The following is a 90,907-nucleotide window of genomic DNA, read 5'->3' as shown; positions in this document are numbered from 1 at the left end:
ATTGAAGTCTGAAGGTCGGCAAACCGCCGCCGAAATTGATCGTGAGTTCGAGATCATCGCGCAGCTCAGATTGCCGACGTTTTCGGCAATGAGCGGCACCTTCATAGACTTCTCCAACAAAACAGGGACGCGTGATACAATTGGGAGATTTCCTCCCGACCGGCGCTCCCAACAAATTAAATTGAACGGCTCGATTTCGGCCGGATCGGCCTCGTCCACCGACTGGCCCAGCTTACCGCGGCAGCCAGGATGGAATATGGCGGTTCACCTGGGTTCTGATCAAGTCCAAGAGCCTGCTCGCCGATAGCGCTTCCTGTCCTATTCCCTGCTGCTCATCATCACTGATGGACTTCCTGGACGGAAGTCGAACTCGCGAAAGCCGCCGCATCCATCGCGGGGACACCCAACCAAGCCCTGGTCAATTTATTGCAGGGCCCCCATAAAAGAAAGCGCTGTTAACCAAATTTTTCAACGCGCCAATTCTTATTCGCCAAACTGAAGGGGTGAGGTGATCGATGTGTGATTCAAACATAAGCGTGTTCCCGCTGCATCGTCGGCGGAAATTGGTCGAAGGGATCGCCCGGGTCTTGGAATCCAAAAACGGGAAGGATGCGAATGCGTTCTGGCGCAGCACCGTCACGACAATTCTCGTTCAACTGTCCGAATCGGGAATTGCACCCAGGCTCGCCGAACAAGAGGTTCGAACGCTTCTTCATGCCGTCATAGGCGATATAGCGACCCGGAATGCTGCGAAGTTTGCCCATTAGAACGCCAACAGAGTCATCGGTCGCCACCCCCCTTTGGATAGACGTGGTGAGAGCATGGAAGAGGCCGCCCCTATAGGAACGATCGATGCTTCAAACTCGTTGGAGATCGGAATTTGAACGCATCGACAGTCGGGGCGAATAACAGAACTCTATGCGGGCCATTGTGGATCTCGCCGGATACATCCGTCCGACGGTTGCGGCCTGGATGAATAGCAAGGGCTAGGAGAAGGGTGTTCTGGAGCATAATCCCCTAACCGGCTTTACAAGCAAATCGGCAAACCTCTTCATCCCGTGTCCATTGAGTTCGTCCAGGCGAGCAGCGAGGATCTAACGCGATTTCCTCGCAGTAGCGCCCTCGGATGCGCGGCGCCGTGCTGCGCCGCTGTCAATTCCCATGATGCGAAGTTTTCCGCTGAGATGAAAGATTGCTTCCGTAACGGACCAGGCTGACCAAACGCACGCTCGAAGTAAAGCACTCGAGCCATGTCGATCTGACAACTGCGGGAGGCCTATTGGGCCGTGTTGCCGAAAGCGCGGCACGGCAACCGATTCGCACACGCGATCGAGAGGCGTTTGCCTGTCGCCAGGCGGCGCCTCTGGCGACAGCTCGAAACCGACCTGCACAAAACGCTTTGGGCCAATCATCCGGAGATGGCGCCATTGCCCTTATCTCAGTTGGGAAGGTTGTTTCGGGAATTTTCGAAATCAGCGAATGACCGGCTCGCCATGGAAGCGTCGCCGCGAGGGCGGGGACACGCCGAAACCGACTTCCATCATCAAGCGTGGCCTACGCGCCGGCACAGTGCCCATATGGAAGCCGAACGGATCCTCGACGAAACCGAGACCGGCTTCGCCGGTCAGTGTAATGGGGCTCTGCTGGCCGTAGACGTCCAGAACCTCTTGGGCCGGATGGTCGACGAGAAGCGTCAGCTGGTGCTTGAAGGTCCGGCGGTTATGGCTGCCGCGGACATAGACGTGCGGGCCGGTGCCTTCGTCGACTGGCACCAGATAGAAGAAGAACTTCAGCATCCGCCAGTCATCGACATCGAAGTGGTATTTGCCGAGCGAAGCGAGGTTCTTGTCGGCGTCGGAGGCCTGTTCGGTGGGGAAGCTCCACCAGACGCGCGTGGTAATCAGTTTCGCCTGGCCTCCGAGATAGTGCGCAGCGACATCCATGAGCAGCGGATCGCTCTGTATGGCGAGTGCGGCCTTACAACCGAGAATGCGCTCGAAATAGTGGCCGCTGAGCAACGGACGGCCGAGCCGGGCCTCAGCTTCCGCATGCTCCATCGGCATGAATTCGAGACGGCGATCGAAATTGCCAAAGCAAGGCGTACACCGGGCGAAGGCGGCGATCTCCTGGTGGATAAATGGCGGCAGGACGAGCCCGGAAAAGAGCCCCTGCGACCGCAGCGCGTTGACGACATCCTGTCGATTGACACCCATGAACATCGTGTCCAGGGCTTTCTGTGACTCTTGAACAGGCTTTGCACCACGCCAGTGCATTCTGCGCGCCGGCATGGTGCGGGCGAGTACGAACATTGGCAGCCATGCAGGGTTCTCGCGAATATCCGACAAATAAGTCGGAATGCGCACGGCAATGCGATGCAGCATGCTGCCGTTTCGCGCGACGGCCTCAAGGCTTGCAGGGCTGGATTTGTCAGGGCTTGTACAGGTCATCAGGATCCTCATGCACTTTCAACGAAGCGAGGTTCTCACCGCTTCGTCATTATTATCCAAACCCCGATTCCCGCACCGAAAGGACGCTGACCACGCGTCAGGTTCTTGTGCAATGCACAAAAACCTCGCGCCGTATTAGCTGCATTCAGATCGTGGCGTTTCGAATAAGCCAGCTATCAGGCAAACGGCCGCGGAGGGAAACCCCAGCGGCACGCAAACCACGTGCCATGCAATATTCTATCTAACCGCGTCCCCTTCTCCGCCGCCTGACCCAGAGAATTTGCCGGTCTCTAACCGAAACGACAGCCCATCTGACAATAAATGTCCACGCGACAACCATTGGTAGCGGCGCTTCATGCCTAGCGAGGACGACAGTGTCGGGTTTACGACGCAGGTCGGAGACCAGACATAGATGGGGTGGCTCACCACGTTGTAACTGAAAGCTCTAGTCCTTTGGCACGACTAGTGAGGCGGACGATCCGCAAACGTTGCACGGAACCGATGGCAATGGAGAGGTGAGCGTCATCCAGATACTTGCGTTAACGGCCCACGGAGTCGCGGCCGCGCAGGCGCTGGCGGTGCGAAAGTGTTGATGCCGTCGATCTGCGTGAGGCAATGGCATCCACCGCAGCCGGCTTCGACTTTCCGCCTGACAAGCTGAAGCTGCTGGAAATCTTTTTCGCCGAAAATGGCGACATCAGCGCCGGTCTGCAGGAAGAGCTTGGCAACGACAGTCGCCACCCCATCGAAATGACCTGGCCGGAACGCGCCGCACAGGCCTTCGCCGATGCGGGAGACTGAAACGGTCGTGGTAAAGCCTGCCGGATACATCTCCGCTACGCCCGGCACATAGAGCAGATGCGCGCCCAGAGACGCGAGCTTTGCAGCATCTTCCTTTTCCGTCCGGGAATAGGCGGCAAGGTCGGCAGCACTGTTGAACTGCTTCGGATTGACGAAGAGCGTCACGACAACCCGATCGGCCCTGTGAAGCGCCGCACGCACGAGGCTCAGATGCCCTTCGTGCAACGCCCCCATGGTCGGCACCACTGCGATGGTGGCGCCAGAACGGCGCCATCCCGTGGCGATGGAGCGAAGTTCGGCAATGGTATGGACAACCGGCACGTTCATGCCACATCTCCGTCCTTCGCCTGGTCGTAAACATGTTCGGCCGCCGGAAAGGGCCCTTCCCGAACATCAGCCGCGTATCTGGCAATGGCAGCTTCTGCCGCTGAAGCAAGTTCGCCGTAGCGCTTGACGAATTTCGGGCGAAAACCGGTGAACATGCTCAACATGTCGTCGATCACCAAGATCTGCCCGTCGCAGGCGGCCGAGGCGCCGATTCCAATCGTTGGAATTGCGATTTCCGCTGTGATCCGGCTGGCGAGCGCCTCGGGCACCTTTTCGAGCACGAATGCGAATGCTCCCGCCTCGGCCACTGCGTGGGCGTCGCGCCGGATGCGCTCGCCATTCTCGCCCCTGCCCTGGACAAGATATCCGCCGAACGCGTTGACCGCCTGCGGGGTCAGCCCACATGGGCCATCACCGGGATGCCGCGACAGGCGAGGAAGCGGATTGTCTCGGCCATTGTCTCGCCGCCCTCGAGCTTGACGGCTGAGCAACCGGTCTCGGCCATGACGCGCGCGGCATTGCGAAAGGCCTGGTCCCGGCTTTCCTCATAGGAGCCAAATGGCATATCCACGACCATCAGCGCCCGCTCAAGGCCGCGGCGCACAGCTTGGCCATGCATGATCATCATGTCGAGCGTAACCCCAAGCGTGGTCGGCAACCCGTGGAGAACCATACCGACGCTGTCGCCGACCAGCACGACATCGCAATGGGAATCCACTAGCCGGGCAACCGGGGTCGTGTAGGCGGTAAGGCAGACGAGCGGCGTGCCAGCCTTTCGCGAACGAATATCCGGCGAGGTGATCGCCTTGGTGTTAGCAACCGCAATCAACGAGGGCTCCTTCCCTTGCGTTACCAACCGCGAGTGTCGCGTTTGGCATATTTTTGTGCACGTGCGAAGAGCAAAATCGCGACGGTGCGCGATGTTGACGCGCGGACAGTTATCGTAGAAAACCAATTTAAATCGGTTCAGCCGCCTTCTTGGCAGGGCTCTGCCAACCAGTTCAGGGATCATGGAGCACCAGGCAAAGGTAACCGGGAAAGGCAGAGCTGCAGGCAGGGCCAATGCCGTCAAAGCGGACCTTATCGCCGTGGTCGTCGCCGTGAAAAACAGCGACCCTTACGTTCTCACCATAGGGCAGGCAAACGCACTGCCGTCGGGTCCGTTCGAGCAGGATCACCGTTCCCTGCAGTCGGGTCTCAGAGGATGGGTGGAACAACAGACCGGCCAGCCGCTGGGCTATATCGAACAGCTTTACACCTTCGCCGATCGCGATCGGGTCGGCGCTGAGGAGCGTATAATCTCGATCAGCTACCTCGCACTGACGCGAGACGAAGATGCGGCTGCCTCAGCCAGGCGCTGCTGGGCAAGATGGTACGACTATTTTCCGTGGGAGGATCATCGCTCCGGCACGCCGGCGGTTGTGCTGGAAAAACTGCGACCGCTATTAAGAGAATGGGCGGACAGCGCTGACGATACCGCCGTGCGGCTCGATCGTCGGCGGCGCGCGGCGATCACCTTCGGCTTCGACGACCGAGCATGGAACGAAGAGCTCGTATTGCAGCGCTATGAGCTTCTCTACGAGGCAGCGCTGGTGGAGGAAGCGACCCGCAGCGGGGATTCAGCCGCGCCCACTCCCGTGCCGGGCACATCCATGGTCGCCGATCACCGCCGCATCCTGGCAACGGCTATTGCGCGGCTGCGCTCAAAGATCAAATACCGACCCGTCGTGTTCGAACTGATGCCGCCGCTCTTCACACTTCTGCAGTTGCAGCGAACCGTGGAGGCGCTCTCAGGCAGGCTCATTAACAAGCCGAACTTTCGCCGGCTTATAGAGCAGCAGGATCTGGTTGAGAAGACCGGCGAGGCGACCGCCGAAACCGGCGGCCGGCCGGCGCAACTCTACCGCTTCCGCCACGCCATTATCGACGAGAGGCCTGGGGCTGGGACAAAATTGCCGCTCGCGCGGGCTTGACATTGCTTATAGTCATAACGAATATAAAGGTCTTATAATCATGTAGATTATAATTGGAGGCTCGATGAGCACCATCCTGCCTTCGGCCGCATCCCTGTACGACCGCGTTCGGCGCGTTATTCCTCCGATCGAATGGCCGAGCTTTTCGGACGACATCGAGGCAATTCTGGCGCTGAAGCGGGAGCGCAACGCCGTCATCCTGGCGCATAATTATCAGACGCCGGAGATCTTCCACTGTGTGGCCGACATCGTCGGCGACAGTCTGGCGCTTGCCCGTAAGGCAATGTCGACCGAAGCCGACGTCATCGTGCTTGCCGGCGTGCATTTCATGGCTGAAACGGCGAAGCTGCTCAATCCGCAAAAGACGGTACTCATTCCCGATTTGCGAGCAGGCTGTTCACTGGCCGACTCGATCACCGCCGAGGACATTCGCCTGCTGCGGCAGCGCTATCCGGGTGTGCCGGTTGTCACCTATGTCAACACCTCGGCTGACGTGAAAGCAGAGTCCGATATCTGCTGCACGTCCGGCAACGCAAAGGCCGTCGTCGAGTCCCTCGGGGTTCCCAAGGTGATCATGCTGCCGGACGAATATCTGGCCCAGAACATCGCAGCTCAGACAAAGGTGCAGATCACCGCCTGGAAGGGTCATTGCGAAGTGCACGAGCGCTTCACGCCAGCCGACATCCGTCAGTTGCGCGAAAGCCATCCCGGCGTGATGGTGCTCGCGCATCCCGAATGCCCGCCCGACGTTGTAGCCGAAGCCGATTTTTCTGGCTCGACAGCCGCCATGTCCGACTATGTCGAAAGGCAAAAGCCGCCACGCGTCGTGCTGATGACGGAATGCTCGATGAGCGACAATGTCGCGGTCCAGCATCCCGAGATCGAATTCATCCGGCCCTGCAATCTATGCCCGCACATGAAGCGCATCACGCTCGCCAACATCCGCTCTGCGCTCGAGCAGAACCGGCATGAGGTGATGATTGAACCCGACATTGCAGCACGAGCACGGCTAGCGGTAGAGCGGATGCTCGCCGTATGAGCGAGGAGGTCCGCAGTTTCCTTGGCCGCCCGATTATCATAGGCGCCGGTATTGCCGGGCTTTTGACTGCGCTTCATCTGGCGCCGGAACCGGTGCTTATTCTGTCCAGGACGCCGCTTGGATCTGAGGCATCAAGCGCATGGGCACAGGGCGGGCTGGCTGCCAGCCTTGGCGTGGACGACGATCCTGCGCTGCATGTCGCCGACACGCTCGCCGCCGGCGATGGCCTGTGCGACGCAGAAATCGCAACCCGCATCCTTCATGCGGCTCCTAACGCGATCGAGACCCTGGCGACCCTTGGGGTTCGCTTCGATCGGACGCCTGAAGGAGCCCTGCGCCTGGGATTGGAGGCCGCGCACGTCCGCCGGCGCATCGTTCATGCCGGCGGCGATGGCAGCGGACAGGAAATCATGCGTGTGCTGGTCGAAGCTGTGCGTTCTACTTCGTCGATCGTGGTCGTCGAGGGTGCAGAGGCGCGGCGGCTGGCGGTGGAGGACAATACGGTCCGAGGTGTCTGGGCAAGCTGTTCGATGAGTCCTGTGTTCTTCGGTACGGGACGGGTCGTCCTCGCCACGGGTGGGATTGGCGGACTGTTCCTCGACAGCACCAACCCTTTGGGCAGTTGCGGACAGGGCCTGGCGCTTGCGGCGCGCGCCGGTGCTGTGGTTGCCGACCTGGAATTCATCCAGTTCCACCCGACCGCGCTTGATGGGCCGGCGCGCCCGATGACGCTGATCAGTGAAGCGGTTCGCGGTGAAGGCGCGATGATTGTCGACGAGACAGGCCGACGCTTCCTCGACAGCTTGCCGGGCGCGGAACTCGCGCCGCGCGATGTGGTGGCGCGCGCCATCTGGACGCATCTTTCGAACGGCCACCGCGTCTTTCTCGATGGACGAGAAAAGCCCGGCCCGACATTTGCGCGGCAATTTCCGACAATCGCATCAGCCTGCCGGGGCGCGGGCATCGATCCCGTGCGCGACCTCATCCCGATACGGCCGGCCCAGCACTATCACATGGGCGGCGTCGCTGTGGATCGGGATGGACGTACCTCGGTTGCCGGACTATGGGCGTGCGGCGAAGTCGCCTCCACTGGACTGCATGGCGCCAATCGGCTTGCCAGCAACTCGCTGACCGAGGCGATCGTATGCGCGCGCTGGGTCGCCGAAAGCGTAGCGGGATCTCCGATCGGCATCAGAACACGCTCGACGGCACGGGAAATTCCGGCTCCCGATCCACTCTCGTTGCGCCCTCTCCTGTCACGCAGCCTTGGCGTGAAACGAGATGGCGAGGTCTTGCGCGAGGCCGTGAGCACATTGCTTCCGCTGGCCAAACGCCAAGATGCAGCGTCCGATCCTGCGATAGCGGGACTGATGATCGCGGTTGCCGCCTTGCTGCGAGAAGAAAGCCGCGGCGCTCACTACCGGACCGACTGTCCAGATTGTGCGGTTGCCGCCCGCCGCTCCAGGCTCACGCTCGATGAAGCCTTAGCGACAGCTGAGGAACTCGCATCTTCGTCTACGCTTGAAGAGACCGGGCAATGAACCTCTCGCCGCTGCCCCCAATCATGCTCGAGCCTCTGGTACGGACTGCTCTGCTCGAAGACCTCGGCAGGGCCGGTGACGTATCCACGGACGCCATTGTGACACCCTACCACTATACAAGGACCGTGCTTGTGGGGCGTCAGCGCGGGATTGTCGCGGGGCTCGATCTAGCCATGCTCGCCTTCCGCCTGATCAGCCCCGATGTTGAAATCTCGGTGGAGCGGCCAGACGGCAGTGGTGTCGTGGAAGGCCAGGTCATCGCATCGGTGAGCGGTCCGGCCCGGGCCATACTCACAGCGGAACGGACGGCGCTGAATTTTCTCTGTCATTTGAGCGGCGTCGCCACGGCGACGGCATCCGTCGTCGCGGCGGTCCGCGGGCACGGCGCGAAGATCGTCTGCACGCGCAAGACGACGCCCGGTTTACGGGCCGTCGAAAAATATGCCGTGCGCGCCGGTGGCGGCGCCAATCACCGCTTTGGCCTCGACGATGCGCTCCTGATCAAGGACAACCACATCGCCATCGCCGGCGGGATCCGTGCGGCCATCAAGCGCGCGCGAGCAAGTGCAGGTCATCTCGTCAAGATCGAAGTCGAGGTCGATACGCTGACCCAGTTGGAAGAGGCCTTGACGCTCGCCCCCGACGCCGTTCTGCTTGACAACATGTCGGTTGACCAATTGCGAGAGGCAGTGCTGATGGTCGCCGGCCGGGCGATCACCGAGGCGTCCGGCAGGATCACCGCCGCGTCAGCGCCGGCCATCGCGGCCACCGGTGTCGACCTGATTTCTATCGGCTGGTTGACTCACAGCGCGCCGATCCTCGATATCGGCCTTGCCTGTCGGGCGCCCTGACGACCCACGAGCAAACATATGGGTCAATCGGGCATTCGAACCCCAGGACTCGTAAGACGAAGATAGCGCAAGCGTAGACTAGGAAACAGGATGGACATGCACGCCACCAATCCGACGAAGACAATGCCACAGGCTCAAGCCCCAGACGCCACGACGTGGACGCTAGAGAAGGCTCGGGCACTTCATGACGCGCCCTTCAACAATCTGCTCTTCCTGGCGCAAACCGTGCACCGCCAGAATTTCGATCCCAACAAGGTCCAGCTTAGCCGGCTCCTCAGCATCAAGACCGGCGGCTGCCCGGAGGATTGCGGCTATTGCAGCCAGTCGGCGCATCACGAAAGCGGGTTGAAAGCGTCGAAACTGATGGAGGGCCGGCGCGTCATCGCCGAGGCGACCAAGGCGCGTGACGCCGGTGCCACCCGCTATTGCATGGGCGCGGCATGGCGAAATCCCAAGGCGCGCGACATGGATGCGGTCGTGGCGATGGTCGAAGGCGTCAAGGCGCTGGGCATGCAGACCTGCATGACGCTGGGCATGCTTGATCTGGACCAGGCGCAGCAACTGAAAATGGCCGGCCTCGACTATTACAACCACAACATCGACACTTCGGAGCGCTACTACAACGAGGTTATCTCGACACGCACGTTTGCCGATCGGCTGGACACGCTGGCCAATGTCCGCGACAGCGGCATCAAGGTCTGCTGCGGCGGCATTGTCGGTATGGGCGAAGAGCCTATGGATCGCGTCGACATGCTGGTGACGCTGGCCAATCTGCCGGAACATCCGGAAAGCGTTCCGATCAACATGCTGATACCGATCGCCGGCACGCCCCTTGCCGACGCCAGGCCGATCGAGCCGATCGAATTCGTGCGCGTGATCGCACTGGCGCGCATCATGATGCCGAAATCGCATGTCCGGCTTTCAGCCGGCCGCACCGCCATGACCGACGAGATGCAGGCGCTGTGCTTCTTTGCCGGCGCCAACTCGATCTTCGTCGGCGACACGCTGCTGACGGCGGACAATCCCGGCGAGGACAAGGATAGTCTGCTGTTCCGGCGTCTCGGCATCGAGCCGATGGACCTCGAGACGCAATGAGCGGGGTACCGCTTGCCCGCTATGACGCGACCTTGCAGGGGCTGGCGCGCAAGGACCGGCTGCGGACACTGTCGCCGCGCGCCGGCCTCGACTTCTCGTCGAACGACTATCTCGGGCTTGCCGCTTCGAGAAGACTAGGCGACGCGGTTGCGGCTGCGATCGCGCAGGGCACGCCGGTCGGCGCCACCGGGTCGCGGCTGCTGCGCGGCAACGCGCCGGAGCATGAGGCTCTGGAGGCGGACGCGGCGGCGTTTTTCGGAGCTGAACGCGCGCTGTTCTTCGGCAGCGGCTACATCGCCAACTTCGCTCTCCTGACAGCGCTGCCGCAGAAGGGCGACCTTTTGGTCCTCGACGGACTCGCCCATGCCAGCATGCATGAGGGGGCTCGCGCTGGCCGCGCTGAGTTCAAGCTCGCCGCGCACAACGACGTCGATTCTATCGAGGATGCGATCACGCGCTGGCGCGCCGAAGGCGGCACCGGGCGCGTCTGGATCGCGGTCGAAAGCCTTTACAGCATGGATGGCGACCGTGCGCCGATGGAGAGCCTGGTCGCGCTTGCCGATCGACACGAGGCATTCATCGTCGTCGACGAGGCGCATGCCACCGGCGTTTGGGGACCGGAGGGCCGCGGCCTTGCCGCCGGTTTCGAGGGCCGCGACAACATCATCGCACTCCACACTTGCGGCAAGGCGCTCGGAGCGTCGGGCGCGCTTGTCACCGCTCCACGAACGCTGTGCGACTATCTCGTCAACCGGTGCCGGCCATTCATCTACGCCACCGCACCGTCGCCGCTGATGGCGGTCGCGGCGCGCGAAGCGCTCGCCATGCTGTCCGATGAGCCGATGCGCCGTCTCCAGTTGCAGGAGCGTGTTGCCTTCGCGGGTCGCCAATTGGCCGGGCGCTGCGGCGTGATACCGAGCGGCTCACAGATCCAGCCATTTGTCATCGGCGACGTCAGGCGCACCATGGCGGTGGCGACAGCGCTCCAGGCACGCGGCTTTGACATACGCGGCATTCGTCCGCCGACCGTGCCCGAGGGCACGTCGCGTCTGCGCATTTCGCTGACGCTCAACGTTGACGAAGCCGACATTTCCGCCATGGTCGAGGCGCTCGCCGAGGTGTTGGCCCAAGCATGACCAGAGCTGGCATGACCAAGCGCATCGTCGTTACCGGAACAGACACCGGCATCGGCAAGACGGTGTTTTCGGCGGGATTGGCCGGCCTTCTCGACGGTTTCTACTGGAAGCCGGTGCAATCGGGCCTCGACGGCGAAACCGACAGCGAGGTTGTGGAACGGCTCGCCGGCCTGCCGAAAGGACGCGTGCTGCCCGAAGGGTATCGCCTGAAGGAGCCGCTGTCGCCGCATCGTTCAGCCGAACTCGACGGCGTCGCGATAGACGTCGCAGAGCTCTCGCTTCCGGACTTGCCGGGTCCGATCGTCATCGAAGGGGCCGGGGGACTGATGGTGCCGCTCAACCGGCGCACCAAGTTCATCGACATATTCGCTCAGTGGCGGATGCCGGTTATCCTGTGCGCCCGTACCACGCTCGGCACGATCAACCACACCCTGCTGTCGATCGAGGCGCTCAGGGCCCGTTCCATCCCGCTCATCGGCATTGCCTTCATCGGTGATGAGGTGGCCGATACGCAGAGAACAATCGTGGAGTTCAGCGGCGCGCGCCAGCTAGGCAGACTGCCGCACATCGATCCGCTGACGAGTGAAACGCTGAGAGATGCAATGGTTGCCGGCTTCGACCTTGCTTTGATCCCCGGAGGCGAGTGATGTCGCAATCTCAAGTCTGGCATCCGTTCACACAGCACGCGCTCGAACCGGCGATCCCTGAAATCGTCCGGACGGACGGCGCCTACCTCCACAAGGCCGACGGCACGCGCATCCTGGATGCCATTTCCTCCTGGTGGGTCGTCACCCACGGCCACCGCCATCCCCATATCATGAAGGCCATCGAAACGACCGCGGCGAGCCTCGACCAGATCATCTTCGCCGGCTTCACCCACGAGCCGGCCGAACGCCTGGCCAGGGCGCTTGTCGGCCTCGCTCCGGCCGGCCTTGACTGGGTGTTCTACTCCGACAGCGGCTCGACCTCTGTCGAGGTCGCGCTGAAGATGGCGCTCGGCTATTTCCGCAACATCGGCGCGCCGCGTTCGCGCATCGTCGTCATGGAGCACAGCTACCATGGCGACACGATCGGCACGATGAGCGTCGGTGCCCGTGGCGTGTTCAACGCCGCCTACGAGCCTTTGCTGTTCGAGGTCGACACCATCCCCTTCCCGGCTGCCGGGCTTGAGCAGGGGACGCTGGATCGGTTCGAGGCTGCCTGTCGCGACCGGCACGCAGCCGCGCTGATTGTCGAGCCGCTGGTGCTCGGCGCCGGCGGCATGCTGATGTATCCCGCCTGGGTTCTGACGGAGTTGAACAAGATCGCCGAGGCCTCCGGCACGCTGCTCATCGCCGACGAGGTGATGACCGGCTGGGGGCGCACCGGCACCATGTTCGCCTGCGAGCAGGCGTCGATCTCTCCCGATATCCTGTGCACTTCGAAGGGCCTGACCGGCGGCGCGATCACGCTGGCCGCCACGCTCGCCACCGACGCCATCTTCCAGGCCCATTATTCGACCGATCGCACGAAGACCTTTTTCCACTCGAGTTCCTACACCGCCAACCCGATTGCCTGCGCGGCAGCCCTTGCCAATGTCGAAATCTGGCGTGACGAACCGGTGGCCGAGCGGATCGCGGCCCTGAGCGCCAAGCAGGCCACGGGGCTTCGGCGTTTTCACGACAATCCCTTTTTCAGCGACAGCCGGGCGACCGGCACGATCGCGGCGCTCGACCTGCGCGCCGGCTCCGCCGGCTATCTCGCCGAGATCGGGCCGAAGCTGCGGGCGTTCTTCCTCGACAAGGGGCTGCTTGTGCGTCCGCTCGGCAATGTCCTCTATCTCCTGCCGCCCTATTGCATCACCAGTGGCGAGTTGGACGGGCTCCATGATGCCATTGAGGAGGCCGGCGAACGCTTCGGTTCGAAGCCGTGAGCAGGTCGTCGCGCCTTCTCGGGTTCGGCCACCATGCGCCCGGGCGCAAGGTGGCCAATGCCGAGATCGAAAACAATCTCGGCCTCGAGCCGGGCTGGATCGAACGGCGCACCGGAATTTGTTCGCGCTTCTGGGCAACGGACGAAGACACGCTGTCGGGCATTGCCGCGCAGGCCGGCGAGATGGCGCTGGCGAATGCCGGCATCGACAGGGTCGACATCGGCCTGCTGTTGCTCGCCACCTCGACACCCGACCACCTTCTGCCACCCAGCGCGCCGCTGGTTGCGCATCGGCTGGGACTCGGCCGCGCCGGCGCGATCGATCTTACCGGCGCCTGCTCCGGCTTCATCTATGCGCTGATGTTCGCGGACGGTTTCACCCGCCTGCATGGCAAAGCGACCCTTGTCATCGCCGCCAACATCCTCAGCCGCCGCATCAATCCGGCAGAGCGTGCCAGCGCTGTCCTGTTTGCCGATGCTGCAGGCGCCGTTGTGATTGGCCCTTGCGATGACCGGGAACGGGGTATTCTCGGTGCATCGGTGGATTCCGACGGCTCGCGCTATGGACTGATCCAGATACCTGCCGGCGGCAGCAACAGCCCGTTCCACGCAGGGCTGGAAATCGAACAAACCCGAATGACGATCACCGATGGCCGTGAAGTGTTCAGCAAGGCCGTGGAGATGATGACCGATTGCTCGCTGGACGCACTTGCCGCAGCCCGACTGCAGCCGCACGACATCCACCGGTTCGTACCGCATCAGGCCAATGCCCGCATTTTCGATGCCGTCGGCAAGAACCTGGGCATTGCCGATCATGCGGTCGTCAAGACGATCGCTGACTACGGAAACTCCTCCGCCGCGACGATCCCGCTATCCCTATCGTTGGCCAATCAGACAGAGCCATTGCGGCCTGGCGAAAAAGTCCTTCTTGCTGCCGCGGGGGCGGGCTTAAGCGGCGGGGCACTCGTCGTTGGAATTTAGCCGGCGCTCGTTGGCGCGAACGCTGCGTGCCTGACCGGCATGCAGCAGTCGCCTCTGGCCGGCTTTCGAGTCGCGAGCGCGAAAAGGAATTCGCCGCGCTGACCGATGACGAGGCAAGGCGGATCGAGGCGGTCTACGCGCAAATCTTTGGTGCCGATTGAAGAAATCATCTTTCGATCGGCGCTCCAGCTTTTCGGAAATGGCATTCAGAACCATCAGAGCGGGAAGAGCATCAGGTGTGGTCAACAGCGCGTTAACGCCGAAATTTTGCGACAGGCCCAGTTGATCTCAAGCAGGGAGACGTGCTGGAAGGCATTGTTGACGGCCTCGGCACCCTGCGCAACCAAGTTCTTCGCCGGACGTTCGAATAATTATTGAGAAGGAACTCCATGACCCGCCAAATCATCGATCTCTCCATCGCCCTCGACAATGAAACGCCAGCGGACCCGCCGCCGATCCGCCCCGTGATCAGCTATACTGGGCATCGCGAAAGCGCCGAAGGCATGGTGGCGTTCTTTCCCGGGCTCGGCGTGGATCAGCTGCCCGGTGGCTATGGCTGGGCAGTTGAAGAGTGCAAGGTCAACACGCACAACGGCACCCACCTTGATGCGCCATGGCACTATCACCCCACCATGAACGGTGGTGAACGGGCAATGACCATCGACGAAGTGCCGCTGGATTGGTGTATGCAGCCGGGTGTGAAGTTGGATTTCCGTCATCTGCCAGACGGTTATGTGGTGACGGCCGCCGACGTTGAGGCCGAGCTTGACCGCATAGACCACACGTTGAGCCCGCTGGAAATTGTGCTGGTCAACACTTCGGCCGCCGCCGCTTATGGCAGCCCGGCCTATCTGGGCAAGGGGTGCGGCATGGGCCGTGAGGCCACGCTTTTCCTGACCTCACACGGCGTGCGGGTGACCGGCACGGACGCATGGAGCTGGGATGCCCCCTTTCCCTTCACCGCCAAACGTTATGCTGAAACCGGCGACGCCAGCATCATCTGGGAAGGACATAAGGCGGGAGCCGAGATCGGTTATTGCCACCTCGAAAAACTGACCAACCTCGACCAGCTTCCGCCCAAGGGCTTTACGGTTACCTGCTTTCCGGTAAAGATCAAAGGCGCCTCTGCCGGATGGACGCGCGCAGTGGCCCTACTCCAAGAGGTTCCGGCCATGGCGCGGCAGCGCCTTCCGCAAGAGAATTCGAACGGGTGACGTTTGACCATGGCGTGAGGATGGAGTCCGCAAGCGCATCGCTGTTCACGACCGTATAGACGTGCGCTTCCCGCAGCCTCCGCTCCCTCCGGCGGCCGCCACGGGAACAGGGTTTCGTGCTTGATGTGGCGGGTGAAGGAGCTGCAGAAGTCGCGTATCCAGGTCCTTGTAGGCATCGATGTGACCCGCGTTTCCGCCAATGCCGAGGTCGACGAACGGAGCGGCGCGACGTCCCTCACCGCGACTATCGAGGTGGTTGCCGACCAGTTCAAAGCTCTACCGTACGTGAAGCTCTATCCGGATATGCCCGTCGACGTGTCGATAGTGACGGGTGAGCGCAAGGGCATTGTGCGTGCTGCCACACTAGCCGCGGGACTGACGAGCGTTGGCATTGTGTAAAAGACATCGTCATAGCCCCTGCGGAACGACGCGATCGCAAGAGGATCGCCACTGCTTTTCGGCAGCGTCGATGAAAAAGGGTCTGTCAAGGCCGGTGAGATAGTTTGGCTATTCAGATAGTGCACATAGTCGGGACCTGTGGCCGCCCGCAGCAACAGGCTCGCTCGTCTCGACCTTCCTCCATCCCCTCATAGCTCGCATCGTCGGCACCTGCATCTAATCGGTAGGTCGTGAAGTGCTGGCTGTTCAAGAGGCGGATGGTTCGGCTCTGTACCGGAGCAAGGAATCAATCGTGTTCAAGCGCACCATCGTTTCCGGCCTGATCGTCGCCGCCGGTTCGCTGGCCGGAACCGTCCGGCCCTCGGCGGCCCATGGCTATCATCACCACCGCGAAATCGGCATTGCCGCCGGCGTCGGCGGGTTCGTGCTTGGCGCCTGCTCGCCCAGCAGCCCCGGACCCTCTATCTCGACGAGTACAGCGGTTCCTGGTAGGTCCGCCGCTGCCTCGCCTGCTACGCCAGCCGATCCGGGCTTGGACACCTATATCGGCTATGACGGCTACCCCCTATCGCCGCCTTTAAGAGGAGATGGACCGTTTCAGCAACATGAGGGCTTCCTCATGGCCCGTTTTTTCGTTGGTCTGAATGGTTCCAGCCCAGGCTGGCTTGTTCCGGCCCGGCTGCCTGGCCACGCATTTGGCGAGCGAAGCCGGTGGTGTACAGTGATTTCCAGACAGCCTAATCTCGACCACAAACGACCGGCTGATCGCCCCGAGGAGAGAGAAGGTTTGAACGAGCAGGATCCCAAGGAAGACTTGATCGACACGATTTTTCGCAATGGCACCATCACCGCCGTCGGCATCCTGCTGGCGTTCTCGCTCGGCTTCATCACGCATTGGGCCGCCAACCCAATACCGTGGCAGCTCCACCATTTGCTGGCCGCAGCGCCGATGCTGATCGGCATCGCGCTTCAGATGCGGGCCCTGTCGATGCTGCTCGACATTAGTTCCCTGCAACGGCGCATTTATGAGCGCGCCAACCGCATCTTCCTGACCGGGCTTATTCTGACTGCTAGTGGTGTCGGGCTGGCCATCTTGCTCGATGTCTTCGAGATGGCGCGCAGGGGCGCGCTGCCTCTCGGCTAGCCGACAGCTACAGCGCCGTGGCCATCCCAACAGATGTCGCACCATTCGGCGCCGACCCGGCTGGCCATGCGCTCGCCGATCCTGACCGCCGGGTTGGTCGCGCAGGGCCATGCGCTTGGCGGCAGCGCGGGGTGGGGCTGGCTGCCGGGTGGTCCGGCCGGGCCTTGCAATTTTTTGTCTTTGCTGCGCGTAACGCCTCGGCTGTGAATCGAGTAGGCTTAATGGCCTACCCACGTTGCAATTATTACAAAGGAATACGGATATGGCGACTGGAACGGTGAAGTGGTTCAACAGCACCAAGGGGTTTGGATTTGTCCCGCCTGACAATGGCGGTCAGGATGTGTTCGTCCACATTTCCGCTGTGGAACGTGCGGGTCTCTCGACTCTCATTGACGGCCAGAAGATCAACTATGAGATCGAACAGGACCGCCGTACTGGCAAGTCCTCCGCTGGCAGCCTCAGCAAAGCTGGCTGACTTTTCTCCTGCGGCCCGGCAAAAGCCTGCACGACGCGCCACGTCCCGATCGTACTGACCCGCTCGATAAGAGCGGGCGAGAACATTACCGCAGACCGGGACAGCAGATTGTTGCAAGCCGCGAGGATGTTTGCGAGTGGAGGGGGCTGGTCCGCGCCTTCTGATGTTCTGCGCAGACGCCGACAGCAGCTGCGCGCTTCAGAACGAACTTGATAGATAAGATCAAGCTGCGACCTTCTTGCGGGTCCGCTTCGCCGGCGCCGGCGTTTCCGGCTTGCGGCCGAGCCCCATCGTCTTGGCCAACGCCGAGCGCGCCGCGGCGTAATTCGGCGCGACAATGGGATAATCCGCCGGCAGACCCCATTTGGCGCGATACTCATCCGGCGTCAGCCCATAGTGGGTCGACAGATGACGCTTCAGCGCTTTGAATTTCTTCCCGTCCTCAAGGCAGATGATGTAGTCCGGTGTCACCGACTTCCTGATCGGGACTGCAGGCTTGAGAGCCTGCGGCTCTTCTGCGGAGACACTTTCGGCCGTGCCCTTCAAAGCTGCGTGCACTTGTCCGATCAGGGCAGGGAGATCGCCCACCGGCACCGGATTGTTGGACACATAGGCTGAGACGACATCGGCGGTGAGCTCGATGAGGACGTCGATGTTGTCGTCGGCTTCTTCTGTCATGAAACTCTCCGGGTAGCGTGAAAACATAGTCGGTGAAGGATTGCTTCATTAGTGGTGGTTGCCGCGGAAAGCAATAAATCTCTCGCCAGGTTATTGCGATACTCGTCCAACATGAGGTCTAGTCAGGCTTCCGTCAGATACCACGAGTATGATGATACCCTCAGCGTGCAATGCGACAGGAATGACCGTGCGCAATTGTATTTTCATTTGCACTCGGGGTTGGCTATGACGGGTATTGGTCGACGTGGTGGCTTGTACAGTGGGCAAGTCAGAGCTGGGGGCGCGCAGGATATAGGGGGGGCCCGCGATCCTGCCTCTGGACAAGGTGGCCAACAGTTCAATTCGCTCATGGAGCGGATGCGTTCCGACCATGAAAATCCAGAGGGCGGACCCGTCCGCACCAGTGATATCCTGCGGGACGCGTCTCCTCATCCATCAGTTGGCGCACGCGGGAGGCGGCGCGGGTTGGATAGGGAGGAAGGCTGGTCGCATTTCGAGGATGAACCCTGGCGCGGCGATCAGGTGGCGGAGGGCTCGCAAAGGGGCGAGCGCCCGCCTCAGCGACAGGATCGTGGCGCATTCAATCGGGAAGAAGGCCCCTCGCGTTTCGGGGATGAACCCTGGCGCCGCGAGCGCCCGCCCCAGCGACAGGATCGTGGCGCATTCAATCGGGAAGAAGGCCCCTCGCGTTTCGGGGACGAACCCTGGCGCGGCGATCGGGTGGCGGAGGGCTCGCAAAGGGGCGAGCGCCCGCCTCAGCGACAGGATCGTCGCGCACCCTATCGGGAAGAAAGCTCCTCCCGCTCTGGTGGCGAGCATTGGCGCGGCGATCGGGCGGCCGAGGGCTCGCAATGGGCTGAGCGCCCGCCTCAGCGACAGGATCGTCGCGCACTCTATCGGGAAGAAGGCTCCTCGCGCTCTGATAGCGAGCATTGGCGCGGCGATCGGGCGGCCGGAGACTCGCAAAGGGGCGAGCTCCCGCCTCAGCGACAGGATCATGGCGCATTCAATCGGGAAGAAGGCCCCTCGCGTTTCGGGGACGAACCCTGGCGCGGCGATCGGGCGGCCGAGGGCTCGCAATGGGCTGAGCGCCCGCCTCAGCGACAGGATCGTCGCGCACTCTATCGGGAAGAAGGCTCCTCGCGCTCTGATAGCGAGCATTGGCGCGGCGATCGGGCGGCCGGAGACTCGCAAGCAAGCATGCGCCAGCGCAATCAGGCGGCCGAGAGCTCGCAATCGGGCGCGCTTCCGCAGCCAAGGCAATCCGCAAGCGACCTGGGTCCTGGACTTGGAAAGCGGCGCGTAGACGACGTAGCCGCGCAGAGCCACGCCAGCTTTGAGCGACCTGATCCACAGTATTCAGGCGAGTTGCATGCAGCACTAAGAGGAATTGCTAACGCGCGTGACATCGGGGGGTTCTCAAGAGAGGTGGTGAAGCATTCCAAGCGCCTGCGGATGCCGGATCAAGCAACGTTCATGCAAAAGGCCTCCGTCGATTTTGAACGCAAATTTGTCCCGCGCTTGGAGGAAGATATCGACGCCCGGCAATCATGGGGGTACGCCACTACGTGCAATGCGGTGAGCCGGTATGCGGGAGGGCAGGCAGGGATAGAAGCTTGCAGGGCTGTCGCAGCTCGGCTGTCGCAGCTTGATCTCGCGTTAATGAAGAAGATTGAACCGAGAGCGCTTTCGCTCTTCGCATCATCATTCGGTCGGGACCCATTGTCGACGAAATGTCGCGATGGAGCGATGAGAATCGCCCGAATTTGTCAGGATCAAAGGGGCGTACTAGGTGAGCTGGGCGGCCAAAATCTCTCGTTGCTGGCCAATGGTTTCAGCAAGTGGCCGGAAGCACCGGACTGTCGCAAGGCCACAGCCGCGATCGCCGATGAGGTCCTTCGCCGCGGGGTTCAGCTCACCCGCTTTACTGCGCAGGAGCTATCGAATCTCGTGAACGGATTCAGCAAGCGGCCGAACGACGAGGGCTGCTGTCAAGCCGCGGCCGCGATCGCCAATGTAATTGTCGGCCGTTCCGGCGCCCCCCCCCGGCTCTCCACCTTTGTTCCGCAGGACCTGGCGAACCTGGTGAATGGTTTCAGCAAGTGGCCGCAAGCACCGGACTGTCGCAAGGCCACAGTCGCTATCGCCGAGGCGGTCCTTCGTCGCTCCGGAAGCGGCGCCTTGATCTCTGATTTTACTCCGCAGGACCTGGCGAACCTGGTGAACGGTTTCAGCAAGTGGCCGCAAGCGCCTGGCTGCCGCGAGGCCACAGTCGCGATCGCCAGCCAGGTCTCTCGCTTTGCCAAACGCGACGTCCGGCTCTTTGACTTTACCCAGCAGGGGCTGGCGAATCTGGTGAACGGTTTCAGCAAGTGGCCGGAAGCGCCGGACTGCCGCGAGGCCACAGTCACGATCGCCGGCGAGGTCTCTCGCCTTGCCAAACGCGAAGCCCAGCTCTCTGACTTTAATGCGCAGGACGTGGCAAACCTGGCGAACGGTTTCAGCAAGTGGCCGGAAGCGCCGCACTGCCGCGAGGCCACAATCGCGATCGCCGGCGAGGTCTCTCGCCTTGCCAAACGCGAAGCCCAGCTCTCTGACTTTAATGCGCAGGACGTGGCAAACCTGGCGAACGGTTTCAGCAAGTGGCCGGAAGCGCCGGACTGCCGCGAGGCAACTGTCGCGATCGCCGGCGAGGTCTCTCGCCTTGCCAAACGCGAAGCCCAGCTCTCTGATTTTAATGCGCAGGACGTGGCAAACCTGGCGAACGGTTTTAGCAAGTGGCCGGACGGAGGGGCCTGTCGCGAGGCCACAGTCGCTATTGCCGAGGCGGTCCTTCGTCGCTCCGAAAGCGCCTTGATCTCTGATTTTACTCCCCAGAACCTGGCCAACCTGGTCAACGGTTTCAGCAAGTGGCCGGACGAGACGGGCTGCAGCAAGGCCACGGTCGCAATCGCCAGCGAGGTCGCTGGCCGCACCTCGCGCGAGGTGCAGCTCTTTGACTTTACTCAAGGGGATCTGGCGAACCTGGCGAATGGTTTCAGCAAGTGGCCGGAAGCGCCGCACTGCCGCGAGGCCACAATCGCGATCTCCGGCGAGGTCTCTCGCCTTGCCAAACGCGAAGCCCAGCTCTCTGACGTTACTGCGCAGCACCTGGCGAACCTGGTCAACGGTTTCAGCAAGTGGCCGGACGAGACGGGCTGCAGCAAGGCCACGGTCGCGATCGCCGGTGAGGTGCTTCGCCGTGACAACCGGCTCTCTGATTTTAGTCCGCAGGGATTGGCGAACCTTGTGAACGGCTTCAGCAAATGGCCGGAAGCAGCGGCGTGCCACCAGGCAGTCCTGGACATCGTGCGCAAACTGGGCTCCGGAGGCCAACGATTCGGAACGTTCACCACACCTGAGCTTGGCATGATGGCCAATGCTCTGGGGCGAAGTGTCGCCAGGGGAGAGGACACAGGAGAGATCATAGAGACCGCTCTGCTGAAGGATCGGCTACACCAGCTGGCCCGCTACCTTCACTATGCCAGTGATCGTCTGGAGCAGACCCACGTTCTGAACATCGCCGTGATTTTCAAGGCGCTGGCCAAGGCTCGATTGTTTGACGATCTCGGTTCGCTCGCACGGCCGGGGTTGGATCGGCTTACGGAATTGCATCGTGCCCCTGATTTTGCCGCTGAGAACAACCTCGAAACCATGGGCAATCTCTGCCTCGCCGTGCTGCCGCTGGCGCGCAGCCCGCGCAAGAGCCTGCGGCGGAGGCAGGCTCTGAATTTGCTGAACGACATTCAGCCGATCGTCGAGCATAAGATTGAGGCGCATCTCAAAGCAGGCGATGGCGAGCGGACCCGTGGCCCGTACTCGAGCCGTCGCCCCGCCTTGTCGATCTATCAAGTGCTCAAGACCCGCACGGTTCTGGCGACATTGTTCCGCCGGCCGTATGTCGAGGGCAAGAAGTCCGATTTGCGGGTGAGGCAAGAAGAGCTGCAGTTCAAGACCAAGGAGATTTTGGAGAAAACGGCCGGCCTCATCGAAGGCGACCTTTCCAATATGAGTTGGAACCTGATCGCGGAGATCGCGGCAGAGACCCCGCTTGATGGGCTGGACACGTTCATGGCGCAGAATGTGGCGACGGTCCAGGCCCAACATCCAGCGTCGGTGTTCGACGTCCATCAGGTGTTGCGAGCAATGGACCACGAGCCCAGACCGCCGCAAGGTGAGGCGGGGCTGATGCAGTTGCCGGTGGTGGACATGCAGGGCCGGCCAGTGGCCACGGAGCCCGAGACACGCTATTCGATTTTTCATCGCCTGACCTCGGGAGCTTTGCCAGTCGTCGCGGTGCAGCTGCCAGGAAAGCCCAGCCCCTTCATGCTGGCGCGTACGGTTACCGTCGAGGGTGTGCCATACCGCATGGACCTGTTCGGCGGAAGCAAGTTAAAACCACCGAAACCGACCCTCTCGCAGCTCGCCGCCCGCGCCCCGGACGCCGCGGCAGCCATGTCTCCTGGCGGAAAGCTGCTGGCCATTCCGTATGCCGATACCGCATCGGGCACGGCGTTCGAGCAGCTATTGCGCGCCTGGGCCCCTTTCAAGGAGGCATATTATTACATGCAGCGCAGGGGTTTTGCCGCGCCTCCAGGAATCAAGGGGCTGGGCCCTCACGACTACGCGCTGGAGGGCGCCTTCAAACTGTCGCTGCTGCCGGATCGCCCTGCGAACCAGGAACATCCCTTCAAGCTAACTGGGCCGGAAGGCCCGATCGCCTTGCGATCGCATGATGGCTGCGGTTTCATCAAGGCCTCGCTGGCCAACCGCATGCCGGCTGTTCATCGCGCCCGCCGGCAGGAAGGTCCTGATCGGGTGCCTGCCTTTGCTGAGGGACGCAGATCGTCCCTGCCTGCCTCGGCGCTGCAACATTATCCACGCAGCGAGTCGGTGGCCGATGAGGCGCAAGAGAAGGCCAAGACCTGGCTCGAGAGCCGACAGGGGCAAAGGCTGTCGGCCGAGGAGCTGTTTCGAACCGTGACTGGCGGACATATCGACGGTCCTGGCGCGGTTGCCATACCCTCCAGCGACGAGTGTCTCCATGTGCCGACGCTCAAGAGCGAGACGTTGACGGGGACGAGCGGCGTGCTGATCGGGCGCTCGCCCTATGACAAGCCCAACCTGCGCCCGTTTGCCCCAGAAGGAGTCAAGTCGGCCCTCGAGGGGGATCCGACCGCTGTGTTTCTCGACAACTGCACGGCCATCCAATACAGCTTCAACGTCGCCCAGAAGTCGGGGAGGGAACTGGCGGCCAACGATCCGACCTTTTTTGCCAAAGGCATTCTGATCGTTGTCCCGGATAAGATGTGGCCGGCCGCCTACGCCGACCGTGGGCTGGTGATGTCTGCCGAGGACGTCAAATGCCATGCGAGCTGGACCTCGAGCAAGGACCGCGTCAAGGTGGACACGCCGCTCGACTGCCTCGGCATCCTGCAGGCGACCGAGGTGTTTGCCCCGGGCTCGTTGGTGGCTGTCCCGACCGGTGAGCAGAAAAAACTTGACGGCGACTTCGACGGCGACACCGTCATCATCCTCGGCGACCGGCCGCAGCTTTATGAGCATTTGCGCGCGTTCGATCACCGGGAGCAAGCTCTGGGACTTCCGTCGCTGAAGCCGCCAAAGTCCCATACCCCGGCGCTTGAGGGCGACGATTACCAGTTCAGTCGCGCCCGCCAGATCCTCTCTGCCACGCAGAATGTTCTGGAAACTTATACCTGCCTGCAGCGAAGCTTTCTGGCTCAATCCCATGAAGCACGACGCTGGTTTGCCGAGCGTGCCGTCTTTGGCACCTATGAGGGCGTTCACAAGGAGCTCCGGCGAGATATCGGTCAGCTGTTGAACCAGGAAGAGGTGAGTGGCCAGGATATCCAGAACACGTTTGCGAGGGCGAGGCGCGAGATTGAGGTCGCCAAACATCCGGTTGCCCGCGAAATGGCCGAGTTGCTCGTCTCCGACCTTGTGGCATGGGCAGTCAAGCAGGGTGGACAACTCCTGCCCGAAACAATCGAAAGCGCGAACGCCGCAAACCCGAGCTTCAGCGCAAGGCTGTGCGAGCTTTTCCCGGGTCTGACCGAGACCTATCCGGCAACGCCTCAGCCACGAGACCGCATCCAGCTTTTGCTCGACCACTATCCTGCTCGCATCGATTCTCGCCCAGATGGTTACAATCCGGACGACCTCGTACAAAGCGCAACCAACTTGCTGAGCCTCGGCATCAAGGTCGGCACCGACGCCTATAAATCCGATACTGGCGCCAACCTTTTCTTCAAGAAGGGCAGCTACCTTCAGCGGCTCCTCCACCAGACACCGGGCTTGAAGTCCGTGCCCTATGTCAAGGGCGTTGCGGCGACCCTCGCCCAGGGAAGGTTTGACGTCGATGCGACCTTGGATGATCTGAAAGACAACCCCACGCTGGCCGCTGGCATCATGGAGGCCTCGATCAAATTCGCTGCGGAGCAAGGCATTCTGCCGAAACCTTCTGGCCTCCGGCCCACCGCCGAGGATGCCGACATGATGATTGCGCTGACCCGCGCGGAGGCTTCAGAGCGCGCCCAGATCGAGGCTGCCCGCGCTAGAGCCGAAGAGAGCAAAATCACCGAGGCCGCGCTCGGCGTCGCCGAAAGCCTCTGGAAAGCGGACTTCCAGGTGAAGATGCCCCATCTGGAGCGCCGCTTGAAATCGCATGCCTCCATAACAGATGAACTCACCGGCATGAGCGTCCCGCCCGGCAGCGCTCCACAGCTCCTCACCAATGCTGTACGCCATGTCTTCGAAATCCCTGACGAGCATTTTATAAACGCTTTCAAGAAAGCCATGCTGGCCTTCGATGACCGGGGCTACACCGAGGTCAGCGTGGTCAACTGGTTCAGTAAGCAGACTCGAAATTTCTTGGGCATCAAGGTAGTGCTCGCCACGCCCGAAGCTTATCGCTTCGAGGTCGAGTTTCACACGCCAGGCAGCTACAGGGCCAAACTGGCCAATCACGACACTTATAAGACCCTTGGCAAGCTTCGGCAGCAGCATTCAAGCGGGGATGCTCCGCAAGCCAAGGCCGAGGAACTGATGCAACGCGCCATCGAGGTCTGTGCCGAGGTTGCGATCCCCAAAGGCGCCCTTGGCATACCAAACTGGAAAGCCGAAGAGGATCCTAGCCCGGAAAATTCATGGGGGTTGGCGGATGTGGTGCAAGCCGTTGAAATGACGTAGGATTTGGTTGCTTAAGCCGATCCGAACCATTTCCCGGAGACCACACCCGCGATGAATGATCTTATGCTGCCGTTGAGCGGTTTGTCATCAGTCGGCGGCAAGTCCGTCGTCGCCCGTTTTGACGGCGGCATGCTGTCGTCCAACAGTGGGGTTCTGGCTCTGGCCGAGGTGGAAAAGCGGCTGCGTGTCGCCGAGCGTCTGGCGCGCTGCATCGATGATCCGCGCCGCCCGGACCAGGTCATCCATAGCGTGGCCGATATGATCGGCTTTCGCATGAAGATGATTGCCGCCGGCTACGAGGATGGCAACGACGCCAACCGGCTGCGCTGCGATCCGATCTTCAAGATGGCCCAGGATGCGCTGCCTTCGGGTCGGGATCTGGCCTCTCAATCGACGATGTGCCGGCTTGAGAACCTGCCTGGCGTGCGGGAACTGGTCGTTATGGGCCGTGCGATGGTCGACCTCTATTGCTCTTCCTTCCGCCAGGTTCCGAAGCGGATCGTGCTCGACATTGACGACACTTTTGACGCCGTGCATGGCGGCCAGCAATTGCGGCTGTTCAATGCCCATCACGACGAATACGGCTTCCAGCCGATTGTTGTGTTCGATGGCGACGGCCGGTTCGTCGGTGCGGTCCTGCGACCAGCGAAGCGGCCGAGCGGGGCAGAAATCCGCCCCCACCTGCGCCGCCTGGTGCGGGCGATCCGGAGCAATTGGCCGAACATCCGCATCCTGATCCGGGCCGACAGCCACTATTGTAGTCCGCAGGTCATCGACTGGTGCCGCGCCAACGATGTCGACTTCATCCTCGGCGTGGCGCCCACCACGACCCTGCGCAAGCATGTCGCGGACCTGGAGAGCAGCACGATGGCGCGCCTTGAAGCATCGAAGACGAACAAGGTCCGCCGCTTCAAGGAGTTTTTTGACGGCGCCGCCAGTTGGAGCCGCGTAGAGCGCATCATCGCCCGCGTCGAGGTCGGCGCCCAAGGTGCCGATACCCGCTTCATCGTCACCAACCTTGCAAGTGGCAAGGCCAAGGCGCTCTACGAGGATGTCTACTGCCGGCGCGGCGCTGCCGAGAACCACATCAAGTCGTGGAAGACGCATCTCGCCGCCGACCGCACCTCCTGCACAAGAGCGACGGCCAACCAGTTCCGGCTGTTCCTGCATGCCGGCGCCTACTGGCTGATGTGGGGCCTGCGCGCCGCGATGCCGAAACGCTCGAGCTTTGCCGTCGCCCAATTCGACACGCTGCGATTGCGCCTCATCAAGATCGCCGCCCGCGTAGTCGAGATGAAAACCCAGATCCGCCTGCACCTGCCGACATCCTGCCCCGACCAGCGCATCCTGCGCATCGTCCTCAATCGCATTGCGCGGCTCGCGACATAAACGATGGGACGCAGACGTCCCGAAACAAACCCGCCGACCTCAACCCGCAAACCCCCGCCTTCCATCACGACGGATCATCGCCGGCGCCCGACGAGGCTTGTCAAAATGCACTCCGAGGGCGGCCAGATCGCCGATGTAGGCCGCCGAAAGCCGATCGCCGTGCATCAAGCGGGCTAGATGGAGCGCTGCTGCGGCATTTGGAATGCGAGTTGGCGAAAAATCAAGAATGTCCGAGATCGCCAGGTCGCCGGAAGCAAGCCAGATTGCGCCGGCCCTCGGCGTGCGGCCGATAGCGCTCGTCGGCATGTCGGGCGTCGGTAAATCCACCATTGGCGAGCGGCTTGCAAAAGGGTTGGGGTTGAAATTCATCGACTCCGATGCCGAGATCAGGAAAGAGGCCGGCATGTCGATAAAAAAACTTTGCGAAACCCATGGCGAGGAGCATTTCAGGGAGCTTGAGGCGAGAGTGATTGCGCGTGTGCTGAAGCAAGGACCGGCAGTGCTCGCGACCGGTGACAGTTCCTTCATCCATCAGCAGACCCATGGGCTCATCCAGGACAAGGCGGTCTCGATCTGGCTCAAGGCCGATGCCGACCTGATAATGCGACGGCTCGGGAGACGACGCGGTCGCCGGCTGCAGCAGGCCTCGGACCTGCTCGGCACTATCACGCAACAGATCGCTGAGCGTGAGCCGATCTATCAAAATGCTCATCTCACGATCGCTTCGCGCAATGTGTCGCATGAGAGGCAGATGGATGAATGCGTCAGGGCGCTGCACGCCTATCTGCGTCCCGAGCCGGCAGCCGCTCAGCCGGGCGTCTAATAAATCCCGTTAATGAGTTTCCCGCTCCCGACGCGGATAAGAACCCAGGAGCATGCTCGCCCCATTATTTCATACAAAGTGAGCCTGCCCCCCTTGTGCGAAGTTCTGGGTTCAATCCGGAAGAGATTTTAGCACGCGCTCCCCCAACTTTGGGGAGATGACGAGACCTCCAACCTCCGCGACGGAAACGCCGCCGTCTCATGGGATGAGCATGCGACATTCGCTTTGCCCGCGCTCCCTGGGAGGCCTGCGCAGGGGCGAAGCAGGCGGCTTCTCCTTGTCCGACTAAAGCAAGCTCGCCTGCTCAGCCTCGCGGCGCAGTTTTGCCGCGGCCCCGGCCCGGCCGGCAGGTCCCTTAGCAGCCGGGCCTTGTGGTATTTTGTCAGGATCGAGGTCCGCAACAGTTTACCGTCCTATGCCGATAACTGTCATCCTTACCGCTGCGGTTCTCCTGGGTCTTGCGCTATGTCAAATCCGTTCCGCTTTCGCCGCGACACTGTATTTCGCCAATGCCTTTCCTCACGCGATGGTCCGCTCTAACCGCCGAACGCGATGGCATGAACACAATATCGGTTAGCTACAAGCGCCATCGTTCGCCCTGCCGAGATCATCACGCACACCGAGATTTTCGACGCTTTCCCTTCAGACTGCGCTTGGTCGAGGAGATCGGAGCGCGGCAATGCTATATGCTGGGGGACGATACGGCTAGGAGCCAGACATTGCTCGCTAGCGGACGCCCTCGGATAGCGATATCCGGCACTTCGATAACGCGTGGTATCGATTACAGGCAAGAAGCATTGGCAGTGGGCGCGCCGTGATCAGGACAGGAACGTGCTCGGCGTGTTCTTCCAAGGCTGCCAAGCGCCTGCTGACCCAGTCGCTTGCACAGAGTTGCGGCCCCAAGGGCATGATCATCGACAAATGGCGTTCCAATAACGCGATAGAACGTCAGGTGATGCCGAAAGTCGATCATCGCAAAAGAGGCTCAACAATCGCGCCGGGGGGTGCCATCGCGAAAACAGTTGGCCATACAGGACTTCCGATCCAGAGGCGGTTTACAACGCGTCGATCTTTCCAGCCTTGCGAAATCACTTGTCCGGACTGATTGGCAAGCTGCTGCACGCGATCGCCTTCAAGATGGGCCGTGCACCAAAACATGGCATACCCGGCCTGGCTAGTGAATTTCATGTCGACGTCAGTGGGTATCTCGCCCGATGTACCGAGCGGTGCCGCCTATGATGTCTCAAAGCCTACACAACAAACAAAAGCTGTCGCTATTGAACCAAACCGCTGGGCAGCGAACAGACTATCTATCCGAAACGTCTGCTTTTCGTGCTCAGCTTGACCTTCAAAGCGAAAAGAAGGAACCGCAACAAGATGCGCCGGCCAACCTGAGCGTAAGCCCGCAGCTACGTCTCCAGGATGGCGCGTTATTTGCGTGGTCGATTTCCGTAGCCGTTGTGACGTCTGCCTACAACAAGCGGAGATGACTATGGCGATTGGCCCAGACGCGCTGAATTCCGTGGGGCAACTGACGAGTGTCACTTTGCGTCGAGGCGCAGCCCACCGGAGCACGCGCGAATGAACATCAGGAGCCTTCTCCTCGGCTCAACTGCAGTGCTGATCGCCCTTTCCGACGCGCGCGCGGTCGATGCTGTGGCTGTGGCCGAGCCAGAATCGACCGAATACATCAAGGTCTGCGACGTGTACGGCTCCGGCTACTTCTACATCCCCGGCACCGAGACCTGTCTGCGCATCGGCGGCGATGTCCTTTACGACATCGGCCTGGGCCATGTCGGATCGTATGACGGCGCCAGAACCTCAGACCTGAGGACTGGTGAGGATCAGGGCACATGGCGAAACAACGCTCGCTTGACCTTCAAAACTTGGACCGGCCAGGAGACCGAACTCGGCACACTGAAGACCTATACGGAAACCCGCATGGACTTTGGTAATCGCAACGCTTATTCGGGCACGGACAGCCCGCAAAACTACGCCTTCAACAGAGGCGTCAAATTGGCTTTCACTTGGATTCAGCTTGGCGGCCTGCGAGTTGGTAAGGACTGGTCGGCCTTCCACGTGTTTACTGGCCACGCTGGCGACGTCCTCAATAAGATGCTTGTTCCGCACGGCGGCTACGAAGCCAACGTGGTTCAGTACTACTTTGACAGCGGCAACGGCTTTTCGGCGGTGGCTTCACTCGAAGAAGGCTCGGGCGTAGTCGGGACTATCGACAGCTATGTTCCGCATGTCGTCGGCGGCGTGAAATACATGCAAGGCTGGGGGGCGATCACTGGCGTTGTCGCTTATGATAGCAACTACGAATCTCTGGCTGGTAAGGTCCGCGTCGACGTCAATGTCACAAACGAATTTTCGCTATTCGGAACGTTCGGCTACGGCTCCTATGGCAAGCTCAGCGACAACTCCATTAACACAATCGACGCTCATCGTCGCAGCTTCTACAAATTTTGGGGCGGCAACTGGGCTTTCTGGGCCGGCGCCACTTACAGATTCAACGAGAAAACTTCGTTCAACCTTCAGGTCTCGGGTGATCAGCTCAAGGACTATGGTCTGACTGCAAACGCTGTCTATACGGCGTTTGCAGGTCTAATAATCACAGCCGAAATCGACTACGACCACTATGGCGACTTCGGCGCCGGCATGGTTGACCCTTCCAACGTGAACTGGACCAAAGCTGACAAAAAGAACAGCGTCGGCGGCATCATCCGTTTCCAACACTCATTCTAACGGAATGAGAAACTGCATCTGGGTGGTCCGATCGAAAGCAACCCATCGACCGGGTGCAGCAGCCCAGCGCATCCACGCTCCAGACGCCGGCCTTGGCCCAGCGGGTGAAGCGGGCATGGACGCTCTTCCACTTGCCGTAGCGCTCCAAAAGGTGCTGCCAGAATGCTCCGGATCGCAGGACCCATAAAACTCCGTTCACAAACAGGCGGTTGTCGGCGCCGCTACGGCCCGGATCACCAACCTTGCCCGGCAGAAGCGGGGCGATCCGGACCCACTGCGCCTCGTTCAGTTCATAGCGCTTTACACCCATCAAACCCGCTCCGAATCAGTAAATCCGGAACGCATTGATTCAGCACATCTCAGTTTTGGAAATCCTGAATGTGGATTGGTCCTAGCGCGCCTTGCAGGATGCGGCTGATCATGCCCAGGCCATGCGAGCGCTGCTAGCGGGATCGCCTGCACATGCCGGGCATTGCCGCCGATGACGCTCGAGCGCAGGTCCAGGCCGAGAGCCTTGCAGAACGACCGGATCAGGATCGTCTGGTCGGGATCCCACGCTTGCGGCCGGCGTGCCGCAGAGCGGGCCTAGCGGATCGCCCTCGATGATGCCTACCTCGGGGTAGCGCTGGAGGATGCCGGCCAGCGCTTCAGCCCGATCATTCGACATGGAAAGGCCGAGCGGCAGGTGCGCGCGCGGCTGGCAGACGAAGGCCATGGGCCGCTTCGCCAGAGCGTTCGCCAAGGAAGCGAGCGCCGGGCCCTCGGCATCCCATGCCACGGCTCGATAGTGCCCGGATCCGGGACGGGTCGGTGCAAAGGCTCGTCGCGTTTGCCGCCACCCGGGCACAGGGCCCGGGCGTCACGATGTATTGCGATCTGCGTTACAAACGTATATATACGCTCGCAGCACAGGAGAGAGCGCCATGGCCGCGACGGGCCCCAGGAAGGAAACGCCCGTCTCGATGCGGTTTCGCGATGACGATCTGACCATTATCGACCGCGGCGCGGAACTGCTAGGCCTGTCTCGCACCGAGTTCATGCGCCGCGCCGCACTGCACGAAGCGCAGGCGGCAATCCTCAACGCGACCGTCATTCGCCTGTCGCCGGACGCCTACAATGCATTCATGCAGGCGATCGCCGCCCCAGCAAGCCCTCCGCCGCCTAAGGCGGCGGAGCGGCTCCGCCGGTTTGCCCCTTGGGAAAGCTAGGTGGCGCTTTCAGGCATAGAAATGCTGGACGACACGCATCGTCTCGACGCATTCGATTGCGGCAAGCCCGCCCTCAACGCATGGCTGCTCGGCTTTGCGCGGACCAACCAGGCTCGCGGGTTTACCCGAGTCCTGGTTGTTCACAATGACAGAACCGTGGTCGGTTATTATGGGCTCGCACCCAGCGTGATCCAGCCGAACAGTGCGCCGCGCTCGATCCGCACGGGGCGCCCACCGGATCCGATCCCTTGCCTTTTGATTGGACAACTCGCGGTCGATCAAAACTACGTGGGGCGTGGCGTCGGCAGCGGACTGGTAAAGGACGCGCTGCGGCGCTGCATCGCCGGCGCCGACATCGTCGGTGGCCGCGCGGTCGTGGTCAGGGCAATTGACACCGAGGCCGAGCGCTATTGGCACAGTTGGGGCTTCATCGCCGCACGGGATAATCCTTCCGTCCTCATGCGCTCGATTCAGGATGTGCGCCTCTGGTTGGCAGATACTGCGCACTAGCTACGTGCAGAAACAGCTCGGGCACACCAGCGCTGAGATGACCCGAAAATATCAACTGCGCCGCGACCGCTTCCGGGTCAACCTCACCAAGGCGTCGGCGTTGTAGAAAAAGCCCCTCCCCTGCCCGGCAACGATCCGGAGGGGAGGCGATCAGGTCGGCTTGGACGATGACAACGCCTATCAAGCACAGCGATCGCAGCATCCAGACTGTCGGCGGCCGACGCTTCATAGTCGGGCATGATCATCAACTGTGCGATGGCACGACTAACGAATTCCGGATTGAACTTTTCCAACCGTTCCCTGGTGCGCGCGACTTGTTGCGGAAACGCGCGCAAGGCATCGACGACTTCGCCGAGTTGCGACCGGGCTGCGGCTGCGATGTCGAAGATGTCACGAGGCCTGGCTTGGGAGCCGCGATAATAGACCTTCTTGACAATGATTTCGGGAATGGTCTCGAGCCGAACCGTCCTCCCTTCGACATCATATGTCTTGAAGGGCGTCTTGGTCAGGACTCCGGCTATGATGAAGTCGATTTCGCCGATGCCTTCGAAGGCGAACTTCATCACCCTGACAGTCCGATGGCGTCGGCGCAAAGCGCAGGCGGCTTCTGGACGGGTCGATGAAGCCAAGCAGTGCGGGTCATCGAGGAAAACATCGATGTCATGGCTTTCACGATGGCCGATCTTGATCATCATAGCCGTCCCACCGCCAAACGACCATTCGAAGTCTGACCGCCGCATTTTCCCGAAGCTGGTTAATCAGATCGACGGCGATGCTAAAAGGCCGCCGCCATTCGGAAGGGCGCCGGCTATCGTGTTCGGCCATCACGCAGCGAGCGGATAGCTCTCGCCGGACCAGGCGGAGAACGCAGCGGCGAAGGCCTTCAGGTCGGGGACCGGGATGTGGTGCACGACAGCGAGCTCGACCTGCAGTGCGAGGGGAACCTCGCCAAGAAAGGCGCTGATATGACCAGGATGCTGTTTGGCCAACTCGAGATCCGCCAGGCAATAAGCCAGACCTGCATAGTCCAGCTGTACGCTGTAGGGCGCGTTCACGGTCGTCAGGACGGACGCCAAATGCTTGCTCATAAGGGCTTAAGCTAGTTGTTTCGGGACCATCGCATAAGCTACCAACCTCTCCAGCACCTGATGGGATCAAGAATTTATTCCTTTAGCTATCGACAATGACCTCTGATTGATCTCGCCGATGTCCTTGCGCTCCTCGATCAGCCCGACGATGAAGGCTTCATGCGCATCGAGGCTGGAGGCGCGGCGGCGGCCCTGCCCGCGGCGCGCCGGCGGTGCAAGGCGCTTCGGTGATCGTCGCAACGCCGGCCGAATCATAGCTGCGATGTTCGAGATGCTTCAAGGCGTTGACCAATCGCTCCGATACCGGCAGTTGCCAAACGATGCCAACAATCCCGCACATGTTGGCCTCCGAATTGTCCCCAGCAGTCCCAACCGACGCAGTAATAGAGAGGGGCGGGGCATGACCGCCTTGGGATCGATATATTAGAGCCTTGGACGATTGATATAATTGATTATAGCAATAATTATCATTCATCTTTTGGATAGCTGACAGGCCTTTGAGGGCCCTGATCTCCATCTCCTGAGGCTCCACGCACTGATCGACCGCAAGCTCGCCGCGCGACGCGAAGATCAACCTGTCGAGCGCGAATGGCTGTTGCTACGCAAATGCAATGCCGCAGGAGTCCTACAAGCCTCGGCAGCGGCAGCCCCTGTCCAGGCCTGCCCCTAGTGTGGTTCCGACACCTCCAGTGTCGTCCCTTCTCCATCCGGTGATATTGACCGAACAGCCGCAGCGTGTCGCGATGGATGAGCTTGAGGGGGCCACGCCCCTCCCTTCGACCGGACCTGACAAGCGCTCCTACCGGCCATCATAGTTGTCGCTCAACCGGACACCCTAATTGTCGCCGCGCAATGGCAGCGTGCGCGCGAGTTGAGGTGAATATGCTAGATGCATCCATCACGTGGATGCGACCTCATTCGAACAATCGATTTGTTCAATGGGCCAGCTTCTCGATAGCTAAGCCTCAGTCATCGAATCATGGGGGTCTGGAGGGCAACGCAAGCCTAACGAATGCGGGGGACCGCACTAGGAGGATCGATGCGCAGAGAAATCGAAATCGGGTTGCTCGCATCCCGCGCTAGTTTCGACTTCCGCGACTTCTGCTGTCGCCCCGATCTCAGAGCCCACGGTGGCGTGTGCAATGGATTGTCCTCCCTTGAAAGGAGAAGAAATGCGAACGCTGCTCGTGGATCATCATGCGGATCTTACGCACACAGTGCCAGTTGCGCTCGCGGAAAACGGCTTTGCCGTTGATGTCGTTGGTAGCCTGGACCAAGCGTCGAGTGCATTTTCTTGCGCGAGCTATGAAATTCTCCTGCTGGAGTTGGCTCTACCAGATGGCGATGGCTTAGATTGGCTGAGGCAGCTTAGGAGCGAGGGACACTCAGTTCCTGCCCTCGTTATGAGTAACCTCGACGATCTCGATAAGCGAATTGCGATTTTCAATGGTGGCGCGGACGATTTTCTGCTCAAGCCATTCTCTACCGACGAGCTTATCGCCAGAATGAGAGCCGTTCTGCGCCGGTCGACACAGAAGACCGACCCCATCATAGTATTTGGCAATCTCCACTTCGATCCAATCGGCCGAGAGGTTTCGGTTGCCGATCAACCGCTGAGGATGGCACGCCGCGAACTATGTATTCTAGAGCATCTGCTTAACCGTGCGGGCCGCATCGTGCCACGTGCGCAGTTGGAAGATCACGTTTATTCGTTCAACGACGAAATATCTGGCAACGCGCTTGAAGTCGGAATCTATCGCTTACGGGGACATCTGTGCAGGTCAGGTGCAACGCCACGAATCACGACCGTGCGCGGCATTGGCTACATTCTTGAATTGACCGACGGTCTATCCGCATAGTTGGTCGAATTTGAAAGAAAAGACTGCCTTGAAAATCGTTCCAACTCGTCATCCTGACACCAATCGGCGGCCGACGCTCATCGTCGGTTCGAGACCTGCCGTCTCTCCTTACTTGGGCCATCTCCTCTGCGCGCTCGTTCTGCTATCTCCACTTTCTGCGGCTGCCCAGAACAAGCCGGATGCGGGGGCGCCCCGTGCCGCTTCCAACAGCATCAACACCACGCTGAACCTCTCCTCTTCGCTCGGCAAGACAGTTCATTTGCCGGCACCAGCCGCGACCATCTTTGTTGCCGACCCGACGATCGCCGATTATCAGGCACCCTCGAGTAGCACCATCTTCGTCTTTGGCAAGAAATCCGGGCGAACCAGCCTGTTCGCCCTGGACAAAAACGGCGAGGCACTCGCCGAGTTACGGATTGTCGTCAGCCAACCGATCGGGGATCTGCGCGCTATGTTGAGGGACCAGGTCGGCGATTATCCGATCCGCGTCAACTATACGCCGCGCGGCGCAATCCTAAGCGGTACAGCGCCCGACGCGGAGGCCGCCGACACTGCCAAAAGGGTTACTGAGCAATTTCTCGGTGACGGTGCGCAGGTCGTCAATAACATCAAGGTCGCCGGATCCTTGCAGGTTAATCTCAGTGTGCGCGTAGCAGAGGTCTCCCGTAGCGCCATGAAGGCACTCGGCATTAACCTGTCCGCCTTCGGTCAAATCGGCAACTTCAGAGTGGGTTTGTTAAGCGGCAAAGGTGGTGGCTCTGGGGCGGCGAATGGTGGCGGTACAGCAGAAATCGGATTCGACAATGGTGCTGTCAACGTCGGCGCGGTTCTCGACGCGCTCGCCAAGGAGAACATCGCTTCGGTGTTGGCTGAGCCGAACCTTACCGCTATGTCCGGTGAAACCGCCAGCTTCCTTGCCGGCGGCGAATTTCCCATTCCTGTCCAGCAGGAAAATAGGCAAGTCTCGGTAGAATTCCGTCACTTCGGCGTCAGCCTGGAATTCGTGCCAACCGTTCTCAACAACAACCTAATCAATATTCACGTAAAGCCGGAAGTCAGTGAACTTTCGGCACAAGGTGCCGTTGAGATCAACGGTATCTCGGTGCCAGCAGTTTCCACGCGCCGAGCCGACACGGTCGTCGAACTCGCCAGTGGGCAGAGCTTCGCAATTGGTGGTCTCATCAGGCGTAACGTCAACAATGATATCAGTGCTTTTCCATGGCTCGGCGAAATGCCGATCCTTGGCGCGCTGTTCCGCTCGTCCTCGTTTCGAAAGGAAGAGTCGGAACTGGTTATTCTTGTTACGCCCTACATCGTAAGGCCAGGCTCCAACCCCGACCAGATGAGCGCACCCACGGACCCGCCGGCGCCGACTTTGGACGCGGGAGGCACTCCGACGAATTCGTTGGCAAGTCCGCCGCCAGGCCGCGCGACTGCCCGCACCGGCGCGCCAGGCGCCAAGGGCGGTCCTGGCTTCATCATAGAATAGCTGTCGGCCAATGACGTTGCGGAACATAGTTCTCCAGATCGCTCTGACGGCAAGCGTAAGTGGCTGCACAAGCACTACGCCGATCGATGTCGAGCCATCGGCACCAATCCTTATCCGACAGGAGACCACCGTCCTGACCATAGAGAGCCTTCGCGCTTCCGGACGGCAGCGCTTGCGTGTCTTCCTTGAGAGGGCCAGTCGCGGTCGGCGCGATGCCCTCCACCTGCTTATCAGCGGGTCGTCCCAGCTCAGCGCAGAGGCAGTCCATCAGGCCAGGCAGATGGGCCTCGACGCTTACAGCATCCATTTGCTCGACCAACACGACGGTGGCGCAGTGCGAATAGAGGCGATTGTCTATCATGCCCGCCCCCCTGTCTGTCCGTCGTATTCCGGCGCTTTACTCACTGACAAGTCCTTCCACCAGCCGCTTGGCTGTTCGACGCGCCATAACCTGGCGGTAATGGTCAACGATCCGCGCGATTTGCTCGACAACAAGGCTATCGAGCCAAGCGATGGCGATCGTGCGGCTATACCAGTTGCCACATACAGGACATTCGCGACGGGTAAAGGTGGCTGACATAAGGTCTTTTCGTCTAAGCCCGGTAGACCCTCCGGCGCCAGCACATACCGTCGCGTATTGGGCGGATTCAACCGGTCGTCGCAACACCCCATACCAGGAGGTGTTCATGGCTACAGGAAGACGGAAATCGGAGCGCTCTACTCGGCATAAATTGTCCTCGCCAGGGCGGCCACCAGTGTGGCAGCGTGAGAACCTGTGCCGGTTCTGGCGAGGAGTGGCGGCAGGCCAGTCCAGTGAAGAGGCCGCCGCCGAAGCCGGCGTCTCCGGCCCCGTGGGTATCCGGTGGTTTCGGAGTTCAGGCGGAATGCCTCCCACACATCTTTCACCCGCGGCGGCGTCACTCACGAGCCGAAATCTGACGTTCCGAGAACGCGAGGAAATAGCTTTGGAATGCGCTCGGGGCACTGGAGTGCGTGTGATCGCACGCAAGCTGGGGCGGTCGCCCAGCACAATCTCCCGCGAGTTCAGGCGCAACTCGGCGACGCGTGGGGGAGACTTCGACTATCGGGCCATTACCGCGCAGTGGCATGCTGATCGAGCGGCACGACGGCCGAAGGTGGGGAAGCTGGCAACCAATCCTGCGCTTCGTGACTACGTACAGGACCGGCTCGCCGGCCTCATTACCGCGCCCGACGGCATCGCCTTCGATGGTCCCGTCGTGGTATGGAAAGGACGACGGGCTGTTCATCGGCAAAGTCGACGCTGGTCCACAGCTTGGAGCCCGGAACAGATTGCGCGGCGTCTGAAGCTGGACTTCCCCAAAGACCTAACCATGCGCATCAGCCACGAAGCCATTTATCAGGCGCTTTACATTCAGGGCCGAGGCGCCCTGAAGCGGGAGCTATCGGCCTGTCTGCGCTCCGGGCGAGCGCTGCGTTTGCCCCGCGAACGTGCTCGTAACCGTGGCAAGTCCTTCATCGCTGATGCGCTGATGATCAGCGATCGTCCGGCAGAGATCGGCGACAGAGCGGTTCCGGGCCACTGGGAGGGTGATCTCATTCTCGGCCTCGGCAGCTCGGCGATCGGCACGCTGGTCGAACGTACAACACGGTTCACAATGCTCTTGCACCTGCCGCGCATGGAACGCCACGGCAAGGACAAGTCTGTCAAAAACGGCCCGGCTCTTGCCGGGCATGGTGCCGAAGCGGTCCGCGATGCCATCGCCGGGACCATCATGGATCTACCCGCACACCTCCGCCAATCCTTGACTTGGGATCAGGGCGCGGAGATGGCCCAGCATGTACAACTCCGGATCGACACTGGCCTCGCGATCTACTTCTGCGACCCTCAAAGCCCTTGGCAGCGCGGAAGCAACGAAAACACCAACGGCTTACTGCGCCAGTACTTTCCGAAAGGCACGGATCTCAGCCAGCATGGGCCCGATGAACTCAGCGCTGTAGCGCGTGCTCTGAACACCAGGCCCCGCAAGAGGTTAAGCTGGCGCACGCCTGCAGAGGCTCTCGACCAGTTACTCAAACAAGATATGATCGAGGCTGTTGCGACGACCGGTTGAATCCGCCTTGTTTATCGGTTGCATTATGGAGCGGCACGTTGCGCCGGACGCGGCTGAACGCGGGCCCGCACTTGATCATAGAGCCGAATCTCACCGGGCATTGCGAGAGAGACCGCGAGGCCAAATGGCACCAACTCGTCGACCGGCGCGGCCGGATCGGCATCTCTTTGAATTTTCAGGCGCAAGCTCATGCCTTCGGCGACGACCGCGGCCTGCGCGCCGCTCCACACCCGGGTGAAGACGGTTCCGCGATTTGTCTGGTTCCCGTCCGGTTGCCAGGCATCGGCGGATACGCCAAGCCCGGCAACTTCGGCGTAAGCGTCCGGCGAGCGGATTTTGCTGATCGCGCAAATCGGGCGATGTTCTGGCATTAGAACCAGCATTAGTGCTGACATTAATACCAGATCGAAGAGGTTGCATGGCTCGCATGGAGATCATGTCCGGCACTGAGCGTAGGCGTCGGTGGTCGGACGAGGCGAAACTGAGGATATTGACAGAAGCGGATCAACCTGGTGTTCGCATTGGTGATGTGGCTCGCCGGCATGACATTCATCCTGGCCAGATCCGTTTGTGGCGGCAGTCCTTCAGCTATGTTGGTCGACCAGCGATGTTCCTTCCGGTGGAAATCACCGAGGAGGTGAGCGCTACCCAGGCACCTGACACGCCACCGGCGCCAGCGGTCATCGAGATCTCGCTACGAAACGGTCGGTGTTTGAGGGTTCCGGCTGACGTGGAGCTAAGGATGCTCGGGTCGTTGATCGCTTGCGTGGAGGCGGCATGATCGGGCCTTCTGGGAATGTGCGGGTCTATCTGGCCTGCGGGGTGACCGACATGCGGCGTGGCATTGATGGACTGTCGGCGCTTGTCGAGGCGGCTATTAAGGAGGCGCCGGGCTCCGGCGCAATCTTCGGCTTCCGCGGAAAACGCGCTGATCGGATCAAACTTTTATGGTGGGATGGCCAAGGGTTTTGCCTGTTTTACAAAATTTTGGAACGCGGATACTTTCCCTGGCCGACGGCGAAAGATGGAGTTGCGCATCTGACGCAAGCTCAGTTGTCGATGCTTGTTGAGGGGATCGACTGGCGCCGACCTGCGTGGACTTCTGCTCCCGGACGAACGGGTTAAAAGCTATATTCTGCAAGGACATCCGGGGCATAATGCTGGCGCGTTAGGGGCAAATCGGCTACGTTTGCGGGTATGGAAACAACGCCGCTGGACAGTCAGGACGAGCTATCTGTTTTGCGCGCGCTCGTCGCTGAACAGGCGGCGAAACTTGAGAGCCAGGAAGCCGAAGTCATCAAGCGCGACTCCATTATCGGGCTTCTGCGCGCGCAACTGGAACTGCTCCGCCATCGGCAGCATGGCGCCTCTTCGGAAAAGATCGACCGGAAAATCGAACAATTCGAACTGATGCTGGAGGAGATCGAGGCCTCTCGTGCCGAGGCTGAGATGCGCTCCGGGAAAGCTCCTTTGCCGGAGTTGAACGACACCCCGGACAAGCCGAAGCGCAAACCGTTGCCCGATGGTCTTCCCACCGAAGAGCTGGTCTATGCCGCGCCCTGCAATTGTCCGACGTGCGGAGGCACATCGTTCCTGAAGGCCGCAGACAAGGTGGTCCAGGTGATGGAGCACGTGCCGGCGTCCATCAAGATTGTCCGTCATGTCGAAAAGCGCATGATCTGCAGGGAGTGCGACACGACGGTAGCGGGTGAGATGCCGACCCTGCCGATCGAACGCGGCAAGCCCGGACCGGGATTGCTCGCCCATATCATGGTCGCCAAATTCGACGATCATATCCCTCTCTACCGCCTATCCGAGATGTACGACCGGCTGGGGATTGGCATCTCTCGCTCTGTCATGGCGGACTGGGTTGGCCGCGTGTCCGTTTTGCTTGCGCCGCTCGTCTTGGCTATCAGGGCGCACATCGCCGCGCTTGACCGAATAAATACGGACGATACCCCGGTCGATGTTCTCGACCCTGGGCGAGGAAAGACAAAAACTGGCAGGGTGGGTCTATGTCTTCGATGGCAGCGGTTATCAAGATCCCACTCCCGGAGCAATCGCCTATTACTATAGCCCCGACCGAAAGGGCGTGCATCCGGCTGACCACCTCGCAAACTTCAGCGGCGTCACGCATGCTGATGGCTATGGAGGTTACAAGAAGCTCTACGGCAACCAGATCGTCGAGGCCGCCTGCATGGCGCATTCGCGCCGCAAGTTCCACGATGTGATCAAGCTGAAGCCATCTCCGATCGCCGACGAGGCACTGTCGCGCATCGGTGCGCTCTACGATATCGAGGATCGCATCCGCGGCATGCCTGCCGACGAGCGACGCAAACTGCGCCAACAACATGCCAAGCCCATACTGGGAGAGCTGAAGGTCTGGATCGAGGCCACGCTTTCGACGCTGCCACAGAAGCAGAAGCTGGCTGAAGCGATGCGATATGCCCTCTCGCGGTGGGCAGCGTTGAGCGTTTACATCGACGATGGCCGTGTTGAGATCGACAACAATATAGCCGAGCGCGCCATGAGACCGCTTGGAATCGGAAGAAAAAACTGGCTATTTGCCGGGTCAGACAAGGGCGGTGAGCGCATCGCCAATATCCTGACCATCATTGAGACTGCCAAACTCCATGGCCACAATCCAGAGATCTATCTGAAAGACGTCCTGACCCGGATACAGGATCACCCCAAGGACCGCCTCCAGGAATTACTGCCGTGGCTTTGGACGCCGGCGAAAGACCGATGCGAGGCTGCGTGATGGCACGTTCAAGGTTCATCTATACGCTGAAAGAAGTCGCCAGCATGATCGGCGAGAACCTCGAACTCATCGAGGAGGTGACCGCCAACTCGGACAATATCGCCGAGGGCGAATTGGTTTATGTGCGCGATGGCACTGAAGATGGCACGAAGGGTCTAACCCAGAATGGTATCGACGACCTTCAAAGTCTCCTCGCCGACATACGGACGTGGGATGGTGGAATCCGCCAGTTCCTCGTCGATGAACAATGCGATCCTGAGATGATCGACCGTGTCATGGTCGATGAGGTGAAGCGCGTCCCATAGATTCGGCCAATCGAGCGCGCGAAAATGCGTTCGCCGGACGCTAACACTTCGGCGGGATCAAGGATCCTCATTTTCACCGCTCGATATGATTTCCGGCCAGGGATGACCGGCGTAAACCATACGAGCGTCGCAGACACCAAATGATCCCGGGCCTGCCCGCCTAGCTGTGAGCTTTCAGGAGGTTGTCCATTCGGACCGGACCGGGGAGACTGGAGTTACCAAGCTTCAGCACTCACCGGAGGGTCCGAATGAACATCCACAAGAATGCCCGTCTCACGCCCCTGCGTCGAGAGGAAATGGCGCTGTCGGTCGTTGAAGGCCGCCTCTCCAAAGCCGATGCGGCGCGGACGTATGGTGTGTCGGCGAAGATCGTGACGCGCCGGGTCGAGCGCTACACGGCCGAGGGACGGGCCGGCATGGCCGACCGCTCGTCGCGGCCCCATGTCATGCCGGGCATGACCGGACAGGCGGTGGCCGGGCGCATCGTGGCATTGCGCCGCCAGCGGCTGACCGGCCAGCACATCGCCCTGGAGGTTGGTGTGTCGTGCGCCACCGTCAGCCGGGTACTGAAGCGAGCCGGGCTGTCGCGGCTGAAGGACATTGAGCCTGCCGAACCGATCCGGCGCTACGAGCGCGAGCACCCCGGCGAGATGATCCACATCGACATCAAGAAGCTCGGCCGCTTCAGCCAGGTCGGGCACCGCATTACCGGCGATCCACAAAAGGGCAAGTCGCGCGGCGCGGGATGGGAGTTCGTTCATGTCTGCATCGACGACGCCTCTCGCATCGCCTTCTCGCAAATCCTCCCCGACGAGAAGAAGGAAAGCGCCGTCGCCTTCCTCAAGGCGGCGGTGGCCTACTACGCCGGCCTCGGCGTCGTCATTGCCCGCGTCATGACCGACAACGGCTCCTGCTACAGGTCGAAAACCTTCGCCAGGGCTTGCCACGAGCTCGGCCTTAAGCATGTCAGCTTGAACGACGGCTGGAAGAAGTTCACGAACAGCCGTACCGTCGAATAGAGCTGCGCGAGCGCTGCGGCGGCTTCAAGTCCCTCCAGCCGGCGATAGCCGACAATGCGGCGAACAACGGCGCCGTTCTTCTGCTCGACAAATGCCTGGTCATTCTTGCGGTAAGGCCGGCAGCGGGTGAACTCGATGCCACCGTCCCGGCAGTAATCGCGCACAGTCTCATTCAGGAACACGCTGTCATTGTCCGTATCGAACCCGAGAAGTTTGAATGGCAGGAGCCGCCGCACTCGCTCAGCAGCTTCTGCTCGCGGACAAGCAGGGGAGCGCATTCCGTCCACCCGCTCGCAATGCCGGTGAGACAAAGCGTTTGAATAAAAGCTGCCGCTCGTCACCGGTCCACTGTGCGCCACCAGGTCAGCCTCGACAAATCCGGGCGGAGGGGTCCTGCCAGTCGGAGAAAGTACGAATCGGAATGCTCCGTCGTAGCGCCGTGGATACCGCGCTGCGGCGCCGTGCCCGTCCTCCGGCGGTCTCTCGAGCCCCGCGAAGAACACGGTCGATTGTCGCCGCGCTCATCGTCAGAAGCCGACTGCGCGCTGTCCGACCGCTTGACGATCTCCATCGTGAACGTTCCGAGCTTTTGCAGGGCGCCGCGCAGTTTCGGCCCCGCATAGCCGCCATCGGCAAAGACACGGCGCAGCCACGGCCAGCGCTTGAGGATGGATTTCAGGACGGCCGGGGCGCCGTCGCGGTCCTGAATGTCGGCGGCGTGAACGACGACGCCGACCAGCAGGCCCAGCGTGTCGACGACGATGTGCCGTTTGCGGCCCATGATCTTCTTGCCGGCGTCGAAGCCACGAACGCCGCCGCTTTCGGTGGTTTTCACGCTCTGGCTGTCGATGACGCCGGCGGACGGGCTCGCCTCCCGGCCTTCCCGTTCGCGCGCCGCCATGACGAGTTCGTTGTTGATGGTGCGCAGCAATCCTTCGTCGCGCCAGTGCCAGAAGTATTTCTGCACCGTCGAGAACGAGGGGAAGTCCTTGGGCAGAAGCCGCCATGCTCCGCCCGACGAAGCCATGTAAAGCAGCGCGTTCACAACCTCGCGCAGGTCCGTCTTGCGGGGGCGGCCGATCCGGTTCGGCGCCGGCATCAGCGGCTCGATCAGCGCCCACTCCGCGTTCGTCAGGTCGCTTGCGTAGCGCGGGCAGCGCCGTTCATAGTGAGGGCGAGTGGTTTCGGTCCAGGGCATCGTGATCTCCGTCGAATCTCAGCAATCCGACTGAATCACAACCCGCTGAAATCACTCACTTCTTTTTGAAGCAGATATTAACAGGCTCAGATCCTACGACGCAGCCAAGAGGGAAATCATGCCCGGTGTCGAGCATCGTTCGCACAAAGCTCTCAATAACCGGGCGGAGAACTCGCATATGGCTGTTCGACGACGAGAGCGAGGCATGATCCGGTTCAAGTCGGCGGGGCAATACCAGCGCTTCATCTCCATCCACGGCCCGATCGCCAACCTCTTCAACCTTCACCGCAAACATCTGACAGCTGCCGGTCATCGCGATATTCGTGCTGCCGCTATGGCCGTCTGGAACGATATCGCCTTGTCGAGCGCCGCATGAACAGGGGCCGCAATCCTTTGCTGCGCCCTTCAACATTTTAAGGCGACGCTACCCGAGTTGCCCAAGAGCGGATCCTCAAACCATTGTAAGGTGAACACTATCCGTTCGATGCGCCCGATTTTGCGCAAGGCGGATGCCAGACTGTTCTGCTGCCGGTAGGCGGATAAATAGCTTCTTCAGGAAAGTGAAGATGTCGTGTTCAGCCGTGTCCGGTTGAAGACGCGTATGTCCGAAAGCCGACTTTGAGGCGCAGTCGGCGCGGCGATGCGATGCACTGGTTTTCCAGTCTTTCAGGCAAGGTCCGCACAAAAGTCTTTGTTGGCATGTCTATTGCGAGGAGGCGGTAGTGGATCCGCACGACCGCGCGCGGTCTCCCAGTCGCCGCAATAGTTCAAATGAAACCTCCTCGATTGATCTAAATCAATGCCATAGACGCTGCGCTGTTGAGCGCGTTCCCGCCAGAGCCTTTGCCGCATCAACTGGGAGGAATACGGATCGCTGATCGAAATGCACTGCTTGGCCCAAGCAGAAAACACCGATGTAGTAGCGCGAATGCACATCACGCATCACCTCCACACGAAAGCTTAAGGAGTCCTAAAGAATGCACGCGCCGAGCTATTCCGAGGCCTTGGAACTTGCGATCGATCGTTCGTACGACATCAATCTAGATATGCTGAGGTCGCAAAATTTGCATCTTGACACGCACAACGATTATCTCGTTGGTACATATCCTCCCCTCAAGGCAATGAGCAACCTGAGTAGCGAGCAATTGTTGGCTCAGATTGCCTCATCGATCGACCTCTATTTCCACATTCCTTTCTGTAATCAGCATTGCACCTTTTGCCACTTCGCCAAGGAAATCAATCCATCCTCCGAGCGAGTGGAACGATATTTGTCGGCCTTAGATAAAGAGATGAGTTGGTCAGACGCGGCGCTCGCTGGCAAAGCTATTGAGACTGCTTTTTTTGGGGGTGGCACCCCCTCATTTTTGACCAACCATCAACTAAAAACGCTGTTTGGTATAATCAACAAGCGATTTGATTTATCGAAATCCGAAGTGAGTTTCGAATTGCATCCCTCACTTGTAAAGCATGATGATGCTGCGGATCGCGTGTCCACTTTACTTAGTGGCGGTGTAAATCGCCTCGTTCTTGGCGTTCAAACTCTGGATCGAAATATTTTGCGCATATTAAACCGTGGGCATGGTGTAGATGAGGTGGTCAGGACCGTAAAATTACTTAATGATATGGGCGCTGAGAATCTATCCCTTGACTTGATGTATGGGTTGCCGGAGCAAACGCTCCGGAGCTGGTACGACTCACTTATCGGCCTATTGGACATGGGAATAGAGAAGTTCAATATATTCCCATTGATGTTTAAATCGACGGATCCCATAGCTCGCCAATTGGCAAGAGGACGATATCAATTCGCGGGAGCTAAGGAGCGCATCGTAATGCATTTCATGGCGGAGCACATCCTCACCAGCCTTGGCTATCGACATGGACCGATTTTCTACTGGACTAAGAGGCCGCAGCCACACTCCGTTCAACAGCGTCGCAAATACGATTCCTGGAACGACAATAATCTTGTTCCGTTTGGGCTTGGCGGATTTGGCTACATGAGCCAGTGCCAGTTCTATAACGAAGCAGATTTAGATCGCTATCTATCTAGAGTTGAAGCGGGCGAAAAACCAGTGTGGAAAGGTGCTGTACTGTCGCACGACGATCTCATGCGCAGAACATTGATGTTTGCCTTGCGAAGCAGCGGGGTGTCGCTCTCCCGCTTCGAGGGACAATTTGGAGTGTCGATTGAAAAATACTTTGGCCGCGAGCTTGAACTTTTAAGCAAGGCGGGACTCGTCCGCATCTCAAACGACGGCGTGCTTTCATTAACTGCGGCCGGCATTATCAATTCGGGCGCAATATCGCTGCTGTTTTTCTCGGACAATGTGCTTGAGCGGGTCGCGTACAACGATAGCAGAATAACAGACAAACGAACTGACCTGCTCGAAAAACACGATTACTCGCCGGCGGCGAGATATGGGTCAAGTGCAGAAATGCAAGCTGTCTTTCGGTGAATCGGGGGGCGCTCGTCAATGGTCACCAAGTTGTCCTTTTCCATGCCGGAACAGCCGCTTTATCGGGCGCAGGGGATATTTTCTCATCAGAGCGATAGCATTGATCGCCGGGAGCGAAAACGCCCCTTTGGGCCTCTCAGCAATTTTGTCGCCGATCAGCTGCCGCACTGTATCGCGGAGATCAAAGCCAGTGCACGACCTGGTGAAGCGGTTAAGGCACTTGGGCGTAGCATTAACGCAATGATTGCGGAGACGGACTATGAGGCGCAGCTGCTGAATCTGCCCCAATCCGAGTTCGGGGTCGCTAAGACAGATATCCAGTATCTCGTTAATTGTGCTTATCAGATGTCTGCGTTTGCCGGCCTTCATTCCGTTGATGCCGAGTTGACGGTGGGAGAGGCACTGAGGCAACTTGCACGCGTAAGTCGGCAGCGGCAGCCTAGCATTGATGTCCTCTCCTATGAAGATATGATCCTTACGAATCCGTTGCAGAGCGATCCACGCGTATATTGCCTCGGGTCGGCCGGGGTCGAGGAGCGAGATTTTTGCCTTGGCCATCAACTCATTGAGAGTGAATTACAGTCGGCAATAGACGCTCTACTCGCTTTGCGTGATGCGGTCGGGGCGGACGCGCGTCAATGTCTTGCGGTATGCGTGGAGCGCCTTGAGTCAGCAAATTATGTTCTGGCGCGTTTTTATGAACGTATGTCGCCCGATCTATTTGGCCAATTTCGTGTATTTTACGGAAAAAACCCTTACAAGGATAGGCTGGGCCCAAGCGGCCGTTTCTCTGCCCGCATCGTCGCGGTCTCGGTGCTACTGATCGGTGAAGAACTCTTCCATCAGAAACCGCAATTCTATATGGATGTGTATCGGTTGTCAGAATACTATCCACAGGGATGCATCCAGGAGGTCTTTCGCTGGTTGTCGCCAGACAAGGGCGGCTCGGGGCTCCAGCCAAGCTGGCTAGAAGGGAAAGCGGACTTCCCTAAGTTCGCAACCATCTTGCCCGTCATCGAGCGCCACGGCAGTGAAACTAGAAAGCTGCTCGCGTCCTGTGTTTGTGCGCTGGATCAGTTTAGCCGGATGCACCGCAGTACGGCGTTAAAGTATACAATCGAACCTGGCCGCCCAATTGTCGGAGTCGAGACTTCGGAAAGTGTTGAAGCTGTCCTTTCACAGCGGCTGCTAATGGCGGCGCGTCAAAGCTAACGCGGTATTTGCCCCGGCAAAAACATGTCACGACGCCAGACGCGCCGACGTCCGAAAAAAGGTGATGGTCGATGTCTCAAGACGGAGTTATCTTTCGTCGGTTCGAGTCAGGGGATGCCGATGATGTATGGCATCTGCATAGAAGCGCCTCTGAGGCAGTTGGTGTGCGCGGTCCGGAAGGAACGTGGGAGGATGATTTGCGTAATGTCGGGGAAGTATACATCGCGTCAGGCGGAGACTTCGTAGTTGCGCATATCGGCCCCCAACTCGCTGCAATGGGTGGATTGAAACCCGTTGACAACGATGTCGCACAGCTGAAGCGTTTGCGGGTCGATCCCGCCTTTCAACGACGAGGGCTTGGAAGGAGAATACTTAGTGAATTGGAATCGCGAGCTGTTTCTCTGGGATTCAAGTGGATAAAGCTCGACACGACAAAGAGCCAAGTAGGAGCTCAAAGAGTTTATGAGACGGCTGGATATACGCGCTGCGCGGAAGGGATGTTGCACGGACATGCAGTGATCTTCTACGAGAAGCGGCTCGCCGGTCCGGATTGACCTATCTCATATGATCGATGAGGCTGTGAGCCGATGCTGACGTCGGTGCACGCCATAACGTCATGGTCACAACCCAAATTTCGCGTGGAGGTCAATCGTAAGAACGCGCCCGTTTCGTAAGACCTTATGTCCTTTCTGGTTGCCGGCTGTGAGGTGGTTCGCCCTACACTGGCAGTGTTGAAACGAGGGTTGCTCGTCGAGCCTATCCTCATGCCAGGAGGACGAACCATGGAAGAATATAGCCCCGCCGCGCTCGCCAGGTCGACCAACGCGCGCTTCTCTGTGCAGCTCCACAGCCTTCGTTGCCGCGCGCGCCCGGGCGTCGTTGCACGATCTTCGGCCGGCGCGGCGCCGCTGAGCTCGGCGACCAGATCGCCCTTTGCATGTTCCAATGTCATGGCGCGAAAGCTCCATGTTTATCGGCCAATTGCAAGGTGCCTTGGCGCACCGCTCTGATGTCCTTTTGCAAGGCGCGATCTGCGCAGTAATCCCACCCGACACCGATTTCCTCGGTCGGTTTCTCATTGACTGAGCGCCTATCGGTGGAGACGTGGCCTGGGACGCGGGTGAACAAGCTCTGATGCGCGGGTTGGTTACCGCATGTCCATGTATTCGTCCGGGGCTGGTCCCTCTCTTACAACGGGCGTCGGCATTGCCGGCCACAAAGCGGTGCCGGGAATTCCCCATTCAATGCCACGTCCCCGCCGATAGGCCCGATGATTATTTCGTCGCGACGAGGATCAGGTTCCTGCCTGCTGCTCATCCGCTCGGGCGATGGCCCACATGAAAGCTGCGAGTTCCCGAGCTATTGCGGTGACAGCCACGGTGCTGCGCTTGCCACGCGCGATCATGGCCCTGTAGCGCTTGGTCAAGCGCGCCTGTGCGTTCCACGCTATGTCTCGCACGACTTCAGGCATGTGGCGGCTTTCGAAGTATTTTCTTTTCCCCAGTTTGGCCGGATAGCGGTAAGTCCAGGCGCTCTCGGCCAAGACGCGGCGCACTCGGGCATTCCCAGCCTTGGTGATACCGCCCCGTCGCACGGCGTCCCCGGTCGAGCGCTCCGAGGGGACAAGTCCGAGATAAGCCATCAGTTGTCGCGGGTTGGCAAAGCGGCGTACATCGCCGATTTCGACCATGAAGGTAGCCGCACAAATGAGCTGGACCCCACGCAAAGCCTGCAAGCGTTCGACTACCGGCGCGAGTGGCCAGTCGAGCAGGCCGTCCTCGATTGCTTTTTCCAGGCGCGCTACTCTTTCCCGGCACTGCGACTCTGCGAGGATCAACTCCTGCAGGACAGCTTGCTGACTGCGGTATGAGAAACTCAGTCCATGCAGCCATTTGAGATACCTCGTTCCCCAGGCCTTCAGGCCGGGATAAATCTTGCCATGTCGCAACAGGAAGGATCGAATCTCCTGCCGCTTGCGGGTTCGATCCTTCACCGCAGCCTCGCGGGCGCGGATCAGGTCCCGTATAGCCTCATGAGCAGCGTCCGGTGTCCAGATCTCCGTCAGCTCACCGGCGCGGAACAGCCGGGCAAGTTTCTCGGCATCGCGGCGGTTGGTCTTGACTCGATCGCCAGGCTTGCGCGGGATCAGAGACGGAGCAATCACGGCGCACTCGTAGCCAAGCGCTTCGATCTCCCGCTTCAGACCGTATCCGGTGGGTCCAGCCTCATAGCAAAATCTCAATCGTACACCCGGGCGTCCGAGCTTGCGGACGAGGCGGCGTACTGACGCACTATCGGACGATATCTCTCCGACATACCGAACCTCGCCGGTACGCCCGCTCTCGGCGAGAGCAACAGCATGCCGATCCTTCGCAACATCCAATCCTACGAAAACTTCGCTATATTCTTCCATGGTTCGTCCTCCTGGCATGAGGAGAGGCTCGACGAGCAACCCTCGTTTCAACACTGCCAGTGTAGGGCGAACCACCTCACAGCCGGCAACCAGAAAGGACATAAGGTCTTACTGTCCTACGAGCGGCTGCAGGGCGCGTTCGCGGACCTTTTCGGTCTTGCCGTCAGCCAGGGCGGCCTGATGAACATGCTGCGTCGTGCCCAGGGCGGCTTCATGGCCGAGCGCGACAACGCGATCATGGCGTTGCGTCGGACCAAGGTCGTCGCCTGCGACGAGACCGGGGTGCGGATCGAGGGGAGCAATTCATACCACTGGGTGTTCCGCTGCCCGGAGGCGGTCGTTCATCGGTCCGCTCCGACACGCGGCGCCATCGTGGTGCCGACCCTGATGGACGGGCATCGACCCGACGTGTGGTGTTCCGATCGCTATGCCGCACAACAGTAAGCGGTTAGCTGACGGCGTCTGGTTTGAAGTTCCAGGGCATGAGCATTTCGATTTTGGCTGCGGGCCAGCGCTGAGCGATGCGGGTCAAGGTCTGGGAGAGCCAGGCGAGTGGGTCGACGCCATTCATTTTACAGGTTTGCAGAAGTGTCGCGACGGTCGCCCAGGTGCGTCCACCGCCCTCGCTTCCAGCGAAGAGACTATTTTTTCTCGTAATTGTCGGGGGCCTGATTGCACGCTCGACGATATTGGAGTCGATCTCGATACGACCGTCCATCAGAAAGCGTTCCAGCGCCTCCCGCCGGGTGAGCGCGTAGCGGATCGCCTCGGCATGGCGGTGATCGTTGCCGTCGCGGCCTGTGAGGTCCCGCTGATGTGCAGATCGTAAAACTTGCGCCGCAGATGCGCCCAGCACCCTGCGAGAGACCGGTGACTTCTCTGGGGTTATGCGGCTCGAAGTAGAGGCGGTCTGGGCTTGAACAGTGAAGGCACCTGCGGCTCTGACTGTCGAAATCTCGCGCGAAGTCGGTCGCGAAGCTCACCATTCTTTTCGGCGGTTCGCACCTGCATTAGCATGTGGGCGCCATGCTGAGACCATCGCATTTGTTGTGCTTTTTCACCATACGTTTGGCGACCAGCAAGTTGACCGCCGACTCGGCAAGAGTGGTAGCGACGCGAAGGCCGGCTCGGTAGCGTTTGCCGTAGTTGACGATCGCACAGCGGTTCGAACGGACATAGGTGAGCAGTTGCGATGCGAGCATGTGAAGACGCGCGACCGACAAATTTCCAGCCGCTTGCAACGGAAGCAATTGCGTAACAATACCCTGGAGGTCTCGGATAGCTCGATCCAAGCATCCGTGCCACAGTCGCCACTTCACCGCTTTGATGTCCTTGTCGATGGTCGAGAGCGCGCCGACGGACTCAGCTTGGGATCGAACCATGAAATCGGCGATCTGCTGCATGGGCTGAACCTTCATAGCAATGTGAAACCAGTCGATGATGTGGGCCGTCGGCTTCGGGATCGCACGCGGCAGTCGCTTGAGAATTTCAGCACCCTCCGAAATTACCGTGACGTCGCCGTAGCCACGATGCCCTTCTCGCTCAAGGGGGTGAAGGGCGCGATCTCGGATTGCGTCTTGGTCGGTATTGCTGGTGGTGAAATATCGGCCACCCCGATCTCCCCGCCCACCACGACCGCAGCGGGCCACGACGATCTCGAAATTCCGTCCTGAATTCCGCTCGGCGCCGCGAACATGCGCCGTGTCGATGCTGATGACGAACACTTTGCGGCGATCGCCGGGAAGCGGCATTTCGAGCTGCCGTCGTTCATCGGTCTGCAATCTTACTCGCCGGGTTTCTTCCATGATCTGGCCGTCAAGCCGTTCGCCGGCGCTGATCGTCCGCTTGCGCACAGTGGCGTGGGTCTCCGTCGGCTCGATAGGCAGAAAGGCAGCGAGCATGCTGGCAGCCTGGCGGTAGGGCAGCAGGCTTCCCAGTCGCGCCGCAATTCCATCAGTTCAGGCGTCGCCCGATCGGGGCAGATTTCCTTGAGCGGAGCGAATGCGCCGTCCATTCCCGGATGGCAATCCCGACACAGCATCCATCGTGGATTGCGAGCCTCCACCGTGCCAAACACCGTTCGAATTCGGCGTGTCGTGTAGTCCTTGACCGGCCGAAAGGTATGGCAGTCCGGACATACCCGGCGAAACAAGGCGTAAGTCTCCGCCTCCTGAGTGACCACCGCCTTCTGCAAGGCGACCATGATCTTCTTGCCATCATCGACCGACAGGCCGAGATCACCGTCGCACAGACGCTACTCGCTCTTATCGATTCGGACTTCTTGACAGACAAACGTCACCGAAGTCGTTCTTCCCCTCGATCGAGATCGTCCATTCCATCGCCTTCAACGCCTCCTTGAACAAAGCGCGGTGATGGCCAATCGGCGCTAACAAATCGTATCCGTACTGACCCCAGAGAAATTACCGGTGTCACGGCGCTTGCCTCAGTGTCTGAATCGGAATGACCGCCGTGTTTTCAGGCCCTTGCGAGCCGTCGGGTAAGCATGCGAATGTTTGCGATGAGGACCCAGGCCTGAGCGGATTCGATGGATCGCTCGAAGTCCTTGGCCAGCCTACGGCACCTACCCAGCCATGCGAAGGTCCGCTCAACGACCCATCGGCGTGGCAGAATCTCGAAGCCCTTGGCGCTGTCCGATCGCTTGATGATCTCCATCGTGAACTTGCCGATCTTTTGCAGGGCGCCCCGCAGTTTCGGCCCTGCATAGCCACCATCGGCGAAGACATGGCGCAGCCACGGCCAGCGCTCGAGTATGGATTTCAGGACGGCCGGCGCGCCGTCGCGGTCTTGAATGTCGGCGGCGTGAACGACGACGCCGACCAGCAAGCCCAGCGTGTCGACGACGATGTGCCGCTTGCGGCCCTTGACCTTCTTGCCGGCGTCGAAACCACGAACGCCGCCGCTTTCGGTGGTTTTCACGCTCTGGCTGTCGATGACGCCGGCGGACGGGCTTGCCTCCCGGCCTTCCCGTTCGCGCGCCGCCATGACGAGTTCATTGTTGATGGCGCGCAGCAATCCTTCGTCCCGCCAGCGCCAGAAGTACTTCTGCACCGTCGAGAACGGTGGGAAGTCCTTCGGCAGAAGCCGCCATGCTCCGCCCGACGAAGCCATGTAAAGCAGCGCGTTCACGACCTCGCGCAGGTCCGTCTTCCGCGGCCGGCCGATCCGGTTCGGCGCCGGCATCAGCGGCTCGATCAGCGCCCACTCCGCGTCCGTCAGGTCGCTTGCGTAGCGCGGGCAGCGCCGTTCATAGTGAGGGCGAGTGGTTTCGGTCCAGGGCATCATGATCTCCGTCGAATCTCAGCAATCCGACAGAATCACAACCCGCTGAAATCACTCACTTCTTTTTGGAGCAGACACTCAGAGTCGAGAGAAAGCACATAGGAACCAGGGGCAAGACCGCTGCTGATACTGCGAAGCTGCCTGCAAGCGCCTGACAAGACCGGTTCTGTGGGGGGCGTAATTCACCCCAGTAAGTGTGTACTCGGTGGTAGCATTGTCCCTGATTGGTCAGGAGCCGAAGATCCGCACGGTTCTGGCGACCACTGCCCGTTTCACGGAAAACAAGAAGCGGGTCGCCCATATCCATTCAAGCGACATCAGCGTAGGCGGCCTGCCCGAGCAGGTCAATGACTGGGAACGGCAAAGTCTCATCCTATCTTTTCATATCAATTCGCGTATTCCAGCGCATAATCCAAGGTTCGGCAACCGGGAGAACTCCGGGATAATCTGACCCCGGGTCAGCTCCATTCCTGAGCGCCTCTGCGGCCGGCCGGCTCCTCTAGCGCCGCAGGTATTCTTCGGCGGCAAAACTATAGATGTCTCGCTCATGTCGAACGGTGCGCCGACGCCTGAAAAAATTTCCCTCGGCATCATCTCTCAGCCCATGGCCGCCACGGTCCAGTCGAGATTACATGCGAGAGCGGCCGATAAACGGAAAGCAAAGGCTTGCAAAGATGAGTGGTGTGGCTGGCTCTGATGAAGATTTTGCTGCGCCATCGACATTTGCGCCACTCATGCAGCCGACCTTTCGTTCGATATGGCTCGCCACGCAGGTTTCCAGTCTCGGCTGGCTGATGCAGACTGTTGCCATCAGCTGGCTGATGGCGACGATCTCGACTTCCGACTTGATGGTTGCGCTGGTCCAGGCTTCGTCGACGCTGCCTGCGTTCATATTGTCTGTCTTCGCCGGGGCGCTCGCCGACAATTTCAGCCGTCGCAGGGTCATGTTCGCCGGCCGGTCCCTTATGGTGGTAGCCTCTGCGATGCTGACTGCTTTAGTGGCGCTGGGCTTTGTCGACCCGTGGATGATCCTCGGCTTCAGCTTCTTGATCGCATGTGGCGGAGCTCTCAACGATCCCGCCTGGCAAGCTTCGGTTGGCGATATCGTGCACCGACGCGATATTCCCGCTGCCGTTACGCTGCTTTCCGTGGGCTTCAACACGGTACGCACCGTAGGTCCGGCGCTGGGCGGCATCGTGGTTGCCTCGTTTGGGCTTTTGGCAGCTTTTACTGTGACCACCCTCACCTATTTGGTACCCTTGGCCACCATATGGCGCTGCAAGTGGAAGGTTCGCTCTTCACCTCTGCCGCGTGAATCGATGAGGACGGCGATCTACGACGGAGTTCGCTTCACGGCGATGTCGTCCGAAATCAAGGCGGCGATCGCCCGCGGAACCCTCTTTGGCCTGGCGAGCATTGCCATACTCGCGCTGCTGCCCCTGATCGTGCGCGATCAGTTGGGAGGAGGACCACTCGCCTATGGCACGCTCATGGCCGGCTTCGGGACAGGCGCCGTCTTCGCCGGCATCTCCAACAGCAGGTTCAGACGGAGCTTGTCGCAGGAACGGCTGATGACACTGGCCTGCGTCGCCTGCGCGGCGTGTTCCCTCTCCCTTGCCCTGAACTCTTCGATTGCAGTGGCGGCAATTGCACTCGCCTTGGGCGGCGCGGGGTGGGTCACAGCCTGGTCCGGGGTTGGCGTGAGCGTGCAGCTGGCGAGCCCGCGCTGGGTCGTGGGGCGCACGATCTCGATTTACTATGCATTGATAGATGGCGGGATCGCGGCCGGCAGTTGGGTGTGGGGCACGGTGGCCGAAAACCATTCGCTGACCTGGGCGCTGGAAGGCTCCGCTGGAGCTCTGCTGCTGGTCGCTGCAGCCGGAGTGCTGTTTCCTCTGCGTGAGCGCTGCGATTCCGAGCCCGACCCTTTAGAGGAATTCGACGCTCCCGCGGTCGCGCTTGATGTGAAGCCAAGAAGCGGTCCTATCGTTGTCAAGGTCGAGTATCTGATATCCGAGAAAAACCTTGAGGCTTTCCTCGATCTCATGAGCGAGCGCCGGCACGTGCATAGCCGCGTCGGCGCGCGGCAATGGACACTCCAGCGTAATCTTCAGAAACCTATGCAATGGACAGAAACATTCCGCACGCCGACCTGGACCGACTACCTTCGCCTCAACCATCGTCTCACGACCGCAGACAAGCAACTGGACGAACGCGTTTGCCAACTGCACGCGGGGGAGCACCCACCCCAAATGACGCTTTCGATTGAGCGGCCGACAAGCTCGGCCCGCAAACCCGAGCAGTCAGTCCTTCACGTTCCCCGTCATTGAAGCTAAACTGTCAAATATCGGGGCACCAGCGATAGCGAAGGTATGGCGCTCGAGAACGAGCGTTGAGTGGTCGAAGCATCTCAGCCAGGCGCCCAAGCAGGACCTGCTCCAGACTTGGACTAGAGAGCGTGTATTCCGATCTTCCCAGGCGCGCTGAGCTGACTGATGAAAGGACGCAGTGCGGTGAGGAAGTTCGAATTTGCTGGTCAGGCCGAGCTCTGAGACGGCCCAGAGTCGGTCGCAAGTCTTTCTTGCAGGTTGTTCAAATAATCTACCGCATAGGTTTGCGCCGTGGAAAGCGGTAGATTGATGCCGGCCGTCGCGGCCTCTTCAATCGCCTTCTTGACGAGCCCGTTGCGGATTGCCAGTTTGACCTCGGGCCCAGCGACAAGGCTGACAGCCTGCGCCGCCAAGTTGATGCCGGCTTCTGCCAGCGCGTGCATCATATTGCCTCCGCTAATGGCTGTATGTAGGATGTTCGCCGCTTGCGACTCCCACTCGAGGGCCATCGATGCGAGATCGGCTATTTTTCCCAGGCCCGGAACGAAGCTGAGCAAGCCCACCGCCGTTGCGGCCGAGTCAAGCAGGCCAGAGGCTTCCTTGCAAACGCCGTCGACTATATGCATGAAGATGCCGCCGTTCTTTTTGGCTGACTTGATCTCAGGCTGGTCCGCCAGGCCCATCGTCATGTCCGCGACAGCGTCCTGCTCCGCAGCGGTTTTGGGCACATGGATCTTTGGCTGTTGAATGGTTTGGTTCGCCGACGACATGTTGGTGTAGAAGTGGGCAAAATCTTTTTTGCTGACGTCACCAGAATCGACTGTATGTCCGCCGCCGAAGTCGAAGACTTTATTATGGGTCTTGTAGCCGGTGATCGAATTGTTGAGCAGACCGAACAACAGAGGATCTGAAAGGAGCTGCGACGCCGTTTTCCGTACTCCCGGATCAAGGCTCTTGTCGTCCGCCATGCTCGCCAGCTTGTCACGAGTCATGACACCGCTTCCAAAGAAAGCGTCCTGATGGCTATTCATCGTCTCGAGCGTATTCAGCTCGGCTTGCGTGAGGCTCATCGACGATGAGGCGACTTGCAGGAAGTCCTCTTTATGGACCTTATCTATAGCACCGCCGTACAACTGTTTCCAGGCATCCGGGTGATTGACAAAGTATTGAGCCGCCGCAATGACCTGGGGCGGACATTTGACGGTTTTCGCTTTGCCGTCGACGATCTGATTGAAATCAGCCAGACTCAGGTTCTTGGGCAGGCTTTCAGAGTACCGGTAAAGCTCGCGCAAGGCATCGCTCAAGGTCATGACCGAAGGCTGAGCATTTCCAGTGCTATCGGATGGAATGTAGTTCTGCTCGTAGCTTTGCGCCTGCCGCTCCTGAAACTCGGCAACTTGTGAATGATGGCTGGAGAACCCAGACAAATCTTTCGGCTCGATCCTGCCTCCACAGCGGCCGTCCCCCTGCGAGCCGATCGCGTAAAAGAGTTCTGGATCCTGCTGCAGTGCCTTGAGCGCCGCTTTCAAATCCGGTGGCGCAGAGGGCAGATTGGCTTGGGCATCGAGCTTGTCCCACCAGATTGGGGTGTCCTTGTGACGGTTAAGCACTGCCACAATCTGCAACTCAGCCTCGGTCAGGGAGCCGCCGTCCCAGGTGATTCTTGAGCTTTTCACCGGCACCGGCGGGACGGAAGGGGGCTCGATTGCAGAGGGCTGGAGATCCTGATCCATCGATTCAATTGCCGCCCTCATATGTGGCGGCAGCAGGTCCAATGGGTGCTGACGCAAATCTTCCATCGACGACTCGAGATCCGAAGCCTGCCGGTCCCGGAGCGCCGCAGGTTCGGTCTCACCTTGCAGCGAGTAAGAGGACAGCATTGCGTCGAAGAAGGATGCGCCTTGCTGAGCCTGGGCGGACATAGGCGCAGAAGGTGTCCGGCCCGACCAGGCCTGCACTGACTGTGCGGTATTTGAGCTGTTGGATGGTGAAAGGTTGCTGGCCGACATTGTGCACCCTCAGGCGTGACGTTGAAATTCCCACAAGGGCCTGATGTGAGGCCAATGCGCTCACGAACGCGACAATTCCGAGCGTCGGCCGGGTCCCAATGCCCTAGCCGTGCTTTTAATTGATCCGCTCCTTGCTAGCCCCAAGGCTCAATTCCAGCACAGTGCCGGCGATATCTTTGGAGTTGCCGGTTCTAATCATGAACGGCTTAGCTTTCGATAAACTGACGAGCTTCACACGAATTCACACTCAGGAGGTGGCGGTCGTGATCTTTTTCTTCAGAAGCTACGGCGTTTGCTCCGATGTCAGTTCTGGTTCCGCTCAGGCTTCCCGGCGACGCCGTCCTGTTGCGGCACGACAGAGGAGTAAGACGCTTCCGGTTGCCCGTCGCGGACGACCATGGTGGAAGAGCCTCGAAACAATATCAGCACCGATTCTCTTGGCGGCGTCTCCACGGCGCGGGGCTGCGCCTGGGCCTCCGCCACCAGGCCGTTGAACGTCTGTTCCACCAGCGCCATGAAGCGTGGAGGACCGGAAACCAGGACGAGGCCATTTCCGGGCGCAGGTCGCATGACATAGCGCTCATCGGAGATGCCAAGCTCATCGAGGGCCGCCTTGAACCCATCGAAGCCAACCGAAGTCAGCACAAGCATCCGAGTCTGCGCTTCTTTTGCAGCGGACACATAAAGCACCATCCCATCATAATACCATTGGAGATCATACAGGTCGGTCAAGCGGTCGAGGAACTCGCGCGGTGGTAAATCCGGCATACGCCCGCGAATCCGCCCCTTCACCTCCGGGCTGATGTTGAGCCTGATATTCAGGTTGTTGCCGAATTGCTGCAACGCTGCAGAGAGATCCTGATCTAGAACCGTATATCTATAGGGCGTCGAGGGAAGCGACAGAGGCGCACCCACAGTGGTGTGGATACCGGTGGGGAGAAAAAACCCGACACAGAGAAGTATCTTCAAAATGTGCAGGGCGGTGGATTGGATGAGCGTTCTCGGCATCTGGTCTTGATAAACCAAAGGCTGAAACTCTCACAAGTGACTAAAGTCGACAACGTGACTTTTAAATAGCCAAACGACGCTCTCGTTGGTCAGCTTGTCGTCAGTTCGCCTGCCTAGGGTATTGATCCAACAGCCGGTGATGAACGTGCTGACCTCATCCCGCGTCAAAGAGAACAAACGAGTCCTTGCATGATGATGCCTGTCACCTCGATCTCTGCCACTATAGCCGATCCTTTCTCCAGGTTCGCGCCATTCGACGAGCAGGCCCAGTTTGAGCGCGCCCTGGCGCAGGCGGCCGCCTCGACGAAAAACGACATTGCTTCGGCGCCAGCGAGGGCGGCGCCGGTTCCTGCGCCGATGGATGTCCAACGCGCGCCTGCGCGGACAAGTCCGGTAGGCGATCGCGTGATCCAGACGATTTCTTCGATGTACCGCGACAATACAGCCACTTCTGCCGCGCGCGACCATGAGGTTGCGCTTGCAAAGGGCGCTCTGTCGGGGCCGGCCCAGAGCCTCCCCGTCGAGGGTGGGGCTGCGGGAACGCGGATGCCGGGCCCCCTGCAAGGACCGCATGATTTCGAAACGATGGTTGCCGGTCTGCGGAATGTTTATAGCGAGGTCACCCAGGTTGCTCTTGTTTCCAAAGGTGTCAGCGGGCTCACCTCATCTGTCAACAACCTGATAAAACAAGGATGAACGGCGCGCATGATTGGTTTAGCCCGTGGCGAAAACATGCGTAGTCGCCCGCTTGGCTGGCGTTCGCTCTATTTTGTCGTACTGCCACTTCTCTTCGCCCTGAGTGGTTGCAAGGTCGATCTTTATACGCAATTGCAGGAGCGCGACGCGAATGAGATGCTCGCGCTTCTGATTGACAATGGGATTGATGCGGTCCGGGTTGCGGCTAAGGATGGGACCAGCACGATCCAGGTCGACGAAAAGCGGCTTGCCTTCTCAATCAATCTCCTGAGTGCCAAGGGGCTGCCGCGCCAGTCTTTCAAGAACCTCGGCGAGATATTCCAGGGCTCAGGCCTGATTGCCTCGCCGACGGAGGAGCGTGCCCGTTACGTTTATGCCCTGAGCGAAGAGTTGTCGCGTACCATCAGCGATATCGACGGCGTCTTCTCTGTACGCGTTCATGTCGTTCTGCCGCAAAACGATCTGTTACGAGCAGGCGCCGCGCCATCCTCAGCCTCGGTCTTTATCCGACACGACGCCAAAGAAAATCTCTCAGTTCTGCTGCCGAAGATAAAGATGCTCGTCGCCGACAGCATCGAAGGCTTGTCCTACGATAAGATAGAAGTGGTTTTGGTACCAGTGGAACGGCCCGTACCCGTGCAACGGCCCGTACCGGTGACTGTTCTGGCAAAAGCATCCAATTCCATTCCAGCGCCACTTCTGGCGATCGTGATGGGTGTTGCGGCGGCTGTATTCGCTGTGGCGTGCTATCTCTTAGCCAGTCTGGTTGGTCATCGGCGCAGGCAATCAAAGGGCGACCTATCCAAGGTCGAGGGGCGCTCGGGTGCTTCCGTTGTCGAGGCCATTCGCAAGAAGATCATCGGCGATACGGCGTAGGTGATATTCCCAATGACGATATCGACAAAGACCGCCGAACGTGATCGTACGTCCCAATTGCGTTCCGTGTTTCGGTGCGAGCTTGCTGCTTCGGCCCATCCGACGCGTCTTGCCGCCCATCTTGATCCGGCGTTATCGGCTGCGACATTGATGCGCTTGCAGAAGTGTCCCAGGCTGCGGCCAAGGCTGGTAGAATTGCTGCTTGACAATGACATGGATTCGAACGGAGGCGACTGGGGGCCGGATCTCCTGCACGGACGTGACCCGCATCGGGCTGCCCTCTTTGCCGGAAGTATATGGCATGCCCGTTCGTTGCTGAAACTTGTTTCGCAGCCTCACCTCAATGCGCTTATTGGATATATCGGCGCTGATGCGCACGCGTTTGGCATCCGACATCCGACGCATGCGATCGCAAACGGATTGATTGCTGATCCCGAAAAGCTGGCGCAGCAAATTGAACACGATGGACATGCCTGTCTTGGTGCTTGGCTCAATCACAGTCCAGAGCTTGAGCGTACACGCGTGCTTCTACGGTTGCCCGTCGGGACCGCCGCCGAGAATCCAGCGCCCGAACACGATGCTGCCGCAGGCCAGTTGTTTTCGCTTGTAGCCGCTCATTTTGAGGCGGAGATCCCGGTGATATGACAGCCGTTGTTCCTGCAGCGCCCGTCCCGCCCCAGATGCGCCCAGTGGACCCACTGATACGGGCGAGTGAGATCGAAATCTGGCATAGCGCCATGGAAGCGCGTGCTGCGGCGGAACGGCATCAGCGGCGGGTTCGCAGCTGGGCGCGCGCCGCCTATCAGCGTGAGCGGACACGCGGCCATACCGAGGGCTTGGATGCAGGCGCCGAGGAAATGGCCCGGCTGATTGCGGGGGCAGCCTCCGAAGTGGCGCGACGAAAGGCGGTTCTGGAGCAGGAATTGCCACAGCTCGTAATGGAGATCCTAAGCGATATTCTGGGCGCTTTCGATTCGGGCGAGCTGTTGGTGAGGGCTGTTCGTCACGCGATTGAGCGCAAGTACAGCGGCGCGGAAGTTTGCCTTCATGCATGTCCCAAGCAAGTCGATATGCTCGCGCGCGCGTTTGCTGGGTGCGACGGGCGGGAGGGCCGGCCGAGGGTTCGGATTGATCCGGATCCGACCTTGTCGCCGCAACAGTGCGTGCTGTGGAGCGACTATGGCAATGTCGATCTGGGACTTGATGCGCAGATGCGAGCGCTGCGCCTCGGCTTCGGGTCACTTTCTGACGAGGCGAACTGTGACCACGCCGGTGCATAGTCCCGCCGGCATCCGGCCTCCCGATCCGGCCATCTCGTCCTTGAGGTCTTCGGCAAAGCGAATCGACACGCGTGTCGTGCGCGGACGGATTACGCGGGCTGTCGGTACACTGGTCCATGCCATCTTGCCCGACACTCGTATTGGGGAACTTTGTCTGCTGCAGGATCCCAGAACCGGACTGTCGCTCGAGGCCGAGGTGATCGGCCTGTTGGATAATGGCGTGTTGCTCACGCCGATAGGAGACTTGATGGGCCTGTCGGGCCGCGCAGAGGTTGTGGCCACTGGACGAATGCGTGAAGTGCCAGTCGGCCCCGATTTGCTCGGCCGCGTGATTGACAGTCGTTGCCGTCCCCTCGACGGCAAAGGCGAAGTCAAAACCACCGAAACTCGTCCGCTGCGCGGCGCGGCCCCCAATCCAATGACAAGGCGCATTGTTGAGCGGCCGTTCCCGCTCGGGATCCGTGCTCTGGATGGTCTGCTGACATGCGGCGAGGGGCAGCGGATCGGAATTTATGGCGAGCCAGGTTGCGGCAAGTCGACGTTATTGTCACAGATCGCAAAAGGTGCCGCCGCCGACGTTATCATAGTCGCGCTCATCGGCGAACGTGGACGTGAAGTTCGAGAATTCATAGAGCGGCATCTTGGGGAGGCGGGCCTTCGCCATACGGTCGTAGTCGTCGAAACATCCGACCGCTCGGCAGTGGAGCGGGCGCAATGTGCTCCTATGGCGACCGCGCTCGCCGAATATTTTCGCGAACAAGGGCTACGCGTCGCCCTCATGCTAGACTCGCTGACACGCTTCTGCCGCGCCTTGCGCGAAATAGGCCTTGCTGCGGGTGAGCCGCCGACGCGACGGGGCTTTCCTCCTTCCGTTTTCGCTATGTTGCCAGGCCTGCTGGAGCGTGCCGGCATGGGTGATCGCGGCTCAATCACGGCTTTCTATACGGTGCTTGTCGAAGGTGACGGCACAGGCGATCCAATTGCCGAGGAATCGCGCGGCATTCTTGATGGCCACGTCGTTCTCTCACGCACTATCGCGGCGCGATCGCATTTTCCAGCTATTGATGTGCTGCAAAGTCGCAGCCGCGTAATGGATGCGGTCGTATCTGCGCCACATCGCAAGGCAGCATCCTTTTTCCGTGATCTGCTCTCGCGCTATGCCGAATCCGAGTTTTTGATCAACGTCGGCGAATACAAGCAAGGCGGCGACCCTCTTACTGACCGGGCTGTCGCGTCGATTGGCGAGCTGAGGGAATTTTTGCGCCAGAGCGAAGGAGAGCCGTCAGATTTTGAGGAGACGATCGCATGGATGTCGCGTCTGACCGGGTGAATTGTTTTCACGCTTCGAGGTTACGGCTTCTGAAGGAAACGCAAGAGCGTAGATTGCTTATGGAACTGTCCAAGAAGGAAGCCCAGCGCCAGACGGCCACCTTAGCCGTACAGAACGCCGCCCAGGGTCTTGCAGTCGCACAGCAAAATTGCGCAGGAGCCGAAGCGGGGCTCTACCAAGACCTGATGTCGCTCGACACTTTTTCCAGCGCAGCACTCGACCATCACCACCTTCTCGTTGAGCGGCTTGAGGCTGAGATCACTTTCAGACGCGAGATGCTTGATGAGGCACGCGTTGCTCAAGAAAAAGCCGAGGCAGCGGCGTCTGAGACGAGGGCCCGGTGGGTCAGAAGTTCGGCGGCAAAGCGCAAATGGCAGCAAATCGAGAAAGACGTCCGGCGCGCCCTCGACATTCATTTAGAGGCCGCAGACGAGATGGAGGCCGACGATGACATATTGCTTCGGTATGGAAGAATTTCGCTCGCCCTGACGGGTAACCCGATCCGATAACCGCAGGCTCCCTGATGACGCGATCGTGCAGTTTAGATCTGCTTTGGTAACCACTGTGGGCAGACCGGCTATATTCGAACCAGCGCTAACACTGTCCCACGCGGTCGCCTCGTGGCTCAATGATATAGCGGCATCGCGCAGGCCCTTTCAGGCCTTGATCAGCGACAAGCCACTATCGGCGCGGGTGGAAGGGCTTGCCTGGCAGCAGGAACCTTGTGGAATTCCGATGCTTGACTGCGTTTGGCGCGTGGGAGCTGAAACGATCGTACTGTCGCTGTCCCGACGGCTTGTAGAGGCGCTCGTCTCCACAGTACAGGGTGATCTGGCTTTCCCTTCCGAGCCAACTGCTTCGCTCATTCTGGAACTTGCACTTGAGCCGCTTATCGCTCAATTGGAGGATAAAACGCAGCGGGACGCGCAGCTTCTACACGTACGTGAAGCCACGACACTGGCTCCTTATCTCGAACTGGAAATCGTGTTCGGCCCAGTCAATGGCAAAGCTCGTCTCTTCCTGTTCTCGCCTCTTGATGGCCTCGTGCCGTTCGCGTTCCGCGCGCTAGGCGAACTGCTTGGCCAGTTGCCGCTACAGCCGCGCGAGCAATCCCCGGAGCTCCCGGTCATGGTCGCAGGAGAGATCGGCACGCTTCGCGTTCCGGCGGCGCTTCTTCGCAAAGCATGTGTTGGTGATGCTCTGTTGCCAGACAAATCGCCGTTCGGCCGCGACCAGATCACCCTATCTGTAGGCCTGTTATGGGCCCGGGCAGATCTTGAGGGCGATCACCTAATCCTGCGGGGGCCATTCCGCCCCCGATCGTGCCCTTTGGAGAATGCGCATATGACAAAACCCGAATCACCACTGGGGCCGTCGGAAGCCAATCTCGACGATGTCGAGATCGAGCTTGTCTTTGAATGTGGCCGCTGGCCCATGCCTCTGGGAGAATTGAGGAGCGCTGGTAAAGGACATGTTTTCGAACTTGGTCGGCCAATCGACGGTCCGGTGGACATACTTGCCAATGGTCGGCGTATCGGACGTGGCGACATCGTGCGCATCGGAGATGAGCTAGGCATCAGACTGCGTGGCAGGTTGGCATGCAATGACTGAGATTCAGCCGGCAATCTTTTCGCTTCTAGCGGTCACCGCCGGACTCGGTCTGCTGGTTTTGGTAGTCGCCACGACCACGGCGTTTGTAAAGCTATCAGTTGTTTTATTCCTCGTCCGCAATGCGCTGGGGACCCAGACGATACCGCCTAACTTAGTGCTATACGCAGCGGCACTCATCCTCACCATTTTCGTTAGCGCGCCTGTTATTGAACAGACCTATGATCGTATGACGGATCCGAAGCTCCGCTATCAGACGTTCGATGACTGGCTAAGCGCCGCCAAAGCCGGCAGTGAGCCCTTGCGCGATCATCTCAAGAAGTTCACGAACGAAGAGCAGCGGCGATTCTTCCTCTCCTCGACCCAAAAAGTCTGGCCAGAGGAAATGCGAGCCAGAACCACACCTGATGACTTCGCCATTCTCGTACCATCTTTTCTAATTTCGGAACTAAAGCGTGGGTTCGAAATCGGCTTTCTCCTTTATCTTCCCTTTATCGTCATCGACCTTATCGTAACGACAATTTTGATGGCGATGGGTATGTCGATGGTATCTCCGACGGTTATATCCGTCCCATTCAAGCTCTTTTTGTTCGTCGCTATTGATGGCTGGTCAAGGTTGATGCACGGACTTGTATTGAGCTACACGATACCGGGAGGTTGATCATTATTGAATCCAGTATTGTCACTCTTATGAACCAATCGTTGGTGGTTTTCATGATCTGGATTCTGCCGCCGCTCGTTGCGTCGGTAATTGTTGGCCTAGGCATTGGCATCATCCAGGCGGCAACGCAGATCCAGGATGAAAGCTTGCCGCTCACTGTGAAGCTTCTGGTCGTTGTCGCGGTAATTGGCCTGTTTGCCCCCGTGCTGAGCGCCCCGCTCATAGGACTGGCCGGCCAGATCTTTACCGAGTTTCCCGCAATGACACCTGGCTATTAGTCCTCGCCATGTATGCGTCATCGGCCGAGATTCAAATCCTGATCCATACGGCTATCGAAATCGTCGTCGCGGCTGGTCTCGGCGCGGCCCGCGCGATAGGCATTATGCTGATCCTTCCTGTATTTACACGATCTCAGATTGGCGGGCTGATCCGCGGCTGCCTGGCTGTTGCCTTCGGACTACCGTGCTTGGCACACGTCAGCGAGGGCTTGCAGGCGCTAGATCCTGAAACACGTTTGATCCAGGTAACTCTTCTCGGATTGAAGGAGGTTTTTGTCGGCGTACTCCTTGGCACTTTTCTCGGCACTCCCCTTTGGGGACTTCAGGCGGCCGGTGAGTTTATGGACAATCAACGCGGCATCACTAGCCCGTCCGCTCCGAGCGACCCCACGACGAACAGTCAGGCTTCCGCTATGGGAGTCTTTCTCGGGATCACTGCAATTACGATCTTCGTCGCAGCAGGAGGTCTGGAGACCGTGATCAGCGCCCTTTATGGCAGCTATTTGATCTGGCCCGTGTATCGGTTTCACCCCGCATTGAGCGCGCAGGGAGCAATGGCGTTATTGAGGCTGCTCGACCAGATTATGCGCACGACATTATTGGTCTCGGGGCCCGTAGTGTTCTTTCTGGGGCTAATTGATATTTCAATGATGATCCTGCGTCGCTTTGCGCCCCAATTCAAGTCGAGCCAACTGTCCCCTGCGATCAAGAATATCGTCTTTCCGATTATCATGGTCACCTACGCTGCCTATCTGGTCGAGAGCATGAAACTGGAGATCACACAAGCGAGTGGCGCGCTTGAGTGGTTCGACAAGTTGCTGAAATGAGCGACACGAGTGAAGAAAAGGCACACGCCGCCACCCCAAAGAAACTAAGCGAAGCGCGCAAAAAAGGGCAGATATCGCGTAGCTCCGATTTCGTCCGCGCAGGCGGCACTTGCGCTGGGCTCGGCTATCTTTGGCTAAGAGGGAGCGTGATCGAAGACAAATGCCACGAAACGCTACTATTAACCGACAAGCTGCAGAACCTGCCTTTCAATGTCGCGGTCCGGCAGGAACTAGTCCTGCTAATCGAACTCACCCTGGCGACCGTTGGCCCGCTGCTTGGCACTCTCGTTGCTGCGGTAATTCTGACGGGATTATTAGCCAATGGTGGATTTGTCTTCTCTCTCGAGCCGATGAAGCCCAACTTTGGGAAAATAAACCCTTTTGAAGGGCTGAAGCGCATGGCGTCCATGCGTTCTGTAGTCGAAGTTGGCAAGACTCTGTTTAAAGTAATGGTTCTCAGCGCGACCTTTTCCCTCGTCCTTCTCGGCATGTGGAAGACGATGGTCTATCTGCCGCTGTGCGGCATGGGTTGCCTCGGCATTGTCTTTACGGAAGCGAAGCTGTTGCTCGGGATTGGCGCCGGTGCGCTTCTGATCGGCGGACTGATTGATCTCCTGTTGCAGCGTGCGTTGTTTCTGCGCGAAATGCGCATGACCAAGACCGAAGTGACGCGCGAGGTGAAGGAACAGCAAGGAACGCCGGAGTTGAACAATGAACGACGTCGCATCCGCAATGAAGCGGCCGGCGAGCCTCCGCTTGGGGTGAATCGCGCCACGTTGGTCTTCAGAGGGAAGGCGATACTGGTCGGTCTGCGTTACGTACGAGGTGAGACCGGTGTGCCGGTCTTAGTTTGCCGCGCCGAGGGCGAGGCCGCCTCACGAATGTTTAGTGAGGCGCAGGCGCTACGTCTCGAAATTGTCAATGATCATGTCTTGGCGCATCAACTCATCAGCACAACGAAACTGGGCAACGCCGTTCCCATGCAATATTTCGAGCCCGTCGCGCGAGCACTCTTCGCCGCAGGCTTAACCTAGCCGTGGCCTCAACAGGTTGTCTCCGGTCAGGCAAAATCTGCCGATTGGCGTGTACGACTTTAGGTTCGCGCGGTCTGCGGCTTATAGCGACGAGGTCAGGCAGGCGGTTCAGCGGCATGACGTCGGGTATGCCGCGGCAAAGGCCAATTCGCTGAGGCCGGTCTGGATCTGGATGAAGTGTTGGGCCCAACCGCATCTATCGGCTCCATCGCGAGGAAGGGCTGGCGGTGCACAAGCGGCGCGCGACGGCGTGCGGTCGGCACCGGGACACCGATCCTGGTGGAGGCGCGGCCGAAAGCGCGCTGGTCGCTGGACTTCGTCCACGACCAGTTTGCCTGCGGCCGTCGCTTCCGCATCCTCAACGTGGTCGACCTCGATCTCGGGCCGGCGTGTGGCGCGGGAACTGACGTACCTGATCGCCCGCCGTGGCAAGCCGGGCATGATCGTCTGCGACCTCGGCACCGAGTTCACCTCGAACGCCACGCTCGCCCGGTCGAAGGATCATCAGGTGGAATGGCACTACATCGCGCCGGGCAAGGCGATGCAGAACGCCGCTGCGAGAGCTTCAACGGGCGGATGGGGGACGAGCTCTTGAACGAGGCCCTGTTCTTCAGCGTCGACCATACCCGCACGACGATCGCCGAATGGAAGGACGACTAAAACCGCCCACATTCAGCGCTCCGGTTCCTCACGCCGACGGCCTATGCCGCCAGTCTCACCGCAACGGCCGGCTGGGCTGAGACCCGCCCGCGGTGGGGCCTCGGGGCAAAGCCTAGAGCCTGTACCGGTAAGACCGGGCGCGCCAACCTACTCCTCATTCCTTGGCTGGAACTACTTTAGCCGCGAACGCGTATATTTCCTTTTTATACGCAAGTGCGCATATTTCGGCTTTATACGGCATCGCGTATATTGATATTTTATACGGGCTCGCGTATATTGGCCTTGGAGGTCATCATGAACGAGCAAATCGCCCGTACCGAAAAACAACTGGGAGCCATCCTGCGCCGCGCGCGCAAGCAGGCGGGGATGACGCAATCAAGCCTGGGGCACAACATCCATCTTCGGCAGGGAACGGTCTCCCGGCTCGAAGCCGGCGAGCCCGCAGTCCAACTGCGCACCGTTATGGAGGCACTCGCTGCCCTCAACCTCGAACTCGTGGTCCGGGACCGGAGCAAAGCGAGCGCAGCGGACATTGAGGACCTCTTCTAAATGGCGCGCCAGCGAACGCACGCTCCCCTCAACGTCTTTCTCAACAGCCGCCTTGTTGGCGTGCTGCGACGTGAGACAAGCGGCGCTATCGATTTCCGCTATGATCTCGACTGGCTTGGCTGGAGGGCGACGTTTCCGATTTCGTTGTCGCTACCGCTGCGCGAGGACCGCTATATCGGCGAACCCGTCATCAACGTGTTCGACAACCTGCTGCCGGATAGCGACGCAATCCGCAAGCGCGTCGCGGAAAGAGTGGGAGCCGCAGGCACAGACGCATACAGCATGCTCACAGCCCTTGGTCACGATTGCGTCGGCGCGCTTCAATTTCTGCCGGATGGGATCAATCCAGGCGCGCCGGGAAGTACCGACGGAAAACCTGTCGACGTTTCGGAGATTGGGGACATCATTCGCAATCTCGCAGCTGCCCCGCTGGGCATGGGCGAGGATGATGATTTCAGGATTTCCATCGCGGGCGCGCAGGAGAAAACGGCCCTGCTGCGCAAAGACGGCAAATGGTACAAGCCCGTTGGCACGAGCGCGACAACCCACATTCTCAAACCTCAAATCCGGCAGCTGCCCAACGGCATCGACCTGTCGAACAGTGTCGAGAACGAATATCTCTGCTTGAAACTCCTCGCCGCATTCGGCGCGCCGAGCGCCGACGCCGAAATCACGGACTTCGGAGAGCGAAGGACGCTGATAATCGAGCGCTTTGATCGCCGCTGGACACGTGATAATCGGCTGCTCCGCCTGCCGCAGGAGGATTGCTGTCAAGCCCTTTCCTTCCCGCCCACACGAAAATATCAGTCCGACGGGGGCCCGAGCATGCGCTCAATCCTGGAGCTCCTGAAGGGCAGCGATACGCCTGAGAGCGCCATCGCGATGTTCATGCGGGCCAACATTGTGTTCTGGTTGATCGGAGCAACCGACGGCCACGCGAAAAATTTCAGCATTTTTCTGGGACCCGGCGGGCGGTTCAGAATGACGCCTCTTTACGACGTGCTCAGCGCGCAGCCGAGTCTGGACGCTGGCCAAATCCAGAAGAAGAAATTCAAGCTTGCCATGTCTGTCGGCAAGGGCCGCCACTACGCCATCAACGACATCATGCCGCGCCATTTCATTCAAACCGCTGAGCTCTCCGGAGTGGGAGCGGCACTTGTAAAATCGATCTTCGACGATCTCGCGGAAAGCGCGGTGCGGGCGTTTGATGAGGTAGTTGAATCGCTGCCAGGTGGCTTCCCGGAAGCGATGACGGATTCGATCGGGAAGGCAATCGTTCACCGGCTTGGGCTTTTGGAAGTTGAAGCATCCGCTGAGAACGCCGCCGTTTAGAAATGGGAGGCGCCGGATGAAGATGGCAGCAGGACCATGGACGCCGATGCGATCCAGGCCCGAACCTGGCCGTTCGTACCTGATCTGCGGCACGTATGGCGGTATGCAGACGTGCGATGTCGCCTTCTACAACGGGACACGAGCCGATGGTTCGCATTGGTGGATGCTGGGCAATGTCGAGATCGCGCCCGCGGCGATTGACCGCTACGCAGAAATCCTCCTGGAAGAGATCGATCAGACGCACCCCTCTCCGAGTCTTCATTCCTCTCGCGTATAGCGATGCCCCCGCGGGCGGTTCTGCTTGTGGCCGGAGTTCTCGCCAATGTTCTTTTTCCAGCTCCTTTTGGGCTCGGCTTTGAGACCAACCGCTGGAACCGTGATGTCGAGATTGTTGACCTCGATCTGATGCTGGCGCGCCTTCCACGTTTCGACGTGGAGGCTTTCAGCCGCCAGGATTTCTCGCCGGATTTTCGTTTCGAGCGAGCGCCGCTCGCGCAGGTCAAGGCGATGCAACGCCTTGTGACGACGCTCCAGCATGAACTGCTCGCGTTGGTGACGACGGCCTAATGCCTCCTGTTCGATGCGGTGGCGCTCCGCGGGATTGATCCGGGGATTGATCTGGCCGAACTGCATAATCGAAGCCTTCTGCGGGAAATCTGAGCGCAGAGCCACCGAAAGGCTCTTGATCCAAGAAAGCTATCGGAAAGAACCTCTAACCGCCGCCCTCGCCTTGCGACAAACCAGCGTAAGCGAACAGCTTAAACTACAAATCTGGGGGGGAGGACTTCGAATCTCGTCGGGCGCGCCAATTATCTCAAGCACTTAGCCGCCGCGCGCCATACTAATCTTAGGATTAGTACGGGAATTAGTATGGCAGATTCCCTCACTTGTTCGGTTGCCTTGACGCAATTTCGCGTCGGCGCGGTGCCAGGGGAACACTCCGACCGGCTCATGCGTTGCCCTCCGAAGGCAGAGGTCACAGGTTCGAATCCTGTCGGGTGCGCCACTTGCGAACAAAACTGGGAACTCCGGCCGGAGTGGCCCCGCCGCCCATCACCAGCCTCTCAAGAGTCGTCCTGCGACCGATGATGCGGATTTCCGTGTCGTCCACTTCCACCTGGTCGATGACCGAACGAATATAGGCACGGCGAAACGGCGTATCGCCGGTCAGCACATTCTGGCGCATCACGGCGACGAAGGCGGCGATGCTTTCTTCGGTGATGCGGGCACGTGGGTTCAGTTCGGCCACAGCCCTGTCGAAGGCGATCTGCGCCAGGTCCCGTTCCGTTTTCACCGCTGCGATACGGTCCTTGAGGGTCGGGTCTCCCGGATCGGCAATGCCGCTTTCAATCGCAGCATAGAGTCGGTCGAGGCGCCCTTTCGCGTCAGCGGTCTTTGCCCGCAGGGCGGAAAGGCGCGCGCCGTGATCCTCGTCCCTTGCCGTCTGCCGCTGCATCAGTCCGGCAAGCAGGTCGCCGATGCGCTCCGGCGTTAGAAGCTTGTCGGCAAGGCGTTCGGTTACCATCCGGTCGAGCTTGTCCATCGGGATGGAGCGGCCCTTACAGGCTGACTTGCCCTTCTGGGCGAAAGTCGCGCAGGTGTAGTACCGGTAGCGGCCATATTTGCCGGTGCGGAGGGTCATGCCGCCGTTGCAGTCCGCGCAGGTGGCGATCCCGGTGAGGAGAATAGGGCCGGTGACCACGCGCGGCGGCATAACCTTCGGGTTCTTCGCCTTGAGCGTCGCCTGCACGGCATCAAACGTCCCGGCCTCTATGATCGGATCGACCGCGACGGCGATCTGCTGATCGTCAGGCTTTGTTTCCTTCGTCTTCCAGACTTTTCGGTTGAAGCGGTATTCGCCCTTGTAAGTCGGGCTGGTGAGAATCTTGTGCAGCGGGCCGATGCCCCACCGCGCGCCGACACGCGTACGGTAACCGCGCTCGTTCAGCCAGCAGGTCAGGGCTTTCACGCCCATGGGACCGGACGTGCCGTCGCCTTCGCGGAACAGTTTGAACATCAGGCGCACGGTTTCGGCCTCGACCGGGTCGATGGCGAGGCGCTTCTTGGTTTTCGCGCCGCGCTGTTCGGCGGCGACCACGGCGTAGCCGAAAGGCGCTTTCGAGCCGTTCCAGAAGCCCTGTCTTGCATTCTCCTGCATGGCGCGCAGCGTGTGCTTGGCGTTCTCCTTCGACTGGTATTCGTCGAACAGGGCGAAGACCTGCCGTACCATCACGCTCATCGGATCGTCGCCGAGGTCCTGCGTGATGCTGACCAGCCGGACGCCTGCCTTGCGCAGGCGGCGCACATGGTATTCGAGCGCGAAATGGTCGCGCGCGAAGCGGCTGAAGGAATGCACGACGACGACCTCGAATGGCGGCGAGTCCGTCGTCGCCATGTCGAGCATGCGCTGTAGTTCGGGGCGGCGGTCGTCCATGCCGCTCGCGCCCGGTTCGACAAATTCAATAGCGACCTGCCAGCCGCGGCTGGCGCAGTAGGCCATAGCCTGACGGCGCTGGTCCGGAATGGAAAGGTCAGCTTCCGCCTGGCGGCCCGTGGAGACGCGCAGGTACAGCGCGACCCGTGTGCTTGTCGCGGGCTCCGCTTGTTTGGCTTGAATGGAAGGCTGCATGACGGCGACCCCTCGTTCCTTCCCGTCAACCCGTTTTTTGCGGCGCTTGTGAGTCCGCGAGCGGCATCCTGATCAGATCATCATGGTCATCATCATGATGGCCAGTCTGGTCGCCGCGCAGGATGGCATTGACGAGCGGCATGAGGAAGGCCTCGACGGCATCGAGTTCGGCAGCGCCGATTGGAATGTCGGTCGGAAAGTCATCGACGACGCGCCAGACCTGGCGATCGCCGCTCAATTCCTTTCGCGCATGAAGCCGATCCTTGTTCATGCAGGCAGTCTGCCAGCGCGCGACCGAATGCGCGTGGCCACGAACAGGTCATTGTGAGCGCGTCACCCTGGCCCGGAGTGACAGTCGCCAAATTCCGTGATGTCTTCGGAGCTACGTGCAACGGAGGCAGGTCGCATGGAACTTTCCATTCAACCGATGCAGTGGTCAGTGTTACCCGAGCTTCAGGATGCGCCGCCGCTCGGCGACGACGATCTCGATTGTCTCGCCGAGGTGCGGGACGTGCTGGCGCGGCATGGCAAGCTTCGGCGTTTTGCCCTGCATTTGGCGCACCGGCATTTTGTGCTGGGGTCTGATGAAATCCTGATCGAGTGGCCCGATCCGGACGGGCGGACCCAACATGTGACAGTCGGCAGGCTGGCGGAGGCGCCGGATGCGCAGCCGACCACATGGCTCTTCGAGGAAGGGCCGGAGCTTCGATTGTCTGACGCCGTCTACTGCGTCTGCGTGTCCGACCCCAACAAGACAGATGCCTGTATTCGGCATGGCAAAAGCCGCTCGCCGGGCGGGGCGCGCCAGAAGGAGGATGGCGCGAGGGACAGGAGGATTTCAGAAGAGAAGGGGCAGCATGAGCGGGGATTTCCCGTCGGCGGGCACGACGAGCGGGGGCGTGGACGGTAGGGCGTGCCGGGGGCTTCGGCCGTCGGGTCATACTCGGTTAGACGCTAGGCCTGAGCCATTTCCAGATAGCGGCAGAACGCATTGGCAAGCTGCATCTGCCGGGGCGTCTTGCATTCTGCTTCGAATATTTCGGGTGATGCGACAAGGATCGCGAGGCATTTTGCGCGAGAGATTGCGACATTGAAGCGGTTGGCGCTGTAGAGGAATTCCATGCCGCGCGGGGCATCGGCATGGCTCGACGTCGCCATCGAGTAGATCGCGATAGGCGCTTCCTGCCCCTGAAATTTATCGACGGTGCCCACGCGCACGCCCGGATGGCGGTGTTGAATCTCGAAGACCTGCGCATTGTAAGGCGTAATGACGATGATATCGTCGAGCGTGACGGGTTTTTCGTTGCCGTCGCGGTCGATCCAGCGTGTGTTGCTGTTCATGATCGTCACGACGACCCTGATCACAGCGTCCGCTTCTTCAATCGAATAGCTTTTGTTGCCCGCGTGCTCGACCGCGATGTAGCGAAGGCCGGAGCCTTTGAACGGCCCGTCAGACAGAATGACCTGCTTCTCGCATCCAGCCACGGGGTGGAGCTTGCTCTCGTAGAAGAGTTCTGAATCGAAGGCACAAATCGGCGGGTTCATCCGCCAGGTCTCGGCAAGAAACAAACCACGGTCGGCCTCAATCGTCTGCCTGCCGTCCAGCACATGCTCCAGCGACGACACGCCCGTGCCGTCGGGATGCGTTCCCTGCGTCGGCTGATCGAGCTGCTGCGGGTCCCCCAGCAGGATAAGCCGTTTTGCCGCGTGGGATACGGCCAGCACGTTGGCCAGTGACATCTGGGCCGCTTCGTCGACCACAAGCACGTCGAGAACGTCCTGTGCGTCCGCCATCGCCCATGTGAAGGACACGGCTCCCCCCACCTGGCATTGCCCGGAAGACAGCCTGCCGAACAAATCCTTATTGTCTTTTGCAAATTTCAGCCGCGGTAGGTCGTCCTCTTTTTCTTTTGCCTTGTGTATGCAGCAGAGATCGACCTTCATCTCGTCCGCCGCTTCGAGAACCTTGTCGAGCAGATTGCGGATCACTTTGTGGCTGTTGGCTGTAATCCCGACTTTCATTCCCTGCTGCACGAAGGCGCAGATCATGCGGGCTCCCGTGTGGGATTTTCCCGTGCCGGGCGGCCCCTGGATCGGCAGCACGCCACCTTCATGGCGGCTGGCGAGACGAAGCGCGGCGTCGAGCGTCGTCTCACCTTCATTCTGAATGGGCTGGCCATTGATGCGGGGCGGGACGCGCAAAAGGAGGTCCCTCGCCGCAAGGTAGGGACCGGGTCCGACGATGCCATGCTGGGCAACGTGCTCGCCGATCCGGAGCAGGCATTCGGCCTGCTCTTTCGATGGAACGATGTCATGAACATATATGGCCGCTGGATGGATAGCGGCTGTCGCCCCTGTCTTCTTGATGTCGATCGTTCGGTTCTCAGTTGAAATCGCGACGACCTCACCAAATGGATCACCGCCGATCGATCGTAGCTTCTTACTGGCCCGAATGTCGGTATCCTGCTGCGGGAACGCATATCGATGCGTCGGCAACCTCACTTTTCCTGTCTTCGGCAACTCGGTGATGTACGTCAAACCGGACAGTGCAGCCCGTTCGTCGAGCAATTCCTCGGCACTTAAAGCCTTGAGCCTGAAATGCTCCCACCAGGTCGCCTTATCTTCCCGGCGGTGCCAGTCCAGAATATTGGCCAGGACCCATTGTGCCTGCGGCTCTTCGCTGCGCTCGGCAGGGTCGACCGGGATGCCGCCCGTGAGACGCTCCACCAGTCGGTTGACCCGTTCCTGCCTGTCTGAAACCTCCTCGCTGGCTTCTTCCTGACCAGGTGACGGGCGGGGAACGGAGGTGCCTGCCGTCACAAGGTCGGATCGGAGTGACTCCAGCCAGTCGCGCAGCGCCTCCGTCGAGACGCAGTCATCCTGATTGTAGCCCTGGACGACTTCCCTGTCCGTGCGCGAGATCGAGCCATGGTCGCCGAGTTCAAGTCCCGCCTGAAGGCTGGTGAGCGCGACGTTCGCATCACTGAGGGGGACGACCCGCTCATAGCCGTAGAAGGCTTCGAGCCGCTTGATCGAGTAGCTTTCGACGCTGGCGCGCAGCGCGTTGCGCACGACGCCGTAGAGGTCGACAAATGCGTGACCGCGCAGCAGGTCGTCGATCTCGCTTTCGCGCGACGCGTAGCGGCCCATCAGGCGTTTTAACGCCGCAGGTTCGTACGGCGCGAAGTGGTAGATATGCAGATCGGGCCAGGTCTTTTGCCGCTCGATGGCGAAATCGACAAATCGTTCGAAGGCCGCCTTTTCCTGGGTCCGGTTGAACGACCAGTCGGCCCGGTACACGGCGTTGCCGCCTTCGTCCCGGAAGTGATAGCCGAACAGATATTCGAGGCCGTGCTCGCCGACGAACGGATCGCCTTCCAGATCGAAGAAGATATCGCCCGGCGAAGGCGCGGGGAGCGCGCAAAGGCCAAAACCCGGCTGCACGTCCAGCAGTTCAAAACGGCGCTCTCCGGATTCCCTGGCTGTGAACTGGATGAGCGCCTGGCTCTTCACCTTCTCATAGGATTGCACCGCGCCGCGCTTCGGTTTCCATGTCATCGGCGTTGGCAGGCCAGCAAGTCCCGCCAGTGTCCCGATGCCATTCTCGCGCAGCTCGGTGATCTGATTGCGCGATATGCCAGCCACGTAGGAGAGATGATCGTCACCGCGACGCCGCTTGTCGCAGGTCTCGTTCCAGCGGCAGACTTCGCAATGTTCGTTCGGCTCCGGATAGGTGTCCGGCCCAAGCTGGCCGTCGGTGACGCGCTCGATTGCCGCTTTTGCTTTTCTGAAGTAGGCGGCAAAATCCGCGGTTCGAAAGGTTTGCGGCACGAAATTCGTCCAGGGGGCGACGACGTGCGCAAACTCGGGTTGGTGCTGCTGCATCTCCGCCAGCATCTCGGAATAGAGACAGAGCTGAAGGACGGTGCCCCCCTTTGTCTCGCGTGCGAGCTTTGTGTCGGTCACCTCGTAGGACCAGTCGCCGAAGACGCTGGGCGTGCTGACACGGCGCAGGATATCGGCGCGGCCAGCCCAGCGTCCGCTGCGCAACGAGCCCTGGACGATGATCTCCCGACCGGCTTTCATGGCGTCGAGGGTCGCGTTGACACTTTCGTCCGTAATATCGACGCCTTCGATTGTGATCGCGTCCAGCCCGCTGGCCTGGAGGTGGACAATGAACGCCTGCTCATGCCGGAACCCGCGCACCCGCAGGATTTCAAGTAACGGGTCCCAATGGGAGGGTTTGGCGAGCGTGCCGACCGCAACCTGAATATCCAGAGCGGTCAGATGCTCACAGTTCACGTGGCCAACCAGATCAGTGGCGCTCAACAGTATTTTATCGTGAAGTTTCCTCATTATAGCCGATGCTACCAATGAAACCGGGTCCGATCCATCGAGAACCGCCGGTGTTCGAGTGATTCCGGTGTGTCAGGCAGAGCGCGTACCGGGCGTTTGCCCGTCGGGCCATACTCGGCTGAAGCCTCTCCGAGCCTGCCCGCTGCGACGGGCGCAGCGCGGCGAGTAGTCTCGGCCCGTATGGGTAACTGTCCCTCACGCGGGTCGGCTACTCGTGACTGGATTTGCGGGCTTTGGGGCGCGGCGCTTCGTTCAGGATGTCGCCATGGCAAAGGCCAAGGGCCTCCGCTACGCGCAGGCAGAGGATCAGGGTTCGTGACCGTTCGCCTTTCTCAATCATGCCGATGGCTGTGGGGCTCACGCCGGAAAGCGTGCCGAGCTTTTGAAGTGACAGCCCCTGACGCCCCCGATCCTATCGCAACGTTTGCATAACAACGAGAAATATACTCTCAACAACATGACGTATTTCATAAGTCTACTCTATCATTGAATAACAATCGTCTGCACAATGACAGTTATGCTATCGCTTCACGTGTATATAATGTACACTTTGCACGCGATGCGACGCTACCAGCTGCGGCACTCAATGACTATTGGAAATTTGTTGACTAAGTTCTGTTCTCTCCCACCAGCCGAAATGCGGCGGGAAACCATCATTCCTGTCAGCCTTCTTGGAAAACACGCAAGCCTTAGAAGCGACATGGTGTTTCTCTCGTACCGTCTGCTCCATGTCCTCACTCTGGTCCACCTGGTGATCCTTGCTACGATGTTTGTTGGAAACCTGATCGGGTTCGGCACTCTCATCCAGCCCGGTGAATTGCAGACAAACCCCAAGCTGGTGCCAGTAGTTTTTGCGTACCTTTCTCGCTTCTTCGACCTGCCGCTGACGCTTCTTTTCTATGCTCGGGCCCGCGCCGAGAGCAGTCCTCGGAATGAAAAGTGGATTATCGAGTTAAATAAAATTGAGATGGTAGATAGAGGCAGGTTTGTTTGGAGACTTCTTTCAGTATGTTGGTTATTGTTGGCCGCCATCCTATTTGTCTTCTGCAATATTCCGCCGATAGCGGGAATAATTCTATTTAAGATGCAATACACGATCGGAAATATCTGCCTTTTCCAAATCATCTGGGCGCTCTTGCTAGCTGGTGGATGGGCGGCTTTTGTACGAATGTTTTTCGTTATCGAAAAGATATTCCGGTTCTTTCCAGAGTTTCACCAGGACCTGATTTCTTGTGCGCGCGATCAAGGATACATTAATCAATAAGGAGAAAATTTATGCCTACTGATGCGGAGAATTTGGATACGGGTGCCCAGCTTACGATCTCGGAATTCATAGATCAGAATCCGGACTATAGCACTGCGTTGCGGGTGATCTTCGGAAATGACAACGCATCAGGCCTAAATCTCAACTCCGACGCGGAAACAACGCTTCTCGCATGCATGCCAACGTTGCCAAACGCCTTAGCCGCCATGCAGATTCTATATCAAGCGGACCCATCAGATTATGTGAAAGATGGCTTCGCGGATTTCCTGATGACGCTTACCGCGAAGGGGCTGGAGAAGCAGGAGGGGCTTAGCCTTCAAGTCTCCGCTGAAATGTCTACGCTTACCGCGACTCAGACCATCGAGCAGGCTTTCGTAACAGTGCTGGATAACCAGACATTGGTAGCTTATGTGTCAAAAGACACCGCACAGATTGTTCTGAGCGAGACGACGCTCTCGACGACTGCGTATATCCCAATCGGCGAGTACGCCGTTACCGCCGGAAAGCTTGTTTCTAACTTTGCCCTATACACCGCTCTCTTCGACGTGGTGGAGGCCAGCTACAATGCCGCTACGGGACACGAAGCTGATGCTTTTGCAAACTCCAAGGATGCGCTGGTAGCAGGAATCGCCTTTGCCGTTGCCGCTCTATTCGAAGCAATAACCGCCGCTATACCAATCGCGGATGTGGTCCTCCCTGTCTTGATGGGAGGCCTGACCGCTGTGGAGATGGACAAGCTAACGGACGAACTTCCTGTTCTAATTGCCACCGATAAGGCAAACGGGAAGACCGAAAGTGAAATACTTGATCATGTACGCGAGCACATAGCCAATGTTGTGAATGCACAATGGGCGGCAACTGGCTCTACAGCCACTACTGCATTAAGCGATGCACAGGGGTATATCGGTTCGCTCTTCAATGGCACTAAAGATCTCGCAGCAGCGGGCAATTGGGCACCGGTAGCGCCTTTGCCCGACTACTGCGTTGCCGCCAAAACCCCCTGGAACAGCGCCTTCTCCGAAGGCTCGCCGCTCGTCCTCGACCTCACCACGACCCACACGGGCATTGCGTTGACGACGTTCAACGCTTCGACAACCACGACCTTCTTCGACATCGACAATTCCGGCTTTGCGACGCAGACGGCATGGGTCGGCGCGAACATGGGATTGCTGTGCCGCGACCTGAACAGCAACGGGACTATCGACAATGCGGGCGAGTTATTCGGCTCTCCAACCGTGGATGGGTTCGCGCTTCTTTCGACGCTCGATTCCAACGGCGATCATCGGATCGATCAATACGATTCAGCCTGGAGCACCCTGAAAATCTGGGTGGATGCGAATGGCGATGCGGTGACGCAGGGCGGCGAATTGCACAGCATGTCCGACCTCGGCGTCGCGAGCATTGATCTTGCGGCGGTGGCGTCCTCGACCTCGGTAATTTCCGGCAACGCGATCAGCCACACCAGTTTCTTCACCTTCACCAGCGGTGCGACGGCAGCGATTGACGATGCGTGGTTCGTGCATGACAAGACGGACAGCTATTACAACGGCGATTACACGCTCGATGTGGACACATTGTTCCTGCCGACACTGCGGGGCTTCGGCACGCTGCCGGACCTTGTTATCGCGGAAAGCCAGGATTCAACGCTGAAGGGGCTGGTGAGCGATTTCGCCTCCGGGTTCGATCCAGCGACCAGCTTTGCGGATGCCACGACACTGAACGACGATATCACGGATATCCTTTACCGCTGGGCGGGTGTGGACGGCGTCAGTTCAACGAGTCGAGGCGCGAACATTGATGCGCGTGTGCTTGAGTTCCTGGAAAAATTCTTTGGGCAAAACTTCGTTCAGAATGGCATAGGCCCGAATCCGATGGCCCATGCGGCAGATGATCTGACAGAGGCGTGGCAGCGCCTGTACTATTTCATGAAAGCGGCGTTACTCACCGAGGTAGGGGCGGATATCATCTACGGAGGAACCATCAGCTACAATCCCTCCACCGGGGATTTTGATGGGGACAAGGTATTGTCCCAAGCGGAGATCGACGCACTGCAGGCAGCTGCGCCGACAACCAACACGGCGGATCGCTCCGAGTATTGGCAACAAATTGCTGAGTACATCAATTTCACCAAGGGTTTTGAAAATCTGGTCACTGCTGAAAACACAATGATGAACAACGCCATCGTGGCAACGGACTCCAGCCTTTCGTGGACAATCGTCAGCAATGCGGCGCTGGGGTTGCCTGATGTGACCGATCAGACGATCACCGGCACTTCGGGCAATGACACGCTAAATGGCTGGCTGGGCAATGATACCATCAATGGGCTCGGCGGCGCGGACACCATCCACGGCGATGCCGGCAACGATACTATTACTGTTACCGGCGCAGGGTCCGTTCTATATGGCGACGGTGGAGACGATGCGCTCCATGCGGGGTCGGGTGGCAATACCCTCTATGGCGGCTCAGGCAATGATACCCTGACGGGAGGATCGGGAAATGACCTTCTTGATCCGGGATCGGGCGGCAACTTCGTTTACGGCAAGGGGGGAAATGACACGTATGTCTTCAGTGGCGCTGACGATGTCTATAGCGAATACAGCGGCAGCTCTGGAACTGATACGATACTTCTTCCGTCCGGGATAACGCTTGGCAGTTTGACATTTACCCAGACGATGGAGCTGGGAGACTCGATCGATCTGACCATAACGGTAGGTACGATCGGCGAAATCACGATACAGCATTTCTTCCTTTCGAATGGAGGCTCTATTACGGCAGGCGGAAGCAATATCGAGACGCTGACGTTCGCCGATGCCTCGACGTATACGCTTACCTCGATGACGTCGATCGTGACTCAAGGCACATCGGGCGACGACAGTATTCATGGCGCGAGTGTGTCGGGACATACTATCAATAACACTGTTTATGCGGGCGATGGAGACGATCTTATTTACGTAGGTAACGGCACAAACAGCATTGATGGCGGCGCAGGCAACGACATAATCCATGGTGGGACGGGCAGCGATACATATGTCATGTCAGCCGGGTTCGACAGGATTATCGATAGCAGCACCGGGACAAACATCTTGCTGATGCCCGACGGCGTTACAGCCGAGGACGTGCACTTTTTGCGCCATTCAAATACGTCGGCTAATCTTGATGTCACAGTCGACGGCTTGGGTCAGGTGACCATCGACGCGCAGTTTACCACTGCGGTCAAGATAGCGCAGATAGAATTTCACGACAGTAGCACCATCAGCCTGTCTGGTCAGGTCGTGGAAACTGTCGGAACAACTGGTAATGACACGCTCACCGGCATAACCCTCGGTGGGAGCACGAATGATATCCTCGACGGGCGAGAGGGCAACGATCTCCTGTCCGGCGGCGCGGGCAATGACACGTATATTGTGTCAGTTGGGCACGACTCGGTTAATGACTCGGGCGGAACCGATAAGATATTTTTTGGCGACAACTGGCTGCCGACCGACATCACTTTCTACCGTGGAATTTACAACGAGCTTTATCTTCAAGACGGCGCCGGAAACGTAACGTCCATCACGGGCGAGTTTCAAAGCACCGGAGCTGCCGTTGAAACAATAGAGTTCTCAAACGGCACAACCTGGAATCCGATGACCATGGCCATGGAAGTCCATGGGACGTCGGGCAATGATACGATTAGCCCGTCGGCATACGGAAACCAGGCGCTCGCGGTCTACGGCTATGATGGCGCTGACAATCTGCACGCAGGAACGTCAGACAGTCAGATTTATGGAGGAAACGGGAACGATGCTCTCTATGGGCAGAGCGGGAACGACTTTTTCTCCGGCGGAGACGGCTCTGACACGATCACCGGCAACAGCGGCGCAGATACCATCGCCTTCTATTCAGGCGAGACAGGCTCCGATACGGTTTACGGTTTCAGCACGTCACAGGGCGACAAGATCGACCTCCATGACTTGCTGACCGGCTACGATCCTCTGACGAGTGCGATCACCGACTTTGTCCATGTCACCGCGAGCGGCAGCAATGCCATCGTGTCGGTTGACGCGAACGGTGCGACCGGCGGCGCGAGCTTCACGCAGATCGCAACCCTTTCTGGGCTGAGCAGCCTGGCGGGCCACGAAGCCGACATGCTGGCGAACGGCAACCTGATCGCGCACGCGGCCTGACGAACAGCATCCTCAATTTGCAATGGCCGCGGCGAAAGTCGCGGCCAATTTTTCTATGCAGACTCCGCAGCGATAGGCGGTCGGCCGCACCTTTCCTGTACAATCTGCCCCTGGTCATAAACTGGTCCCTCTCCGCTCAGGGGGCAGACATGGCGCTCGATGCGCGATATGTGGTTGGAATTGAGACACGAATTGCACCGGCAGCAGGCTGATCATGTCCAACCAGGATTTTGAGAACGGCAAGTATGGCGGACCGGCCAGCGACACGACCGAATACAAAAAAGGCCGCGACCAGCGCATGCTCAGGGAAGATGCGGAGATGAGAGCGCAGCTTCGCGCGTCGCTCTCTAGTCATTCTCCACAGTCGGTCACGCAAACTGACGCGCCGTTTTTTTGCGATCCCACGCCGCGCGCCGCTTCAAGGCCCGCCGTGAGACGCCCCCCAACGAAGACGCCTCTCCAAAAGGCGTGGGACGACAACCCCGTTCGCTGCATCATGGCGTTCGCCATCCCCCTGGCCGTGTCCGCATTCATCATCTGGCCGCTCCTCGCAATGACAGGCGCTCTCCAAGTCGCAGTCTGGCTTGGCGGGTTCCCTTACAACGGCTATTTCGCGGAGGTGTTCGGCTACGGCGCACCGGCGATCTTTCTCCTCTATGGAAGCTGTATGCTGGCGGAGTGGAGGATCGCACGCAGAACCAGACCGAAAAGGGCGGCGGATGGTGCCGTCGTTGCCGGTCGTCCCTTCGCGCGAAAGACGCAAAAGTAGAACCCGTGACCGGCATTCCGGGAGGCCGTCCGGCGGGGGATGCCTAGCTGACTACGGGCTTCCCGCCATTCATCACATTCTAGCGTCCGTCTGATCGAGTCAGGTTAAGGCAATTGAGTTCTTAGAGGCCGCCGGCAGGCGGCCTTTTTTTCATGGCATTTCCTGATGCAGATCACAGCGGCTGGCGTGCCGGGCCTCGCCCGTCGGGCCATATTCGGCTGCCGCCTCGCCGAGCCTTTAAGTCTCGGCCCATGCGGGTGACTGTCCCTCACGCGAAGAAGCAGGACAGGAAAAAAGAGGGGCCTTGCCCCATGCCGTCAAGGACCCGGCGCAAGCGTGAAAACCGCAAACCGTGTTGTCGCTGACGCTCCGGCCCGCACCAGCTTTGCGGTTTTCAGTCCCTGACGGCACTCCCCCCGCTCATTGCCGCTCCGGCTAGCAGGGTTGCATGCGCAACCCTTTTAGCAAGGAAGGAAAAGGCAGTGAAAACAGACATTTATCAGCGCGTGACTGACAGCATCGTGGCCAGCTTAGAAACGGGCATCCGCCCGTGGATCAAGCCTTGGAGCGGCGATCATGCGGCGGGCCGGATCATGCGGCCCCTGCGCGGCAACGGTGAACCCTATCGCGGCATCAATATCCTGATGCTGTGGGGTGCGGCGATGGAGAAAGGGTACACCAGCCCCAGCTGGATGACCTTCAAACAGGCGCTGGCGCTTGGCGGCAATGTGCGGAAGGGCGAGCAGGGCAGCCTTGTCGTTTATGCCTCGACGTTCTCGCGCACCGAAGCCGATGCGACGACGGGCGAAGAGCAGGAAAGGGATATTCCGTTCCTGAAAGGCTACACCGTCTTTAACGCCGAGCAGATTGACGGGCTTCCGGCGCAGTACATTGCGCCCGTGCCGCCGCGCCTCGATTCCATCGAGCGGATCGGACATGCCGAGGCGTTCTTTGCGGCGACAGGTGCTGCCATCCGGCATGGCGGCAATCAGGCCTATTACAACATGGGCACCGACCATGTGCAGATGCCGCCGTTTGAAGCGTTCCGCGATGCCGAAAGCTACTACGCCACGCTGGCCCATGAACTGACGCACTGGACCCGGCACAAGTCACGCCTTGAGCGGGATTTCGGGCGCAAGCGGTTTGGCGACGAAGGCTATGCGATGGAGGAACTTGTCGCCTTATCCTGACTCTGTAATCCTGTCTCAGAATCAGGCATTGAGGGGCCCCACCGACTGTTCCGGTGAGGCTCTTCAGACGTCCGGGTCAAGCGTTCCCGCAGCGTAGCGAGGACAACGCTTGACGCGGCGGCGGCACGACAAGCTGTTCATGGGGTGCAGGCGAAGTCCTGCACCCCTGCCACGCGGCGAGCGGGAGAGCGCGAGGGGAACCCCTCGCATTCAAGACAATAACTTGCGCCGTAGGCGCTCCGCTTAGGTCACGTGCGTGCAGTTGTATTTTACCGATCTTGGCGCTCTGTCGCGCCCGCTTTCTGTTGACGGCTCCCCCGTGAACATCATGACCGGCGCGCTCGACATCGCCGAGCGCGCCGGTCTGATCGACGGCATGCCCTTCATCCTGATGGATGACGGCAGCTACGATCCCAACCTCAATCGGTTCTTTCGCGCCTGTCCGGGCGTGGGCGCGCGGTCGCCGAACACGTGGCGCTCCTATGCCCGGGATATTCTCGTCTGGGCGCGCTTTCTCGGCGAGCGGCGCGGCGGCAAGACGGTCTGGCAGGCGGACCGTCATGACGTGCTTGCCTTTCACCGGGCGCGGCGCCTGTCGGACGCCGCGTTCCGCATTTCGGCGGCAAGCTGGAATCGGAGCGTTGCAGCGCTTGATAAGCTCTACCGCTGGGCCGTCGAAGAAGCGATCACCACGGCATCACCCTTCAGCTATGGCGTCGCTCTTCGCAGGGCGGCGGGCACGCGCGCCGTGCTGGCCGTCCAGACGAACCGGGCGCGCGAGCGCGCAGCGCGGCGGCACGATATGCGCTACATCGACCTCGGCCGCTATCTCCTGTTCCGCGACGTGGGGCTGCGCGGACGCTTGCCCGACGGCTCGGAGGACCCGACATGGCGCGGCCGCAATGGTGAGCGGAACGCGCTGTTCGCCGAGCTTCTGGTAACCACCGGTCTGCGGCTGACGGAGGCGGGCAGCCTGCTTCTGACCGAGCTGCCGCGCTCGACCGAGCCCGGATCGCGCTCCGTTCCATTCGATCTTCCCGGTCCGATCGCCAAGGGCGGACGACCGCGGCGCATTCGCATTCCCCGCCGCGTGCTGACCTTGATCGGCGACTATGTCGATCTCGAGCGCACCATCACGTCCGCGCGCTCAGAGCTTTCGATGCCCGATCCGCTGTGGTTGACTCCGGATGCCGGGAAGGCTGTCGACGCGGCGGGCAAGCGCGTCCGGCTCGACCGGCTCACGCCGGGCGAGCGCCGGCGTGTGCTGATCGGCGCACTTGGCAAGGCGCAGCACGCCTTGCTCTGGCTCACCGAAGGCGGCCAGCCTGTGCCATCGGCCACCTGGGAAGCCGCCTTCCGCCGGGCCTGCGCCCGCTGCCGCCGCTTCGGTATTGATCTCGACGTGACGCCGCACACCCTGCGGCACACCTTCGCTGTCAGCATGCTTTCCATGTTGATCCGCGAGCAGATCGGCGCGGTGTTCGATCCACAGGATCGGCATGGTGCGGCCTATCGACGGATTCTCGGCGATCCGTTGCAGAAGCTCCAGCACCTCCTGGGGCACGCTAGTGTGACGAGCACCTACATTTATCTCGACAGCCTTGCCGAAGCGCAGGAGCTGGTCGATGCGGCGGCCGATCGTTGGGCTGAAGAGACGACCGGTGATGTGGAATGACCACGGTAGCTGCGGCGGTGCGGCGGCCGGGCCGCCGTGCCCTCTTTCCCGAGGCGTTGCCCGATCCGGAAGGCGAAGCCGGTGCTGCGATCGCGTCGCTCCGCTTCACCGTCACACTGGCGGATCGCAGCGTCACGATCGACCTGATGACGCTGAGCGGTCGAACCGCATTGGCCCGGACTTTTGCAGGCGCGCTCTGGCGCGCCTGCCAGGTCGGGGGTCCAGCGGGCTCGATCTCGACAGCCTCCGCCTATGCCAATGCGCTCAAGACGTTCTGGCGCTATCTCGATTCCACCAGACCGCGCGTCGCCAGTCTCTCCGACGTCAACGCCGCTTGCATCGACGGCTTCGATGCCTGGATGGAGGAGAGCGGTCTCCATCCCAATCACCGGCTGCAGCGGATGAGCAAGGTGCTCAACCTCCTCCGGCTCGCCGAGGCGGCGGAGCCCGGCCGCCTGCCGCCCGATGCCTCGCGGCGGCTGATGTACACGAGCGACCGGCCCGGCGTGCGCGCCCGTCCACGCGATGCCTATGGCGACTACATCGCTACGGCGTTGCGGACCGCTGCGCGCACCGATCTCGCCGCCATCATTCGTCGCTTCGCCGAGGCCGATCGCATTCCGACGGTCGACGTTGTTGATCGGAACGAGGCTCTGGCAACGGCTCACGAAGCGGCCATGGCGTTGATCGATGCGGAAGGCGTCATCGGGCACCGGCATCCTCTCTTCACGCGGCTCTACACGCTGCGCCGCGAGAGCGGCCTGCCGAACGACCGCCTCATCCACGATCTGCATGGCCGCCGGCATCTCATCGCCGCCGATCTCGTGCCGCTCATCGTGCTTATCTCGCTCGACACGGGTCTCGAGATCGAAGCGATCAAGGAGTTACGCGCGGACTGCCTGAAGAACCCGGCAGGCGGCTATGTCGAGATCGAGTATTGCAAGCGGCGTGCGCGCGGCGCCGAGTGGAAGCGGCTACGCGTGCGCGACGGCGGTTCCTCGACGCCGGGCGGCCTGCTGCGCAAGGTGCTGCAATGGACGGAGCCGGCAAGAAGCCGGCTCGTCACCGACACGCTCTGGGTCCATTGCGCCTGGGGCCGACTGACCCCGCGCGTGTTGAGCATGAAGGAGACTGCGGCTTCATGGGTCAGGCGACATGGCATCGCCGATGAACAGGGTCAGCCGCTTCGTCTCAATCTGACGCGCCTGCGCAAGACCCACAAGGCGGCATGGTATCGGCGCACGGGCGGCCAACTCGACCGCTTCGCCGTCGGCCACACCGTCGCGGTCGCGGCGAACCACTACGCCGATATCCCCGCGCTCCGCCACCTGCACGAGGCGACCGTTGCCGACGCCATGAGCGATGCGCTCGACGCCGCCATGCGCCCCTGCGTCCTATCGTCGGAAGAGGAGGCGGCCGTTCGGGCCGATCCCGACCAGGCGACCGGCCTTCCGATTGCAGGCGCCGCCGCGGTAAACGCGCTGCTCGGCAGCGAGCAGGACGTCTGGCTCGCCAGTTGCTCGGGCTTCTACGCGAGCCCGTTCGGCGCGCAAGGGGAGGCCTGTCCGTCCCCTTTCTGGGGCTGCCTTGAATGCAGCAATGCGGTGATCACCTCCCGCAAGCTACCAGCGCTTCTGGCCTTCCTTGGCTTCATCCGGGCGCAGCGACAGGTGCTGAGTGAAGCCGACTGGATCACCAAGTTCGCCAAGGTTCACGGGCGCATTGCTGATCAGATTCTTCCCCGCTTTGCAGACGTCGAGATCGAGGAGGCGCGCCGGATTGCAACTTCGGATCCGACGCTCATCTACCTGCCACCCGAAGCGCGGGCGCCGTAATGCCGGGCTCTGCCAAGCATTCGCCGCGGCCGTCGCTGCCTTCGGCCATGTACCGGGATGACGAGCCGGTGCTCAGCGGCATTCCGATCAGGGACGATGCCGACCGCGCGCAGCTTCCCCGCTTCGGTGACGATCACTGGGATTTGAGCGCCGCCATTTTCCGGGTCAACGCCCGCTACAGCAATTACCGGCTCAACTTCGCAGGGATCGCCGATCCGGCCACGCGGCGGTTGGCGAAGGAATACGTGATCGCCCGCCTGCGCATCCATGTGCCGGGATATCGCGCACCTTGTGGGGCGACCTCGGCGATCCGGCTCCTGCGCTACGTCCAGCACTTTGCTGCGTTCCTGTGCACGCAGCTCGGCGTAGTCGACCTCGGCCGGATCGATCAGGCTTTGCTCGACGCCTATCTGGCGCATGCCCGCGATGGCGGCCGGAGAACGCCTCACGAGACAGTCAAGTATGTCGAGGTGCCGATCGACATGCATCACCTGTCGCCGTGGCTGACCGGCGGCGGCATCGGCCTTCTGCCGTGGCGCGGGCGCGCCGCGCACCGCGTTGCCGGCCGGCCGCCGGCGCCGGCCGAGAACGCCACGCCGCGCATTCCCGAGCCGATCATCGGGGCCATGCTCCGCTGGGCGCTCAAGTATGTCGAGGTCTATGCATCCAATATCCTTGCCGCGCGGGCGGAACTGGACGCTCTCGAAGCTCGTGGCGCCCGGCTGATGGCGCGGGATGCGCGCACAGGACGGGCCGTCGCCAAGACCTATCGCGCCCGCGTGGCGAAGTGGCTCGACGCGCGCCGAGCCGCCGGCCGAGGCGTGCCGATCTGGGAGCGCGCGCCCAACGCCGCGCGGCGGATCAATCCGCTGACCGGCGAAGAGCTGCCGCCCTACAACCTCTATCTAATGCGCTTGCACGCCGGCGCGCCGGAGAGCGGACGCGTCAGCCAGTCCGAGCCGACCGCGCGGCTGATCGAGGAGATGGTCGCCGAACTTGGGACCGAGGTCGGTGGTCTCGATACGCCGATCTCGGTCGATCCGGACACGCGCCTGCCATGGCGCGAGCGCTTCGATAGCCTCAGTCTCGCCCGCGAGGAGCGGATGCTGCAGGGCGCCTGCTATCTCGTCTGCGCCTATCTCACGGGCATGCGCGACAGCGAGGTTCAGGCCATGCAGCCGGGCTGCGTGTCGCTGGTGCGAAGCGCCGACGGCCTGGTCGAACGCTATCGGGTGCGCAGCACCGTCTACAAGCGCCATGGTCCGCGCGGCGTAACGGCCGACTGGATCACGATCGAGCCGGTAGCCCGCGCCGTGGAAGTCATGGAAGTGCTCTCGGCACGCAACCGCAAGGAGAAGGGGCTCTCGTCCCTGTGGGTGACCCTGAAGGACTGGCCCTGGAGCGCCGATCATCTCGGCATAGGTGCGGCGCCGACGCTCAATCTTTTCCGCGACGGTGTCGATGCGCATGCGCAAGACGGGCCGGCCATCCCGCGCATTGGTGACGAGCCCTGGAAGTTCACGACGCGGCAATTGCGCCGCACGGTCGCCTGGTACATCGCCAACCGGCCGTTCGGTACGGTCGCCGGCAAGATCCAGTACAAGCACGCCTCCGTCGCCATGTTCGAGGGCTATGCCGGATCGAGCCAGGCCGATTTCCGGCTCGCTGTCGAGCGCGAGCGCGCGCTCGGCCAGCTCGACGATATCGTCGCCCATTACGAGGCGTTCCTTCGCCAGGAAGGTCCGGCCGGACCGGGTGCGGCCCGATTGCGACGGGAGTTCGTCCGCGTTGAGGGCGAACTAGGCGATCTCCCCGGCCGGATGATGGACCGCAAGCGGCTGCGCACCATGCTTGCCCATCTCGGGCGGACGCTGCATGTCGGCTTCCTCAACGACTGTCTCTTCGAAGCGGCGACCGCGCTTTGCCTCACCGGCGTGTCGGACTCCGAACGAACGGCGCCGGCCTTGTCGCGATGCAGCCCGGACCGCTGTCCCAACGCCTGTCTGACCGTCCGGCACCTCGGGCCTTGGCAGACTTCGATCGCCGAGGGCGAAGCGCTCCTTTCCGACCGGCGCCTGTCGCAGCTGCAGCGCACGGCAATCCTTAAGGACAATGAGCGGAAGCGCCGACTGGTAGCACCCCTCCTGGAGGGTGACGCATGACAGCGCTCGGGCCGAAGAGCGAAGCCGCGTTGAGGGCGGCCATGGCGCGGCTTCTCGACGGCCGCCCCGAGCGCACCGACGGGGCGCTGACCATCGCCAATCTGGCACGCGAGGCCGGCATCAGCCGGGCGACGGCGAACCGGGCCGGTGATCTTCTCATCGAGTTCCGGACCGCCGAGGTCCGCCAGCGACGATCGTCGCCCAGCGCCCTCAAGGAACGCGTCCGCGCTCTCGAAGCGGAGCTGCGCGCCGTGCGCGGTGCCGAGATGGCCGAGCTGCGGGCGCTCGCCCGCACGCTCGCGCAGCATATCCAGGTGCTGACATTGCAGGTCGCCGAGCGCGATGCCGTGATCGACGGTCTGCAGGACGAGCTGGCACGATCCGTTGACGCCAGAGTCGTGCCGCTGCGGCGTCCGCCTCGTGGTGGCGGCTGAGAGCCGCGCGTCATCCTCATCGATCCGGTCTCGGCGCGCCGGTCATGGCCGCCTCCTCAAGCTCGCCCGTCGAGGCAGGGCTCGGGTTGTGGCAGACGCTGCCGGCCCGTCAACCCTGTTCCGCACCAGCACCGAGAACAGGGTGTGACGGGCCGGCTTCCCGCGTCTGCCTCTGCCGCCTCGCCCTCGACGGAGAGGGCGAGCTTGAGGAGGCAGCCATGACCACGAATCGCACACATGAGACCCGGACCGACATCTACGAGCGCGTCACCAGCCAGATCATCGCCGCCATCGAGGCCGGCGCCGACGACTATCGGATGCCCTGGCACCATGACGGATCGGCCATCACCACGCCCGTCAACGTCGCCTCGCAGAAGGCCTATCGCGGCGTCAACGTCATCGCACTCTGGGCCGCGGCTCACGGGGTCGGCTATCCCGCCGGCATCTGGGGCACCTATCGCCAGTGGCAGGCACTCGGCGCCCAGGTCCGCAAGGGCGAGCGCGGCCATCTGGTCGTGTTCTGGAAGATTGCCGATCGCCACGGCGAGGCCGACGCCGAGGACGGCGACGAAGATCGCGACGAGCCTGCCCGGCGCATGTTCGCCCGCGGCTACACGGTTTTCAATTGCGCCCAGGTCGATGGCTACACGCCGCCCGAGATGCCGGTGCTGCCCGAGGCAGAGCGTATCGAGCAGGCCGAGCGGTTCTGTGCGGCGCTTGGCATCGACATCCGGCACGGCGGCTCACGAGCGTACTACAGACCGTCCACGGATCACGTGCAGATGCCCGAGTTTGCCTGCTTCCGCGATGCCGTCGCCTAC

General features: G+C 60.3%; 73 protein-coding genes and 13 pseudogenes. 63 read left to right on the top strand and 23 right to left on the bottom strand.

Annotation, left to right across the window (positions count from 1 at the left end; all coding sequences use genetic code 11):
- Together CGZ66_RS40420 and CGZ66_RS40955 are read left to right on the top strand one after the other, a co-directional pair.
- On the top strand, positions 1-307 hold a 307-nt coding region (locus CGZ66_RS40420; RefSeq protein WP_206073787.1), incomplete at its 5' end, for a hypothetical protein.
- Between the two features lie 208 nt (positions 308-515).
- Complete coding sequence (locus CGZ66_RS40955; protein WP_095090078.1) at positions 516-767, top strand: DUF6074 family protein; 252 nt, start codon at positions 516-518, stop codon at positions 765-767.
- A 705-nt stretch (positions 768-1,472) separates the two neighbouring features.
- On the opposite strand, the gene CGZ66_RS28115 is transcribed toward CGZ66_RS40955, so the two are convergent.
- The 3 genes and pseudogenes from CGZ66_RS28115 to panB form a co-directional block, all read right to left on the bottom strand.
- Positions 1,473-2,447, bottom strand: coding sequence for a hypothetical protein (locus CGZ66_RS28115; RefSeq protein ID WP_095090096.1), 975 nt, complete (start codon positions 2,445-2,447; stop codon positions 1,473-1,475).
- A 639-nt stretch (positions 2,448-3,086) separates the two neighbouring features.
- Positions 3,087-3,575: pseudogene (locus tag CGZ66_RS28110) on the bottom strand (4-phosphopantoate--beta-alanine ligase); the annotation flags it as partial.
- Positions 3,572-4,404 (bottom strand): annotated as a pseudogene (gene panB / locus CGZ66_RS28105) (3-methyl-2-oxobutanoate hydroxymethyltransferase). The pseudogenes panB and CGZ66_RS28110, both read right to left, overlap by 4 nt.
- Positions 4,405-4,585: 181 nt before the next feature.
- Here panB and CGZ66_RS28100 point away from each other — a divergent pair.
- The 14 genes from CGZ66_RS28100 to CGZ66_RS28030 all read left to right on the top strand — a co-directional run bounded on the left by CGZ66_RS28100 (position 4,586) and on the right by CGZ66_RS28030 (position 17,334).
- Positions 4,586-5,548 carry an NUDIX hydrolase gene (locus CGZ66_RS28100; protein ID WP_095090077.1) on the top strand — a complete coding sequence of 321 codons (963 nt, stop codon included), beginning with the start codon at positions 4,586-4,588 and terminating at the stop codon, positions 5,546-5,548.
- A gap of 64 nt (positions 5,549-5,612) precedes the next feature.
- Entirely contained in the window at positions 5,613-6,587 is a 975-nt protein-coding gene (gene nadA / locus CGZ66_RS28095) for a quinolinate synthase NadA (RefSeq protein WP_095090076.1), read from the top strand.
- Positions 6,584-8,128, top strand: coding sequence for an L-aspartate oxidase (locus CGZ66_RS28090; protein WP_095090074.1), 1,545 nt, complete (start codon positions 6,584-6,586; stop codon positions 8,126-8,128). The genes nadA and CGZ66_RS28090 overlap by 4 nt, the downstream gene beginning before the upstream one ends.
- Positions 8,125-8,979 carry a carboxylating nicotinate-nucleotide diphosphorylase gene (gene nadC / locus CGZ66_RS28085; protein ID WP_095090073.1) on the top strand — a complete coding sequence of 285 codons (855 nt, stop codon included), beginning with the start codon at positions 8,125-8,127 and terminating at the stop codon, positions 8,977-8,979. The genes CGZ66_RS28090 and nadC overlap by 4 nt, the downstream gene beginning before the upstream one ends.
- A gap of 96 nt (positions 8,980-9,075) precedes the next feature.
- Complete coding sequence (bioB, locus tag CGZ66_RS28080; protein WP_095090094.1) at positions 9,076-10,074, top strand: biotin synthase BioB; 999 nt, start codon at positions 9,076-9,078, stop codon at positions 10,072-10,074.
- Complete coding sequence (locus tag CGZ66_RS28075; protein WP_095090072.1) at positions 10,071-11,210, top strand: 8-amino-7-oxononanoate synthase; 1,140 nt, start codon at positions 10,071-10,073, stop codon at positions 11,208-11,210. Before bioB ends, CGZ66_RS28075 begins: the two co-directional genes overlap by 4 nt.
- An 11-nt stretch (positions 11,211-11,221) precedes the next feature.
- Entirely contained in the window at positions 11,222-11,857 is a 636-nt protein-coding gene (gene bioD / locus CGZ66_RS28070; RefSeq protein WP_095090091.1) for a dethiobiotin synthase, read from the top strand.
- The gene (locus CGZ66_RS28065) at positions 11,857-13,122 is read left to right on the top strand and encodes an adenosylmethionine--8-amino-7-oxononanoate transaminase (protein ID WP_095090070.1); all 1,266 of its coding nucleotides are present in this window, start codon (positions 11,857-11,859) and stop codon (positions 13,120-13,122) included. The genes bioD and CGZ66_RS28065 overlap by 1 nt, the downstream gene beginning before the upstream one ends.
- The gene (locus tag CGZ66_RS28060; RefSeq protein WP_095090069.1) at positions 13,119-14,102 is read left to right on the top strand and encodes a beta-ketoacyl-ACP synthase III; all 984 of its coding nucleotides are present in this window, start codon (positions 13,119-13,121) and stop codon (positions 14,100-14,102) included. The genes CGZ66_RS28065 and CGZ66_RS28060 overlap by 4 nt, the downstream gene beginning before the upstream one ends.
- A gap of 26 nt (positions 14,103-14,128) precedes the next feature.
- Entirely contained in the window at positions 14,129-14,263 is a 135-nt protein-coding gene (locus tag CGZ66_RS41390; protein WP_280952830.1) for a hypothetical protein, read from the top strand.
- Between the two features lie 228 nt (positions 14,264-14,491).
- Positions 14,492-15,316, top strand: a complete 825-nt coding sequence (locus tag CGZ66_RS28055; RefSeq protein WP_095090067.1) for a cyclase family protein — start codon at positions 14,492-14,494, stop codon at positions 15,314-15,316.
- Positions 15,317-15,448: 132 nt separating this feature from the next.
- A complete protein-coding gene (locus tag CGZ66_RS28050) occupies positions 15,449-15,715 on the top strand; it encodes a beta-barrel domain-containing protein (RefSeq protein ID WP_143748873.1) in 267 nt (88 codons plus the stop codon).
- A gap of 292 nt (positions 15,716-16,007) precedes the next feature.
- Positions 16,008-16,859, top strand: a complete 852-nt coding sequence (locus CGZ66_RS41780) for a hypothetical protein (protein ID WP_425352324.1) — start codon at positions 16,008-16,010, stop codon at positions 16,857-16,859.
- 262 nt (positions 16,860-17,121) lie between these two features.
- Positions 17,122-17,334, top strand: coding sequence for a cold-shock protein (locus CGZ66_RS28030; RefSeq protein WP_095090064.1), 213 nt, complete (start codon positions 17,122-17,124; stop codon positions 17,332-17,334).
- A 222-nt stretch (positions 17,335-17,556) separates the two neighbouring features.
- Here CGZ66_RS28030 and CGZ66_RS28025 read toward each other — a convergent pair whose 3' ends face one another.
- Positions 17,557-18,012, bottom strand: coding sequence for a Ros/MucR family transcriptional regulator (locus CGZ66_RS28025; protein WP_095090062.1), 456 nt, complete (start codon positions 18,010-18,012; stop codon positions 17,557-17,559).
- A gap of 435 nt (positions 18,013-18,447) precedes the next feature.
- Positions 18,448-19,173: a hypothetical protein gene (locus CGZ66_RS40030; RefSeq protein ID WP_167392274.1), complete on the bottom strand. Its 726-nt coding sequence runs from the start codon at positions 19,171-19,173 to the stop codon at positions 18,448-18,450.
- A 270-nt stretch (positions 19,174-19,443) separates the two neighbouring features.
- Here CGZ66_RS40030 and xopAD point away from each other — a divergent pair, with 270 nt between their 5' ends.
- The 4 genes from xopAD to CGZ66_RS28000 all read left to right on the top strand — a co-directional run bounded on the left by xopAD (position 19,444) and on the right by CGZ66_RS28000 (position 30,220).
- Positions 19,444-25,260 carry a XopAD/skwp family type III secretion system effector gene (gene xopAD, locus CGZ66_RS28020; RefSeq protein ID WP_206073786.1) on the top strand — a complete coding sequence of 1,939 codons (5,817 nt, stop codon included), beginning with the start codon at positions 19,444-19,446 and terminating at the stop codon, positions 25,258-25,260.
- Between the two features lie 51 nt (positions 25,261-25,311).
- On the top strand, positions 25,312-26,649 hold the full coding sequence (locus tag CGZ66_RS28015; RefSeq protein WP_095090060.1) for an IS1380 family transposase: 1,338 nt from the start codon (positions 25,312-25,314) through the stop codon (positions 26,647-26,649).
- A gap of 226 nt (positions 26,650-26,875) precedes the next feature.
- Positions 26,876-27,472, top strand: a complete 597-nt coding sequence (locus CGZ66_RS28010; protein ID WP_095090057.1) for a shikimate kinase — start codon at positions 26,876-26,878, stop codon at positions 27,470-27,472.
- Between the two features lie 1,581 nt (positions 27,473-29,053).
- The gene (locus CGZ66_RS28000) at positions 29,054-30,220 is read left to right on the top strand and encodes a porin (RefSeq protein ID WP_095090051.1); all 1,167 of its coding nucleotides are present in this window, start codon (positions 29,054-29,056) and stop codon (positions 30,218-30,220) included.
- Positions 30,221-30,299: 79 nt separating this feature from the next.
- On the opposite strand, the pseudogene CGZ66_RS27995 reads toward CGZ66_RS28000, so the two are convergent.
- Positions 30,300-30,530 (bottom strand): annotated as a pseudogene (locus CGZ66_RS27995) (transposase); the annotation flags it as partial.
- A gap of 613 nt (positions 30,531-31,143) precedes the next feature.
- Between CGZ66_RS27995 and CGZ66_RS27985 the strand changes: the two are divergent.
- Together CGZ66_RS27985 and CGZ66_RS27980 are read left to right on the top strand one after the other, a co-directional pair.
- Positions 31,144-31,428, top strand: coding sequence for a type II toxin-antitoxin system TacA family antitoxin (locus tag CGZ66_RS27985; protein WP_095090048.1), 285 nt, complete (start codon positions 31,144-31,146; stop codon positions 31,426-31,428).
- A complete protein-coding gene (locus CGZ66_RS27980) occupies positions 31,429-31,938 on the top strand; it encodes a GNAT family N-acetyltransferase (protein ID WP_425352323.1) in 510 nt (169 codons plus the stop codon).
- Between the two features lie 83 nt (positions 31,939-32,021).
- Here the strand turns inward: CGZ66_RS27980 and CGZ66_RS27975 are convergent, their stop codons facing one another.
- Together CGZ66_RS27975 and CGZ66_RS27970 are read right to left on the bottom strand one after the other, a co-directional pair.
- A complete protein-coding gene (locus tag CGZ66_RS27975; RefSeq protein WP_143748872.1) occupies positions 32,022-32,678 on the bottom strand; it encodes a nucleotidyl transferase AbiEii/AbiGii toxin family protein in 657 nt (218 codons plus the stop codon).
- An 84-nt stretch (positions 32,679-32,762) separates the two neighbouring features.
- A complete protein-coding gene (locus CGZ66_RS27970; protein ID WP_095090044.1) occupies positions 32,763-33,026 on the bottom strand; it encodes a hypothetical protein in 264 nt (87 codons plus the stop codon).
- Between the two features lie 1,172 nt (positions 33,027-34,198).
- Between CGZ66_RS27970 and CGZ66_RS27960 the strand changes: the two genes are divergently transcribed.
- From CGZ66_RS27960 to CGZ66_RS27945, 4 genes are all read left to right on the top strand, one after another.
- Positions 34,199-34,885: a response regulator gene (locus CGZ66_RS27960; RefSeq protein ID WP_095090041.1), complete on the top strand. Its 687-nt coding sequence runs from the start codon at positions 34,199-34,201 to the stop codon at positions 34,883-34,885.
- Between the two features lie 28 nt (positions 34,886-34,913).
- Complete coding sequence (locus CGZ66_RS27955; protein ID WP_167392277.1) at positions 34,914-36,374, top strand: type II and III secretion system protein family protein; 1,461 nt, start codon at positions 34,914-34,916, stop codon at positions 36,372-36,374.
- Between the two features lie 10 nt (positions 36,375-36,384).
- Positions 36,385-36,951: a CpaD family pilus assembly lipoprotein gene (locus CGZ66_RS27950; protein WP_095090039.1), complete on the top strand. Its 567-nt coding sequence runs from the start codon at positions 36,385-36,387 to the stop codon at positions 36,949-36,951.
- 109 nt (positions 36,952-37,060) lie between these two features.
- Positions 37,061-38,467, top strand: coding sequence for an IS30 family transposase (locus CGZ66_RS27945; protein WP_206073785.1), 1,407 nt, complete (start codon positions 37,061-37,063; stop codon positions 38,465-38,467).
- A 23-nt stretch (positions 38,468-38,490) separates the two neighbouring features.
- Here the strand turns inward: CGZ66_RS27945 and CGZ66_RS27940 are convergent, their stop codons facing one another.
- Entirely contained in the window at positions 38,491-38,838 is a 348-nt protein-coding gene (locus tag CGZ66_RS27940; RefSeq protein WP_206073784.1) for a hypothetical protein, read from the bottom strand.
- A 47-nt stretch (positions 38,839-38,885) separates the two neighbouring features.
- Here CGZ66_RS27940 and tnpA point away from each other — a divergent pair, with 47 nt between their 5' ends.
- The 5 genes and pseudogenes from tnpA to CGZ66_RS27915 form a co-directional block, all read left to right on the top strand.
- Positions 38,886-39,248: an IS66-like element accessory protein TnpA gene (tnpA, locus tag CGZ66_RS41775; protein ID WP_095090036.1), complete on the top strand. Its 363-nt coding sequence runs from the start codon at positions 38,886-38,888 to the stop codon at positions 39,246-39,248.
- Positions 39,245-39,592, top strand: coding sequence for an IS66 family insertion sequence element accessory protein TnpB (gene tnpB / locus CGZ66_RS27930; RefSeq protein ID WP_095090034.1), 348 nt, complete (start codon positions 39,245-39,247; stop codon positions 39,590-39,592). Before tnpA ends, tnpB begins: the two co-directional genes overlap by 4 nt.
- A gap of 72 nt (positions 39,593-39,664) precedes the next feature.
- Positions 39,665-41,228 (top strand): annotated as a pseudogene (tnpC, locus tag CGZ66_RS27925) (IS66 family transposase).
- The gene (locus CGZ66_RS40950; RefSeq protein ID WP_095090033.1) at positions 41,228-41,533 is read left to right on the top strand and encodes a hypothetical protein; all 306 of its coding nucleotides are present in this window, start codon (positions 41,228-41,230) and stop codon (positions 41,531-41,533) included. Before tnpC ends, CGZ66_RS40950 begins: the two are co-directional and overlap by 1 nt.
- Positions 41,534-41,781: 248 nt before the next feature.
- Positions 41,782-42,501: pseudogene (locus CGZ66_RS27915) on the top strand (DDE-type integrase/transposase/recombinase); the annotation flags it as partial.
- Here CGZ66_RS27915 and CGZ66_RS41575 read toward each other — a convergent pair.
- Positions 42,501-43,095 (bottom strand): annotated as a pseudogene (locus CGZ66_RS41575) (transposase); the annotation flags it as partial. The pseudogenes CGZ66_RS27915 and CGZ66_RS41575 overlap by 1 nt on opposite strands.
- Positions 43,091-43,750, bottom strand: a pseudogene (locus tag CGZ66_RS27905) (IS5 family transposase); the annotation flags it as partial. The pseudogenes CGZ66_RS27905 and CGZ66_RS41575, both read right to left, overlap by 5 nt.
- A 79-nt stretch (positions 43,751-43,829) precedes the next feature.
- Here CGZ66_RS27905 and CGZ66_RS27900 point away from each other — a divergent pair.
- Positions 43,830-44,126: pseudogene (locus CGZ66_RS27900) on the top strand (DDE-type integrase/transposase/recombinase); the annotation flags it as partial.
- A 29-nt stretch (positions 44,127-44,155) separates the two neighbouring features.
- Here CGZ66_RS27900 and CGZ66_RS39415 read toward each other — a convergent pair.
- Positions 44,156-44,281: pseudogene (locus CGZ66_RS39415) on the bottom strand (hypothetical protein); the annotation flags it as partial.
- 446 nt (positions 44,282-44,727) lie between these two features.
- Between CGZ66_RS39415 and CGZ66_RS27895 the strand changes: the two are divergent.
- The 3 genes from CGZ66_RS27895 (at position 44,728) to CGZ66_RS27885 (ending at position 47,969) form a co-directional block, all read left to right on the top strand.
- Positions 44,728-46,203, top strand: a complete 1,476-nt coding sequence (locus CGZ66_RS27895) for a coproporphyrinogen-III oxidase family protein (RefSeq protein WP_167392276.1) — start codon at positions 44,728-44,730, stop codon at positions 46,201-46,203.
- Between the two features lie 18 nt (positions 46,204-46,221).
- A complete protein-coding gene (locus CGZ66_RS27890; RefSeq protein WP_095090032.1) occupies positions 46,222-47,415 on the top strand; it encodes a hypothetical protein in 1,194 nt (397 codons plus the stop codon).
- Positions 47,416-47,486: 71 nt separating this feature from the next.
- Positions 47,487-47,969, top strand: coding sequence for a GNAT family N-acetyltransferase (locus CGZ66_RS27885; RefSeq protein WP_095090031.1), 483 nt, complete (start codon positions 47,487-47,489; stop codon positions 47,967-47,969).
- A 740-nt stretch (positions 47,970-48,709) separates the two neighbouring features.
- On the opposite strand, the gene CGZ66_RS27875 is transcribed toward CGZ66_RS27885, so the two are convergent.
- The gene (locus CGZ66_RS27875) at positions 48,710-49,828 is read right to left on the bottom strand and encodes an IS110 family RNA-guided transposase (RefSeq protein WP_095090029.1); all 1,119 of its coding nucleotides are present in this window, start codon (positions 49,826-49,828) and stop codon (positions 48,710-48,712) included.
- A 111-nt stretch (positions 49,829-49,939) separates the two neighbouring features.
- Between CGZ66_RS27875 and CGZ66_RS27870 the strand changes: the two are divergent.
- Positions 49,940-50,269 (top strand): annotated as a pseudogene (locus tag CGZ66_RS27870) (IS66 family transposase); the annotation flags it as partial.
- Between the two features lie 7 nt (positions 50,270-50,276).
- Here the strand turns inward: CGZ66_RS27870 and CGZ66_RS27865 are convergent.
- The 3 genes and pseudogenes from CGZ66_RS27865 to CGZ66_RS27855 all read right to left on the bottom strand — a co-directional run bounded on the left by CGZ66_RS27865 (position 50,277) and on the right by CGZ66_RS27855 (position 53,128).
- A complete protein-coding gene (locus tag CGZ66_RS27865) occupies positions 50,277-50,684 on the bottom strand; it encodes an IS66 family transposase (protein WP_245331247.1) in 408 nt (135 codons plus the stop codon).
- A 29-nt stretch (positions 50,685-50,713) separates the two neighbouring features.
- Positions 50,714-52,167, bottom strand: a pseudogene (locus CGZ66_RS27860) (ISKra4 family transposase).
- Positions 52,168-52,303: 136 nt separating this feature from the next.
- Positions 52,304-53,128 (bottom strand): IS5 family transposase, encoded by an 825-nt coding sequence (locus CGZ66_RS27855; protein ID WP_095082000.1) that lies wholly within the window; start codon positions 53,126-53,128, stop codon positions 52,304-52,306.
- Between the two features lie 214 nt (positions 53,129-53,342).
- Here CGZ66_RS27855 and CGZ66_RS27850 point away from each other — a divergent pair, with 214 nt between their 5' ends.
- Both CGZ66_RS27850 and CGZ66_RS27845 read left to right on the top strand, forming a co-directional pair.
- A complete protein-coding gene (locus CGZ66_RS27850; protein ID WP_095090027.1) occupies positions 53,343-53,579 on the top strand; it encodes a hypothetical protein in 237 nt (78 codons plus the stop codon).
- A 223-nt stretch (positions 53,580-53,802) separates the two neighbouring features.
- Positions 53,803-55,458: an MFS transporter gene (locus tag CGZ66_RS27845; RefSeq protein ID WP_095090025.1), complete on the top strand. Its 1,656-nt coding sequence runs from the start codon at positions 53,803-53,805 to the stop codon at positions 55,456-55,458.
- 206 nt (positions 55,459-55,664) lie between these two features.
- Here CGZ66_RS27845 and CGZ66_RS27840 read toward each other — a convergent pair whose 3' ends face one another.
- Entirely contained in the window at positions 55,665-57,467 is a 1,803-nt protein-coding gene (locus CGZ66_RS27840) for an HrpF/NolX family T3SS translocon protein (RefSeq protein ID WP_095090023.1), read from the bottom strand.
- 303 nt (positions 57,468-57,770) lie between these two features.
- Positions 57,771-58,475 (bottom strand): secretin N-terminal domain-containing protein, encoded by a 705-nt coding sequence (locus CGZ66_RS27835; protein ID WP_095090021.1) that lies wholly within the window; start codon positions 58,473-58,475, stop codon positions 57,771-57,773.
- Positions 58,476-58,664: 189 nt separating this feature from the next.
- Between CGZ66_RS27835 and CGZ66_RS27830 the strand changes: the two genes are divergently transcribed.
- The 15 genes and pseudogenes from CGZ66_RS27830 to CGZ66_RS39410 all read left to right on the top strand — a co-directional run bounded on the left by CGZ66_RS27830 (position 58,665) and on the right by CGZ66_RS39410 (position 69,883).
- Positions 58,665-59,171 carry a nodulation protein NolB gene (locus tag CGZ66_RS27830; RefSeq protein ID WP_095090019.1) on the top strand — a complete coding sequence of 169 codons (507 nt, stop codon included), beginning with the start codon at positions 58,665-58,667 and terminating at the stop codon, positions 59,169-59,171.
- 9 nt (positions 59,172-59,180) lie between these two features.
- Positions 59,181-60,047: a type III secretion system inner membrane ring lipoprotein SctJ gene (sctJ, locus tag CGZ66_RS27825; protein WP_095090017.1), complete on the top strand. Its 867-nt coding sequence runs from the start codon at positions 59,181-59,183 to the stop codon at positions 60,045-60,047.
- A 12-nt stretch (positions 60,048-60,059) separates the two neighbouring features.
- Positions 60,060-60,692, top strand: coding sequence for a nodulation protein NolU (locus CGZ66_RS27820; protein WP_095090015.1), 633 nt, complete (start codon positions 60,060-60,062; stop codon positions 60,690-60,692).
- Complete coding sequence (sctL, locus tag CGZ66_RS27815; protein WP_095090013.1) at positions 60,689-61,327, top strand: type III secretion system stator protein SctL; 639 nt, start codon at positions 60,689-60,691, stop codon at positions 61,325-61,327. The genes CGZ66_RS27820 and sctL overlap by 4 nt, the downstream gene beginning before the upstream one ends.
- The gene (gene sctN / locus CGZ66_RS27810; protein ID WP_095090011.1) at positions 61,308-62,657 is read left to right on the top strand and encodes a type III secretion system ATPase SctN; all 1,350 of its coding nucleotides are present in this window, start codon (positions 61,308-61,310) and stop codon (positions 62,655-62,657) included. Before sctL ends, sctN begins: the two co-directional genes overlap by 20 nt.
- A complete protein-coding gene (locus tag CGZ66_RS27805) occupies positions 62,633-63,166 on the top strand; it encodes a hypothetical protein (protein ID WP_095090010.1) in 534 nt (177 codons plus the stop codon). The genes sctN and CGZ66_RS27805 overlap by 25 nt, the downstream gene beginning before the upstream one ends.
- Before the next feature lie 25 nt (positions 63,167-63,191).
- Complete coding sequence (sctQ, locus tag CGZ66_RS27800) at positions 63,192-64,268, top strand: type III secretion system cytoplasmic ring protein SctQ (protein WP_095090008.1); 1,077 nt, start codon at positions 63,192-63,194, stop codon at positions 64,266-64,268.
- A complete protein-coding gene (sctR, locus tag CGZ66_RS27795) occupies positions 64,261-64,926 on the top strand; it encodes a type III secretion system export apparatus subunit SctR (RefSeq protein WP_095090007.1) in 666 nt (221 codons plus the stop codon). Before sctQ ends, sctR begins: the two co-directional genes overlap by 8 nt.
- Before the next feature lie 29 nt (positions 64,927-64,955).
- Positions 64,956-65,204 (top strand): EscS/YscS/HrcS family type III secretion system export apparatus protein, encoded by a 249-nt coding sequence (locus CGZ66_RS27790; RefSeq protein ID WP_206073788.1) that lies wholly within the window; start codon positions 64,956-64,958, stop codon positions 65,202-65,204.
- 8 nt (positions 65,205-65,212) lie between these two features.
- Positions 65,213-66,031: a type III secretion system export apparatus subunit SctT gene (sctT, locus tag CGZ66_RS27785; protein ID WP_095090005.1), complete on the top strand. Its 819-nt coding sequence runs from the start codon at positions 65,213-65,215 to the stop codon at positions 66,029-66,031.
- Complete coding sequence (locus CGZ66_RS27780) at positions 66,028-67,065, top strand: EscU/YscU/HrcU family type III secretion system export apparatus switch protein (RefSeq protein WP_095090003.1); 1,038 nt, start codon at positions 66,028-66,030, stop codon at positions 67,063-67,065. Before sctT ends, CGZ66_RS27780 begins: the two co-directional genes overlap by 4 nt.
- Before the next feature lie 182 nt (positions 67,066-67,247).
- Positions 67,248-67,905 (top strand): annotated as a pseudogene (locus CGZ66_RS27775) (integrase core domain-containing protein); the annotation flags it as partial.
- 114 nt (positions 67,906-68,019) lie between these two features.
- Positions 68,020-68,274 (top strand): helix-turn-helix domain-containing protein, encoded by a 255-nt coding sequence (locus tag CGZ66_RS27770; protein ID WP_095090082.1) that lies wholly within the window; start codon positions 68,020-68,022, stop codon positions 68,272-68,274.
- Positions 68,275-69,606: a type II toxin-antitoxin system HipA family toxin gene (locus tag CGZ66_RS27765; protein ID WP_095090001.1), complete on the top strand. Its 1,332-nt coding sequence runs from the start codon at positions 68,275-68,277 to the stop codon at positions 69,604-69,606. It abuts the gene before it with no gap.
- Positions 69,607-69,622: 16 nt separating this feature from the next.
- Positions 69,623-69,883 (top strand): hypothetical protein, encoded by a 261-nt coding sequence (locus tag CGZ66_RS39410; RefSeq protein WP_143748870.1) that lies wholly within the window; start codon positions 69,623-69,625, stop codon positions 69,881-69,883.
- Here the strand turns inward: CGZ66_RS39410 and CGZ66_RS39405 are convergent.
- The 3 genes from CGZ66_RS39405 to CGZ66_RS27745 all read right to left on the bottom strand — a co-directional run bounded on the left by CGZ66_RS39405 (position 69,865) and on the right by CGZ66_RS27745 (position 72,506).
- Positions 69,865-70,239, bottom strand: a complete 375-nt coding sequence (locus CGZ66_RS39405) for a hypothetical protein (protein ID WP_143748869.1) — start codon at positions 70,237-70,239, stop codon at positions 69,865-69,867. The two genes, CGZ66_RS39410 and CGZ66_RS39405, sit on opposite strands and share 19 nt — an antisense overlap.
- Positions 70,240-70,582: 343 nt before the next feature.
- A complete protein-coding gene (locus CGZ66_RS27750) occupies positions 70,583-72,235 on the bottom strand; it encodes a recombinase family protein (RefSeq protein ID WP_095089997.1) in 1,653 nt (550 codons plus the stop codon).
- Positions 72,236-72,260: 25 nt separating this feature from the next.
- Positions 72,261-72,506 carry a hypothetical protein gene (locus CGZ66_RS27745; protein ID WP_095089995.1) on the bottom strand — a complete coding sequence of 82 codons (246 nt, stop codon included), beginning with the start codon at positions 72,504-72,506 and terminating at the stop codon, positions 72,261-72,263.
- Positions 72,507-72,641: 135 nt separating this feature from the next.
- Here CGZ66_RS27745 and CGZ66_RS27740 point away from each other — a divergent pair, with 135 nt between their 5' ends.
- The gene (locus tag CGZ66_RS27740) at positions 72,642-73,145 is read left to right on the top strand and encodes a hypothetical protein (protein WP_143748868.1); all 504 of its coding nucleotides are present in this window, start codon (positions 72,642-72,644) and stop codon (positions 73,143-73,145) included.
- A 44-nt stretch (positions 73,146-73,189) separates the two neighbouring features.
- On the opposite strand, the gene CGZ66_RS27735 is transcribed toward CGZ66_RS27740, so the two are convergent.
- Both CGZ66_RS27735 and CGZ66_RS41770 read right to left on the bottom strand, forming a co-directional pair.
- Positions 73,190-76,564: a TM0106 family RecB-like putative nuclease gene (locus CGZ66_RS27735; protein ID WP_342586881.1), complete on the bottom strand. Its 3,375-nt coding sequence runs from the start codon at positions 76,562-76,564 to the stop codon at positions 73,190-73,192.
- Between the two features lie 235 nt (positions 76,565-76,799).
- A pseudogene (locus CGZ66_RS41770) lies at positions 76,800-76,988 on the bottom strand (helix-turn-helix transcriptional regulator); the annotation flags it as partial.
- Positions 76,989-77,195: 207 nt separating this feature from the next.
- On the opposite strand from CGZ66_RS41770, the gene CGZ66_RS27725 reads away from it, so the two are divergent.
- The 9 genes from CGZ66_RS27725 to CGZ66_RS27685 all read left to right on the top strand — a co-directional run.
- Positions 77,196-77,855 carry a hypothetical protein gene (locus CGZ66_RS27725; protein ID WP_143748867.1) on the top strand — a complete coding sequence of 220 codons (660 nt, stop codon included), beginning with the start codon at positions 77,196-77,198 and terminating at the stop codon, positions 77,853-77,855.
- A gap of 11 nt (positions 77,856-77,866) precedes the next feature.
- Entirely contained in the window at positions 77,867-82,021 is a 4,155-nt protein-coding gene (locus CGZ66_RS27720) for a calcium-binding protein (RefSeq protein WP_095089985.1), read from the top strand.
- 214 nt (positions 82,022-82,235) lie between these two features.
- Complete coding sequence (locus CGZ66_RS27715; RefSeq protein WP_095089983.1) at positions 82,236-82,790, top strand: hypothetical protein; 555 nt, start codon at positions 82,236-82,238, stop codon at positions 82,788-82,790.
- Between the two features lie 482 nt (positions 82,791-83,272).
- Positions 83,273-83,980: an ArdC-like ssDNA-binding domain-containing protein gene (locus CGZ66_RS27710; protein ID WP_095089981.1), complete on the top strand. Its 708-nt coding sequence runs from the start codon at positions 83,273-83,275 to the stop codon at positions 83,978-83,980.
- A gap of 328 nt (positions 83,981-84,308) precedes the next feature.
- Positions 84,309-85,655, top strand: a complete 1,347-nt coding sequence (locus CGZ66_RS27705; protein ID WP_245331108.1) for a tyrosine-type recombinase/integrase — start codon at positions 84,309-84,311, stop codon at positions 85,653-85,655.
- Positions 85,652-87,490, top strand: coding sequence for a hypothetical protein (locus tag CGZ66_RS27700; RefSeq protein ID WP_095084959.1), 1,839 nt, complete (start codon positions 85,652-85,654; stop codon positions 87,488-87,490). The genes CGZ66_RS27705 and CGZ66_RS27700 overlap by 4 nt, the downstream gene beginning before the upstream one ends.
- A complete protein-coding gene (locus tag CGZ66_RS27695) occupies positions 87,490-89,652 on the top strand; it encodes a hypothetical protein (protein WP_095084958.1) in 2,163 nt (720 codons plus the stop codon). Before CGZ66_RS27700 ends, CGZ66_RS27695 begins: the two co-directional genes overlap by 1 nt.
- Positions 89,649-90,086: a hypothetical protein gene (locus CGZ66_RS27690; protein WP_095084957.1), complete on the top strand. Its 438-nt coding sequence runs from the start codon at positions 89,649-89,651 to the stop codon at positions 90,084-90,086. Before CGZ66_RS27695 ends, CGZ66_RS27690 begins: the two co-directional genes overlap by 4 nt.
- Positions 90,087-90,304: 218 nt before the next feature.
- On the top strand, positions 90,305-90,907 hold a 603-nt coding region (locus CGZ66_RS27685; RefSeq protein WP_095090080.1), incomplete at its 3' end, for an ArdC family protein.

The sequence above is a fragment of the Mesorhizobium sophorae genome (assembly GCF_002270415.1).
Lineage (GTDB): Bacteria > Pseudomonadota > Alphaproteobacteria > Rhizobiales > Rhizobiaceae > Mesorhizobium > Mesorhizobium sophorae.
This window is presented reverse-complemented; position numbering and strand designations above follow the sequence as displayed.

Excerpts from the sequence above, each read along its gene's own strand:
- CGZ66_RS40955 (WP_095090078.1), top strand. The coding sequence starts at position 516 with ATGTGTGATTCAAACATAAGCGTGTTCCCGCTGCATCGTCGGCGGAAA.
- CGZ66_RS28115 (WP_095090096.1), bottom strand. The coding sequence starts at position 2,447 with ATGACCTGTACAAGCCCTGACAAATCCAGCCCTGCAAGCCTTGAGGCC.
- CGZ66_RS28100 (WP_095090077.1), top strand. The coding sequence starts at position 4,586 with ATGGAGCACCAGGCAAAGGTAACCGGGAAAGGCAGAGCTGCAGGCAGG.
- nadA (WP_095090076.1), top strand. The coding sequence starts at position 5,613 with ATGAGCACCATCCTGCCTTCGGCCGCATCCCTGTACGACCGCGTTCGG.
- CGZ66_RS28090 (WP_095090074.1), top strand. The coding sequence starts at position 6,584 with ATGAGCGAGGAGGTCCGCAGTTTCCTTGGCCGCCCGATTATCATAGGC.
- nadC (WP_095090073.1), top strand. The coding sequence starts at position 8,125 with ATGAACCTCTCGCCGCTGCCCCCAATCATGCTCGAGCCTCTGGTACGG.
- bioB (WP_095090094.1), top strand. The coding sequence starts at position 9,076 with ATGCACGCCACCAATCCGACGAAGACAATGCCACAGGCTCAAGCCCCA.
- CGZ66_RS28075 (WP_095090072.1), top strand. The coding sequence starts at position 10,071 with ATGAGCGGGGTACCGCTTGCCCGCTATGACGCGACCTTGCAGGGGCTG.
- bioD (WP_095090091.1), top strand. The coding sequence starts at position 11,222 with ATGACCAAGCGCATCGTCGTTACCGGAACAGACACCGGCATCGGCAAG.
- CGZ66_RS28065 (WP_095090070.1), top strand. The coding sequence starts at position 11,857 with ATGTCGCAATCTCAAGTCTGGCATCCGTTCACACAGCACGCGCTCGAA.
- CGZ66_RS28055 (WP_095090067.1), top strand. The coding sequence starts at position 14,492 with ATGACCCGCCAAATCATCGATCTCTCCATCGCCCTCGACAATGAAACG.
- CGZ66_RS28030 (WP_095090064.1), top strand. The coding sequence starts at position 17,122 with ATGGCGACTGGAACGGTGAAGTGGTTCAACAGCACCAAGGGGTTTGGA.
- CGZ66_RS28025 (WP_095090062.1), bottom strand. The coding sequence starts at position 18,012 with ATGACAGAAGAAGCCGACGACAACATCGACGTCCTCATCGAGCTCACC.
- CGZ66_RS40030 (WP_167392274.1), bottom strand. The coding sequence starts at position 19,173 with ATGCTCGCTATCAGAGCGCGAGGAGCCTTCTTCCCGATAGAGTGCGCG.
- CGZ66_RS28015 (WP_095090060.1), top strand. The coding sequence starts at position 25,312 with ATGAATGATCTTATGCTGCCGTTGAGCGGTTTGTCATCAGTCGGCGGC.
- CGZ66_RS28010 (WP_095090057.1), top strand. The coding sequence starts at position 26,876 with ATGTCCGAGATCGCCAGGTCGCCGGAAGCAAGCCAGATTGCGCCGGCC.
- CGZ66_RS28000 (WP_095090051.1), top strand. The coding sequence starts at position 29,054 with ATGAACATCAGGAGCCTTCTCCTCGGCTCAACTGCAGTGCTGATCGCC.
- CGZ66_RS27985 (WP_095090048.1), top strand. The coding sequence starts at position 31,144 with ATGGCCGCGACGGGCCCCAGGAAGGAAACGCCCGTCTCGATGCGGTTT.
- CGZ66_RS27975 (WP_143748872.1), bottom strand. The coding sequence starts at position 32,678 with ATGCGGCGGTCAGACTTCGAATGGTCGTTTGGCGGTGGGACGGCTATG.
- CGZ66_RS27970 (WP_095090044.1), bottom strand. The coding sequence starts at position 33,026 with ATGAGCAAGCATTTGGCGTCCGTCCTGACGACCGTGAACGCGCCCTAC.
- CGZ66_RS27960 (WP_095090041.1), top strand. The coding sequence starts at position 34,199 with ATGCGAACGCTGCTCGTGGATCATCATGCGGATCTTACGCACACAGTG.
- CGZ66_RS27950 (WP_095090039.1), top strand. The coding sequence starts at position 36,385 with ATGACGTTGCGGAACATAGTTCTCCAGATCGCTCTGACGGCAAGCGTA.
- CGZ66_RS27945 (WP_206073785.1), top strand. The coding sequence starts at position 37,061 with ATGGCTACAGGAAGACGGAAATCGGAGCGCTCTACTCGGCATAAATTG.
- CGZ66_RS27940 (WP_206073784.1), bottom strand. The coding sequence starts at position 38,838 with ATGCCAGAACATCGCCCGATTTGCGCGATCAGCAAAATCCGCTCGCCG.
- tnpA (WP_095090036.1), top strand. The coding sequence starts at position 38,886 with ATGGCTCGCATGGAGATCATGTCCGGCACTGAGCGTAGGCGTCGGTGG.
- tnpB (WP_095090034.1), top strand. The coding sequence starts at position 39,245 with ATGATCGGGCCTTCTGGGAATGTGCGGGTCTATCTGGCCTGCGGGGTG.
- CGZ66_RS40950 (WP_095090033.1), top strand. The coding sequence starts at position 41,228 with ATGGCACGTTCAAGGTTCATCTATACGCTGAAAGAAGTCGCCAGCATG.
- CGZ66_RS27895 (WP_167392276.1), top strand. The coding sequence starts at position 44,728 with ATGCACGCGCCGAGCTATTCCGAGGCCTTGGAACTTGCGATCGATCGT.
- CGZ66_RS27890 (WP_095090032.1), top strand. The coding sequence starts at position 46,222 with ATGGTCACCAAGTTGTCCTTTTCCATGCCGGAACAGCCGCTTTATCGG.
- CGZ66_RS27885 (WP_095090031.1), top strand. The coding sequence starts at position 47,487 with ATGTCTCAAGACGGAGTTATCTTTCGTCGGTTCGAGTCAGGGGATGCC.
- CGZ66_RS27875 (WP_095090029.1), bottom strand. The coding sequence starts at position 49,828 with ATGGAAGAATATAGCGAAGTTTTCGTAGGATTGGATGTTGCGAAGGAT.
- CGZ66_RS27855 (WP_095082000.1), bottom strand. The coding sequence starts at position 53,128 with ATGCCCTGGACCGAAACCACTCGCCCTCACTATGAACGGCGCTGCCCG.
- CGZ66_RS27845 (WP_095090025.1), top strand. The coding sequence starts at position 53,803 with ATGAGTGGTGTGGCTGGCTCTGATGAAGATTTTGCTGCGCCATCGACA.
- CGZ66_RS27840 (WP_095090023.1), bottom strand. The coding sequence starts at position 57,467 with ATGTCGGCCAGCAACCTTTCACCATCCAACAGCTCAAATACCGCACAG.
- CGZ66_RS27835 (WP_095090021.1), bottom strand. The coding sequence starts at position 58,475 with ATGCCGAGAACGCTCATCCAATCCACCGCCCTGCACATTTTGAAGATA.
- CGZ66_RS27830 (WP_095090019.1), top strand. The coding sequence starts at position 58,665 with ATGATGATGCCTGTCACCTCGATCTCTGCCACTATAGCCGATCCTTTC.
- sctJ (WP_095090017.1), top strand. The coding sequence starts at position 59,181 with ATGATTGGTTTAGCCCGTGGCGAAAACATGCGTAGTCGCCCGCTTGGC.
- CGZ66_RS27820 (WP_095090015.1), top strand. The coding sequence starts at position 60,060 with ATGACGATATCGACAAAGACCGCCGAACGTGATCGTACGTCCCAATTG.
- sctL (WP_095090013.1), top strand. The coding sequence starts at position 60,689 with ATGACAGCCGTTGTTCCTGCAGCGCCCGTCCCGCCCCAGATGCGCCCA.
- CGZ66_RS27805 (WP_095090010.1), top strand. The coding sequence starts at position 62,633 with ATGGATGTCGCGTCTGACCGGGTGAATTGTTTTCACGCTTCGAGGTTA.
- sctR (WP_095090007.1), top strand. The coding sequence starts at position 64,261 with ATGACTGAGATTCAGCCGGCAATCTTTTCGCTTCTAGCGGTCACCGCC.
- CGZ66_RS27790 (WP_206073788.1), top strand. The coding sequence starts at position 64,956 with ATGAACCAATCGTTGGTGGTTTTCATGATCTGGATTCTGCCGCCGCTC.
- sctT (WP_095090005.1), top strand. The coding sequence starts at position 65,213 with ATGTATGCGTCATCGGCCGAGATTCAAATCCTGATCCATACGGCTATC.
- CGZ66_RS27780 (WP_095090003.1), top strand. The coding sequence starts at position 66,028 with ATGAGCGACACGAGTGAAGAAAAGGCACACGCCGCCACCCCAAAGAAA.
- CGZ66_RS27770 (WP_095090082.1), top strand. The coding sequence starts at position 68,020 with ATGAACGAGCAAATCGCCCGTACCGAAAAACAACTGGGAGCCATCCTG.
- CGZ66_RS27765 (WP_095090001.1), top strand. The coding sequence starts at position 68,275 with ATGGCGCGCCAGCGAACGCACGCTCCCCTCAACGTCTTTCTCAACAGC.
- CGZ66_RS39410 (WP_143748870.1), top strand. The coding sequence starts at position 69,623 with ATGAAGATGGCAGCAGGACCATGGACGCCGATGCGATCCAGGCCCGAA.
- CGZ66_RS39405 (WP_143748869.1), bottom strand. The coding sequence starts at position 70,239 with ATGCAGTTCGGCCAGATCAATCCCCGGATCAATCCCGCGGAGCGCCAC.
- CGZ66_RS27750 (WP_095089997.1), bottom strand. The coding sequence starts at position 72,235 with ATGCAGCCTTCCATTCAAGCCAAACAAGCGGAGCCCGCGACAAGCACA.
- CGZ66_RS27745 (WP_095089995.1), bottom strand. The coding sequence starts at position 72,506 with ATGAACAAGGATCGGCTTCATGCGCGAAAGGAATTGAGCGGCGATCGC.
- CGZ66_RS27740 (WP_143748868.1), top strand. The coding sequence starts at position 72,642 with ATGGAACTTTCCATTCAACCGATGCAGTGGTCAGTGTTACCCGAGCTT.
- CGZ66_RS27720 (WP_095089985.1), top strand. The coding sequence starts at position 77,867 with ATGCCTACTGATGCGGAGAATTTGGATACGGGTGCCCAGCTTACGATC.
- CGZ66_RS27715 (WP_095089983.1), top strand. The coding sequence starts at position 82,236 with ATGTCCAACCAGGATTTTGAGAACGGCAAGTATGGCGGACCGGCCAGC.
- CGZ66_RS27705 (WP_245331108.1), top strand. The coding sequence starts at position 84,309 with ATGACCGGCGCGCTCGACATCGCCGAGCGCGCCGGTCTGATCGACGGC.
- CGZ66_RS27700 (WP_095084959.1), top strand. The coding sequence starts at position 85,652 with ATGACCACGGTAGCTGCGGCGGTGCGGCGGCCGGGCCGCCGTGCCCTC.
- CGZ66_RS27695 (WP_095084958.1), top strand. The coding sequence starts at position 87,490 with ATGCCGGGCTCTGCCAAGCATTCGCCGCGGCCGTCGCTGCCTTCGGCC.
- CGZ66_RS27690 (WP_095084957.1), top strand. The coding sequence starts at position 89,649 with ATGACAGCGCTCGGGCCGAAGAGCGAAGCCGCGTTGAGGGCGGCCATG.